Annotated in this window: 97 protein-coding genes, 7 tRNA genes, 4 pseudogenes and 1 riboswitch (1 of these 109 running past the window's edge); of the genes and pseudogenes, 19 read left to right on the top strand and 89 right to left on the bottom strand. The window is 45.9% G+C overall.

What is annotated here, in order from left to right:
- From IEY34_RS12660 to IEY34_RS12630, 7 genes are all read right to left on the bottom strand, one after another.
- Positions 1 to 478, bottom strand: partial view of a carbohydrate ABC transporter permease gene (locus tag IEY34_RS12660; protein WP_308423011.1) — the 5' portion only. It extends 419 nt beyond the left edge of the window; the window shows 478 of its 897 coding nt (coding positions 1-478); it begins with the start codon at positions 476 to 478; its stop codon lies off the left edge, out of view.
- Positions 479 to 598: 120 nt separating this feature from the next.
- Positions 599 to 1,312, bottom strand: coding sequence for a KDGP aldolase (locus tag IEY34_RS12655; RefSeq protein WP_189011984.1), 714 nt, complete (start codon positions 1,310 to 1,312; stop codon positions 599 to 601).
- 14 nt (positions 1,313 to 1,326) lie between these two features.
- Positions 1,327 to 2,298 (bottom strand): phosphotriesterase family protein, encoded by a 972-nt coding sequence (locus IEY34_RS12650; RefSeq protein WP_189011982.1) that lies wholly within the window; start codon positions 2,296 to 2,298, stop codon positions 1,327 to 1,329.
- 40 nt (positions 2,299 to 2,338) lie between these two features.
- The gene (locus IEY34_RS12645) at positions 2,339 to 3,289 is read right to left on the bottom strand and encodes an ABC transporter permease (protein WP_189011980.1); all 951 of its coding nucleotides are present in this window, start codon (positions 3,287 to 3,289) and stop codon (positions 2,339 to 2,341) included.
- Positions 3,286 to 4,233 carry an ABC transporter permease gene (locus tag IEY34_RS12640; RefSeq protein ID WP_189011978.1) on the bottom strand — a complete coding sequence of 316 codons (948 nt, stop codon included), beginning with the start codon at positions 4,231 to 4,233 and terminating at the stop codon, positions 3,286 to 3,288. Before IEY34_RS12640 ends, IEY34_RS12645 begins: the two co-directional genes overlap by 4 nt.
- Entirely contained in the window at positions 4,211 to 5,770 is a 1,560-nt protein-coding gene (locus IEY34_RS12635; RefSeq protein WP_189011976.1) for a sugar ABC transporter ATP-binding protein, read from the bottom strand. Before IEY34_RS12635 ends, IEY34_RS12640 begins: the two co-directional genes overlap by 23 nt.
- 23 nt (positions 5,771 to 5,793) lie before the next feature.
- Positions 5,794 to 6,852, bottom strand: coding sequence for an ABC transporter substrate-binding protein (locus tag IEY34_RS12630; RefSeq protein WP_189011974.1), 1,059 nt, complete (start codon positions 6,850 to 6,852; stop codon positions 5,794 to 5,796).
- Between the two features lie 242 nt (positions 6,853 to 7,094).
- Here IEY34_RS12630 and IEY34_RS12625 point away from each other — a divergent pair, with 242 nt between their 5' ends.
- Entirely contained in the window at positions 7,095 to 7,817 is a 723-nt protein-coding gene (locus IEY34_RS12625) for a GntR family transcriptional regulator (protein WP_189011972.1), read from the top strand.
- Positions 7,818 to 7,842: 25 nt separating this feature from the next.
- Here IEY34_RS12625 and IEY34_RS12620 read toward each other — a convergent pair whose 3' ends face one another.
- Positions 7,843 to 8,574 carry a creatininase family protein gene (locus tag IEY34_RS12620; protein ID WP_189011970.1) on the bottom strand — a complete coding sequence of 244 codons (732 nt, stop codon included), beginning with the start codon at positions 8,572 to 8,574 and terminating at the stop codon, positions 7,843 to 7,845.
- Between the two features lie 143 nt (positions 8,575 to 8,717).
- Here IEY34_RS12620 and IEY34_RS12615 point away from each other — a divergent pair, with 143 nt between their 5' ends.
- The 3 genes from IEY34_RS12615 to IEY34_RS12605 are packed head-to-tail and all read left to right on the top strand — an operon-like array spanning position 8,718 to position 12,184.
- The gene (locus tag IEY34_RS12615) at positions 8,718 to 9,509 is read left to right on the top strand and encodes a GntR family transcriptional regulator (protein ID WP_189011968.1); all 792 of its coding nucleotides are present in this window, start codon (positions 8,718 to 8,720) and stop codon (positions 9,507 to 9,509) included.
- On the top strand, positions 9,469 to 10,956 hold the full coding sequence (xylB, locus tag IEY34_RS12610) for a xylulokinase (protein WP_189011966.1): 1,488 nt from the start codon (positions 9,469 to 9,471) through the stop codon (positions 10,954 to 10,956). The genes IEY34_RS12615 and xylB overlap by 41 nt, the downstream gene beginning before the upstream one ends.
- Before the next feature lie 22 nt (positions 10,957 to 10,978).
- Complete coding sequence (locus IEY34_RS12605; protein ID WP_189011964.1) at positions 10,979 to 12,184, top strand: alpha-amylase family protein; 1,206 nt, start codon at positions 10,979 to 10,981, stop codon at positions 12,182 to 12,184.
- A 215-nt stretch (positions 12,185 to 12,399) separates the two neighbouring features.
- Here IEY34_RS12605 and IEY34_RS12600 read toward each other — a convergent pair whose 3' ends face one another.
- The 15 genes and pseudogenes from IEY34_RS12600 to IEY34_RS12530 form a co-directional block, all read right to left on the bottom strand.
- Positions 12,400 to 13,461: a protease inhibitor I9 family protein gene (locus IEY34_RS12600; protein WP_189011962.1), complete on the bottom strand. Its 1,062-nt coding sequence runs from the start codon at positions 13,459 to 13,461 to the stop codon at positions 12,400 to 12,402.
- A gap of 71 nt (positions 13,462 to 13,532) precedes the next feature.
- The gene (locus IEY34_RS12595; RefSeq protein WP_189011960.1) at positions 13,533 to 14,795 is read right to left on the bottom strand and encodes a glycosyl hydrolase family 18 protein; all 1,263 of its coding nucleotides are present in this window, start codon (positions 14,793 to 14,795) and stop codon (positions 13,533 to 13,535) included.
- Between the two features lie 628 nt (positions 14,796 to 15,423).
- Entirely contained in the window at positions 15,424 to 17,268 is a 1,845-nt protein-coding gene (locus IEY34_RS12590) for a cyclic nucleotide-binding domain-containing protein (RefSeq protein WP_189011958.1), read from the bottom strand.
- A gap of 76 nt (positions 17,269 to 17,344) precedes the next feature.
- The gene (locus IEY34_RS12585) at positions 17,345 to 17,953 is read right to left on the bottom strand and encodes a hypothetical protein (RefSeq protein ID WP_189011956.1); all 609 of its coding nucleotides are present in this window, start codon (positions 17,951 to 17,953) and stop codon (positions 17,345 to 17,347) included.
- A 987-nt stretch (positions 17,954 to 18,940) separates the two neighbouring features.
- Complete coding sequence (locus tag IEY34_RS12580; protein WP_189011954.1) at positions 18,941 to 19,414, bottom strand: GNAT family N-acetyltransferase; 474 nt, start codon at positions 19,412 to 19,414, stop codon at positions 18,941 to 18,943.
- 184 nt (positions 19,415 to 19,598) lie between these two features.
- Positions 19,599 to 20,054 (bottom strand): methyltransferase, encoded by a 456-nt coding sequence (locus IEY34_RS12575; protein ID WP_189011952.1) that lies wholly within the window; start codon positions 20,052 to 20,054, stop codon positions 19,599 to 19,601.
- A gap of 652 nt (positions 20,055 to 20,706) precedes the next feature.
- Positions 20,707 to 21,555, bottom strand: a complete 849-nt coding sequence (locus IEY34_RS12570; RefSeq protein WP_189011950.1) for an AraC family transcriptional regulator — start codon at positions 21,553 to 21,555, stop codon at positions 20,707 to 20,709.
- Positions 21,556 to 22,584: 1,029 nt separating this feature from the next.
- Positions 22,585 to 22,818 (bottom strand): annotated as a pseudogene (locus IEY34_RS37835) (nuclease domain-containing protein); the annotation flags it as partial.
- A 14-nt stretch (positions 22,819 to 22,832) separates the two neighbouring features.
- Complete coding sequence (locus IEY34_RS12560; RefSeq protein WP_189011948.1) at positions 22,833 to 23,093, bottom strand: nuclease domain-containing protein; 261 nt, start codon at positions 23,091 to 23,093, stop codon at positions 22,833 to 22,835.
- 116 nt (positions 23,094 to 23,209) lie between these two features.
- Positions 23,210 to 23,524, bottom strand: a complete 315-nt coding sequence (locus IEY34_RS12555; RefSeq protein ID WP_147949088.1) for a hypothetical protein — start codon at positions 23,522 to 23,524, stop codon at positions 23,210 to 23,212.
- 243 nt (positions 23,525 to 23,767) lie between these two features.
- The gene (locus tag IEY34_RS37830) at positions 23,768 to 23,938 is read right to left on the bottom strand and encodes a hypothetical protein (protein WP_373291240.1); all 171 of its coding nucleotides are present in this window, start codon (positions 23,936 to 23,938) and stop codon (positions 23,768 to 23,770) included.
- Between the two features lie 59 nt (positions 23,939 to 23,997).
- Positions 23,998 to 24,249 (bottom strand): annotated as a pseudogene (locus IEY34_RS12545) (YdeI/OmpD-associated family protein); the annotation flags it as partial.
- Positions 24,250 to 24,604: 355 nt separating this feature from the next.
- Complete coding sequence (locus tag IEY34_RS12540; RefSeq protein ID WP_189011946.1) at positions 24,605 to 31,723, bottom strand: leucine-rich repeat protein; 7,119 nt, start codon at positions 31,721 to 31,723, stop codon at positions 24,605 to 24,607.
- 165 nt (positions 31,724 to 31,888) lie between these two features.
- A complete protein-coding gene (locus IEY34_RS12535; protein WP_189011944.1) occupies positions 31,889 to 36,298 on the bottom strand; it encodes an AAA family ATPase in 4,410 nt (1,469 codons plus the stop codon).
- Between the two features lie 213 nt (positions 36,299 to 36,511).
- Positions 36,512 to 36,817: a TnsA endonuclease N-terminal domain-containing protein gene (locus IEY34_RS12530; RefSeq protein ID WP_189011942.1), complete on the bottom strand. Its 306-nt coding sequence runs from the start codon at positions 36,815 to 36,817 to the stop codon at positions 36,512 to 36,514.
- Positions 36,818 to 37,270: 453 nt separating this feature from the next.
- Here IEY34_RS12530 and IEY34_RS12525 point away from each other — a divergent pair, with 453 nt between their 5' ends.
- From IEY34_RS12525 to clpP, 3 genes are read left to right on the top strand one after another with little or no spacing between them, the layout of a single operon-like run.
- Positions 37,271 to 37,852, top strand: coding sequence for an ArsR/SmtB family transcription factor (locus tag IEY34_RS12525; protein WP_189011940.1), 582 nt, complete (start codon positions 37,271 to 37,273; stop codon positions 37,850 to 37,852).
- Positions 37,853 to 37,865: 13 nt separating this feature from the next.
- Entirely contained in the window at positions 37,866 to 38,156 is a 291-nt protein-coding gene (locus IEY34_RS12520) for a hypothetical protein (RefSeq protein ID WP_189011938.1), read from the top strand.
- Positions 38,157 to 38,188: 32 nt separating this feature from the next.
- On the top strand, positions 38,189 to 38,770 hold the full coding sequence (clpP, locus tag IEY34_RS12515; protein WP_189011936.1) for an ATP-dependent Clp endopeptidase proteolytic subunit ClpP: 582 nt from the start codon (positions 38,189 to 38,191) through the stop codon (positions 38,768 to 38,770).
- Positions 38,771 to 38,824: 54 nt separating this feature from the next.
- Here clpP and IEY34_RS12510 read toward each other — a convergent pair whose 3' ends face one another.
- The 34 genes and pseudogenes from IEY34_RS12510 to IEY34_RS12345 form a co-directional block, all read right to left on the bottom strand.
- Entirely contained in the window at positions 38,825 to 39,649 is an 825-nt protein-coding gene (locus tag IEY34_RS12510) for a carbohydrate ABC transporter permease (protein WP_189011934.1), read from the bottom strand.
- A 23-nt stretch (positions 39,650 to 39,672) separates the two neighbouring features.
- Positions 39,673 to 40,548, bottom strand: coding sequence for a carbohydrate ABC transporter permease (locus tag IEY34_RS12505; protein ID WP_308423010.1), 876 nt, complete (start codon positions 40,546 to 40,548; stop codon positions 39,673 to 39,675).
- A gap of 73 nt (positions 40,549 to 40,621) precedes the next feature.
- Complete coding sequence (locus IEY34_RS12500) at positions 40,622 to 41,950, bottom strand: ABC transporter substrate-binding protein (RefSeq protein WP_229757616.1); 1,329 nt, start codon at positions 41,948 to 41,950, stop codon at positions 40,622 to 40,624.
- A 111-nt stretch (positions 41,951 to 42,061) separates the two neighbouring features.
- The gene (locus IEY34_RS12495; RefSeq protein WP_189011932.1) at positions 42,062 to 43,519 is read right to left on the bottom strand and encodes a response regulator; all 1,458 of its coding nucleotides are present in this window, start codon (positions 43,517 to 43,519) and stop codon (positions 42,062 to 42,064) included.
- A complete protein-coding gene (locus tag IEY34_RS12490) occupies positions 43,491 to 45,272 on the bottom strand; it encodes a cache domain-containing sensor histidine kinase (RefSeq protein ID WP_189011930.1) in 1,782 nt (593 codons plus the stop codon). Before IEY34_RS12490 ends, IEY34_RS12495 begins: the two co-directional genes overlap by 29 nt.
- A 112-nt stretch (positions 45,273 to 45,384) precedes the next feature.
- Positions 45,385 to 46,575 (bottom strand): M24 family metallopeptidase, encoded by a 1,191-nt coding sequence (locus IEY34_RS12485; RefSeq protein WP_189011928.1) that lies wholly within the window; start codon positions 46,573 to 46,575, stop codon positions 45,385 to 45,387.
- Between the two features lie 52 nt (positions 46,576 to 46,627).
- On the bottom strand, positions 46,628 to 47,110 hold the full coding sequence (locus IEY34_RS12480) for a hypothetical protein (RefSeq protein ID WP_189011926.1): 483 nt from the start codon (positions 47,108 to 47,110) through the stop codon (positions 46,628 to 46,630).
- Between the two features lie 16 nt (positions 47,111 to 47,126).
- Positions 47,127 to 47,552, bottom strand: coding sequence for a hypothetical protein (locus IEY34_RS12475; RefSeq protein WP_189011924.1), 426 nt, complete (start codon positions 47,550 to 47,552; stop codon positions 47,127 to 47,129).
- Positions 47,553 to 47,711: 159 nt separating this feature from the next.
- Positions 47,712 to 47,861, bottom strand: coding sequence for a hypothetical protein (locus IEY34_RS12470; protein ID WP_189011922.1), 150 nt, complete (start codon positions 47,859 to 47,861; stop codon positions 47,712 to 47,714).
- Between the two features lie 14 nt (positions 47,862 to 47,875).
- On the bottom strand, positions 47,876 to 48,748 hold the full coding sequence (locus IEY34_RS12465; RefSeq protein WP_189011920.1) for a hypothetical protein: 873 nt from the start codon (positions 48,746 to 48,748) through the stop codon (positions 47,876 to 47,878).
- A gap of 3 nt (positions 48,749 to 48,751) precedes the next feature.
- The gene (locus IEY34_RS12460; protein WP_189011918.1) at positions 48,752 to 49,684 is read right to left on the bottom strand and encodes a type II secretion system F family protein; all 933 of its coding nucleotides are present in this window, start codon (positions 49,682 to 49,684) and stop codon (positions 48,752 to 48,754) included.
- A 4-nt stretch (positions 49,685 to 49,688) separates the two neighbouring features.
- Positions 49,689 to 51,122, bottom strand: a complete 1,434-nt coding sequence (locus tag IEY34_RS12455; protein WP_229757615.1) for an ATPase, T2SS/T4P/T4SS family — start codon at positions 51,120 to 51,122, stop codon at positions 49,689 to 49,691.
- A gap of 25 nt (positions 51,123 to 51,147) precedes the next feature.
- On the bottom strand, positions 51,148 to 52,383 hold the full coding sequence (locus tag IEY34_RS12450) for a CpaE/TadZ family protein (RefSeq protein ID WP_189011916.1): 1,236 nt from the start codon (positions 52,381 to 52,383) through the stop codon (positions 51,148 to 51,150).
- Positions 52,384 to 52,398: 15 nt separating this feature from the next.
- Positions 52,399 to 53,109 (bottom strand): CpaB family protein, encoded by a 711-nt coding sequence (locus tag IEY34_RS12445; protein ID WP_229757614.1) that lies wholly within the window; start codon positions 53,107 to 53,109, stop codon positions 52,399 to 52,401.
- 401 nt (positions 53,110 to 53,510) lie between these two features.
- On the bottom strand, positions 53,511 to 54,470 hold the full coding sequence (locus tag IEY34_RS12440; protein WP_189011914.1) for a PfkB family carbohydrate kinase: 960 nt from the start codon (positions 54,468 to 54,470) through the stop codon (positions 53,511 to 53,513).
- A gap of 16 nt (positions 54,471 to 54,486) precedes the next feature.
- The gene (locus IEY34_RS12435) at positions 54,487 to 55,074 is read right to left on the bottom strand and encodes a TetR/AcrR family transcriptional regulator (RefSeq protein ID WP_189011912.1); all 588 of its coding nucleotides are present in this window, start codon (positions 55,072 to 55,074) and stop codon (positions 54,487 to 54,489) included.
- A 24-nt stretch (positions 55,075 to 55,098) separates the two neighbouring features.
- Complete coding sequence (locus tag IEY34_RS12430) at positions 55,099 to 56,262, bottom strand: YhgE/Pip domain-containing protein (RefSeq protein ID WP_189011910.1); 1,164 nt, start codon at positions 56,260 to 56,262, stop codon at positions 55,099 to 55,101.
- 94 nt (positions 56,263 to 56,356) lie between these two features.
- A pseudogene (locus IEY34_RS37825) lies at positions 56,357 to 56,473 on the bottom strand (S-layer homology domain-containing protein); the annotation flags it as partial.
- A gap of 83 nt (positions 56,474 to 56,556) precedes the next feature.
- Positions 56,557 to 58,095, bottom strand: coding sequence for a response regulator transcription factor (locus IEY34_RS12420; protein ID WP_189011908.1), 1,539 nt, complete (start codon positions 58,093 to 58,095; stop codon positions 56,557 to 56,559).
- Between the two features lie 6 nt (positions 58,096 to 58,101).
- Complete coding sequence (locus IEY34_RS12415) at positions 58,102 to 59,640, bottom strand: sensor histidine kinase (RefSeq protein ID WP_229757625.1); 1,539 nt, start codon at positions 59,638 to 59,640, stop codon at positions 58,102 to 58,104.
- A 208-nt stretch (positions 59,641 to 59,848) separates the two neighbouring features.
- Positions 59,849 to 61,213: an ABC transporter substrate-binding protein gene (locus IEY34_RS12410; RefSeq protein WP_189011904.1), complete on the bottom strand. Its 1,365-nt coding sequence runs from the start codon at positions 61,211 to 61,213 to the stop codon at positions 59,849 to 59,851.
- 114 nt (positions 61,214 to 61,327) lie between these two features.
- Positions 61,328 to 62,158 carry a carbohydrate ABC transporter permease gene (locus tag IEY34_RS12405; protein WP_189011895.1) on the bottom strand — a complete coding sequence of 277 codons (831 nt, stop codon included), beginning with the start codon at positions 62,156 to 62,158 and terminating at the stop codon, positions 61,328 to 61,330.
- Positions 62,159 to 62,183: 25 nt separating this feature from the next.
- A complete protein-coding gene (locus tag IEY34_RS12400) occupies positions 62,184 to 63,110 on the bottom strand; it encodes a carbohydrate ABC transporter permease (RefSeq protein ID WP_229757624.1) in 927 nt (308 codons plus the stop codon).
- A gap of 688 nt (positions 63,111 to 63,798) precedes the next feature.
- Positions 63,799 to 64,800 carry a FecCD family ABC transporter permease gene (locus IEY34_RS12395; protein ID WP_229757613.1) on the bottom strand — a complete coding sequence of 334 codons (1,002 nt, stop codon included), beginning with the start codon at positions 64,798 to 64,800 and terminating at the stop codon, positions 63,799 to 63,801.
- Positions 64,793 to 65,812 carry a FecCD family ABC transporter permease gene (locus IEY34_RS12390; protein ID WP_189011889.1) on the bottom strand — a complete coding sequence of 340 codons (1,020 nt, stop codon included), beginning with the start codon at positions 65,810 to 65,812 and terminating at the stop codon, positions 64,793 to 64,795. The genes IEY34_RS12395 and IEY34_RS12390 overlap by 8 nt, the downstream gene beginning before the upstream one ends.
- Positions 65,802 to 67,775, bottom strand: a complete 1,974-nt coding sequence (locus IEY34_RS12385; protein ID WP_189011887.1) for an AraC family transcriptional regulator — start codon at positions 67,773 to 67,775, stop codon at positions 65,802 to 65,804. The genes IEY34_RS12390 and IEY34_RS12385 overlap by 11 nt, the downstream gene beginning before the upstream one ends.
- 208 nt (positions 67,776 to 67,983) lie before the next feature.
- Positions 67,984 to 68,673, bottom strand: coding sequence for a YczE/YyaS/YitT family protein (locus IEY34_RS12380; RefSeq protein ID WP_229757612.1), 690 nt, complete (start codon positions 68,671 to 68,673; stop codon positions 67,984 to 67,986).
- A 169-nt stretch (positions 68,674 to 68,842) separates the two neighbouring features.
- Positions 68,843 to 70,570, bottom strand: coding sequence for an amidohydrolase family protein (locus tag IEY34_RS12375; protein WP_189011885.1), 1,728 nt, complete (start codon positions 70,568 to 70,570; stop codon positions 68,843 to 68,845).
- A gap of 224 nt (positions 70,571 to 70,794) precedes the next feature.
- A complete protein-coding gene (locus IEY34_RS12370; RefSeq protein ID WP_189011883.1) occupies positions 70,795 to 71,772 on the bottom strand; it encodes a LacI family DNA-binding transcriptional regulator in 978 nt (325 codons plus the stop codon).
- Between the two features lie 263 nt (positions 71,773 to 72,035).
- Complete coding sequence (locus IEY34_RS12365) at positions 72,036 to 72,338, bottom strand: hypothetical protein (protein WP_189011881.1); 303 nt, start codon at positions 72,336 to 72,338, stop codon at positions 72,036 to 72,038.
- 676 nt (positions 72,339 to 73,014) lie between these two features.
- Positions 73,015 to 73,638 (bottom strand): MBL fold metallo-hydrolase, encoded by a 624-nt coding sequence (locus IEY34_RS12360; protein WP_189011879.1) that lies wholly within the window; start codon positions 73,636 to 73,638, stop codon positions 73,015 to 73,017.
- Positions 73,639 to 73,647: 9 nt separating this feature from the next.
- Positions 73,648 to 74,214: a thioredoxin family protein gene (locus IEY34_RS12355; RefSeq protein ID WP_189011877.1), complete on the bottom strand. Its 567-nt coding sequence runs from the start codon at positions 74,212 to 74,214 to the stop codon at positions 73,648 to 73,650.
- Between the two features lie 81 nt (positions 74,215 to 74,295).
- Positions 74,296 to 74,898 (bottom strand): undecaprenyl phosphate transporter UptA, encoded by a 603-nt coding sequence (uptA, locus tag IEY34_RS12350; protein WP_189011875.1) that lies wholly within the window; start codon positions 74,896 to 74,898, stop codon positions 74,296 to 74,298.
- Positions 74,899 to 74,969: 71 nt separating this feature from the next.
- A pseudogene (locus IEY34_RS12345) lies at positions 74,970 to 75,314 on the bottom strand (substrate-binding domain-containing protein); the annotation flags it as partial.
- Between the two features lie 14 nt (positions 75,315 to 75,328).
- Here IEY34_RS12345 and IEY34_RS12340 point away from each other — a divergent pair.
- From IEY34_RS12340 to IEY34_RS12315, 6 genes are all read left to right on the top strand, one after another.
- A complete protein-coding gene (locus IEY34_RS12340; RefSeq protein WP_444544027.1) occupies positions 75,329 to 75,457 on the top strand; it encodes an HPP family protein in 129 nt (42 codons plus the stop codon).
- Positions 75,458 to 75,538: 81 nt separating this feature from the next.
- A complete protein-coding gene (locus tag IEY34_RS12335) occupies positions 75,539 to 75,985 on the top strand; it encodes a cupredoxin domain-containing protein (protein ID WP_189011871.1) in 447 nt (148 codons plus the stop codon).
- Between the two features lie 160 nt (positions 75,986 to 76,145).
- Positions 76,146 to 76,826, top strand: a complete 681-nt coding sequence (locus IEY34_RS12330; RefSeq protein ID WP_189011869.1) for a response regulator transcription factor — start codon at positions 76,146 to 76,148, stop codon at positions 76,824 to 76,826.
- Complete coding sequence (locus tag IEY34_RS12325) at positions 76,823 to 78,202, top strand: sensor histidine kinase (protein WP_189011867.1); 1,380 nt, start codon at positions 76,823 to 76,825, stop codon at positions 78,200 to 78,202. Before IEY34_RS12330 ends, IEY34_RS12325 begins: the two co-directional genes overlap by 4 nt.
- 72 nt (positions 78,203 to 78,274) lie before the next feature.
- Positions 78,275 to 80,494 carry an MMPL family transporter gene (locus IEY34_RS12320; protein WP_189011865.1) on the top strand — a complete coding sequence of 740 codons (2,220 nt, stop codon included), beginning with the start codon at positions 78,275 to 78,277 and terminating at the stop codon, positions 80,492 to 80,494.
- Between the two features lie 81 nt (positions 80,495 to 80,575).
- Positions 80,576 to 80,905 (top strand): dehydrogenase, encoded by a 330-nt coding sequence (locus IEY34_RS12315; RefSeq protein WP_373291236.1) that lies wholly within the window; start codon positions 80,576 to 80,578, stop codon positions 80,903 to 80,905.
- A gap of 1,874 nt (positions 80,906 to 82,779) precedes the next feature.
- Here the strand turns inward: IEY34_RS12315 and IEY34_RS12310 are convergent.
- Positions 82,780 to 84,078, bottom strand: coding sequence for an alpha-glucosidase/alpha-galactosidase (locus IEY34_RS12310; RefSeq protein WP_189011863.1), 1,299 nt, complete (start codon positions 84,076 to 84,078; stop codon positions 82,780 to 82,782).
- 145 nt (positions 84,079 to 84,223) lie between these two features.
- Between IEY34_RS12310 and IEY34_RS12305 the strand changes: the two genes are divergently transcribed.
- Positions 84,224 to 85,078, top strand: coding sequence for an AraC family transcriptional regulator (locus IEY34_RS12305; RefSeq protein WP_189011861.1), 855 nt, complete (start codon positions 84,224 to 84,226; stop codon positions 85,076 to 85,078).
- Between the two features lie 66 nt (positions 85,079 to 85,144).
- On the opposite strand, the gene IEY34_RS12300 is transcribed toward IEY34_RS12305, so the two are convergent.
- The 5 genes from IEY34_RS12300 to IEY34_RS12280 form a co-directional block, all read right to left on the bottom strand.
- Positions 85,145 to 85,561: an exosporium protein C gene (locus IEY34_RS12300; RefSeq protein WP_189011859.1), complete on the bottom strand. Its 417-nt coding sequence runs from the start codon at positions 85,559 to 85,561 to the stop codon at positions 85,145 to 85,147.
- A 460-nt stretch (positions 85,562 to 86,021) separates the two neighbouring features.
- A complete protein-coding gene (locus IEY34_RS12295) occupies positions 86,022 to 86,315 on the bottom strand; it encodes a Dabb family protein (RefSeq protein ID WP_189011857.1) in 294 nt (97 codons plus the stop codon).
- Positions 86,316 to 86,435: 120 nt separating this feature from the next.
- Entirely contained in the window at positions 86,436 to 87,290 is an 855-nt protein-coding gene (locus IEY34_RS12290) for a DUF2167 domain-containing protein (RefSeq protein WP_189011855.1), read from the bottom strand.
- Between the two features lie 200 nt (positions 87,291 to 87,490).
- Complete coding sequence (locus tag IEY34_RS12285; RefSeq protein ID WP_189011853.1) at positions 87,491 to 88,174, bottom strand: NAD(P)H-binding protein; 684 nt, start codon at positions 88,172 to 88,174, stop codon at positions 87,491 to 87,493.
- 22 nt (positions 88,175 to 88,196) lie between these two features.
- Complete coding sequence (locus IEY34_RS12280) at positions 88,197 to 88,994, bottom strand: RDD family protein (protein WP_189011851.1); 798 nt, start codon at positions 88,992 to 88,994, stop codon at positions 88,197 to 88,199.
- Positions 88,995 to 89,078: 84 nt separating this feature from the next.
- On the opposite strand from IEY34_RS12280, the gene IEY34_RS12275 reads away from it, so the two are divergent.
- Complete coding sequence (locus IEY34_RS12275; RefSeq protein ID WP_189011849.1) at positions 89,079 to 90,050, top strand: stage II sporulation protein M; 972 nt, start codon at positions 89,079 to 89,081, stop codon at positions 90,048 to 90,050.
- Here the strand turns inward: IEY34_RS12275 and IEY34_RS12270 are convergent.
- The 7 genes from IEY34_RS12270 to IEY34_RS12240 form a co-directional block, all read right to left on the bottom strand.
- Positions 90,045 to 91,424, bottom strand: a complete 1,380-nt coding sequence (locus IEY34_RS12270; RefSeq protein WP_189011847.1) for a DUF58 domain-containing protein — start codon at positions 91,422 to 91,424, stop codon at positions 90,045 to 90,047. The genes IEY34_RS12275 and IEY34_RS12270 overlap by 6 nt on opposite strands.
- A complete protein-coding gene (locus IEY34_RS12265) occupies positions 91,375 to 92,295 on the bottom strand; it encodes an AAA family ATPase (protein ID WP_189011845.1) in 921 nt (306 codons plus the stop codon). The genes IEY34_RS12270 and IEY34_RS12265 overlap by 50 nt, the downstream gene beginning before the upstream one ends.
- Before the next feature lie 5 nt (positions 92,296 to 92,300).
- The gene (locus tag IEY34_RS12260; protein WP_189011843.1) at positions 92,301 to 93,437 is read right to left on the bottom strand and encodes a DUF4350 domain-containing protein; all 1,137 of its coding nucleotides are present in this window, start codon (positions 93,435 to 93,437) and stop codon (positions 92,301 to 92,303) included.
- Positions 93,421 to 94,074, bottom strand: coding sequence for a DUF4129 domain-containing protein (locus IEY34_RS12255; protein ID WP_189011841.1), 654 nt, complete (start codon positions 94,072 to 94,074; stop codon positions 93,421 to 93,423). Before IEY34_RS12255 ends, IEY34_RS12260 begins: the two co-directional genes overlap by 17 nt.
- Positions 94,067 to 95,131 carry a DUF7847 domain-containing protein gene (locus IEY34_RS12250; protein ID WP_189011839.1) on the bottom strand — a complete coding sequence of 355 codons (1,065 nt, stop codon included), beginning with the start codon at positions 95,129 to 95,131 and terminating at the stop codon, positions 94,067 to 94,069. The genes IEY34_RS12255 and IEY34_RS12250 overlap by 8 nt, the downstream gene beginning before the upstream one ends.
- A gap of 107 nt (positions 95,132 to 95,238) precedes the next feature.
- A complete protein-coding gene (locus IEY34_RS12245; RefSeq protein WP_189011837.1) occupies positions 95,239 to 96,846 on the bottom strand; it encodes a sensor domain-containing diguanylate cyclase in 1,608 nt (535 codons plus the stop codon).
- A 120-nt stretch (positions 96,847 to 96,966) separates the two neighbouring features.
- Positions 96,967 to 98,010, bottom strand: a complete 1,044-nt coding sequence (locus IEY34_RS12240; RefSeq protein WP_229757623.1) for a LacI family DNA-binding transcriptional regulator — start codon at positions 98,008 to 98,010, stop codon at positions 96,967 to 96,969.
- A 195-nt stretch (positions 98,011 to 98,205) separates the two neighbouring features.
- Between IEY34_RS12240 and IEY34_RS12235 the strand changes: the two genes are divergently transcribed.
- On the top strand, positions 98,206 to 100,356 hold the full coding sequence (locus IEY34_RS12235; RefSeq protein WP_189012083.1) for a DNA topoisomerase III: 2,151 nt from the start codon (positions 98,206 to 98,208) through the stop codon (positions 100,354 to 100,356).
- Between the two features lie 376 nt (positions 100,357 to 100,732).
- Here IEY34_RS12235 and IEY34_RS12230 read toward each other — a convergent pair whose 3' ends face one another.
- The 4 genes from IEY34_RS12230 to IEY34_RS12215 form a co-directional block, all read right to left on the bottom strand.
- Positions 100,733 to 101,077 carry a hypothetical protein gene (locus tag IEY34_RS12230; protein WP_189011827.1) on the bottom strand — a complete coding sequence of 115 codons (345 nt, stop codon included), beginning with the start codon at positions 101,075 to 101,077 and terminating at the stop codon, positions 100,733 to 100,735.
- 104 nt (positions 101,078 to 101,181) lie between these two features.
- Positions 101,182 to 101,652: a signal peptidase II gene (gene lspA, locus IEY34_RS12225; RefSeq protein WP_189011825.1), complete on the bottom strand. Its 471-nt coding sequence runs from the start codon at positions 101,650 to 101,652 to the stop codon at positions 101,182 to 101,184.
- A gap of 115 nt (positions 101,653 to 101,767) precedes the next feature.
- Positions 101,768 to 102,403, bottom strand: a complete 636-nt coding sequence (locus IEY34_RS12220; protein WP_189011823.1) for an HAD-IA family hydrolase — start codon at positions 102,401 to 102,403, stop codon at positions 101,768 to 101,770.
- Positions 102,397 to 102,693 carry a hypothetical protein gene (locus IEY34_RS12215; protein ID WP_189011821.1) on the bottom strand — a complete coding sequence of 99 codons (297 nt, stop codon included), beginning with the start codon at positions 102,691 to 102,693 and terminating at the stop codon, positions 102,397 to 102,399. Before IEY34_RS12215 ends, IEY34_RS12220 begins: the two co-directional genes overlap by 7 nt.
- Positions 102,694 to 102,854: 161 nt before the next feature.
- On the opposite strand from IEY34_RS12215, the gene IEY34_RS12210 reads away from it, so the two are divergent.
- Complete coding sequence (locus IEY34_RS12210; protein ID WP_189011819.1) at positions 102,855 to 103,457, top strand: CcdC protein domain-containing protein; 603 nt, start codon at positions 102,855 to 102,857, stop codon at positions 103,455 to 103,457.
- Positions 103,458 to 104,243: 786 nt separating this feature from the next.
- Here IEY34_RS12210 and IEY34_RS12205 read toward each other — a convergent pair.
- Positions 104,244 to 105,980, bottom strand: a complete 1,737-nt coding sequence (locus IEY34_RS12205; protein WP_229757610.1) for an ABC transporter ATP-binding protein — start codon at positions 105,978 to 105,980, stop codon at positions 104,244 to 104,246.
- A gap of 98 nt (positions 105,981 to 106,078) precedes the next feature.
- On the bottom strand, positions 106,079 to 106,615 hold the full coding sequence (yyaC, locus tag IEY34_RS12200; protein ID WP_189011816.1) for a spore protease YyaC: 537 nt from the start codon (positions 106,613 to 106,615) through the stop codon (positions 106,079 to 106,081).
- Between the two features lie 96 nt (positions 106,616 to 106,711).
- On the opposite strand from yyaC, the gene IEY34_RS12195 reads away from it, so the two are divergent.
- Complete coding sequence (locus tag IEY34_RS12195; protein ID WP_189011815.1) at positions 106,712 to 107,881, top strand: glycosyltransferase family 2 protein; 1,170 nt, start codon at positions 106,712 to 106,714, stop codon at positions 107,879 to 107,881.
- A 23-nt stretch (positions 107,882 to 107,904) separates the two neighbouring features.
- A complete protein-coding gene (locus IEY34_RS12190) occupies positions 107,905 to 109,359 on the top strand; it encodes a phosphodiester glycosidase family protein (protein ID WP_189011814.1) in 1,455 nt (484 codons plus the stop codon).
- Positions 109,360 to 109,363: 4 nt separating this feature from the next.
- On the opposite strand, the gene IEY34_RS12185 is transcribed toward IEY34_RS12190, so the two are convergent.
- From IEY34_RS12185 to IEY34_RS12125, 13 genes are all read right to left on the bottom strand, one after another.
- Positions 109,364 to 110,065 carry a hypothetical protein gene (locus IEY34_RS12185; protein WP_189011813.1) on the bottom strand — a complete coding sequence of 234 codons (702 nt, stop codon included), beginning with the start codon at positions 110,063 to 110,065 and terminating at the stop codon, positions 109,364 to 109,366.
- A 123-nt stretch (positions 110,066 to 110,188) separates the two neighbouring features.
- Positions 110,189 to 111,079 (bottom strand): C40 family peptidase, encoded by an 891-nt coding sequence (locus IEY34_RS12180; protein ID WP_229757609.1) that lies wholly within the window; start codon positions 111,077 to 111,079, stop codon positions 110,189 to 110,191.
- Position 111,080: 1 nt separating this feature from the next.
- Positions 111,081 to 111,230: riboswitch (cyclic di-AMP (ydaO/yuaA leader) on the bottom strand.
- Positions 111,231 to 111,888: 658 nt separating this feature from the next.
- Positions 111,889 to 111,959: transfer RNA gene (locus tag IEY34_RS12175), tRNA-Gly, on the bottom strand.
- Between the two features lie 14 nt (positions 111,960 to 111,973).
- Positions 111,974 to 112,047, bottom strand: a tRNA-Pro gene (locus IEY34_RS12170).
- 20 nt (positions 112,048 to 112,067) lie between these two features.
- A tRNA-Arg gene (locus IEY34_RS12165) sits at positions 112,068 to 112,144 on the bottom strand.
- Positions 112,145 to 112,152: 8 nt separating this feature from the next.
- Positions 112,153 to 112,227: transfer RNA gene (locus IEY34_RS12160), tRNA-Gly, on the bottom strand.
- Positions 112,228 to 112,330: 103 nt separating this feature from the next.
- Entirely contained in the window at positions 112,331 to 113,029 is a 699-nt protein-coding gene (locus IEY34_RS12155) for an AIM24 family protein (protein WP_189011812.1), read from the bottom strand.
- Positions 113,030 to 113,059: 30 nt separating this feature from the next.
- Positions 113,060 to 113,521, bottom strand: a complete 462-nt coding sequence (locus IEY34_RS12150; protein ID WP_189011811.1) for a hypothetical protein — start codon at positions 113,519 to 113,521, stop codon at positions 113,060 to 113,062.
- 464 nt (positions 113,522 to 113,985) lie between these two features.
- Positions 113,986 to 114,495, bottom strand: coding sequence for a ferritin (locus IEY34_RS12145; RefSeq protein WP_189011810.1), 510 nt, complete (start codon positions 114,493 to 114,495; stop codon positions 113,986 to 113,988).
- Between the two features lie 114 nt (positions 114,496 to 114,609).
- A complete protein-coding gene (locus IEY34_RS12140; RefSeq protein ID WP_189011809.1) occupies positions 114,610 to 114,861 on the bottom strand; it encodes a DUF1450 domain-containing protein in 252 nt (83 codons plus the stop codon).
- Positions 114,862 to 115,009: 148 nt separating this feature from the next.
- Positions 115,010 to 115,094, bottom strand: a tRNA-Leu gene (locus tag IEY34_RS12135).
- Positions 115,095 to 115,128: 34 nt separating this feature from the next.
- A tRNA-Lys gene (locus IEY34_RS12130) sits at positions 115,129 to 115,204 on the bottom strand.
- Positions 115,205 to 115,222: 18 nt separating this feature from the next.
- A tRNA-Asp gene (locus IEY34_RS12125) sits at positions 115,223 to 115,299 on the bottom strand.
- Between the last annotated feature and the right edge of the window lie 44 nt (positions 115,300 to 115,343).

The following is a 115,343-nucleotide window of genomic DNA, read 5'->3' as shown; positions in this document are numbered from 1 at the left end:
CTGTAAGTGCCCATTTCTCATCCTGAAGCCAGCTCGGACCTACCACTCCGATTAAGGCTAAAATATAATTAAAAATACCGCTCTTAGAATTGAACACCCAAAGCCAAACAAGTGATAAAGCGACACCTGAAATCATACTCGGAAAATAGAGCACAGTGCGAAAAAAACCGCGAAACGGAATCTTCTGGTTTACAAGTAATGCTAGGATTAAAGCGAGTATGATTTGTAGCGGTACACTGCATATTGTAAAAATAACTGTCGCTTTTACCCCCCTCCAGAATAATTCGTCATGTAACATTCTCGTATAGTTTTGAAAACCTACCCACTTTGGTGAATGGATAATATCATACTCCGTAAAGCTAAAATATAATGATGAAATAATTGGGTAGCATGTGAACACTAACATACCTAATAACCATGGCATAATAAATAAATAAAAATTCCTCGATTCTCGTTGTTTTTCATTGAGTTTCATCATCTGTTCCTCCGTTGAATTGCTATTGCACTGTATAACTCATTAAAATGATAACGCATTCATTTTAAGACGAATTGTTAGCGAGTACACAGGGTACCCGCTTAAGACTAGCATTCTTAAAAATCACTTCGTTGCAATTTCGACGATCTCCCTGACTTTTGCAGGGATTGTTCTTCTTGTTAGAGGATCAATCGTATTACCAAAAATATGTGGCATGATAAATGAAATGTTTGTCTTCATCAAGGCTGCAATTAACTCCCGGATATTTCCAGAATGAATACCACCTGCAGGTTCAATACCGTAAATTCCACGACATGCCGCCTCTTTAGCGATTTCGACTATTTCGTCCAGATGTTGTAAACCTTGAAGCGGCATGACTTTAATGGATTGAATATTCAGCAGTACAGCCATATCCAGCAGGTGGCCAAGCTGAATTTCCTTACCATCCGCCAGTTTGACAATCCCCAATTTTCCCGAAGGAGCGATCAGTGCGTTTACAAATTGGGGAATGCCTTCCTGGTCAAATACACCCTGTGCGTAGGAAGAAGTATGAAATGGTTGATTGATGTGACCAGGGTTAGCTATGAGGCCTATATCGATAACTTTTCTCCATAAGGAAGTATCCCCTCCTCCGCCAAGCCCGATACTAACTATCGGTGCAACTTGACGCAATTCATCGACTTTCTCAGCTGCCGCCGAGACTGTTTCGAAATCAGTAGATACGATTCCTGGGACACTGAAACCCTCGGAAGCTTCTAAGATGTCTTCAGCGTTTTTTTTATCAAAAGCAAGAAAGTTAAACAACAGCCTATCGTGTAGTTTCTTAGTCGATCGCATATTCAGACATCCTATCATTTTTTAAATGTAAAATTATTGCGTGGATTATGGATAAAAAACTCGTCAATGAGACTCTTTCCGTCAAATCCGGCTTCATCCGCTTCCTCTATGAACCTTGGAACCCATTGTTCAATAATGTAACCAAGCCCCAGTCCACCCCCATATGACTTATAATAAGACTTTCTGGCCGTATCTCCGCTAATTAAAATCTGTTTCTGGTAACCTCTTTTGACTAATTCAAGAATGCAATTGATTCGCACATTTTCGGAATAGTATTTGACTTTGCCAATGCCGTCAAAGCAAAGGTAAGCTCCCTCGTCGGCAATTTTCAGATGGTAATACGTATCCGGGTTTCGATCCATATGCCCTATCGATAAATGGGTGATATCAATGCCTTCTTCTTTCAACATTACAATTTGTTCTAAAGCCATGGTCCCCACTTCGGTATGCGAATGTATCGGTGCTTTTGTAATATGTTGTGCCATGGCCACTGCACGCAATGTTTTTTCCTCAAGAGGAGAAATCGTATTATAACCTGTCCCAAACTTGACTTGACCGGCACGTACAGCTGTATTCTCCATACCCAATTCCACTTCATCCACAACAAAGTTTGCCAACTGTTTGATGGAGGAACGCTCAATCCACTCATAGTAAGTTTCAGTGCTTCCCGGCCTTAAGGAGTCCCAAAGAAAACTCTTGTTGAAGCCAGCTGTACCAATGATATGCACACCTGTATTTTTCGAAATTGATTGAACCGCATAAACATCTCTTCCATAATCAATAGCGGTAGCGTCCACGATGGCCTTTCCGCCTGCTCGTTTGAATATTTCCACATCCGATTGCGATTTAATCGGTTCGTCAAGAAGCAGGTCATCCACATTGCGATCTTTCCAATGTCCTGGCCTGCAAACAATATGTTCATGGGAATAAGTAAAACCAAGTTGATCGGGGGCGATGTCCCCTAACATTGTCCGTATATAACTCACAATATGTACTCTCCTCTATTCTCACAGTATCCTCAATGAGTTATGAGCGTGATAACGTTCGGCGTTGATTGATCCCGACCATCACAGCAATAATAACGCCTTGACTCATATATTTTCCGGCTTCCGGAATATTCATAACTGTCATCAGGCTCTGTAAAAGAACCATTATAAGCACGCCTGCAAATGTCCCTGCCAGGCCACCTTTACCACCAGAAAAAGCGGTTCCACCTATGACGGTTGCGGCAATAGAATTAAGTGTGTAAATATTTCCTACCCCATTAGAGGCAACGCCGATATAAGCTGAAATCATTAATCCGGTGATACCCGCCAACAGGGCACTTAGTACAAACATAGTCACAACTACACGGTTGACGCCAATGCCCGACAAACGGCTTGTTTGAATATTCCCGCCTGTAGCGTAAATTCTTCGGCCCCAGATTGTTCTATATAACAAGAACGCGAACAATAGCCAGATACCGATCCAGATGATGCTTGCCACTGGAATCGGGCCCCACCATCCGTCAGAAATAACACGAAAAGCAGGTGCAATATTCCCTTTAGGTGATCCTTTCGTATAGACCAAATAAATTCCTTGTATGACCAAGGACATAGACAGTGTCACCAAAAATGATGGAATCCGAATGAATGTAATCGCTAGACCATTAATTAATCCAATCGTGGCCGAAATAAGTAATGTAAACAAAACAGCAGTCAGTATATTCCCGTTGTCTCCCAACATTATGGAAGCTGCCAGTACATTAACCAATGAAATCGTCGCGCCGACGGATAAATCAATCCCTGCAACTAGAAGCACAAGTGTTTGTCCAATCGCTATAATACCAAGCGGAGATGCTTGTCGAATCACATCCAATAAATGAGCGATTGAGAAACTGCCGGGTGAAATGACAGCGAAAAGAAGAATAACAATCAGCAACAACCCGTAAACACCGAGCACCTCTTTGCTTGTTTGTCGAGATAAGATCAATTTCATGATTTGCGTCTCCTTTTAAGCTGAAAGAGAAGTAAGGCCATGATCAAGATAAGCCCCTTGACGATGTATTGGTAATAAGCAAAAATATTAAGCATATTCAAAACGTTGTTCGTCATGGAAATAATGAATACTCCAGCCAACGTACCCACAATGCTGCCAATTCCTCCAAGAAGGGAGATTCCACCAACTACCGTGGCAGCAACCGAATCAAGTGAATAAGCGTCTCCTACTATTGGATCGCCGGAGAAAATCCGCGCCGAGAGCACGATTCCGGCTACAGCAGCCAATATGCCTGAAAGCATATAACCAGTCAACTGAACCTTGACAAAAGGAATTCCGGACTTCTTTGCATGTGTCTCATCTCCACCTGATGCATATATATATCTTCCCAATTTAGTGCTGGATAAAATAAAGAAAAATAATACATACAAGAAGAGAATTAATAGTCCCATTATGGAAACTGGGCCCCATTCGCTGGTCATGAATGTCATAAACGCCATATTGATTCTCCCTCCAGGCGAAGGCAATAAATATAAGGAGATACCTTTAACAAAGGTCATTGTAGATAAAGTCATGATTAGAGGAGGAATTTTAAATTTCACGATTCCGACCCCATTGATTATACCGATCAGCGCACCAATTGAAACACAGAAAAAAAGGCTCCCCAGCAAACCAAATTCACCTTGATCACTATATAGAGCCATAATAATAGTGGATAAACTAATAACCGAGCCTACCGATAAATCAATCCCACCCAACAATAAAATGATGGTCTGTCCTATCGCCACAATGGCAAGTGGTGCGACCTGAGACACGATATTAATAAAATTACCCGTTGTTCGAAAGGAAGGGGATAAGATGGAAGTCACGATTAACAGTAAAGTCAACACCAGATACACAGGAATGGACAGTTTAATTTGTCTACGAGTTGATCCTTGCAGCAAGCACATCCCCCCCTTTTTGAATGTCTGTTAACAACTTTCCAGAACTGAGCGTCATTATTTTCTCTTCTGTTGCTTCTTCACCGTCAAGTTGCCCCATAATACGGCCTTCATACATGACATAAATCCGATCACTTATTCCAATTAACTCCAGCATATCGCTCGTGAAAACGAGAATGCCCACTCCCCCATCTGCTAGTTCTCGTAGCAACCGATATATTTCCAATTTCGATTGGACGTCTACCCCTCTGGTTGGTTCGTGTAAAATCAGAAGCCTAGGGTGCATTGCAAGCCATTTCGCAAAAATCACTTTTTGTTGATTGCCCCCACTTAAAAATTGAACCGGCAGCTGTGGAGATGCTGTTTTTACTGCGAGCCTCGTTATACCTTGGTTTATCTCCCTTCGTTCAGTCTTCCTACTAATGATTCCGTAGCGGGAAATGGCATCGAAATTAAGCAGTGACATGTTTTCCAAAACGGAGAGCGGCAGGATAAGTCCTTCGGATTTGCGATCATCGGAAATGAAAGCAATCCCTTTTTTCATTGCATCCACGGGGCATTTTAAGGAAATGCGTTTACCCTCCAAGATCAATTCACCATGAGTAAAAAAATGCAGACCGAATAACCCTCTCGCCAATTGTCTTTGTCCCTGTCCTTCCAATCCACCTACTCCTATGATCCTGCCTCTTGGAACCTCTAGATCAATCTCATTCAGTCGACCTTCATCACCTATGCTTTTCAGCTTAAGCAATGAATCAAGTTGGATACTCATACCTTTCCTAGGAGGAAAGGTATGAATAATTTCTCTACCAACCATCGCTTGTATTAAATCATCCCGGGTCAAATTTTCAATTTTCTCTGTTTTCGTCATGCGTCCATCCTTCAAAACCACAACCTCGTCACAAATTCGGAAAATTTCATCCATACGATGTGTGATTAAAATAATGGAAGTTCCTTCTGATTTTAGTGTTCGGATCATTTTAAAAAGATGATCCGTTTCAATCTTGGACAAACTTGAAGTCGGCTCATCTAAAATTAGTAATGACGGACGATCAATCCAGGCTTTAGCGATTTCTACCATCTGTTTCTCCGCTGGAGTCAATTCTTTTACCATCCGATAAACATCCACATCGTACTGTATTTCCTTCAAAACTGATTCTGCTTGCTCATGTAGTTTCCTGTGGTGTATGAAACCATATCGAACAGGTTCTTGTCCAAGCATCATGTTTTCACCGACAGAAAGATCTGGCAGTAGGCTTAATTCTTGATGTACGAAGGCAATACCCATTTTTTTGGCGGATTGTGAATTTTTAAAGGTGACCGAATTCCCCATAAACGTAATAGAACCACTATCTGGTTGAATCCCACCGCTTATAATGTTCATAAGCGTGCTTTTGCCTGCCCCATTCTCACCAACTAAAGCGAGAACAGTTCCTCTTTTACAAGAGATCGACAGATCTTCCAACACGATATTCCCATAGAATTGCTTAGTTAAATGGCTACCCAGCAAGACGACTTGAGGTTCCACTGTTTTCTCCATGGATTGCACTCCTCATCCAACATTTATTTACTAAAGGTTTCTTTTACTTCTTGATCACTCATCCGGCTGTTTGCCCAGAAGCTGTCTGGTAAATCCGTACGTACGAATTTCTCTAGATTATCTTCAGTAATTTGCGAAACTGGTAATATTTGATTTTTCTCTACATTTTTCCCTTCTAACAAATTAAGTGCTGTTTTCAAGGCTTCAGAACCAAGCCACGTCGGTTTTGCAACAGCTATACTTTTAAATCCTTTGCTTCGCAGTTCCTGCCATTTTTTTAGAAAACCGTTGTTATCCTCGGAGGTCATAGGTACCAATGTGCGATTTGCCGCTTGGAACGATTCAATAGCTCCTAATGTCATACCTCCACCCTGAGACCATACACCGTCGATCTGTGGATTTGCTGAAAGCATATTACTTACCTCGAGCTTAGCTTTAGCGTAATCCCAATCCGCATTTGCAGAAGCTACCACCTTAATGTCTGGGTATTTGTCAAACACCTCTTTTGCCCCTTTCCATCTTTCATCGCTAACTGAAATACCGGCGATACCGTTCAGGGTGATAATTTTACCTTTACCATCGAGCTGTTTGACCAACCACTGAGCACCGGCTTTACCAAAATCATAGTCGTTTACTGTAACCAGAGAATCAAATGTCTCATACTCACTCTTGGCTGCTAACAGCACTACTTTAATTCCTTTACCTTGCGCTTTTTTCAGCACCGGCGCTAAGGCGGTCGGCGAGTTAGGTGTCGTGATAATAACATCGACGCCTTTAGTAATTAAATCTTCAATGTTTGCAATTTGTTTATCCACTTTCCCTTCAGATTCCACATAAATAACATCTTCAATTTTATCCTGATTTCGTTTTACTTCCGATTGAAATTCCTTATACATTTGTACGGACCAAGTATTTCCTGCAAAGTAAATATCATATCCTATTTTATACTTGCCTTTGTTTTTTGTTGTTTGAGTACCGTTATTCTTAACTTCATTGGCTCTCATACCGGAACTCGAACAACCTGAAAGCACCATACAAATAACAAGAAGCAAAACCAATCCCCATGATGAACACTTTTTCATCCGTAACCCCTCCAAATAAATAGTTTCTTCCACCTGTTATCCTTGCTTAATGAAGTACTGCATAGTAAATTAGTTATAAGTCAATTAGCTTTGAAATATCATTGCATCACCTCAATGATGTATTGAAAATATGGGATGTATTGAAAATATGGCAACACCAACACCTTGTATACTTGACTAGTTAAGTATACACAATTCAATCCCCATCCACCCTGTTCGTAAGAAGAAAGGAATAGAATTGTATGCTAGATCGGGATACCCACTTACCCTTGTACTACCAGTTAAAAACAGTGCTTATAACGATGATTTCAGATATGAAAGCCGATGACCAGCTTCCGGGAGAAATAGAATTATCAAAAAAGTATGATGTTAGCCGCGGTACTGTGAAGCAAGCCATCATGGATCTTGTACATGAAGGTATTCTGTATCGTGTGCAAGGCAAAGGCACATTTGTGGCGCCTCCAAAAATAAAACGTTCCTTTGGCAAATTGCCTTCTTTCACGGATGATATCCGTCGCTTTGGGTATGAGCCCAGAAGCAAGGTACTGTCATTCGAACTAATAGTTGCTCCCGATTATATCAGAAAGCATCTTCAATTGAATTCAGACTTTAACGTGATCCGTTTCAAGCGGTTGGTTCTTTCTCAAGATAAACCTTTCGCTATCGTTCTCTCCTATTTGCGTCATGATGTGTATTCTCATCTAAAGAAGGAAGATATAGGAGATTCTCTTTACGATGCTTTAGCTAAGTTGAGCGATAAAATACCTGTGAAAGCTCACGACACTTATACGCCAGTAAATGCCGATGAAAAACTAGCTGGCATACTCGGAATTAAGGAAGGCGCAGCCATTTTCTATTCGGAACGCATCTCTTACTTGGATACCGGCATGCCCGTAGAGTTTGCAGAAAGTTATATCTGTGGAGATCGTTTTACCCTCGATATTCAATTCTCTTCCGAGAATTAACTATTCTAATAACCTTTATAAGGAATTAAACTTTATTATTTTGTGCACTCTCAATAAACCGCACCATGTTGTCAACTGCAAACTTAATGATAGTTTCGCCTTTTTCCCGCGTAGCATAAGTTGGATCTCCCAGCACAGGAGTGTCGGTTATCATATGCCAAGGAGTGGGGGTAAGATCGAAGTCCTCAGGAATTACTGGGTAGTTGGGCTTCGCTTTATCCATCCTTACTTCATGAGGCGCCAGATAAAGCATATAGGAAGTTTCCAATTCACAAGCATGGAAAAACGATTTATGTACCCGAGGGGCCTCAAGCACCTCAGCGGAAATTTCTTCAATGCCTGGATATGTAAAACAGAATACCTTCATTTCCAACTCATCGTACAGCTTTCTTGATGCAATTTTCATGGCATCAAGATTTCCCATATGTCCGTTAATCATTACAAAAATGCGGACCCCTTGCTTAAATAAACTCTCCCCGATTTCTACCAATAAATTTGTAAACGTTTGCAGACTAAGGTTGATTGTTCCTGCATAAGCACTTGTAGACCAAACCTGTCCGTAAGCGATCGGAGGAAGCAAAATGCTATTATCTATCCTTTCCTCCACAAGCTTCGATACTCCGTAAGACAAATCGTTATCAGTTCCTAAAGGCAAATGATTCCCGTGATTTTCTACAGCTCCTAGTGAAAGCAGGGCTACAGGTTGCCCCCGCAGTACATCGCGAGCTTCTTCCGAATTCAAGCGGTCAAATTGCATCGTCTCTTCCTCCAATTGAAGTTTATCCAACTCATGCTCTTCTGATCAGATCATAACACTTGTTCACTTGACTAGTCAACAATACATATGTTCTACTTATAGTAATCCACTTCTGTTCGTTACGAAGAAAGGAATTGAAAGCTATGTTAAACCGGGATACCCACTTACCCCTGTACTACCAACTGAAAACCGTGCTTTTAACTATGATTTCAAATATGGAAGCCGATGACCAGCTTCCGGGAGAACTCGAATTATCAAAAAAGTATGATGTCAGCCGAGGCACTGTGAAGCAAGCCATCATGGATCTTGTACATGAAGGTATTCTTTATCGTATGCAAGGTAAAGGTACATTCGTCGCACCTCCAAAGATCAAACGATCCTTTGGGAGATTACCGTCTTTCACGGACGATATTCGTCGCTTCGGTTATGAGCCGAAAAGTAAAATACTATCGTTCAAATTAATGGAGGCCCCGGAATATATCCGAAAGCGGCTCCATTTAGATCAAGACCCTCTTGTAATCCGATTTAAGCGATTGGTTCTTTCTCAGGATAAGCCGTTCGCCATTGTTACCTCTTATTTACGGCACGATGTCTATCCGCATTTAAAAGCAGAGAGTATCGGAGACTCTCTTTATGATGCGCTTGCTGAGTTAAGTGATAAAGTTCCGGTGAAAGTCCATGACACCTATACACCGGTCAATGCGGATGATAAACTCGCTGCAGCACTATGTATCAAAGAGGGCATGGCCATCTTCTATACGGAGCGCATAGCTTATTTAGATAACGAAATGCCTGTAGAGTTTGTAGAAGGTCATATACGTGGTGATAGCTTTACACTTGATATTCAAATCTCCCCTGAAAAAATCGATCATTTGAAAAGAGGAGGCAGTGAAGTTGCACATTTTAGCTTTCGACTTGGGAACATCAGCAGTTAAATGTTTACTCATGAATGAAAAGGGTTCTGTTCTGCATGTGCATGCAGAGCGTTACCCCTCCTATTCTCCTTCACTGGGCTGGATGGAGCAGCAACCAGAGAACTGGCTGAATGCTGCTGTCTTGGCAGCAAATACTTGTATGAATCAGGCAAATTGCCGAGACATCAGTGTCATCTCTTTATCAGGTCACATGAGTGCACTTGTGTTGGTAGATCATGAAGGCGTCCCTCTTCTTCCATGTATTACACTTTCCGACACACGCAGCCGTCACCAAAGCGAAAGACTCCGGCAGCAAATGCAACAACAAATTTTCGAATTAACTGGAAATCCGGTTATTGATGCTTTCTTGGCTCCGAAATTACTATGGGTTAAAGAAACCTTCCCCGATCTTTATGACCGTGCCCATCTTTTCTTATTTCCGAAAGACTATTTACGGTACCGTTTAACCGGGCAATTTGGTACGGATATCACAGATGCAGGGAACAGCTTGTTTTTTGATCCCGTTCATAATAATTGGGATTTTCATATGGCTGACTCTTTAGGTATTCGGCGTTCTCTTCTTCCGCGAATATTTAGGTCATTTGAAATCGCTGGCAAGCTAACAAAATCCATGGCGGATCAACTTCAACTTCAGGAAGGCATCCCAGTCGCTGCTGGTGGCGCCGATATGGCTACCAGCGCTCTAGGAACAGGAACGCTCAACTGTGGTGATGTTGCACTGACCATTGGCACAAGCGCAACCTTGATATCTGCCATTCCCGCTATTCACCCTACAGGTTTTAATAAGGTCACATTCCATCCTCATGTGTTGCCCAATACGATGTATGCACTTGGATCTCATTTCTCCGGAGGCCTAAGCCTCAATTGGTTTTCCGAGGTTTTTGGACAAAGTATCAGCTATTCTTTCCTAAAATCATTAGGGCAAGCTGCTGAAAAAGTTCCCCCCGGAAGCCATGGCGTTCTTTACTTGCCTTTTTTAGTCGGAAGCGGCTCACCCCGTTTCCAACCGCATATGCGTGGCACTTTTCTTGGGATAAGCAGTTCCACTGATCGCGCTACCCTGTTCAGAGCAGTATTGGAGGGAATTTCCTTCAATCTAAAAGAAACCTTGTCACTTCTTGAACGAATGAATCAGCCTCCAAGTACAATTCGTATTGGCGGGGGTGGCATTAACATTGGAATATGGCCCTCGATACTAGCAAGTATATTCGGCTATCCTGTTCAAGTTCTAAAGCATTCCGACGCTTCGGCACTTGGTGCCGCATTATTAGGCGGATATGCAATCGGTATCTTCAACGATCTATATTTAAGCTCCATGCAGTTGGCCGAGACAAGTACAATAATTAAACCGGATCCGCAAGCGAACCAAGAATATGAGCATATTTATGCTAAGTATTTAGATTTTTACTCCAGTTTGGAACCGCTTTATCAAAAATATAGTCACTAACGATTACTAGGGAGGAAACAACATGCACTATTCATTATGGAGTTACCCATGGGATCTATTAGATATTGGAATTGATGAAGCTATGGCCGAAATCTCTCAAGCTCATCTTACCGGAATCAGTTTGACGACAAGTTACCACGCTGGGCGGTTTCTGCAGCCTCGCAGCCCGAAACGAAAAGTATATTTCCCTGAAGATGGCACATTGTATTTTCCATTTCGAAAGGAAAAATACCGCTCTTTACTGATTCAACCAACCGCAGCTTCTCTCATAAAGGAACATCCTAACTTCTGGGACCATGTATTTGAATCGGCGAATAAACGGAATCTCAAAGTATCCGGCTGGACGGTTTGTTTACATAATACGAAGCTCGGCATGGAATTTCCAGATGTTACTGTGAAAAATGCATTCGGTGATGCTTATTACTACAACTTATGCCCCAGCCATGAGGAAGTTCGCAGATACATGAAAGCTATGATCGAAGACTTGACGGATCAGTATCCTTTCCATGCTCTTGAGCTGGAGTCGTTGAACTATATGGGTTTTCCTCACGAATTCCATCATGAAAAGGACGGGGTAGGGTTATCCGAACGAGATCAATTTCTATTATCGCTCTGCTTCTGTGACGCCTGTAAAAGTCGTTCTACACGAGACGGTGTGGACATTACGCACGCTGAACGAACTGTAAGAAAATGGATTATGGAGTTTTGTGAGAATGAAGTTCCAATACAAGACGATAACCGATTTATGCAACTTGGGCTCAACTACTTTGATGATTACCCCGAAGTTACGGAGTTTTTGTGCTGGCGCTCTACGGTCGTAACTTCCTTGGCCCAAGAATTGCAAGAAATCATGCCTGCTAAGACCCAACTCTACTTCCTTAGCCTATTAACACCGAGCAAGTCATGGTTGTTCGGGGTAGATTTACATGAAATCAGTCAGGTCAACGATGGTATCGTGGTGTGTTGTTATGATACGGAACCTCTTCAAGTCGGAATCGATATTGCCCAATCGAAGGAAACTGTGATGACTAACTGTTTGTTTGCTGGGTTAAGAGTATTTTATCCAGAAGTCCAAAGTAAAGAAGAACTCATAGATAAAATCCTGCGAGCGAAACTGGCTGGAACTGACGGTTATCTGTTCTACAATTATGGTCTTATTCCAAAAAAGCGAATGGACTGGATACGCGAAGCCATAGAAACCGTATCATCCATGAAGTTTGAAACATAGCAAGGAGCTACATTGTTTCCCATTCTTAATGATTTGGAATCACCGGTTAGCTTGCTACCTTGGTCGCCATCAGTGTCTGACTTGTCCCATGTTTAAATCTTGCGTACAACACAAAGCAGAGCCCCCAACTTGATGACAAGGTGGGGGCTGCTTTGACGTTTGAATATATGAATAGGCGCTTTTATTTAGTGTATTTTATATCAATCTCGTCTTACTCACTCGGCTGCCGCAGTCCATTCCCCAACTTCCTTAAGGGTAACGTTGACTCGTGGAATATAGATGCTCGTACCACTTTCAAAAGCAGAATCTGTGCCGATTAACAACCACAACTCTGCTTTGTCATCTGTCTTGACGGTAAACGGACGCTGTTTATTATCAAATGGTTTTAACTCATACTTCCCGTGGTCAGTTGTCGTTTTGGCCAAGTTTCCAATCATGAACGCATTTTTACCTTCAGCACTTTGATTTCCTTTGTCGATATTCATCCAAAAGAAACCTGTTTTATCCTTTACCGCAAGGGGCTCTTTTGAAGTTGCGCCCACTTTTACATAAACGCTTTCGCCTGGAGATCCTCCTGCCCCCATTCCATCCTTTCCTGCATTAGTAGCTATATCAAAGTCAAACGTTACACTGTACGTTGTATTTGGTTGCAATTTTTCTTTCTTGTCCAATTTCTTCTTAACGAACATGAATAAATCATCACTTCGATTAACTCCGCTTATGTAAAGCCCTTTTTGCTTATTGTTTATTTCTTTGGGTAGAAGTCTATGAGAAAAATTCAACTTATAAATTGACTTATCTTTATCCGGATAATCAGAGAATCCCCCATTCCATCCGTCTGTATTCTTGCTAAAATCTGAAGTAACAACAATGTCTTTCCCTAATGAAACCTCAGTGTCTAATTCGATGTGTGATACAAATGATGTATTGTTTAATAGAAGAATCTGTTCTTTTGATAAATCTCCAGCAAATCCTTCAAGTACAGTTTCATAGACTTGTTTCTTAGAAAACTTGCCAATTTGCTTCTCTAGGTTTGCATAACTTTGTTCATCGAGATGTTTATCAAAGGTAACTAGGCATGGGAATTTGTCCGAGCCCGAAGCTGTATCTATTTTTTTAGCTAGCTGCTCTGATATTTTGAACGGAAGAATATTTACACCCTGTGCATTACTTTGCGCTTCAATTGGTTTGGTAAACCCCAGTGTAGAATAAGATCCCCCGATTACAAATGTTGCTGCTACCATCAATGCGATTTTTTTCGTACGACTTATTTTCATATGTGCCTCCTAGAATGTATGTTTCAATACCCTAGACGGAAGAATTTAACAAAATGTTTCACATCCTTATTTTAATTCCTAAAGCCTGCTTGAATCGCCTGCCAGAAGCTCTCATCTTCCATTCCCAGAGCCCAAACGGAAACACCATTTAAACTATATTTGGCAGCCAAATGGGCTTTCTCCTGAATACTTAACGTATCTTCAAACCACACCGCATGGTTTGACCCATCGGCTGCTTGATAAGTGATGAATGAAGAAGAGGAAGATGCATCCTTTTGAGCTGTTGTACCTGTACTAGCAAGAAGATCCGGAATGTCTTTCCATGCAACTTGTTTATTATCTTCTTTCTTATGGGTTGTCGTATTCCAATCATAGCCATATGCGGCAAGTCCAACATTAACCTTAGAAGGAGAGATGACGGATACAGCATATTGAATGGATTGTTCCGTCCAATCTATTCCTGCTACAGGCCCCTGTGTTGTCCACGGTCCGTACTGATCATAGGTCATCACCTGAATGACATCTGCATTTTGCCCAAGAGAATGGTAGTCATAAGCATACCCCCAGCCATCGTTCGGATCATCTTTCAACTTGGCTGGAACGGAGACAATTGTTTTGAACCCTTCCGCCTGCATCGTGTTAGCCACTTCTTGAATAAATGTACTAAAGTTGTCACGATCCGTTGCAAGTACACTTTCAAAGTCAATATTAATGCCTGAATAGCCGTTATTCTTGACCGTGGCGAGAATGTTTTTAATTGTCTTCCTTTTAACCATTGCATCACTTACAACCGCGTGAGATAAATCAGGATCAAAGTCATCTTGTCCATAATTGGACAAACAAGCATAGATGCTTATTTGTTTTGAATTTGCAAACGCGACTGCAGCTGTTGGCACGTTGCCTACAACATTACCCTGGCTATCCACGTTAAACGTATCTGTTGCAACCTGATTCAAGTAGTTAGAATACTTGGTAAGAGAACTTTGAGATACTTGGTCTTTGTCGTAATATCCCAATATCGACTTGGTATCTCCCTGCTGGGCGGCATTCGTCTTGCTTCCGATGTTGCCGTGACTACATGCCAGCAAAGTGGATAACATAGCAGTAATCACAACTAATTTCAAGAAATTGCAATTTTTCATTTTCATACTCACCGATTTCTTTTTTATAGGCATATTGATATCCAGCAAAACAAGGTCCGGTTGATTTTCAATTTGTCGTAACGCCTCATTGCCGTTTTTCCCCGTCATAACGAAATACCCATTAATTTTAAAGTAGTCCGTCAACAGTTTTCGTAGATCGGCTTCATCAACTATGATCAATATCTTTTTCATAGGGCATTCCCTGCTCCCCATTTCAAATCATCTATTTCCAGCATAACAAAAATCGTTTGCCATCCCAAGCGGTTTATAACGGAGCCTACTCCGATGTTCGAGCTACTCTCCCCCCTACGGTCTGACCTCCTTAGAGAGAGGCTCTTCCAAAATCACTAAAGAAAAAAGCCACCCTGCAAGTACCTGAGTTAAGCCTCATCTATTCCACTATACTGCCCGTTACTTCAGCAAAATAGAGATCGTCAAACTGCGCGGCAGCTGACGATCCTATTTGAGTAACGATTGCAATAATGGCGGATTCGTTTGTCTATTTTGGGCCCAGACTCATGAAAGGATTTGTGGTGTAACATATGAAATACAACACCTTTCTTTGTTTGCATGGTTGCTCGACACTTCCATGATACCAAACAAAGAGGGTGTTTTTCTGTCAAGAGGTGCAATATATCCCCATTATCCCTTGTAACCATAATTTTCATTCTAACACCTTATATTCTCAAGACACTTTAGAAGGCCGGGTCATAATAGATCAAACGAAATCATGGCCAACGTTAAAGTGAATATAATTAGTCATTTGATTGAAAGTATTCCATATAACGAACATGATTGGGAAACGACGCTCCAAGACGCGTCAATTCCGTGCAGCCTTCACCAGGAGTGACTGCCCGCAGCGCGGACAATAACGTGTTTTTGGCGGGCACTGCGTGTCGCACGCTAGGCAGTTTAGCGGACTCTGGACGTCAGCATCCTCTTCCATCGCATCGTCTATCAACCGGTCCGCGCTCAGCGCCGGATTCAGCAGCGTCAGCGCTTGTATTTCTTCCACTGTACCGGAACGGATAAGCAGGAATAGCAACAAGAGTCCAGTTGCACCTACGGCAGCCATGCCAGCCACCCTAAGCGCTCCGCTTGCGAACTGGAAGTCCCATAGCGTGTGCAGCAAAATACTCGCGCTAACCAGTCCCGCCACCTTTAGCCATACACTTAACTTGCCAGACGGTGGCGAGGCCTTCGACAATCCTATCCCAATGCCTACTGCCGCAATAGCCGTCCAAGTCCCGTGCCCAAATGGTGATAGCAGAGCTCTCAACCATAAGACAGCTAGCATACTGCTGGTCTCTCCCGTTCTGAGAAAAGTCCAGCCATAGATCATGTTTTCAACGGCAGCGAAGCCCATACCCGCTGCGGCGCCAAAGACGACCGCATCCATTCGGAAACGCTGCCTCTTGCTGCGCAGGAAGAAATAGCAAATCAGCAGTTTCGATGCCTCTTCGATTAAAGCGACGGCAATCGGTAGATGAAGCTGAGTAAATGTATACGCGTCCAGCCCTTTTGCGAACAACCAGCTTTTCTCCAGCAGCATGGCCAGCGGTAAGGCGATGGCTGCTGAAGTTACAAAAGCACTAAGCAGCCAGCTTATGCGATAGCCCAACAGTTGCGAGCTTCTGGCATAGGCGACGAAGGTAACCGGTCCTGCCAGACAGCCCGTCACCAAAGCGGCATATGTCCATATCGCGCCCTTCAGCCATACGGCCAGCAGCGTTACGACCAGAAACAAGCCGCCCATCGCCATTAGCACATCGACCCAGCGCTGCTGTGCCGGCGGCCGAAGCCATTTCTGCCCGGTAGAGGCAACTTGTCCGGGTTGTTCCGAATCCGGTATCCATTGCCGGATGGCGATTTCTGCAATATCTGGCTTGCGTATACGCAGGGCCGCCAGAAACTGCCGCTTCACCGGTTCGTGTCGCATCAACGTAAATCGGAATTCCTCTTCTCCAAGTGCTAACAGCTTGCCGTCCTCAAGCGCTGTAATCGTTGCCGTTGTTGATACACCCGTCAGAAGTGCAATCTCACCGAAATAGTCGCCCTGGTGAAGCACGGCTACACGCTTCCCTGACGAACGGACTTCGAAGCTGCCGGAGCCGATTGTACAAAACATTTTCGAGGCATCACCCTCGTTAACGATGACTTGGCCTTGCTTCACGTTCCGCAGCACCGTGACCTCCGCCAACCCCCGCAGTTCCGAGTCGGGGATGCTCGACCAGATCGATGCCTTGCTGAGCAGGCCGTGAATGTCTCTAATACGAGCCGAATAGGTTAGGCTCTCGTAAAAAAGCGGACTTAGCGCTGCAAGCGTCCGAAACGCTTCACGATCAAGGCGCAGTGCTCGGACCTCGCCTACGGCGCGTATCGTCGCCGTACGCCGCTCAGATGATAGTAACGCCATCTCTCCGATGAGCGCGCCAGGGCCTAGTGTAGCCAAACGGACGCTGCTTCCTATCAGACCGCGGGCCGTTACGCTGACCTCGCCCGATAGAATGAAAAAGCAGTCATCCCCAACAGCGCCTTCTTTAAGGATCGTTGTCCTATCCGCGTAGGACACCATCTGCATCGTTGAGGTGGCTGCTGCTAATTCATGCTCCGGGACTCCGTGCAGCAGTGTATGATTTCTTAATTCATCAGGGATATTCTCCATCAGTTACGATCTCTCCTTGTAGAAAACAGGAACCCGCCCCGGCGGATTCCTGTTATTTACGTTACCTAATATTCTATTATCTCATATTTCCGATGTTTGAGCTTCTGGATTCTTGCATTTTCTTGATTGAATTGGTTATAGTCTCAAAACCTTCGTTGCGCTTGTTGGTTAAACTTTGCATTCTGAGCATATCCATCTGCTGAGAGTTATTTAACGAGTCGATTATACCTTTTATCTCATCTATCGTTGCTTTCAATTCGTCAGCAGTTAAGGTCGCTTTGGAAGCGTACTTAGCCCCTGCTTGCTGCAATTTCGTTTTTAATTCTGCTGCCAACGTATAGGGAGCATTTCCTGATTGCAGTGCGATCACCTTCGCCAGTGTATCGTTCAATCCGGCGATGTCCTCATTCCGCTTTTTTATTGAATCCATTTGGTCTTTCAGCTGTGTTTCCAGCATAGCAGCGCGATGAGATTGCACAGCCTGAATCGCTGCGTCCAGATCCATGCTAGACACATTGACTGCCGTAGTACCACCTACGCCAGCTGCAGCCGCATTGCTCGTAGCACCTTGCCCGATTGCCTGCTTAACGGAATCGTGCGCCGTATCATTGAGCATGATGCCCGCCCCCGCTACGACTCCCACCAATAATCCTAAAGTTGTTGTTCCAATGATTGTTCTTTTCATGGCTGATTCCCCTCGTACATTCAATTTTCCGTTCATTAAAGGGCTACGAAAACCTCGAATCCCGTAAAGCGGTTCTGAGAGCCCTTATTCATTCCATTGCCATGTCCTACCTAGACGAAATCAACTTGATCATAACGGTTCTATCCCTCAAAATATGAACAGCGGACGGAATAATAACGTTCTAATGTAAGTGTAATACAGTCAAATAAAAGAATAATGAAAGAATCGGCCTTACCTTGAAAAAAACCGCATAGCATCAGGCCTTCGCGTCTTTTTCAAATGACTTATTTTTTTTCGGTAGGCGAACCTCTCACCAACGAATCATGACTAGCTTCCATACGACTTTGGACTTCTTCCTCCATACACTTGTAAGGCTCATCTAAATCTAGCGCCCGAACGATCTCACCGAGTAAATTAGGATTAAATCCAGCCTGAACTTCAATTCCGACGTGTTGGGCACGAACCGTGAGGGGAGATGAAGGTGAGGAAAACTCGGCTGAACGGCTATTGATGGCAAGAGGCAGCAAATTAGAAGATGAGGATGAAGGCTCCATTCGCCTAAAAACATAAGATGTTCATTCTGTAAAGTTCTGGATTAGACCTACTGGTACCCAAGAATTTGAGGCTTTTGGTCTCTCCGGCTATACTTCAGAATTATTAAATGTTACAAGAGGAACAGATCCCGGTACTCCCTAATTAATGTAAATAAAAAGAAGCCCCATGCTGGGCTTCTTTGATACATTAGTAATTAAAAAACCAAGATAATTCCCATTTTCAGTTACAGGTGAACTATTATAGTAAAGACTCCTCATATAATATTTATCTTTATTTTGATCTGCCAAATATTTCGTGCCTAATTGTTGCATTTCTCCACTGTGAGTATCCCACGTGGCCACAGGCGATGTAAGTTATCTCTAGCTCTGCTAGAATTGGAAGGGTTTAATCTTAACGCTTAAGTTGTCTGTTGTGCTAACGCAGTTTAAGCCTCTATTTAATAAGCAGTTTGAATTTTTGACGACTCCTACCTTCAGGACCATTTGGAATTGACTCCTCTTGAGGCACAAATCCGAACTTCTGATATAACTTCCTTGCAGGTCGTCCGTCTGGAATTTCATCGCCAAATGTAATAACTGATACTTCTGCTGGGACATCAACAAGTTTCAATATATTTCTTAGTAGTTCCGTTGCTATACCTTTGTTTCTCGCTCGAGATGAAACAGCTAGCCACCCAATCTTGTAGCTTGGGGCACCTGCTGAAGAAAATAAAACTCCACCGAGTAAGCGTGATCCTGGCAATCCATCGTTTTCCCTCACACAAAATGCACTGCATTGATTAATATTTTTCTCTATTGCCTGAATAAATTTTGGATCACTTACCATAGGACCAAATAAGTACTCAACTTCACAGGCCAGTTCCAACCATACGTTCAGATCATCCTTTATAGCGTTCACAACTTTCATAAAAACTCCTTTAAATTAAGAGAGATAATTTTTTTTAAATGCAATTGTTGTACCTTTAATAATACCATATAGTGGAAGTATTCTGCCCGTTACTTTAATAAACAAAAGAGGAGCTGCCGCGAAGCAAGCTATCGTTCATCGTTAGCTGCGTATTGAATACACCCTGATAGAAAAATTTGTAGGATTATTTCTTAACTTCAAATCTAACTTTTATCTGTTCAACATCTTTTTCCAACAAGGTGTATTGTTCTTTATCTATCTGATTGTTGGGATCGTATTGCACATCCGTTGGGGTGTCAAATGCATAAACAAAATCACTTAGCTCACCAATTTTTGAAATGCGAATAAGCTTGGCCAGTTCGATCCCTTTGGTTTCCCATTGTTCTTTAGGCCAAACTTCAACTCTAAATAATTCGCCCTTTCCAACCTTTGTGATAAATCTGAAGGCCACAATATCTTCATGCTTGAGTTCAACAACATCATAATTGCCACGCCAATTGGATGGTAACGTAAGGCCGAATTTATACTTCTCATTTTCATAAATAATACTTTTTGTTGTCGTAGTGGTATCTTTTGAACAAGCCGTTAAAATCTGTACGGTGATTAACAGTAAGAATACGGCACGAACTAACTTAATCATGGATTATTCCTCCTTTACATTAGTCCCTTTTCTAACTCTAATAAATTAGACGCAGCAAATAAGTAAGAAGTTTCCATTTTATAACTTTCTTTCATGCAGACTATTCACTAAACTCCCGTTTACTTCAACGAGGCTGCCGATTCATGTCCCAAATCTGGATAGGAAAAACCATATGAAGAACTCCTTATTTTCATTTAATTAAGATTAGATTGGTAAAGAACAACTATTGTTAAACTCTCCTCCCTTTAGTTCAATGAACAAAAAAGTGACCCACAGCAACGGGCTGTGGGCCATAATTATTTATATTTTAAAGGGGGTCAGTTTTATTATAGGCTTGATTCATTAAAGACAGATGAAAATAAGATTTCATTCATGTTACATTTATTCAACTAGCGTTTCCGTTAGCGCATTACCTAGATTTGCGTTTGAGCAAATGCCTGCCTATGAAAAAAGAAAAAGAACGCCCACAACCTTGCGGGCGCTCTCCTTTGATTCCGGCGTTCTGACAAAGTATGTTCACCATAAACACCTCGTTCGGCACATCGAATTACTATAGTTCAAAGCCGTGTGGTCTCGCTAGTTCGAAACCGAATTTTAGGTAGTACGACGGGTGCCCAATGAGAAACAGAAGCGTGCCGCATGAAGTAACAAGTTATTTTTTCTTCACCGGAATCCAAATCTCCCCAGTAACATATCCTGCCGTTCCATAATACATTTCGAAGCTAGGGCCTTCAACCTGTTCGTATTCCGATGTCGGAAACCATTCGGAATAAATCCGTCCCCATAACTTTATTAAATCACATTGCGGTTCCGGGAAAATCGCCCACGTTAATGCCGGGACAGAAAGTTTTGTAAATCTCTCCGGAATTTCAAGCCCTTTTGGCAAAAAATAACTCACCATGTATTTAAAAGATGTTCCAGTATGATCATATAAGGCAGCGTGCAAGATGGTGTTACTAAAGCGTCCCAGTAATCCATTCATCCCTTCAACACTGCCATCTACATCACATTGTTGACGGAATTGAGCAACTTCAGCATATACTTTTTGGGGATCGGAATTGACCAGACCATAAGCTCCAAACATCCCAAAAGGCCCTTTTGATTCGATACGGTAATTCATTTCGACATCTCCTTTAATTGAAATATGAAAGGACATTCGAGGATAGGCTTTTAGAGAAACGCCTGTAACGCGTGCAGATATCGGTACGATCCCATGAAGATTCTTAAACGCCCGTGCAAACGCTTCTGGCGAATCATATCCATATTTCATAGCTACATCAATAACCTTTACATCTGTTGTTTGCAGTTCAAATGCTGCTAATGTCAACCGTCGACGCCGAATGTACTCAGATAACGATACTCCAGTAATAAACGGAAACATTCTTTGAAAATGATAAGTAGAGCAACAGGCTCTCCGCGCTATTTCATCATATGAGATATTGTCCGCCAAATTGGTTTCGATATAATCCATGGCGCTATTCATCCTCTCCAACCAATCCATCGTGTTCCCTCCTTTCTAAATAAATTTTATAGCAGATATAAAATGAACACCTTGCATTTTCTGCACGAAAAAGTAAGCATGTCGATGATAATATAATTCTCCCAGCTTTTCCCCTGTTCCACACGGATTTCGTTCGTTCTGTACGAATCATTTGTGGGTCTTAAATAGGGGCGGATTCGTTTGTCTATTTCGGGCCCAAGCTCATGGACCTATCTCATGATTGTCGTAGGGAAATATCTAATCCCCGCTCGCTCATTATTTCTACGATGTCTCGATAAGCTAAGTTGCTCCAATCCCATGACTTCATTATTATCAGTTACATTATCATGAATTAGAGTTTTGCACCACAACCTCTTTATTAGAAAGCGTGTGGTGTATTCTACCAGTCTTTCACCCTAATTCCCTAATAAGATATCCTTCCGAAGGTGCTTTGTTGTCACTTGCTTGAATGAAAGGCTTGTAATCCTTTCCATATCCTTGACCTCTACCGTCCTTAAGTCTATTCATCATCTGCGTTTTGTGAATAGCACTACCTCTACTCATCCTTCATTCCCACTAAAATAAAATAGGCGTTCACCCAATGGAGTGAACGCAACTGCTGACTAAGGACAACAACAGTCCTATACATCTTGGTACTATACAATTTAGCCAAAAAGATCATTTCCTATATAAAATCGATTTACAAATTAAGTTTTGAAGTGGTGTTTTAGAGTAGAAATCCCGATTTACAAATAAGATTTGAAGTACTTCTAACAAACTATTTATAAAGAGATCCCTATCAACAAACGTATCCGTTAGCGTAATGACATTTCTTAATCAGCGAGAGCACGTTTTATGTTCGCTTTTGCTTCATCAACCAACTTTTCATCTCTATCATCAATTGCCTGCAACATTATCAAAATAGGAATAAATATGGCAATCAATCGAGCTAATAGCTTCGTTTCTTCATCTACATCCCCATATTCTTTAAAAAAATTACCTCGATTATCCTTGAATTGAAAATTCTTTGTATCTACTAAATTCCATATTTCAACGATTAATCTCCATTTTCAATACTTCAATTAAAGTCATCCCTAATTTCTCGTCTTCATTTGGATATGCCCTAACTGCAGTTAATCCAGCCGTGTAATTGACAGTTTTTCCTGGATAAAGGATTGCCACGTATTGAATGACTGGATTATTCATTCCATCGCGCATTGAATCTCGATAAGCGTGCATTTTATCGATATCTACCTTTTTCGGTTTTCCCGTTTCATTCTTATTCTCATCTTCTTCGACTAGACTATATTAGGGCTCATTTCACTTTGCAGCTTATATTTAGGGTCAAATAGCAGTACTTTTGTGCCGATATCAGGCACAGTTATTTCAATTGCGATATCTGGACGTTGGAGTTTCACATGCTGAACCGAAGCCAGTTTATGGTTAGCTAACCCCTCTTGCAGAGCCAAGAGCTCTACCTCATCAATAACTCGATAATCTCCGGATTTCTTCTTCTCCAACATATCTGCGATTAGATTTAACAGCACACGCTTGTCCATTGCGCGGGAAGAAATCTTTAGCTCTTCCACGACTTTATTAATTATTACGGAGCTCTCCAACTCGTGCAGATAGTAAATTCGAGGGACTCCCTCTGATCCATCGGGTTCAATCTCGGTCAGCTTCCCAAAGAATTGGTTTCCTGTAATTTGAACAAGTCATCTGTTATGACAATACCCTTTTGCTTTGCCTTCCTGTCATTTTCGAAAAATTTAACAGGGATATCCCCCTGGTTCACTACATGAAATGCATCCAGCACATTTACAAATCCATATTTTACAGTTTGCTGGATCAGTTGCTCATGGGTAATATCTTCAGCTATGAATTGCCGACAAGCATTAAGCATAATACTCGATTGGGAAGTGGTTTGTTTATCATTGAGCTTCAAGTGTTCAATTATATTATTAGAAAAGGGAACAGCTAATTCTTCCAAAGTGATGAAGGACTTACCACTTGGGATTAATTAGATTAAAGATTTTTCCATGGAAAATTTATACGATGCGCTGTTTCTGCCGAACAAAATTACTGCTCTACAGAACGATTCCAGCGAGGGATATTCTTCTTCAAATTTCAAAATAGATCATCCTCTATTAATTTATCAATGACTTATAGACTTGTTCAGCTATCCAAACAGAAAAATATTAAGGAGATTGGTTTATGCGGCTGATTCAATAAATTAAATTTTACAGGCATTTATCATGTTACATAACTCTTCAATACTAAGCTCCGGCTTATGCTTGTGAATGATAGCATGACAATTAGCACATACGGGTCTCAAGTCTTTAATAGGGTGTAATTTATATGTTTTTCTAATAGAATGCAAAGGCACCAAATGGTGTACTTGAATAAAACCATGTCCAACTTGTCCATAGAAAACCTCGAAATCAAAACCGCAAGCGATGCATTCTTTTCCTCCTTTAGCCTTAGTTCAATATCTTCATCTATCCTAAGAGAATTGTGATCCATAATAGGAAGAACCCTTCTTCCTTCGTCTCTCATTAACCCCAACTTTTCGAGGTGGCGGACACGTTCTTTATTTAATTCAGTCCATGAGCTTTTTTTACTTCTAGGTGACAACCTCTGAGCCAGCTCCGTTTCAGAAATTTTCTTTTTGACTCCATCGATCAATCCAAAGCACAAAGCTTCCTCGACATTCAGGAGATTGCTTTGGAAAGAAAGTACGATATTGCAATATGCCATGCCTTTTTACTTCATGTACCGAACCCAATGGTTATACTGAAGAAGATGATTGATTGTGTTGTTGATACAGGAAAAGTGATTACATTTGAACCTCATTGGATTTTCCTGACCAACAGTGAGCAACACTCCACATGTGTTGAGTGCTGTGTCTTGGATACTTCCTAGAAATAAAAACGTCTGACAACTCAATCACTTCCTTGATCTTCACCCATGCCGAACGTTAGAGCTTGCAGAGCGGTTAACCATCACGGTATCATCTAAAAAGCCAAAATAAAGAAGACCCCTATGCCTAGAGGTCTCCATATCTCGAATCCTATTCGATTTTCTTCACATGAAGCAGGTTCATGATCACCGTTACAGCTTCGGCACGTGTTACCGTTTCTTTAGGTGCGAACTGGTTACCGTCGCGTCCTTTGACGATGCCTATCTGTTTAATCATGAACACCGCTCCCTTGGCCCACTCTGGAATCTCGCTTTCATCGGAGAAGCCAGTCGCGACATCCGTTGGGATCTTCGCGCCATACGCCTTAGCAATCATCATCGCCATTTCCATCCGCGCAATGTTCCCGTCCGGGCGAAAGCTACCATCTGTGTAGCCTGACAAGATGCCGGATTCTACAGCTTGAGTGATCGCTTTCTTCGCCCAAGTAGGAATCTCATTCGTATCGGTGAAGCTTAACGTTGTGTTTCCATTTGAAGGCTTCCATGCATTCATTAGCATCGTAACGAATTCTGCACGCGTAATCGTTGCGTCCGGTTTAAAGCTGCCATCCGTGTAGCCATTAACGATTCCCTGCCGCACCGCTTGTTTGATTGTCTCTTCCGCCCAATGACCGACGATGTCGCTAAAGTTAACTTCCGTGGACTCAGTCGCTACGATGGGCAAGCCCGACTTTTTATCCACTACAAGCACCGCGAACTTCGTAAAATGGTTAACCTCTACGCGGATCTGGTTCCCGTCGATCTTGCCTCCAGGAACTTCTACCCAAGCCTTCTTTCCTTCATCATAATAGAACAAGGCTATTGTTTGATTATCCTTTACCTTGGTCGGGTCAAAGGTAAAAGTCAATGTCACCGGTTTACTAAAATTGCCCGAGTAATTCTTTAGAATCTCGAATATAGAGCTTGCCAGCACCTCATGATTCGCCAGCATGCCAGGAATCTCACTTAATTCTTCTATCGTTATCTTCAATTCTTTGTCTGAAGCATTAGCTGGAACAGTAATGAGGATCTTCCCATCCAAGCTCATCTCGCCAAGTTTTCCTAACGGAAGCGTAAGATTCCCGTTTGTTGAGCGAATCGGGTCAATGTTGGAGCTTCCGCCATTTCCACCGCTTCCACCAGAACCGCCCGAACCGCCGCTACCTCCACTGCCTCTTGGCATAACAGCCTTGGACGGAGCGGACGCTGCGCTTGATCCGACCCCATTCTTCGCAACTACCGTGAACGTATATTCCGTGCCGTTCGTCAGTCCCGTGACTGTGATCGAACTCGCGGTTGCTGAGGTTCCTGTGAATCCTCCCGGATTGGACGTGACCGTATACCCCGTGATTGCACTACCGCCATCGTTCAACGGTGCGTCGAAGCTAACCGTTGCCTTGCCATTACCTGCGCTCGCCGTTACATTCCTCGGAGCGCTCGGCACACCGACACCGATCGGCGCAACGGGTGTCACACTCGCCGATGCCACCGATGCCGCGGAGTCGCCTACTACATTTGTCGCAATTACCGTGAACGTATATGCCGTGCCATACGTCAGTCCCGTGACTGTAATCGGACTCGCAGTTGCAGAGGTTCCTGTAAATCCTCCCGGACTTGACTTGGCTGTATACAGCATGATCGCACTACCGCCATCACTGACCGGTGCGTCAAAGCTGACGGTCGCTGCTCCATTCCCTGCGGTCGCTGTTACATTCGTTGGCGCTCCTGGCACAACTGGCACACTAATCGGCGTCACACTCACTGATGCCAATGATGCCGCGGAGTCGCCTACACCATTCGTCGCAACTACTGTGAACGTATACGCCGTTCCATTCGTCAGTCCCCTGACTGTGATCGGACTCGCGGTTGCAGAAGTTCCCGTGAATCCTCCCGGACTGGACGTAACCGTATAGCCCGTAATTGCACTTCCGCCATCACTCGCTGGGGTGTCGAAGCTAACCGTTGCCGTTCCGTTACCTGCGGTCGCCGTTACATTCGTTGGCATGCCTGGTGCACTCGGCACAACAATCGCCGCAGTCGGTGTAACACTCGCTGACGCCACCGATGCCGCCGAATCGCCTGCACCGTTCTTCGCGACTACCTTGAACGTATACGCCGTTCCATTCGTCAGTCCCGTAAACGTAACGGGACTTGCGGTTATAGAAGTTTTCGTGAATCCCCCTGGACTGGACGTAACCGTGTAAAGCGTAATCGCACTCCCGCCATCATTCGCCGGGGCGTTGAAGCTAACCGTTGCCGTTCCATTACCTGCGGTCGCCGTTACATTCGTTGGCGTGCCTGGTGCAATCGGCACAACAATCGGCGCAGTCGGTGTAACACTCGCTGACGCCACCGATGCCGCCGAATCGCCTGCACCGTTCTTCGCGACTACCTTGAACGTATACGCCGTTCCATTCGTCAGTCCCGTAAACGTAACGGGACTTGCGGTTACAGAAGTTTTCGTGAATCCCCCTGGACTGGACGTAACCGTGTAAAGCGTAATCGCACTCCCGCCATCACTCGCTGGGGCGTCGAAGCTAACCGTTGCCGTTCCGTTACCTGCGGTCGCCGTTACATTCGTTGGCATGCCTGGTGCACTCGGCACAACAATCGGTGCAGTCGGTGTAACACTCGCTGACGCCTCCGATATTGCCGAATAGCCTGCATAATTCTCTACGTATACTACGAATGTATATGAAGTTCCATTCGTCAGTCCTGTCACTGTGATCGGACTCGCGGTCATAGAAGTTCCTATGAATCTTCCCGGATCGGATGCGACTTTATAGTAGAAGATCTCACTACCGCCATCACTGACTGGGGCGTCAAAGCTGACTGTCGCTTCTCCATTCCCTGCACTCACCCTTACATTCCTTGGGGCGCTCGGCGCACCGCTCGGCACAACGGGCGTCTCACTCGCCGATGCAGCGGAGTCGCCTATAATATTCCTCGCGACTACCGTGAACGTATACGCCGTTCCATTCGTCAGTCCCGTGATTGTGATCAAACCCGCGGTTTCAGAAGTTCCTGTAAATCCTCCCGGACTGGACGTGACCGTATATTGCGTGATCGCACTTCCTCCATCACTCGCTGGGGCGTCAAAGCTAACCGTCGCTTCTCCATCACCTGAAATCGCTGTTACATTCGTTGGAGCATCTGGCACGACAACAATCGGCGCAGTTGGTGTAACGCTCGATGACGCCTCCGATGACGCGGAATCGCCTGCACCATTCTTCGCGACTACCGTGAACGTATACGCTGTTCCATTCGTCAGTCCCGTCACTGTGATCGGACTCACGGATGCAGAAGTTCCTGTGAATCCTCCCGGACTGGACGTGACCGTATAGCCTGTGATCGCATTTCCTCCATTACTCGCTGGGGCGTCGAAGCTAACTGTTGCTGCTCCATTCCCTGCCTTCGCCGTTACATTCGTCGGAGCGCTCGGCACAACAACAACTTTAAACGCTTTTGAATAAGAATATCCTGCTACATGACTTGCATTCTGGTCGTCAACACGAACGTGCAAATACCACGTACCTACAGTATGAGGTGTAGTAATGGAATCTTCGCTCGTGAACGCTACCCATCCCGCGTTCGGCCACTCTAGTACCGTTTCCGTTGATGACCATTGGTAATAAGTTCGGGCTGATTGTGTGGAATCAGGAATGGCTGCCGTTACCTTTGTTGACACAGATTGTTTTCCCACGGATTCACCGTTTGGAGAAAAGCTGACTCCCGCAGACAAAATATTAACGAAAGGATACCAAGTATTATTAGCATAATCCTTCGCGGTAGAAGGATTAAACCCTATCATCGTACCTTTTCTGCCTGAATTAAATCCGAATGCTAGAGCCCCTATTGCAGTTGAATCCCCTTCAATAATAACACTTGTTAATAGGCTATTATTTTCAAAAGCATAAATACCTACGCTCTCTACACTTTTTGGAATTCTCACGCTTGTAAAACGGTTGTACTCAAATGCACTAAGACCTATACTCTTCATACTGCTTGGGAACGTGACACTCGTTAATTGGTTATTAGAAAATGCTTCCCTGCCTATACTAGTAACACCCTCCGAAAGCGTCACACTTGTTAATCGATTATATTTAAAAGCAGATTGTCCTATACTCGTTACACTGTTCGGGATTGTGACGCTTGTTAATTTATTAGTAATGAATGCACTATTGCCTATACTCGTTACACTGTTCGGGATCGTGACGCTTGTTAATTGGTTATCAGAAAATGCACTCTCTCCTATACTAGTAACACCCTCCGAAAGCGTCACACTCGTTAATTGGGAGTTAGCAAATGCAAGTTTTCCTATACTCGTTACACTTCCCGGAATCGTTACATTCGTTAATTGGGTGCCATAAAATGAAAATTGCTCTATACTCGTTACACCCACCGGAATTGTCACACTCGTTAATTGGGAGTTATAAAATGCAAATTCTCCTATACTCGTTATACCCACCGGAATCGTGACCTTCGATACATCTTTACCCATAAATACTTGCCGGCCTAATGCGACTACAGCATGCCCATCTAATTCAGCAGGGATATTAACCACTTTATCTACTCCGCGATAACCTGTAATCGTCGCCATTAGCATCGCATTTAATTCATACGTATAATCCTCATTTGCGCTAGGGATCACACGTTCTGATGGGACCGATGCCGCCGAGGTTCCTATCGCATTCTTCGCGACTACCGTGAACGTATACGCCGTTCCATTCGTCAGTCCCGTGACTGTGATCGGACCCGCAGTTACAGAGGTCCCTGTGAATCCCCCCGGATTAGACGTAACCGTATAGCCCGTGATCGCACTCCCGCCATCATCCGTTGGGACTTCGAAGCTAACCGTCGCCGTTCCTTTACCTGCGGTCGCTCTTACATCCCACGGCGCGCTTGGCCATGTCTTCGAATTGGCTGTCACGCTAGCCGATGCTACTGATGCCGCCGAATCGCCTACAGCATTCGTCGCAACTACCGTGAACGTATATGCCGTTCCAAACTCCAGTCCTCTGACTATGATCGGACTCGCCGTTGTAGAGGTTCCTGTGAATCCTCCCGGTTTGGACGTAACCGTATAGCCCGTGATCGCGCTACCGCCATCACTCACCGGGGCATTGAAGCTAACCGTTGCTGCTTCTTTGCCTGCGATCGCTTTTACATTCGTTGGCGCGCCTGGCACTACCTTCGTATTGGGTGTGACGCTAGCCGATGCTGCTGATGCCGCCGAATCGCCTGCACCATTCTTCGCAACTACCGTGAACGTATACGCCGTTCCATTCGTCAGTCCCGTGACTGTGATCGGACTCGCAGTTGCAGAAGTTCCTGTGAATCCCCCCGGATTGGACGTAACCGTATAGCCCGTGATCGCGCTACCGCCGTCACTCACTGGGGCATTGAAGCTAATCGTCGCCGTTCCATTACCTGCGGTCGCAATTACATTCGTCGGTGCGCTCAGCAGCAAGGCATTAGTAACTTTAAACGCTTTGGAATGGGAATAACCGACTGTATGATTCTCATTCTGATCGTCTACTCGAACGTACAGATACCACGTACCTGCAGCAGGAGGCGTAGGAATGGAATCCTTGCTCGTGAACGTTACCCATCCCCCGTTCGGCCCCTCTGGTACCGTTTCCGTTGATGACCATTGGTAATACGTATGGGCTGATAGTATGGAATCAGGAATAGCTACCGATACCTTTGTTGACATCGATTGCTTACCCACGGATTCACCATTAGGAGAATAACTAACTCCCGCAGACAAAATATTGAGGTATGGATACCCAAAATTATTCGCATTGTTCTTCGCGGGGGAAGGATCAAACGCTATTATCGTACTGTTTGGATTACCACTGAACGCTGTATCTCCTATTGTGGTTGAATCCCCTTCAACAATAATACTTGTTAATAGGTTCGTACTAAATGCATATTCTCCTATGCTCGTTACACTGCTTGGGATCGTGACACTCGTTAATTGGTTATGATAAAATGAAAATTTGCCTATATTCGTCACACTATTCGCAATCGTCACACTCGTTAATTGGTTAAAAGAAAATGCATGATTGCCTATGCTCGTTACACCAACCGGAATCGTCGCACTCGTCAATTGGTTATACTGAAATGCATATTCTCCTATACTTGTTACACCAACCGGAATTGTCACACTCTTTAATTGGTTATATTGAAATGCATATTCTCCTATACTCGTTACACTCCCTGGAATCGACACACTTGTTAATTTGTTGTACTGAAATGCATTTCCTCCTATACTCGTCACACCGTTCGGAATTGTCACACTCGTTAATTCATTATTAGAAAATGCACTACCCTCTATGCTCTTTACATTCTCCGAAATCGACACACTCGTTAATTGGTTATGACTAAATGCATTTTCGCCTATACTCGTCACACCGTTCGGAATTGTCACACTCGTTAACTGATTATACGAAAATACATTACCCTCTATGCTCTTTACACGCTCCGGAATCGTCACACTCGTTAATTGGTTATGACTAAATGCATTTCCCCCTATACTCGTTACACTGTTCGGGATCGTCACACTCGTTAATTTGCAATTCGAAAATGCTTCATTGCCTATACTCGTTACATTGTTCGGAATCGTCACGCTTGCTAATTGGTTATACTCAAATGCACGATCGCCTATACTCGTTACACCGTTCGGAATCGTCACACTCGCTAATTTGTTGTACTGAAATACGCTTTCCTCTATGCTCGTTACACCCTCTGGAATCGTCACACTAGTTAACTGGTTGTACTGAAATGCGCTTTCCTCTATGCTCGTTACGCCCTCTGGAATCGTCACACTCGTAAGTTTGTTTTGAAGAAATGCAGATGCTCCTATAGTCGTTACACTGTTCGGGATCGTCACACTCTTTAATAGGTTGCCAGCAAATGCAGACCTACCTATACTTAATACACCTTCTGGAATCGTCACACTCGTTAATTTTTTTAAATAAAAGGCTTCATAACCTATTCCAATTACAGAATGCCCATCTACTTTGTCAGGGATAGTAACCACTTCATCTACTCCAACATAATTTGAAATATAGGCAAATGATCCAACTAAAGAATACTCAAAATCTCCGAATGATTGAGCTTGCGCTTCCCGAACATTACCTACTGACAATGTACCAAGCGAAATCAACGACAATGTGAGTAGACAAATCATTAACTTCTTAATACCCTGTACTCGCCTTCGTAACATATCCCCTTCAACCTCCTCATTAATTTCTACCGAACAATTACACAATATTACATCCGAAGACCAAGTATATATCCTACACGTAACTCAACAGTACTAACGAAAGTTAGTTGCGCAAAAAAAAATAAGCCAATAATAGAGCAGTTGTCCGCTCCAATTATTGGCTTATCATTTATTCACGCCATATATCTGGTCCAATAATCCGATTCCCCTTGCACGCGCAATCGCCTGAGCTCGTCGTTTCGCCCCAAGCTTACCGTATAAGTTGAACACGTAACTCTTGACCGTACCTTCCGTTAACCCAAACCGATAAGCGATTTCCTTGTTAGACAAGCCATCCGCCAATGCGTACAACATTTCCATTTCGCGGGTCGTCAGCGTTTCGACGAACAGCAGCGAATCTTGAACAGACAATGTGGAAGGACTAACGATATCGTTTGAATCTCTAGTCTGTTGACGCCAATGATTCAATGATCTCACATACACCATTCGGGCGATCATGAGATCTAGCACCTCTAGTGTCTTCGTAGAGAACACGCCAGCGAGGAGGTTATTCTCCAAATACAGAACGGACGACCGCGACTGTCCCGGAAAAAGAATCGGCGTACAGAGGATGGATAGCGGGAGACTGCGATGAGCATAGACATCCGTCGTAAATAGGCTTCGTGGAGCATCGCCCTGCACAACCGGTTCCCCAGTGCGGGAGACATAACGTACGATGGTCTCTACGAATGAAGCCTCATTCCGAACATCCTTATGATCGCCCGCTTGCTCCTCTATCGTAAAGCCCTCTTCGTGACTGGTTAACACGTATCCCTTCTCCGCACCCGAATAACGAATTGCCGATTCCAGGAAATGATGCATCACATCCTCACTATTTTCCGTACTCGACCATTCCGAAATTTGTCTAATGAACACATGATCGTCGCCGATTGTCGGTACCCTCTCGCGCTCCTTTTCAAATCCATCTAATCCTTTAGCCACCATTCCGTCTTCTTGCGATTGCGATTGGGCGCCTGAGAACCGTAGATCCGGGTAATCCTCTCGTAACCTTTGTGCTTTGCGAGCAGCCCCCCACGCCGAATAAGCAATGCAGGCATCCGCCATCAACACGTCCGCTCCGTTCCTGCTTCCCGCTTCCCTATAGAATACGGAAGCTCGTTCGCAAGCTACCGCTTCCATTAATTTGTCTTTTTGGCTTCGCGCTTCGCGGATCGCATCATCGTATCCTTTGGCGGCAGCGACCGAATTCCCATCAATCCTGTACAACTCGGCCGAGACGAGCAGACAAACCGGAGTGTTCTGTCCATAGTATCCAGACCATTGCTTCATGACCGACAATAACTTCTTCAGCTTAGCCCGAATACCTGTCCGTTCCACCGTCGGCGCTTCAGCATATCTAGCGGCAAGCGTAAGCGCATGATAAACATGTTGCTTGCGAGCTTGTAACCAATTCTGTCTGGCGGTATTGAACTCCCCTTGTTCTATCCATTCCAGGGCTTCCTTGTACCGTCCGAACAAATAAGCAATCTCTATTTTACAGCTACATATATAAGAAACTTCGTTATTCATAGTCCCCTTTAATCCATCATTCTGCACCGGCAATACAACGCCCTCGCCCTCCCCGTCACCTCCCTGCAATTGGGCGATATACCACCGCGAGATACGAAAAGCGTTCTTCGCGACCTCATCTAGAAGCTGCCTTGACAGATCTTCATATTTCGTTATCCGTGCAGACAATGTATGTAAATCTCCAGTATGGGTGACCGCACATGTAAACGCCACTAGGCTAACAAAGACCAAATTCGCGGATTCCATTCCATAACGCATCGATTGCTCGAAATGCGCGATACTTTCTTCCGGTTGGTGTAGTAGTCTAGCGATTCCCCTGAAGTAGCTCAGCTTGCATAACAAATCCGTACTTTCGAAAGATGACGCTATTCGGAACGCAGCATCCATGCACTGACGACTTATTGGGGCTGCAACGCTCTTATTTCCAAGAATGATGACACCGTAAAACGCGAGGATAAATGCAAAAGCCTCGCTACTTCCTTTTCCAACCTTCAAGCTAAATCGAATAAATCTGGATAATAACACGACGGACCGTTCATTACTTAATAAAAATACCGATGTCGATATCGCCATGACCAGATTGGACATTGCGAGGTGATGGGGATCATCGCTTGGCACAAGCTCCGGTTCGTTAAGCATATTAGCCATAGCGATCTGTAACAGGTGCAATTCTTCCTTGATTAAGGCATTTGAGGGTTTCTTCGGCACCAGAAATCCGATTTCCTCAAGCGCCTTGAATCCAATAGCAACAGCCGTTCTATCTCTTTTGAGATAGGCATACATGGAGATTTGAATCAGGTAAATACGGGAGCGCTCTACCACACCCACGGTGCGGAGCAGTAGCTGATCGAGCAACTCTTCCGCGCGGTCGACGCTTCCGCACATATATTCGCACACGGGCAGCGCCAGCATTAAACGATACGCCAGCGAATTCTGCCCCTGCTCATCATTCTCGACAAGACGCAAGCCTTTTTCCAGGAAGTTCTTGGCGGTGGCAAAAGCCGTGGAAGCCTTCGACTTCAAAGCGGCTTGGAGATTATAAGCAGCTAGCTCCCTCTTCTCCGCTTGGCTTGTCATTCGTTCGCTGCCCAGATTCAAGTGATAGACCCGATCAAACAACCAATCGTCCGAGCTATCCGATGCCAGATTGCCCAATGAACGTCCGATCTTGAGGTGCAGATCTGCTTGTTGCGTTTCGTGAACCGTCTGATAAGCGGCTTGCTGCACTCGGTCATGCAGAAAAGTATAGTAAACTTCGTCTGTATCCGCTTCGTTGGAATCATTCTCCTGCGAGATTAACCCTTCTTCCTCGACTACGCGTAAAAGCCGGTTCGCATAAATCATAGAGTGCCCGCTTGCCACAGCGACCGCCGACAATCGGAATCGATGCCCGATAGCCGCCGCTACGGCTAGCAGTTCAATGGTATCGGATGGCAGCATGCGGATACGAGTACCGACTAAAAGCAGAATGTCAGGATCTTCGGATATTTGCTTAACTACTGCTGTATCCCAGGCCCAATTGGATTTCTCCTCGTCATAATATAGTTTTTTTTCACGGTACAAACTGTCCAGAAGACGGTGTAGATAGAGCGGGTTACCACCTGTTCGGTGGTATAAAGACTCCGCTAACATTCGGATGCGAGCGGAATTTTCCTTAACGATATGCGATACGAATTGTCTAACGTCGATATAGGTCAGAGGATCGAGCGCAATATGCTGCACACTAAGCGAAGTTGAAGTCTTATGCCGCGGGAATGAATTTTCTATCCATGCGGTTGCCGTTGCTCGGGGATCTTCGGTCGCTATCTGGTGCGGTGCTGCCTCTTCCCGGAATGCACCTAACAATAATAAACTATGTAAGGTGGGGTCTTGTGCAACCGTACGAAGGGCATCCATCGTAGCAGGATCCGCCCATTGTAGATCGTCCAGAAAGAGTACAAGGGGATGTCCGCTGTCCGCAAATACTTGTATGAAAATAGGAAGCAGCAGACGGAAACGAATGGCCGCTTCTGCAGGACCCAGCCGTTCTACCGAAGGAAGATTACCAAGGAGCTTCTCCGCTTCCGGTAATAGTTGTGCAATAACACCCGCTCCGCGGCCTAATGCCTCCATTAACCGTACTTTAAGTCTTGCGATGGATTCTGGAGATTCGCTCCACACTTGCCAAATCAATCTACGAAGCGCTTCTAGGATCGGCGAGAACGGAATATCCCGATTCATCAGATCGCATTTGCCCGCAATGAAGCGGCCACCTGTCCGTATAACAGAACCTTGAAGCTGATGAACGAGCGCGGTCTTACCGCTACCTGCCCCTCCAGACACCATTACAAATGCGCATCCGCCGGCACGAGCCTGTTCCAGAGCTTTGGAGAGCTGAACCTCCTCCGCCTCGCGTCCGAAGAGGCTGTTCGGGAGCTGAAAGCGGCTGTCATCGTCTGCACGGGCAATCTCGAAGGGAACAATTCCACCTGTCTCTTCTATAGAAAAGACACACCGTTGTAAATCGACTATCACACCGTGAGCGCTCTGATAGCGTTCCTCGGGCATCTTCGACAAAAGTTTCATAATCATACCTTCGAGAGGGCCCGTAATTTCCGGACGTAGCCTGCTCAGAGGAATTGGCATCATTGCAAGATGGGCATGCACCCATTGTTCCTTATTCTGTGCTCGAAATGGCAGGCTCCCTGCAAGCATTTCGTATAAAATCATCCCTAACGCATATAAGTCGCTACGCCTCTCCGGGCTACGATTGATCCTGCCCGTTTGTTCCGGAGAAAGGTAAGCGTAATCAGTTATTCGAATATCGGTAAGCTCGGCAAGCTTTCTCTCTAACTGAATTAGAACGCCTGCCGGGTTCAAATTCCCGATAATCGTATCCCGTTTGTGGTAGGTATAGACCACATTCGTCAGTGTTAGGGCGATTTGCAGAAAAGAAGAAATATCGATTGTAGTCCCATTCATCAACTTCCGTAATTCGATTCCTTCCATTGCTGGAATGTTGTCCAATCCTCCTTCGTGACCCATTCATATTTATATAAATACTATTATTGACTCTTTATCATTCTACCATTAATTATTAATAATGTAGATCGTGATGGGGTCGTGTACGGACCTGACGCGGAACATGACTTTGAGCAGTGCTTATCCGATAGGGTTGACGTAATCCCTGCTCTTCTTGTCCAATCTGATGAGAAGAGCTTTCCCTCGTTCGGGCGGTACTTAATCGATAAAATGAAAAATTCCCCAATTGATTCCTTGCTCTTCGAAAAAAGTTTTTTCGATTTGAAAGAGTTCTAGGGTTCTTGGGGTTAAATCACTAGGAACCTTGACCGTTCTAACAATATCTTCTAAGCCTTTCCCAGTTTCAATTGTGATCATAAAGTCAGTCGTTGTAATTATAGGCTCATTATCTTTATTTGCATGCTTGATATTTAGTTTTTCTGCAATTTCAATACTTCTTTCAATAGGAGTTAGAGGATACTGCTCTCTTATGTCAATAACACTATCTGACCAGCTTAATACCATTAGATAGCGACACTCTTCTTTGGACAGTGTGTGATGTATTCTACTTGTCTTCCATCCTAATTCCCTAATAAGGTATCCTTCTGAAGGAGCTTTATTATCACTAGCTTAAATGAAAGGCTTATAATCCTTCCCATATCCTTGACCTCGACCGTCCTTTAGTCTATTCATCTGCGTTTTGTGAATGGCACTACCTCTAGTCATCTTTCTTCCCCCTAAAAAAAAATATGCGTTCACCCCATGGAGTGAACGCAGCTGTTAACTAAGGACATATGTCCTGTATATCTTGGTACTATCAAATCTCGCCAAAAATATTATTTTCTATACTTCATAACTATATTTGTCACCCAACACTTCAATGTCTTCAACCATCACCCCCGCCCATTGACATTCTCCCCTCCACGTAATAAAATATTTTTACGTAACATATTCTTTGTACTGGAGGCCTTACTCTCCATGCCACAAGAGATTCAAGACAGCTTCTACATCGAGTCCCCCGAGCAGGCTACCATCCTGTTGAATCCGCTTCGCGGGGAAATCATCGCTCAGCTTTTGGAACCTGGCTCTGCCGCTGAGGTAGCGCGCACGCTCGGCGAGACCGCCCAGCGTATTAATTACCATCTCAAGGCGCTTGAGAAAGCTGGCCTCGTGCAGCGTGTCGGCACACGCCAAGTGCGCAATTTGGTCGAAGTGCTTTATCGCGCTATCGCCAAAACCTTCGTACTGGCCGAATCGCTCAGCATGAAGCCGGAAACCTTGCAAAAGCTCAAGGATCAAAGCTCGCTTGCACATCTCGTGACGACATCCGAGCGAATTCGCAGAGATGCGATGCTGCTTATGGAGCAATCCGATGTCGGTGAAGTCATTCCAAGCGCAACGCTGCAGCTTCAGGTTCATTTGAACGACGAACAACAGCGGCAATCGTTCATTGAGGAGTATGCGGCTATGGTCCAGCAGTTGGTCGAACGCTATTCGAGCTGCAACGATCAGGAAGCCTACCAAGTCTTGTTGGCCGTCTACCCCAAACCCAAAGAATGAGGAGGCATTTGTCATGAGTCATGAACAAAAATCAAGGAAACCTGCACTTGAAGCCACTCCAGCAGCACCAATTATTGCCTGGGAGCAACCACTGGAGCGTAAACCTGAGCCCGCGGGAAACAATGTCATTTCGATTGACACCTATCGTCGTCAGGGAACCCTCGTGGATTCTGAGGCAACCTTCACGGTACGCGAGTTTTATTCCGCTCAAGGAGAAGAACCCGTACGATTGATTATGGTCTCCTCTGGATTCGGTCAGAAGTCCGCCGGAAATCCTTACTCGGTACAAAGCAAAGCAGCTTAACGCTTTACCCCAAAAAAGAAAGGATGATTCCAATGAGTTTCATACCTATGGTCGTTGAACAAACTGCGCGCGGCGAGCGCTCTTACGATATTTATTCCAGACTCTTGAAAGACAGAATTGTCTTCTTAGGTACAGAGGTTAACGACCAAGTCGCCAATGCGATTGTTGCACAGCTCTTGTTCCTTTCTGCTGAAGATCCCGAGAAAGATATCTCGCTCTACATCAACTCTCCGGGTGGATCAACATCGGCAGGATTGGCAATTTATGATACGATGAATTTCATAAAAGCAGATGTATCCACCATTTGTGTGGGGATGGCGGCTTCCATGGGTGCTGTGCTTCTAACCGCTGGCGCACCAGGCAAAAGATTCGCGCTTCCGAACGCGGAAGTCATGATTCACCAGCCATGGGGAGGCACGCAAGGGCAAGCGAGCGATATTCACATTCGCAGTCAGCACATTCTCAAAACACGCAGTATTCTGAATCGCATTCTCTCAGAGACGACCAAACAACCCATCGAGAAAATCGAGCTGGACACCGACCGTGATTACTTTTTGGAAGCTGAAGATGCGCGAGTGTATGGTTTGATTGATAAAGTGATCGAGAAAATATAACGTCAATAATACTCAAAAACTCACCCCCATGACACTTGGAGGTGAGTTTTTGCATTAGCCTTTTACCGCGGAGCCCGTAATGCCTTGAATAATATATTTTTGTCCGATCAGGAATACCAGCAGCATCGGAACAATGCCAGCAGAAGTCGCGGCCATCATCCCGTTATAGTCAATGTTGAACTCCAGTATGAAATTCTGCATACCTAGCGGAACCGTATACAAATCGCGATCCAGCAGGAACACAAGCGCATTCTCATAGTCGTTCCAGTGCCAGGAGAAATCGATGATCGCCAGGGTAGCCAACGCTGGTTTAGCGAGCGGCAGCATAAGCCGGAAGAAAATACGGAAGTGCCCAGCCCCGTCCACAAATGCCGATTCTGTAATTTCGTGAGGGATCGCCATAAAAAACTGCCGCATGAGGAACACCCCGAATATCGTAAACAAGCCCGGTAAAATCAACGCCCAGTGCGTATTATAAATCCCGACTTTATCAAACAAAATAAATTTAGGAACAAATAAGACCTGCGGAGGAACCATCATCATCGATAAATAGAACATGAAGAGCGCATTTCTTCCCTTAAATTCAACCCGCGAGAAGCCATAGGCGGCCAAAGCCGAAAGAAACGTAGCCCCAATCGTACATATAACAGCGATTTTCAATGAATTCATATAATAAATCAGAAAGCTATCCTTGCCTGTCCATACTTTGAGATGATGCTCCCATGTCACTTTCGACGGTATCCATTGAATCGGATACTGAAACACTTCACTCGGAGATTTAAACGAGGTGCTAATCATCCAGAGGAACGGCATAATCATGAAAAGCCCAAGGATGAGCATCACAACAGTGCTTCCTATTTTTGTCGGTTTTATTTCCATATTGTATCACTCCGGTTTTTTACTTAATAATGAACCCAGCGCTTCTGACCAACCCATTGGATCATCGTAATCAAGAAAATGATTGCAAATAACACCCATGAGATTGCTGATGCATACCCCATTTCGTAGTAACGAAACGCATTGTGGTAAATGAAGAGGGACAGAATCGTAGTGCTGCCGCCAGGTCCACCCTGCGTAACAGCTTCAATCATACCGAACGTTTTCATCGATGTAATCAAGCCCGTAATCATTAATAAGAAGGTAGATGGACTCACTAACGGGAAAATAATTTTCCATACCGTCGTCCATGTGCTGGCGCCATCAATCTTGGCTGCTTCGAGTTGCTCCTGCGGTATTTCTTGAATCGCCGCCAAATAAATAATCATATTATAACCAAGCAGAAACCAAATCCAAATGATGTCGATCGCATACATCGAGGACGTTGTCGTCGACATCCAGCCTGGTGGGTGTTCGATGCCAATAGAACGAAGAAAGCCATTAATAGGTCCCTGCGACGGTTGAAACAGCAGCATCCATACGAAGGAAACCGCAACACCGCTTGTGATATAAGGCATGAAAAACATCGCGCGCAGCAAGCTTTTGACATACACGCTTCGATTCAGAACAAGCGCGACAAGAAAGGCCAAGCCGATCGACACTGGCACGGAAGCCAGGAACAGAGCCGTTTTCTTCAAAGAAACATAGAAGACTGGGTCATGAAAGAGTCGATTAAAATTCTCAAGCCCGATCCATGCGATATCCGGCGACGTATATTTGTAGTTAGTAAACATGATTCCCAGTGAAAATAAAGCAGGAATGACGAAGAATAAAATGACGCCCACCATATTAGGTAAAATGAACAAGTATCCTAATCTTTGTTGTTTTTTTGCCCAGTTCATGCAAATATCCACTCCTTTTTGAACAAAAAAGGGAGGTACCTCTTTCCTGATGCATCCCCCCATTTTTTCTTGCTTATTTCTTATTTTTAGCCAAGTAGTCGTTGTGGCGTTTGACCGTATTCTTCATGGTATCATCCAAGGATTGCGCCTTGAGGAAGTACTTCTCATATTCTTCTCTGCGCGCATCGACAATCTGTTGGGGAATCGTTGCTGTAAACGTAGGGAATTTACCGAATACAACTTTCTTGAGTGAATCCACGTCGTAGGTCTTTTCATTGTCGCCAAGAAGTAATTTGATCGCTTCTTCCACATTCGCATCCTTGGAAGAAGGAATACGTCCACCGGCAGCCAGCGGCATCATCCCGCCATCTGCGTACCATTTCAAGAATTTCCAAGCTTGCTCTTTATTCTTTGAATTCGGATTAATGGAGATTACATCCCCAAGGCCGCCTGGATATTTAAAATTCGTTTGATCCTTCGTTACTTTGGGGACTGTGGCAAACGCAATTTTGAAGTCACGAGGGAAATCCTTCATATTGTTGGAATTGCGGAAAATGAACTCGCCCGCTCCCAACATCGCGGTTTCACCTTTTAAGAACATCGTATCTGTCGGCATCTTGCTCGTAATTTGCTCACCCAATAATGGCATCGATTTGTCGGTATACATCATATTAAACACCGATTCATAGGCTTTGCGAACCGTCGGTTCATCGAGATTGGACGTGCCGTCAGCTTTCGTGAAGCCTGCTCCCGCATTAGCGCCATCGAAGAAACTCGGGTATGCTGAGATATGCTGGGTGAAGCCCCACCGTGTGCCTTTTTTGAGCTTGATAGCATATTGCTGCAGATCATCCATCGTCCAATCCAGAGCAGGAACCGCTAATCCCGCTTCATCGAGTGCATTCTTGTTCAACCAAACGAACGATACATTCTTTTTGGTCGGAAGGCCATAGTACTTATCCTTGACTTTCCAGTCTTTGGCGTCTGTGCCCATTTTATCGTCAATGTTATAATCCTTGAACTCGCTAAGATCGAGCGCAGTCCCCGCTTCAACACGTTTGGACAAAACGGATAACGTGTAGTTCACATATAAATCGATGCCTTGATTTGTCGTCAGAGCGGTGTCAAGCTTCAAGTTCCCTGCATCATCATTGACAAAACGCTCATATTTCACCTGAATATCAGGATTCTTTGCGTTCCAGTTATCAACAACCGCTTGCGGACCAGATTCTCCAGGCACGCCTCCCCACATAGTAAGCGTCACTGCTTTCTTCGCTTCTGTCGTAGCGTTGGGACTATTCGTCACAGCCGTTTTATCACCGGATGAACCACAACCTGCGGTAATGCTTAACACGACAGCCGCTGATAGAAGACTTAACGTTGTTTTCTTTATATTCATCATTTGACCCTCCCGTATTCCTTATGCTTGCTGGTTACAAACCAACTATATCACCAGCCCTCAGACGTTCGAAGGAACAAAATCTTGTTCTTCTAGCACAAAAGTTTGATTTCATCACTTCATAGGTTGTTGCCTGAAAACACTTGGCGGCATGCCGACCTCTCTCCGGAACATACGGGCAAAATAGTTCTCATTTGGAAAACCTACCTTAGCCCCAATCAACGCTACAGGCTGATCCGTCTGCAACAGCAGGTCACAGGCCTTCTTAATACGAATGTCCATCAAATATTCCGTCACGGTCTTACCGGTTTTTTTCTTAAACAAAACACTTAAATATTTATCATCCATCGTGGCAATTCCGGCAAGCAGGGATAAAGACAGCTCATCTTCGAAATGGCCATTCATATAGGCAATCACCTTATTGATCTCAATATGATCCGTAACCTCATACTTCGCGGCTTTCCAATGAGCCATATACCTATCTATTCTTTGTTTAAAATGACGACCTGCCTCGAGGTGGGAAACAGCCTCTGTGTAGATGGCAGGTGATTCGGCCTGCACACAGGCAAGCTCGGCAAACAAGCGATCCAAACGCAGCGCAATCTCTTTTACACGAAGTAATGACAACTGCACCTCATTCGTCCAAGCCCAGATTTCTTGCCAAGATAGCTCCAGTAATCCTAGATTCATTTGCTCAAAAGCTTGAATTAAGTTCTTTTCCAATTGCCATGGCAAACTGCTAAAGACCTGATCTTTGAGTCCCTTAGGCTGATAGAAGAAAATACCCGATCTATTGGCATACCAAAGCTCTGTGACGCGGGATACCATACTTTCCCAAAGGGCTGCCACATCCTCGTTCTCCGCCAATTCAGAGATAACCACAATATAGTTGCTGCGCAGCTCATTGTTCTGAATGTGAATCTTCGTTTCCTCTGGCATCTTGCTAAAAATGGTCGAGAAACCCAGCTTCGTAAAGATATGCACCTTGGGATTGATCTCCCATTCAAATAGAGAAAGCTGCCGCAGATCCTGCTTAGCAAAAGCATGCTGGCCATGAGCAATCAGAATAAGCCAATTTGGCTGAAACATTTCCTGCATAAAGGCAGGGTTAGCCAACAGCTCTTCCCCCTTGCTTATTCCGCTATATAGCGCCTCACAATAATCGTTGATTTCTTTGGAAATCAGACGTGAGTTGCGTTCCAGCTCACCTTTGACTTTCGTCAACGCTTCCGTCATTTTCTCCGGACTCAAATAAAGTTTGAGCACATAACCTGATGCCCCAAGCTCCATCGCTTGCTGAATGAACGCAAAATCATTCATAACCGTCAGCATGATGAAACAGGTATCCAACAGCTCCTGACGTACCTGCGCAAGCAGTTCGACGCCATTCATCACTGGCATCATAATATCGCAAATGACCAGATCCGGCTGCATTTTCCGTATGATGGATAGCGCTTCTTCGCCATTCCCGCATTCCTCGATGACCTGAAAGCCATTTTCCTCCCATGGCATGCCTTTCCGAATACTCCGCCGTACAAAGGCTTCATCCTCGACCAAGAGAACCGTCCACATGTAAGCCATCTCCCTTCACATAAGGTGTAGATAACAGGAACAACGTGCGAATCCGCACCAAGGTCCCGCTTTGCACAGACTCAACACTAATTTTCCCTTGCTTCCGGAATAGCAGTGTTAGACGTTCCTCCAGATTTTTTAAAGCAATCCCATGACCTGCCGCTGTAGAGGTATAGGCCTGTTCCAAACCTACGCCGTTATCCTCAACCTCAATCACCAGCTCATTTTCCTCTTTATGGACTCGAATCTCGATTCGACCTAATCGATCCATTTTGCTAAATCCGTGATAAATGCTATTTTCAATCAGCGGCTGCAAGCTCAGCTTGGGAACAAGCGCAAAACGCAGTTCAGGATCAAACGTAATATCCACGTGGAACTCGCGATCATAGCGAAGCTGTTGAATGCTAATATATCGCTGCGCAAGCTCAATCTCATGTTCCAAATGGATTAAATCCACGTCCAGACGCATCCCGGCTTCCAGCAATTTCCCCAAGGACTCGCAAACTTCTGGTATTTGCTTATTTCCAATTTCAATGGCAAGCCATTTCACTGTATTTAATGTGTTTAAAAGAAAGTGAGGATTCATCTGCGAAAGCAGCATTTGGAAACGCATAGCTTCCTTGTTTCGCTCCTCCTCTTTCAAACGATTCAATAAACTCTCTACATCATGCACCATGTTATTAAAAGCTTGCACAAACGTTAAAATTTCGCCTTTGTAGCTTTCTTCGGGAAGTTGGATTTTGAGGTTCCGCTTCACCACATCCGACATCTTCTTCTGCAAATGCTGCAAAGGTCTAGTAATCGTCGTTGAGATTAAAAAGGTCATCACGATAAACAAAATAGCTATAAGGAGCGTTGTTAAAAAATAGGATTGCTGCAGTTGGTTTACTTTATGAAACAAATATTTCGTCGGAATGCTCTTGATCAAATACCAATTCAAACCGGGAATTTTGGAGTAACTAACGATATGATCATTCTCAACCTGTGAACCTATCGGCTCCCAGCCAACCGTATTCAATGGATTCGGCAGCGCCGTTGCCGTTGACGTGCTGCTGCGAGCGTAGATTTCCCCCTCTGAAGAAGCTAATACGTATAACTCCTCATTGACCGGACTTGGGATGGCGCTTCTGAGCCAACTCTGATAGTCCACACCCATCCGTACAACCGCATAAATACGATTATTCTCATCCCGCAGAGCTTTGTAAATCGTCAAAAGGGAAGGTTGAATGCCGAAATCGGAATTCAGTCCGCCTTCCTCCAACTGCCACTTCGATTGCGGCTTGCCTTGAAAAGCTTCTTGCATCCTCGGCATTGCCGCTATGCCGGAGTAACTCAAAATCCGATTCGGTCCATAGGACGTATACACATGCTCTTCCAAATCAAGAACGGTATAATACACATAGGAATTAGCGATAAACACGCTATTATTAAGAGCGTTAAACTTCTCTTCAATCTTCATTTTTTGTTGGACAGAGGGGTAAGTGATACCGATTTCCGGATGCTTCAAAATCGCCGTCACGAAGGAGTCCTGCTCAATGAGCGTGAACGTTTTCTCGGCAACGCCAAGCAAATTTCCTAATGACGAAGTAATCGTTGTCATCTGTTCAAGGTTTTGACTGCTGACTTGTTCTTTCATCAAGGTTTCGAACTTTTGGACATGCGTCATGTTTAAGATGAGAATCGGCAGCAGAATGACAAGCAAAAATGTCAGAAATAGCTTGTACTTTAACGTTTGCGGTATAAAATGTTTCAACACCCATGTCCCCTTATCCGTTTTATATGGGTTTAGTATACTTGCTTGTTGTTTAAAAACAAAGAGACTGCCCTAAACGGTTGAAAACCATAGGACAGCCTCTTTTTTGTTCCTACTTGGATGTTTGGATAATACCTTCCCTGGTCAGCGTAAGCTTCTCAAAGCCGCTTTCCGTGATCAAATAAGTGTCTTCAATCCCGACTACGCCGCGTCCGGGGAAGGTGAACTTGGGCTCGATCGCGATAACCATGCCTGGCGTCAGCGGGTATTTGAAGCCCTTGGCGAGAACGGGCAGCTCGTCGATTTCGAGCCCGATGCCGTGACCAAGGAATTTCACTTGGTCGGCGCCGTACCCCATGAAGTGGGCGCTTAGCCCCGCTTCATTCACTTGATCGAGCGCGAGCAGATACAGATGCTCGGCAATCGTACCCGGCTGCAGCCTCGCCTCCGTGGCGCGGAGCACCTGCTCCGCCACGTCGTAGGCTCGCTGCAGCTCAGGGTCTAGATCGCCGATCACGAGCGTCCGCGTCTGATCGATGAGATAGCCGTCGATCGAGCAGCCGAGATCGACGAGGATCGGTTCGCCGCGCCGAATCGGCGCGCGGCCCGAGCTCTGCGGGCTGGACGGGTGAAGCCCCGTGCCCCCGGCCGGCCCGTCAAAATAAGTCGGCACCGCTGCCGACGCGCCTGCCGCGACCATTCCGGTGATCAACTCGGAATTGTACGCGCGCATGCGCATCAGCCCTTGGTGCCCGCGCAGCCGGAGCTGATGCTCAATGAGCGCCATCAGCTCGAACTCCGCCATCCCTTCACGAATGTGAGGGATGACTGCCTCCAGCGCCGCGTCGACGACGCGCGCGGCCGCCCGAATCGCCGTGACTTCGTCCGGCGATTTGATCATTCGCTGCTCACGCACGAGCAGCGATCCGTCCTCCCAGACCGCGCCGGGCAGCGCGGTCTGGAGCCGTACATACAGCTGGACGGGCAACACGTCCAGCTCCGTTGCGATCCGCAGCGCTGCCCCCGCTGCGTCCGCATCCGCGCAGCGCGCGCGAAGACGCTCGCCCAGCGTCTTCCAAGACCCCAGCGCTTCCACGTCCGCTGACGCTTCCTCCTCTGCGCGGACCAGACTGCGGCGCACGAGGTATAGCACCTCGCCCTCCGCCGGAATAAACAAATACCCCGTCTGCATCGAACCGCAGTAGTAATACATATCAACATTCTGGGTGACCAAGAAACCGGACCAGCCCCGCTTCACCATCTCCCCCTGCAACCAACGCTGTCTTTGTTCAAAAATATTCATCGTTTCGCTCCTTGCATCGTCTTAAATGTATACTTATCTGTCTATTATACATTTAATAAACCATCTCCGCAGAGGACTTAATCGTCCATGTGATTGGCTGTAAAACCGTATAGGTTCGGGGAAACTCCAAACGAATAAACATAATCACACCGGGACGGTCGAGCGTAACCGAGTAGCCATTCCCAGCGTCAACAAACGTATACGGGAATGCTTCATTATCGTTTACAACCTTAAATAACTCCACCACCACCTTGCTTTGTAAAAAGGTAGTTGGCAGCGGATCATTCGTCTCATCTAATCTAAGATTAACCTGCAAATATTGCAGCGCCACCGCTCTGGCTTTGATTTCATCAATGGAATGAATACCGCTGGCCAGCTTCATTTGGTTGCTTTGCTGCGCAGCTGCATGCACCGCATCATTTAAAGCATGTTTGCCCTGAAAAAGGGTGTGCATCGCCAATTCCTCATCGGTTTGCAGCGCAAATAAAGACATATAAACCACACTCATCAATACAATTAAAAGCAGCTTATACAAAACATTCCCCCAACCATCAAGGCACGTATTCGCTCATTTTCATTCCCATAGCCCCCATCCGAGCAGATGCAGCAGGAATCGTAATGCCAACAAGCTGATCAATGACAAAAAGGCGATGATAGGGATATGTCATATGCAGTCTCAAGCCTGTCCCTCTCCTTACAGGTTGACTAGCATCCATACCATTAACCCCTGTGGTTGTTTCTACCGAGTAAGCAAGATCTCCCGGTATGAAGCCTCTTCCTTCTAGGCGATCTCTGGATTCCTGAATCATCAAGTTGCTAATATAACCGTGCCTGCCGCTTGCTCCGATCTCCAATAAATAATCAACCTCTTTTTGCAAAACAGCTTGTCTAACAATAATGATATGTTTATAAACGGGCGCAAACATAAACCAACACAGTAAAGTTGCGAACAAAATAAATACTAAAATTTGCTTCATGGATCTATCTGTTCAATCGTCCTATTTATCCTTGCACCGCCATTATGAACCTGCTGCCGTGTCCCCATACTGCCTCCCACCACATTGTTATATAGGATGATTATCACCATAATAAGCATGGCCGTTACTAGAATTGATCTCACCTCAAAAGATCCATATTTATGGCCTTAATGCTGTAATTTCTGTATTTGCCTGCGTACCGTGCGTTGAAATATTACGTCTCATCCCTGTCGAACCGTCATTGATTATGGTTGTAAAGAGAAAGGCAACAACAATAAGCATCATGACCGTAATCAGAATATTCCGCATAAATGATCTCCCTTTTAATTAATCGTATTAAACAGCCGCTGCCCCTCAGCAATCCAAGGGTACATAAAAACCCGAAACGTATTGAGAATAGGTAACCCGGCCAGGACGAACAACAAGTAAGATACCGTCTCCTTTTTACTGTCACGAATCAGTTCGATTTTATCCTTATAATCCTGAATTCTTTGCTTGAGGAGTTCATAATAGCTGTCATGCTCATTCAACCTCAATGCATTCAAGGTCTCCCCGAAACTCACAGCCTCATCCGTCCCTAATCTTGCTTTGAAATTTATTATTGCCGTTTCTGAACCTTGATACCATTCATTCAGCAGCAATTGATAAGGTGTCCGTATCGAACGGGTTTGCGCTGCACACAAGGAAAGCTTAGCATGCAAGTGTAAATTCGAGCCTTTGTAATAAAGAAGATGATGACTGATAACATAAATTTCACGAATAATGCGCTGCGCACGCTTCTGCTTCAAGGACGCCAGCACTTTTTTATCAGCAAATAAAAAGATACTTGCGCAAATAGCGCCTATAAGCAAGTAAACAGGCTGAAGGTGGAAAATAAAAATAGGATACTGAAGCGCCGCATACCCCAAGGCTGCAAGAATAAGCGCTCCACCCATCAGAATTCTTCTTCCTCCTTCATAGAGGCTGGCATTCATCCCAATTCCGCACCCGCGCAATAATTGCCGTTTTTCTTCAATCTTGTTCTGTCGCAGCCCCAAGCAAACAAATAACCATGATGGCAGTTTTGTCTCTTGCAGCACTTTTTTCACAGCAAGAGATCGCCATCTTTTCGTGCGAACGGGCATTAACTTCAAACCATGATATGCCATCGTCATGCACAGCAGGAAAAGCAACCCATTCGAAAGGATACGGATCATCGCTCACATTCTCCGCATCGATAAATAGATGCCCATTAAGAACGAAACAAAAATCAGCAGCAGCGCATCCAAAATCATATTTCTCCCCACAGGGTCAATTACATAGTATAGGTAGGCATTGTCTGGATTGATTTTGAAATTAATACATAGAAATAAGACAAGAAACAAAATGGGTGTAAAATTGGCAATCCGGATTTCTAACAGCCGGTTTCTTTCCATTTGATCAAATCTCTGTGCCTTCCGCATATCCATCACCAGTTCTTTCAAGCTGTCGCCCACAAAACTTCCTTCGATCAGAGCAACCCGCATGATGCCTGTAAAATAATCAGCCCATGCATGGCCTAATGTAAGTGAAAATAGACGCAAGCTTTCCTCCGTTCCCCGCTGTGTCATTAAATTGCGATACAACTGCTCAAAAATAGGTTTAATCGGATACATAATTCGATTTTCTTCCAAGCAATATTTAAGTGAGATCTTAATGTTCTTGTTGTGATCCACCAAATAATATTGGTAGAACACTTCTATGGCCGGAAGAAATTCCAGTCGCGTCTGTAGTCTGATACTAACCAGTTTAAGCCTGAGCATCATATACGGAAACGACATGCAAATTGAAGTCAGGATCATAACACCCTTCACCGTTTGGAAATATAAGATTCCCACCAACAACCCAGCTAAAAATAATATCAGCGTAACCGTCAACATCGTTTTTAGGCTCCATTTTGTTTCGACGGATTCCATCATTTCCTTTATATGCTTAACTAAAACATTCTTATTTCCCAAATATTCGCTGATTCTTGTGCCGAACGTTGCGGTTTTGACATAATGCAGCCTATATCTGGCTTTACGTTTTCGGATAATTATGGGCAATATGGATTGAATACAGACAAATACGAGGACAAACAGCAAAACTAAAAAGACATATTTGGCGAAAATCATCTAGTTACTCGCCTTCTTTCTCAATAAAACCGAGCTTTGATAACAAAACATACCCATCTGGGTCAGACTTAGCGATTTTCCGCGATGCATGAAGCGACAATTTCCCGGGAAATGTCCAATCCTCTGTCGACTTGTCATAAGCTGCTAGATCCGTGACGCAAACCTCGTCATGTTGATACCGATATTCGACGATTCGCACGATTTTTCGTTTTCCCTGCACAACCGCCATCTCCAAGCCGATTTGAGTCACATATTCCGTAATTCTTTTTGTTAAACGGCTTGGATTCATTCCTCTGCCATCCAGCATACACATATCTGTAATTGCGTCAGGAACATCTTCCAACTGACTCACATGTACGGATGTGATGCTTCCCTCATGCCCGCGAGTACATGCCCTTACATATAAATTGGCGTCCTCATCACGAATTTCGGCATGAACAATGCGTTTGGGCGATTGTCTTAGAGCCAATTTAAATGCTTGCAGACCAGAATGCCTCGGATCATCCTCATCAATTTCGTATTCGACGATATTTTTCCGGGGAAAATCCCGCTTCAAATTAAGCTCGAATCTGGATTCAATCGTAATAATACGTTCGTTATCATCCATTTCAGCTATGATTGCTTTAATTAAATTCGTCTTTCCAGCGTTTGTCGAGCCTATTACAACTATATTAAAATACGAACGGATGAAACATAGAATTAGTTTCTCCATCCTGCTGTTCATCGTCGCCAATTCAGCAGTCGAAAGTGTGGCCAAATCAAAGCTTTTGACCGTATAGAATCGGATCGTCAAGGTTGGTTCGGCGGTAAACCCAAAGCCTGTCATGGTAACCCTCGATCCATCGCGCAGCATGACTTCCGCCCATCGTTTTCTAGGGTTCAACGTATCATTATTAAAAAGCACCAAATTTTGCTGAATTCGTTCTAATTCGCGCACAGATGGCAGCATATAAGCAGACGGTACGGACATTCCTCCGCGCACTTCAAAAATCTGCCTTCCTACGACCTGAATCTCTTCAAGTCCCTCCTTCTGTTTAAGTACTAATTCAAGTACATTTAACCCAATGATCTCAGCAAATATAGCTTCAGGCAGCGATGAATAACCAATTGTTCTAGGTGCTGCTCCGGAAAGTCTTCTTTTGGAAACCAAGTCATGGATGATAGCTAGCAGCTTTCCTCGATCCTCTTCATAACCCAGAACCGCTCGATTCAAAGTCTCATTGTACAGCTGCTTTTCAGCCTCTGTCCTTCCTTTCATCGTTACGAGTTCACTGCGGATGTCTTCAATCCATTGATTGAAAACCGTATCATCCTGATTAGCATGTGGCCGATTAATTGGCACATCTGAGGCATAGGCGGCTTTCATTAGACCATTCTGGCTATGTTCCATTTTGCGATCATGCATATAAGTTATAATCGAAAACCGTTCTTCGCTCACTCCCCTCACCTCTTCCATGCATAATTTAGGTTGCTGCTCGTCTGCCTGTTATCATCTTCTGCAACCAGGTTGCTTGCCGTAAACTCACCTTCCTTGGCCATTTATAGTAATCTATGAATTTGCACGAGACTGCTCCTACCTCCTCTAGCATGGGATGACCTGATGCAAGCAGATCAAGCAGCTTTCCTTGATTGCAGCGCGAGAGCGCATCTGCGTGCTTAGAAACTTGACCGATTAAATGTAGCTGGGTTTCCTTGCGAATATCTTTGATCGTGAACTCACTATGCTTGGCATGCCAATCTGTCTGAACGGCCAGAAGCTCGAAGCTATCCGCCTGCAGCCCAAAAACGGAGCCGACCTGCTTGATCCATCTTGAGAAATCTTCTTGAAAATGAGCGATATCTGCTGTCGTTGCGACGATTCTGCTATCGGCTTCCAAAAGCCCGCAAACCGTGGCCGCATTATCCCAGTATGCATTCACCTCAATAATGCAGATGTCAAAAGATCTCCTTGCTACTCGCAGCAGATGCACAATTTCGGATGGAGAAAAAAACTCCGCCTGCTCACGAAGCATATTCCCATAAAGGACGTGCAGCCCATGACCTCCTTTGGGCTTATCACATACTTGCAGCAGTCTGTCGGGAGTAAGACTTTGTGCTTTCAGCTCTGCCCTCAGACCATCCAGTGTAAAAACATGCTCTTCTCGACCCAGATAGCGATGAAGCTTAGAACTTTTTAGATTTAAACAGAGGTATCCTACCTTCTTAGAAGTTTCTAGAGCCAAAGAGTAAGCTACACCAAATGAAGCCAAAGTTGTACCGATGTTAGGAGTGGAACCTACAAAGGTGAGCAGTTTCCCTCTTGGCTGCGTATTCGCTTGATCCCCTCCAGCCCCATCGACCCATGCCCGAATGTCATCGGCGATCACCGCTGTACTCCGCCCTGGTTGAATGTAATCCAATCGCATCAACTTGCACATTTTCACGTACTTGTCATTAATTAAAGCGTCATGGTAGTTCGAAAGCATAACCATAATCCGCAACTCCGTATTCTGCTGCTGCAAGTCTTCCAGATACACTTCCAAATGACTGTAGTCTAACTCCCGATCCGAAATGATCACATGAGACAATGAGATTCCCTTTGCTTTATTAGCAAAATCTTCTGCCTCAGATGCGACAATCCAATCTAATGGTTTCATATAAACCACATTAATAATTTCATCGATTAATCGTTGGTCATTCGAAATGAGCCCCATATTCAATGCAAACGCCTCCTTTCAATCTTCTGCCAGAATCGAAGTCGAGCTAAAGGCAATGACCAGCTTCGCTTTCTTCGAGCTGCACAATTGATCGATCTCAAGCCACTCGCTCTCGGCTAAATTCAGATTAATCTGATCAATTGCTCCATTCGCTTCCAAGCGGGAGGCATACATCTTCTCCTTGTCTCCCTCTACTTTGGAAAGCAGATTTGAATTCTTCGGATTATCCACCTCGACATTAGCAGAGGACTTCACTGAGGCAACTGTAATCTCTTGCTCCTCAAAAAGTCTCCGCGAACTGCCATCCGCAGCAGACAAATAGACCCGAACTCTGTCCCCAGCACGAATGCCATTGGAAACCGATAACAAGTACTCCTTAGGCACTTGAAAAGTAGCCTGCCGCTCATTCGGAAGCAAGTGATAGCGATTCACTTTCCACCTCAAAATAGGTTCTTGCTTCCCTAGTGGAATCAGTGTCTCCTGCCCAACAACCTCATCCATCTTCGTCAGCATACTTAACGTATAACTACCTTTCTGAACCATTCTAAACTCCAACATATCCTCTCGAACGAGGACACCTGCACGAATAAAATCCTTAGGCACCACCACCCGAATCGTCATCTGCAGTTCCACTTGATTCACTTGCAGCACATATACCCCATACACCAAAGCCGCAGCTAACACCGCTGAAACCACACTAATAAGCAGGCTTCTCCTGCGATTCAACATCTCACCCCCTCCCCATAGCTGGAGTAAATCATGCTTGCCTCTGGGCACGCCTGGAAACAAAAAAGAACGCAAACCTCGGACATACATCCGAAATTTGCGTTCTTCGCAAAAAGCTATAACCTAAAAATAACATATAAATTTCCATGATTCAATATATATCTTACGAACTCAGCAACCGCTATTTCAGCAAAAAACAGCATTATGAAATTTTCACGAATCCCAGACACGCTATTTCAGCAAAAAGCTCACTATCCCGCCTACAAACTACCCAATAACGCCGACTGAGTTCATTAAAATAATAAAGATGCCAATTATTCGACTATAAAAACGATACAGTTCGTTAGAACAACACACATTACTCAGCCTGGATCAAATAAGCGGCATTCCTATGCCAAGCACTTTTACTGCACTTCAGCAAGCGTAGGGAGCGCAGGAATCGCCCCCCGGCGGGTGGTCGTGATCGCGCCGACACGATTGGCGAAGGCGAAAACACGCTCCGCCGCGCCGGGCTCCGCCAGCGCGTCAACGATCGTTCTCTGCGTCACGCCCAGCGACGCCAACTGAAAGAGCATGCCGCCGACGAAGCTGTCGCCGGCGCCGGTTGTATCCACGGCTGCCACAGGCGTGCCGGGGATTACCACATCCTGCCGTGCGGTCACGACACGGCAGCCCTCAGCACCTAAAGTGATGATCACCACTTTAGGTCCCTGCTGCAGCAGCTGCTGCGCACCTGTGGTCGCGTCCACGCCGAGGAGGAATTCAATCTCCTCCTCGCTGACCTTGACCACATCCGCAAGCGGAAGCTGCGCAAGGATCTCGGCTCGCGCTGCGTCAGCGCTTGGCCACAGCGCAAGGCGCACATTGGGGTCATACGACACCAATGCGCCAAGATCTTTGGCCCGGCGCGCCGCGTCGAGCGTAGCCGTACGGCATGGCTCGGCGATCAGCGATACCGAGCCGAAGTGATAGACCGCGGCGTCTTCCAGCCACTGCGACTGGACTTCGTCTGCGCGCAGCAGCATGTCCGCCGCCGGGTCGCGGAAAAACAAGAAATCGCGCTCACCGTCCGCGCGCAGCGATACAAACGCCAGACCGGTCTTCGCCTCGTCGGTCTGCACAACAGCCGTGTGCACGCCGACTTCGTCAAGCGTGCGCACGAGGAAATCGCCGAACGGGTCGCGGCCGATTTTGCCAATAAACCTGGCGTCGCCGCCGAGCTTGGCGACCGCCGCAGCCACATTGGCCGGCGCTCCGCCCGCCGCCCGCTGGAAGCTGGTCACATCCGCCAATGCTTGCCCATTCACTTCCGGTACAAAATCAATCAATAATTCCCCTAAACAGACGATATAACGTTTATCCATTCTCACTTCCAGCTCCTTAGTTTTGATAACCCAAGCCATTCAGCACATAGGCTGAGGTTTGTCGAATAAGCGTGTCCATATCAGGCCGCTCTTCCGTAAACATCAGTTCAAAAAACTCCCGCTGCTTGTAGAAAAAGATCGATCCCAACACAAACATCAGCGTGCTATCGAGAGAATCGAACTTGAAAATCCCGTCATTCCGACCTTTATCGAGAAAATCTCTGAGTTTTTTCCAAATGGGATACACAATTTCCCTCATATGATCCACCCGCGAGGTAATCGTAATAATCTCCATCTGCATCATCGCAATTAACTGAGGGTCCTGATTTCTGATCACAATAACTTCTGAAATGATCGAGTTAATCCCAATTAAAGGATCTTCAATATCAAATAAAGCATTCAATTTGTCATTGGGGAAAAATTGTTTGAAAATCTCATGGAAAACGCTCTCTTTTCCTCCAAAATAATAGGAAACCAGAGCCACATTGGCCCCGGCCTCCTCACATATTTGTCGCACACTGGTTGCATCATAGCCATTAATGGCGAACAGCTTTTTCGCTGCTAATAATATTTTCATTTTCATATCTAATTCTTGACCAACCACTGCAGCAGCGCCCTCCTCATTAGGTTACGCAGTTTTTTGAAGCTGTTGCCCGACAAGCGCAGCTTTCGTCTTTTTCACAAAGACAACGGCGATATCCACGACAAGTGCAATTCCTGCGATGAGGAAAAGGAACCCAACTTCTTTGGTTGCACCGGGACCGCCAAACAAAATGTTCATAGCGCCATTAACGGCATAAGTTGCAGGGAATGCGTTGCTGATTGAATGATAGAAATTTGATAAAAGCTCACGCGGAACAATCGCCCCTGATGAGACCAACTGCAAGGATAACATCGCGATGTTAAATAGCATACCTGCGTTCCCAAACAAAGTCAAAAACATTTGTGCAACGAATGCAAAGGTTAAAAGAAACAGAGATTCGAATCCCCATAGAGCCATAAAGCCTTTCTCTACATGCCCGCCTAAGGAAACAACCATAATTGCACTAATGAGACCTACAACAATAGCCGCAGCGACAGTCACGATGATACGAGCGCCTAACAGACCGCCTTTAGAAACAGACGCACCAAGCATTTTAGTTGACACGCTAAAGTTCATTCCCATGATCATCGTCCCAACGATGGAAGCCAGCACGAGCATCATCGGCAGCATTTGATTCGGCATATCCTTGACTTTATTCGTACTTTGAATATCGGAGGTTACTTTGGTCGCCAATCCTTGACCGATTTGTCCCGCTTGCTCAGCCGGCAGTTTCGGATTCATCTGGGTAAGCACGGCTGTTGCACCTGCTGCCACAGCTTCTTTATTGACGGTTGATGTGATATTACCTGCTACGGCTTGCATGACGGACTTTGTCATCGACGGGTTTGATTCATTAATCGTATACGTAATGGGCGCCGTTTGCCCTGCCGTTTGCAATTGTTTCGTAAAATCACCCGCGATTTTCATCACCATTTGGACTTCTCGATCGTCGAGCATCTGTTGCGCTTGTTCATTGGAAGCGATAACTTCCGATTTGAAAGGCAGATTGGCTTGAAGATTCTGAACGATTTTACCGCCCATCGCCTGATCCTCATTCACGATCGCAATCTTTAAATTGCCTGTGTTATCCGATACGCCTGCGTACCCTGTCATCCAAATTATGCTGAATAACAGTTGAAATGTAATGGCTGTGATGATACCAACCTTCGTCGTTCCTTGTTTGAGAAATTCGCTTATTGCCTGTTTCATGAAAAGCACCCCTTTTATTAAACAATCGTTTTAAACGTTTGTTTAAATTATAGGATGGCATCTTAATTCTGTCAATACATTGCAGGTGTGCTTTCTACGACACTCTGGTTACGCTGCCGCCAGACATGAATCTGTTCGCACCGGGGCCCTCCATGATGCCTAGCTCCTGCATTGCGGACACCGCGCTCTTCGCCCATGAAGGAATGGCCGAATCATCCGCGTAGTCGGTTGAATAATTCGCTTCGAGCTTTTTGGAAAAAGGAAATCTTCCTTCCTCCTTCCAATAACTGTCCTCTACAACATACTCCGGTCTTTACTTGGATTGACCTTGTAATATTTCTTATATAGTTTGCTGAAATAAAAGATATCTTGTACACCTATTCTATCAGCAATTTCACTGATAGTTAGCGGTGTTGTCCGCAAGAGCACTCTAGCTTGCTTCATGCGCACGCCTTCCACATATTCAATAACGGATACGCCCTGATGCTCTTTAAATAGTTTAGAGAAATGAGATCGACTTATGTTAATGTGATTGCAAATATCATCCACAGTGAACTTATTTGAATAATGTTCATGGATATAATTTAATGCTTCTACAATCTCTTTCCGATGTGTGCCCATATAATGATAGTCATTCAACCATTGCTCAAATATGATTTTATAATCATTTAACCGATACGCTTGTTTGCGGCTAATTTCTGTTTTCAAATCTTCTGTAACCGAATATCCCTTTTTCTCAATAAAAGTAATCAGGAACTTTAAATCTTCTTTTACTGTACTTGGTTGACGCTTTAAATAGCGGACTAAATCAAAAAAGGACTCGATCCACATCGGTAAATTTGAATTCATCGTGTAGTTGTTTTCGTTTTCCACCTCTATATTTTGAAAAAAGGAATACAAATCTATATCTTTGCTAGTAGACTCCTGCTCATTTGGAGAGATGAGACATGCCGGCATACAATAAAATAATTGTGTCATATCGTTGACCGAATGACGAACCTTCTCGATGAATGAATCCATCGTTGTGAATTCATATCCAGTAATTAAAGAAGCTTCAAGTTTTAAAAACTGTTGTAAAGCCAGCTGTACTCCTTTCATTTTCTCGTCATGTTTCTCCCTATTACACTCACCGAAATCCAAAAGTATGAATCTAGCGTTTTCCAAATGAAACAATTCATTTTTAGGATGAAATTGTTTGATGACCTCTACCGCTACATTCATAAAAGCATAGATGGCGAGATCCGCCTGGCAGTTAAATTTTGACGCACACCAGTCCGTAAATCGATCCACTTCCAGAAAGGTAAACATCGACTGGGTCTCCTCGAATTGAAAGACTTGAACGTTCAATTTCATTGATCTTTTGATCAATTCTGCCGTGTTGATACGCTGATGAAGCCATTCATAAAACAATGAATTCTGAACCATTAAAAGTTCATTAGAATCTAGCCGTCCTTTTTCCAAACTTTCATTTCGTGAATTTTCATAAGCGCGATTTAGTTCAGATACCAGACTCTCCTTACTGACGGTTGCTTTGAGCAAATAATTTTTGGCCCCATATCGCAATGCCAATTGCGCAAGGTCAAACTCTGCATAGTTGCTCAATACAATAGACCATAACCGAGGATAGAGAAGCTTGCATTGTTGGATCAACTCAATACCATCAATGATAGGCATACGAATATCCGTCAGCATAATGTCTATTGCCTTATGCTCTAATACATCTAGTGCTTCTCTTCCATTTTCCGCTTCCCATAGCTCAATGCCACTGTCCTCTAACATCCACTTCATGTGTTTACGGACAGGTGCCTCATCTTCAACAATCAACAGCTTCATTAAAGATCAGCTCGTTTCATCTGGAATAAATATCGTTATACATGACCCTAAAGATGGGGAACTACTGATATCGAAAGTGGAGGATCCCCTATAGTGTAGTTTCAAACGATCCTTTACATTCGATAACCCAATATTCTTTCTTGATTTTTTGACCCCGCGATCTACGAATCCGAGTCCATTGTCTTGAACCGTTAACTCCATTCCACCCTTTTTAACCATAGCACATATTTGAATGCATCCCTCCGTTTTACCTGCAAAAGCATGTTCAAAACAATTTTCTAAGAGTGGTTGTATGAGCATTCGTAAAATTAACTTATCCAGAGTCCCCTTTTGAAAATGAATGCCGACTTTATACTCATCACCAAATCTAGCATTTTGTATCTCGATATACTTAAGCAAATATTCATTCTCTTCCCCCATTGTCCAATGAGAGTCATCTTTATATAACTGCTGTCTTAGAAGAAAGGAAAGAGATAGAACTAAAGAACTTATCCTTTGTTGTGAGGTGGAGTCAGCAATAAATCGTATCGTACTTAATGTATTTAATAAAAAATGCGGATTCATTTGCTGTTGAAGCATTTGCATTTCTAATTTTCTTTTTTCAATAGAGGCGAGTTCAAAGTTTTTTCGAGAAGTTGTTAAATTGTGGACCAATTGGCGAAGAATTTCTGATAATTCAACGATTTGGTAGTCGGATTTAATCGAAATGGTTAAATTAGATGAATTCGTGGTTAATTGCTTGGATAAGAAACGAATTTGATTAAATACATTTCTAGTTGTTTGAAGTACTACAATCATAATTACAATATAGATAACAATAATCAAAGCAATCGTCATAAACACAACCAAAGTAAACAATTTCAATGGATTGTCTAAAAAATCCGTGCTCTCTAATTGGTATAAGTGCCAATTCGTTGGATTTAGCTGCTTCACGCTGCGAGTATTCGTGCTTTTCGATATTTTCTCAACGGAGTGCTCACCATCTATTTGAGTTGAAAACACACTTTCGTGCTTCTCATTTTCAATGATGTAATGTCCCCCATCGTTTTCAAGAATATTTTCTATATATGAATTAGGAATAACTATGGAGATCATACCCTTATTAGTAGCAGTTCCGGGGTTAAACAGCCATCGTGTAAACACAATAAAGCTTGCGGATTCCCCATTTATTTGTTGACTCTCCACAGTAGACCACTTGAAACTATCAAAAATATCTGCATCCTCCCAGTCCATGATCGATAGCACCCGTCCCTGCAGTTCTTCCTTTCTTAAGCCTAATCGAGAAGTGTCTGACTGATACATATTCCCGTTATTGTCACGTAGAATGACCACATATTTTTCATTGAGAAAGAAAGCATACTGCAGCCGTTCTATCGCTTCTAAATAAATTTTATTTTTCTCAATGTCGAAAGGATCCTTGACTTCAAGTGCACCCAAAAATTGCCTATCATTAATAAATAAATTAGTAGCCATAAATATTCTTTGAAATAAATCTTGAACACGAGAAGATGTTTGTTCCATCCTAAATTGATTAACCTCGTTCACCTTGTTCAACAATGTTAACTCCGTGAAACGATAAACAAAAAAAAGTACCAGGGATAAGGGAATAAAAACGGCCACTAGTAAAAAAATCAATCTGCGCTGAACCGATTTAGGACCTGAATACCGTCTACTACTCCATATCATACTACTTCTTCTCCTTGTAAAAGTTCTATGCCCGACTCTAATAAGACGGGCATAGAAGGTTACTTATTTATTTTTTTTGATCTTGGATCACTTTGTCGACTTTTTGCTTAACCGTTTTCAAAACATCATCAACTGATATTTTTCCAGTGTAGTATTGTGTCATTTGATCCAAGAAGGTTGCTTCGTATTCAGATGGCGCGCCCAATACTGGCTTTTCTTCGACATTAACGACAGCTGCGTCACCGCCAAACAAATATTTGACTTGTTCCAACGTAATTCCGTCGTCTTTTAATTTGTCTGCTAGCTCCTGGAAATACTTGTTTGCGTCGATTTTATTATACATGGGAAGAGTTCCCGTACTCAAGGTGTAATCTGCAACGTACTCTTTAGCGAATATCAACGCTTCTTTGGCATGTTTTGAATTTTTAGGAACAGCCAGGGAATCGATGCTTGACCAGTTCATATGTTTGCCAGCCATTTCTTTCGGCACAGGCATTGGGGCAATTCCAGCTTTCCAATCACGAGGGAATTTATCTTTTTTCGTAGCAGCCAACTGTGCATACCATTGGGCACCAACAACCATTCCGTAATTCCCGTTCCAATATGAGAGGAAATCCGTATTGTTGGAGATATATTCCGCTACTGGCATTGCTGCTTTCTTTACATTAATAACATCATTCATCCATTCCAAGCTGCGCTTGAATTCCGGTGCGTTAATATTACTCAAACCATCTGAAGTATAAAACTTGCCATCGGTTAATTGACTGCCGTAACCATAATAATACATGCCCCAATTGTTATAAAACATACCGTACACTTTGTCTTTCCCGCTGGCATTGTTCGTTAGTTTCTGAGCTGTGACGGCGTATTCCTCCCAAGTCATTGGAACCTTAGCATCGGGGTAAGGTACTTTAGCATCGTCGAATACTTTTTTATTATAAAACATCATCCAGTTATTTTGTTGAATAGGGAATCGATAATATTTTCCATCCTTGTCTGGTTTAAAATCACCGAAATCTTTACTCATATCTACGCCAGCTTCTTTGGCTGCTGCATCAATTGGCATCAGAAACCCCTTATTAATCGCATCAAACTGATCGACACCATTGCCCCAGATTAAATCAACGATAGAGCCACTTGCCAGCATGACATTTCTTTTATTAATGTATTGTTCATGAGGGACTGCGATTGAATCAATCTTAATAGTCGGGTATTTCTTTTGAAAGCGCTCAATAAAGGCTTTATATTCAGGCGTATCTGTATACTCAGAAATGTTTAATACCTCAAGTGTCATGCTTTCTGTTGGGCTTGAAGTTGCGCCTTTGGCATCAATTGCATTTGTACTACTTGGTGAACTGCTTTTGGAACCACAACCAGCAGCCATGAAAACTAACATACAAGAAGCAGCGATAATTGATAACTTTTTAATCATGATTATTCATCCCCTTATTTGTTTTTTGTACAATTTGATTATAGGTTGAATTGCGTTTGAAATTGAATGGAATAAACGCTTGGCTCATTTGTAGAATTATCTGTTTTTGTTCTATTATCCTTTTATTCCTGAAGAAGTCACACTCTCGATAAATTGTTTTTGTAGAATCAAAAATACACTTAATACAGGCACAATAGCAAGACATGCAAGTGCCATTTGTTGGGCATAGTCTTTACCAAATTGAGTTTGAAAACTTTGCAAGCCCATAGGTATCGTATATAAATCTTTTGATTTCAAAAAAATAAGGGGCTGATAAAACTGATCCCAGATCATAAAAAAGCTTAGTATGCCAAGCGTAATCAATGGAACTTTCGCTAAGGGCAGTGCTACTTTCATAAAAGACCGCGTAATTCCGCTACCCTCCATGTACGCAGCACTAATTAATTCGCGTGGAAAACTTAAAAAGAACTGCCGCATGAGGAAAATAGAGAGAATATCTAAGATATTCGGGATAATTAATGCCCACCTTGTATCTAATAAATGAACATATCGAAACGCGATAAACTGTGGTAACAAGGTAAGCTGATACGGTACAAACAGGGTCATTAAGAACAAGAAAAATATAGCGCCGGAATATTTGAATTTTAAAAACCCAAACGAATATCCACCAAATGCAGCAATAATCAAACGAAAAATGACAGAAAATAGAACAACAAAAACTGAATTATATAACCATGTTAGAAAAGGTGTTTTAAGCCAAATGGTTCTGTAATTCTCTAAATTCAATTGCCCCCAATGCAAGAAGACAAATGGTTTTTCAAAAACTTGGCTTTCAAATTTAAAAGATGTCGATACCATCCAGAGAAGCGGAGTGATAAAGATTAATCCAATTATGATAAATAGAAGCGATCTTACAAATTTTTGAACGTTAACCCCATTATTCACAGTTATCCTCCTCCCTTTTATTATTTTATTGATAAAATACCCATTTCTTTTGTGCAAGCCAATTGATCCATATTAACAATAACGTTATCAGGAAAAGGAACACACCGATTGCAGAAGCATAAGAGAAATCAGAAAATTCAAAAGCAGAACGATAAATATAATAGGTAAGTGTGGTTGTACTGAATGCAGGTCCACCTTTCGTCATTAAGGCCATTTGATAGAAAGCCTGAAGTCCGCCAATAATTGTGATCAGTAGAAGGAAAAAGGTAGTAGGGGAGATTAATGGCAGCGTGATATGTCGGAATCTTTGCATGCGATTCGCCCCATCAATCGACGAGGATTCATAATAGTCAACTGATACTGTTTGTAATGCGGCTAAGAATAATATGCAATGATAACCAACATCTTTCCATGCTCCGATGGCGGCAAGAACAGGCAGTGCCCAATGCGTATCAACCATGTATTGAGGAGGAGATGTAACTCCCAAACTTATAAGCAAACTATTTAAAGGTCCTTGCGTCGGGTGCAAAAAAACATTCCAAACAACTAATGTTGCTACATAAGTGGTGATGTAAGGGATAATGAAGAAAGTTCTTACCAAACCTCTCAAATAGAGTTTGGCATTTAAGATTAATGCCATAGCTAGTCCAAGTACAAGAGTCAATGGGACATAAATCACCAAATAAATGCCTGTATTTTGAACGGATTTCCAAAAATCTTCCTCATGAAACATTTTGTTATAATATTTCAACCCTTCAAAAGAAAAACTCCCTGACATGAGGTCTACTTTATTGAAGCTCAAGAAAAAAATTCCCAGTATCGGTAATAAAACAAACAAGAAAAATCCGACAATACTTGGGATTGCAAATAAGAAACCTACTTGCTTTTCGCGCCTTTCCAACGAATAACCACGGCGAAATTTCTTCATTGCAGGTTTAGTCAGTGTATTCATCTTCTCCACGGGTTACCTCCTACTAATTTATTGATTAGTAATATTATCTTCTATTTCAGAAGGACCCGGAATGGAGCAAATGCTTGACTCATTTGTATTATTGTCTTATTTCCTAAATGTTCAAGGGTAGTGATCAGCCACCATCGCTCCGTTCGCTTCGCATGCCCACATTTCAGGCGCAAGCCCGTACCCGTGAGGCCAAAAAGTGGTTGTCAGAAACCGAGTTATCCATCGAGCAAATTGCCGATAAACTCCAGTTTTCGTCAGCGAACTACACAACTACTTACTTGTGACAATCGTTAGTTATTAATTATGTTTCCGTGCCTCTTGTTTACCTATAAAAAAACGGCTTCGCCGCCCTGAGACATCAGACTCTTATTAGCGAAAAAACCGAGGGAGGGAACTCTAGTTCGCTATTTGGGCAAATATCAGGGATGCGCGGGTCTTAGCGGAACTACAGGGTCTTATTTCCAAGAAAAGCGCTGAATTTCCCATGAAATAGCAGAATAGCGTCCTATAGTTCCCTTAACCTCGCGATAATGCCACTTTTTGCTAGAATAGCTTACTGTAGTTCCCTTTCCCCCGTGCGAGGCAGGCGCAGAGGCAGCTAGAGTAACTCCGCGTTCACCCCAAATTTGAAAAAAGGCCACCGGGCAGCTTACGCCCAGTGACCATTGTTTGCCTATTGTCAACGAATTGGCTTGCGTTTGAATAATAAGTACAGGAAGAACGGGGCCCCGATCCCTGCGGTGAATACCCCTGCCGGTATATCGAGCGGCATAAACAGCATACGCCCGGCCAAATCAGCCAACAGCAGCAGAATCGCGCCGGTCAAAGCCGCAACGGGAATGATGAGCGTATACGAATTGCCTACGAGCTTGCGAGCGATATGGGGAGCCATGAGGCCGAGGAACGAGATCATCCCTGCCACCCCGACGGCCGCCCCGGCAAGTGCTACGCTGTAGAGCAGCACGATGACTCGGGTAACCTGAATCCTGCTGCCAAGCCCCATAGCCGTCGCTTCGCCTAGTGTCTGAATCGTCAGCTCCTTCGCATATAGGAAGGAGAGCGGGATAAAGACGGCAATCCAGGGGAAGATGATCTGCACGTACTTCCAGCTTGTCCCGTAGATGCTGCCTGTCATCCAGTTCAGCACCTGAGCGGCCAAGTAAGCCGGCCCGCTGATGAGCAGGAACATGGTGAGCGCCCCCATCGCAGTCGAGAGTCCGATGCCGATGAGCACCAGTCTGTAGGTCGATACCCCCCGCTTCCAGGCGAGGGTATAATTGATAAGGACCGCGAGAAGCGCTCCCACCATCGCAACAACTGGAACCCAATGAATGCTGAAGCCGGTGAACAGCGTCATGAAAGCAACAGCCGCTGCGGATGCGCCGCCGGTGACACCCAGAATGTCCGGAGAAGCGAGCGGGTTCCGAATCACCCCTTGCAGCAAGGCGCCCGATACAGCCAGCGCCGCACCGATTAAGATCGCGGCAAGGATTCGCGGAAGCCGGAATTTCATGAGAATCAGCTCTGAGCTGCCCAAGTTCTGACCGGTCAACGAGCGGACAACATCCTTTAGCGGGATGTTTACACTGCCGACAGAGAGGCTAAACATGGCAAGCACGATCATCACGAGCAGTAAACTGATGATGATCACAGCCGATCTTCTCGAGCGTGATTTAGTCATGCTGCTTCCTCCTTGCCGCATGGATCAGAAAGGGAACGCCCAGCATCGCCGTTGCGATACCGACGGGTACCTCCTTAGGCATCAGGACGAAACGCGCCGCCAGATCCGCCGCTACGAGCAGCACGGCTCCGCTTAATGCGCAGCACGGCAGCAGCCACCGGTGATCATGACCAATCAGCGACCGGCACAGATGCGGAACGATCAGTCCGACGAATGCGATCGGACCGGCAGCCGAGACCGAACTTCCGGCGAGCAGGACGACGACAAGCGACGACAGCAGCCGGATGAGCGTCACACGCTGCCCCAGACTCCGGGCACTCTCCTCGCCCAGCACCATAATATTGAGGGAGCCCGATAAAAACATCGCCAGACCTAACCCAATAGCCATATAGGGGGCTACCGACAGCAAATGGTCCAAACTCCTCTCGGAGACGGACCCGATCATCCAGAACAAGGCTGTATCCAGCGACTGTTTGTTTATCAGAATCAAGCCCGACGTGATCGACGAAGCAAAAGCGCCCATCGCCGCGCCAGCCAGCGTCAGCTTGATCGGCTCGAACCAGCTGCCCCGCATCGCGATCGCGTAGACACAGATCGAGACGAACAGCGCGCCGGCGAAAGCGATCCAAATCATCGTATTCATCGTAAGGGCCGATCCATATAGGACCAGCCCGATGACGATGAATAACGAAGCACCTGCATTAATGCCAAATATAGAAGGGGAGGCCAGCGGGTTTCTCGTCAACACCTGCATGACGGTGCCCGCTACTGCGAGACTGGCGCCTACGGCAGCTGCGACCAGAACCCGCGGCACCCGGGTCGTTCTTAGAATCAAATGCTCATTGGAGCCATCGAAATGCTTGTAGCTCATCCACAAATCGCCAAGCCCGTAGGTGTGCGCCCCTAGTAAAACGCTTGCTGCGGCGAGCAAGATCAGAAACACAGCTCCCGCTGTCAATCCGATCATCTTGCTTTTGCGTGTGTGCAGCAAAGCAGCCGTATTATTTGACATCGAAATATTTGATCAATTCATCCAGGAGCAAGTTAGCCGCTTTGTATCCGCCTGCGGAGTTCCAAATCCCTTCATCTACCTGAACTACTTTATTGGCTTTCACTACGTTTAAGTTTTTGAATAACGGGTCATTCATCCATTCTTTCACCACATTCGCAGCATCCGTCTTCCCTTTGGCTTCCGAGACGAAGTAGAACAGGACATCTCCGTCCATTTTAGCGATATTTTCTTTTTTCATAACTTCAATGAAAGAGTCCTTGTCCTGCGACTCAGGACGTGCGAAGCCCAGTTGGCCCAGCAGTACGCCAGCAAATGTTTGTTTCTGGTAAATGCGCACCTGTGTCGCCGAGAAACGCGCCAGTGAAACTTTCGTTGCTGCTTTGCTGCCGAGCTTCGCTTTCACTTCCGCTACACGTTTGTCGAAAGCAGCCATTGCTTTCTCGCCTTCATCCTTCTTGTTTACCACCTCTGAGTACAGCTTGAAATTGACTTTCCAATCCCCGACCAAATCAGCCGCGAACACCGTAGGTGCAATTTGCTTCAATTGATCGTAAATTTTCTCCTGTCTCACTTTGTTCCCAATAATCAAGTCCGGTTTCAAGCTGGCAATCAATTCAAGATTCGGCTGCAATTCATCCCCGACGACAGTTACATTCTGCATATCGTTCTTGATATGGTCGTACCATGGCTCTCCGATCCAGGACATAACGGCTCCCACTGGCTTAACACCGACCGCGAGCAGCGCTTCCGTCCCCTCATTGGTCAGGATCACGATTCGAGATGGCGTACCCTTGATCGTCGTTTCGCCCATCGCGTGTTTAATGACCCGCGGAGCATCAGCTTCCTTATTCGCCGCGGCGGATGGAGAGCTGCTAGCGGCCGGGAGCGGCGTCACTCCATTGGTTGCAGTAGGCGTTGCCGTTGACCCCCCGGTCGAACAGGCACTTAGCAGTAATGTGAAACAGATGACGACCATCGTAGTCATCCATGCTCTTGTCTTCTTATACATTTGTGAATCTCCTTCTTTCTTATAGTGATAATGATTCTCATAACCATTACTACTATAGCGTCTTAGCCCCCCCGCCACAATGGAATATTTCGACACCGGGAATGGATTATTTCGACGCCATTCCCGATCATACGACTCTTTGAAACTTTTGGGAGAAACACCTTCCTGCTTTTTAAATATCCGGCTGAAATAGTAACTGTCCGCGTAGCCGACACTCTCCGAGATCTCTTTCAGCGTTCTGTCTGTATAGATGAGAAGCTCCTTAGCCTTGTTGACCCGCAACTGGATCAGGTACTCAATTGGACTTGTATCCATTTGATTCTTAAACAATCGGAGCAGTTGTCTGGACGTACATTCCAGCATGTCGGCCAACGCTTCCAGCGTAACTGGCTCCTGATAATGTTCCTCCATATAATAGACGGCTTGGCTGACGAGATCGGGAGGGATAACGTCGACCCCTTTTTCGTGCAGCTGTTCAAGCAATTCGTAAAGCAATTGATAGAATAACGTCTTCACTTTAAATTTATCGAGCGGACTGGGCGCCTGCCATGTTTGATACATATGCTCCAGCTTCTCCAGCCAAGATATCGGAAACTTAGGCGACAAACTATAGCGCAACTGGAACGGATTCTCGCGCTCCATCAGACTGACGAGTTCAAATCGGCTCGGGAGCGGCAAAGTTGCCTTGTACAGCACCATGAAATATTCCAACTGTTCCGCAGCCACAATGTCGAGACTGAGCCCCTTACCTACATGCAGAACATGGAATCGCTCCATACGGCTTTCGACTCCGTCCATGTACATCTGGGCACTGCCGCTGGTGACATACAGGAAAGCGCTTGTCGGCACGCGATATCCGCGCATCACTTCGCCAGGCTCCAGCATCATGCGGCGAACATCCATCACTCTGATGAGAACATGATTCCACAATACGATATGGTCGCTAATTCTCATAAATTGGCCATTCCTTTCTTTACGTTCTATTACAGCTATATTAAAGCTATCATATCACAATTGAAATTAATTCTCATTATCAATTGGAGTTCCTACTATCGGCCCCCTCCATCAAGATGAGTTCCCCTAGCCCATTAATTTCAAATAAAAAAACAGCAAACCGACCCCATAAGGCCAGCTTGCTGTTGTTTAGTTAATCCTTACATTATCAAATGGTTGGCGCAATCCCTTTTTTAGCCTTGGACCTATTAAATAGATAAGAGAACAATTTAATATATTGTCCAACCAATATAGCATTTAGTATCGTGCCTTCACGAATGAACATGATCTTGGACAAGAAAATCAGGCCGATCAATGCTGCTAAAATAAGCAATGAACAATCAAATATCGTTTTAATATTGCCCCATTTTTTTTGAGTTCTTTTGAATACCGTATTAACAAACATATCGATAGGCATAAGAACAAGGTTGGCTCGAATCATCAAAAATAAACCAAAAGCCAAGGCTGCGTCTCCAAATACAAGAAGCATTAATTTCGCAAAATACATATCCAAGTGTATGAAACTAGTCATTTTCAAATTAAAGTCCAAAAACAAAGCTAGCGCAAAAGCTGGAATTAAGGAAGCAAAGTTTTTCAATTTAAAATCTTTTGGCAGCACTAAATAAGTTAAAAAAAGCATGATAAGTTCCAGAATAAAATTATAAGTTCCTTGAGTTAACTGCGGATAAATCACCGTCATAATTCGGGTAAGACTGCTTTGCGGTGAAATGCCAATACCTGCTCTTATCGCCAAACTGACGCCAAAAGTCAACACATAAATACCAATTAAATACATGATCCAACGTTTAGTTAAGCTGCTCTTGCTTTGCATTTCGGTAATAACCGTATTATTTTGCATATGCCATCCCTCTTTCAAGAAAATTATGGTAGTATTTCACGTTTTACCGGAAGCGCTTTCAAATCAATTTCTACATGGTGGGTGATGTTCTCATCGAACACCATCCCACCCAAGATTTGGAGCGCTTTTCATATTTTCAAAGAGCTTTCACTTCGAACACATATCACTATTATTCCATGAAGCGGAAACGATGCAAAGAAATAAAAAGGCTTAACAGCTTATTAACAACCGGTTCACCTTCGTTGTGGTTCCCCATTTCCTCTAGGGCAGCGTCAATTGCAGCTACACTGGATGTTAATTCATCCACAGTCATATTCGCCATCACGCCGTAAATTTCAAGCGGCATAACGCTTTTATTCGTTTTATTTTCCGTTACAATACATGCTCCTGAATACTTATCAACTTCTTTTACACAGTAGCACATTTCTTCACTTTCCTGACCGACGATGACAAAATACGGGGTTGGAGCTGGCCAGAACGTTGCCACAGCACCGCGATCAATCGATACACCTTTAAATAAACCGTTAATAACATGCCGCTTCCCATTTGCATAACGCTGAACAACAGACAGGCGGCTTAATTGCTCACCTTCATATTCTGGCATAATCTTGCCGTCTTTCAGAGGCACCCAAATTTCCTGATAAAACTTAGCATGGCCACGGCCATACACATCAAATACATACACTTTGGCTTGCGCGCCATCTGCCGAAATTTCCAAAGGTACAATATCCAACTGCTCTGGTGTTAAATCATCTAAACCTGTTATCCCCTTCGTACACATACCTGAGTAGTCGATGTCAGCATTCTTTAACAATTTTTTGTCTTTGGCAATCAATTCACCATCTTTGAAAACGTAAAGCGGATTGATTTTCGATAAGCTGTCTGTTAACACGATATCTGCGAAGCGTCCCGGTGTCAAAGAGCCAATCTGATCTTCCATATGAAAGGATTTCGCTGTATTGTAAGAAGCCATTTTAATGGCTTTAATTGGATTAATCCCCATCTCCGCACATAGCGAGATAATCCAATCCATATGCCCCATCTTAAGCAAACGTTCAATCGATATGTTATCCGTACAAAGCATAAAGTTATCTGTTGGGAACTTCCGGTCTACAATGGCGCGAAGCAATGTTTTGATAACTTCACTACTGCCTACTCCAAACTTAATTTGTGTGGCAAAACCATAGCGAATACTCTTCTCGATATCGTCAACATTCCAAACATCGTGATTGTTGGATACGCCAATTGCTGGCAAATAGTTTAATAACATATCGGAAAGAGCCGTCACTCCCCAATGTCCGTTGATAAATCCACCTTTATCTCGTACCCAAGCTGCTTTGTGGAAATCGTCTTCATCCCCTGAGCTGTATGTAAAATGTTCAAATTCACCTAGTCCTATTACCGGTTCCATATCTAGAACGGCTTTTGTTACCGATGCGGCTGTTTTTTTGCCAGGTGCAAACGCATACAATCGATACGGCAATTGATCATAATCTTTGAATAAGTCTTTAGCAGCCTGTACACCATCCTCACCTGCCGCACTTAGAAGGTCTAAGCACTCAGCATAAATGGTCGTTGTTCCGCAAGGAACCATCGCTTCGGCCAGCGCTGTCGGATGAGCCAATTGAGACTCAAAATGCAAATGTGCATCAATTAACCCTGGAATAGCATAAAGCCCTTTCCCATCAAATACTTCCTTCACTCTAATGATTGATTCATCTGGATTGAGCGCTACAATACGCTTGTCGTAGATTAATAAAGAGCCATGATACACAGTTTCCCCATGTACATCCAAGATGTTCAAGTTTTTCATTAGCAGATCTGCTTCTTTTTTTCCATTTAAAATATCAAAAATAGCGTGAACTTTATCAAGATGATTTGTTTCTGTCTGTTTCATTCTTATATCTCCCTTTTTTGTATTTTTTATAAGAAGAGCTTTAGCTCTTAACTTAACGAAAATTCGTGTATTTCCTTGTATAGAGACAAGTTGAGAATTCTTGTTAATCGATTAACCTATAATCCTGCCTTAGTTTAGCCTATTAGTCGCCCCGGTTAATCGATTAACTAAATGACCGAACTTCAGTTAATCGATTAACTAACGTACAAAGATCTTTCCAAACATCAGGCAGATCTACGTTCAACAATGAATGGTTCCAGGACAGTTATCGGTTCAAACGCTTCTTTTCGAATTTGGCTTAAAATAATTTCTGCACTTCTTATGCCTAATTCTCGGTTCTGCAAATCAATCGAAGTAAGCTCTGGTGTAGAAATTTCTGAAATCAGTGAGTTCCCCAAACTCAGAACGGCTATATCCTCCAATATACGAATATCTGCTTGAACCAGAGCCTTGGTCAAATTGACGGCAAGCATTTCATTCAGTACAAATACACCATCAATATTGTTCTGAAGAAGCTTCGGAATACAATCTTTGGATAGGTCCATCCCCTCTTCGATTTCCATAATCATAGGCTTATTCTCATCCTTGCTCGCTTGACTATAACCTTCCAGGAAATAGGAGAGAAGATGATCCGGCAAATTTTTGTGGACGAACGCAATTCTACGCTTATCTTTCAAAAATAAATGCTCTACGCCTAGTTTGCTCGCTTTAACTAAATCTGGATACAACAATGGGAAGCCATTGTAATCCATATATCTATTCGCATAAACAACTGGAATATTCCATTCTACAACGTTGCGGATCGTTTCTTTGAAAGATACATCCGAAAATAATCCAATAAATATAATGCCAGCAATCATATTTTCACGCATAAGTTGAAGAACTTCGTCTTCACTTAAATTTAGATTGTCTACTTCATATATATAAAGATTATAGTGGTGCTTGCCCAAGATCTGACTGATACCAGAAGTCATCTCCGAATAGTAAAGATTATTAATTTTCGGTACGATTACAGCTACGTTAAAAGTTTCCATATGCTTGAGTGATTTGGCAACCACATTCGTTACATAGCCAAGCTCTTTAATGGCAAGCTGAATTTTCGCTTCTGTTTCTTTTTTTACCACAATATTGGAATTTAAATATCTAGAAATCGTACAAGCGCTTACATTCGCATGTTTGGCTATATCTTTTAAAGTAGTCATGGGGGTCCTCCCTTCCTAAATAGGTCCGTAGAAAGTTCTTGTTAATCGATTAACCTAAGTTAAAAAAATCTTATCACGCAAAAAAAGAAATTGCAAGAAAATTCTATGCAATCCCCTGAAGCATCCCCTCCCCCTGCAATACGGCCTAATCAATCTGCCATTCTAATGAACCCTATGGTGCTTATAAAGGTTATTAAGTTCGTAAAGGGGCTTTCCTCAAGGTTCATTGACCTTATGGGAGAGCCCCTTAGTTTTTCAACGAATTAGCATTTAATAATGCCGCGAGTAATGATGACAAGTAGAATGAAGAGTACGAGAATACTGCCTACGGAGTTATTATGCGAACAAACTTTAGCTACAGCTACAGGCTGCACATGAACAGGTTTTGGGAAAACATACGAGGTTTGTTGGTACGATGCGTGCAGATGAATGTCATTGTGAACTGGATTATGCATAATTGGAGCCGGCGGTTGAACGACCGGTAAAGGCATTGGCATTGGCATTGGAGCCGGCATTGGCATTGGCATTGGTTGCACCGGATAGTTTGGAGCTTTAACATATTCCATGAAAGTGCACCTCCTTAGAATTTGGCAAGACGTTTAAAGCAGATTCCAGTCAACATTTCAGATCATTTATCGTTACTGTTGGGTGAATAGCTTACAACATCAGTCTATGGGGGAGCACCTATCACGAACACGGTAAACACCCAGATGTCCTGAAAAATGGTTGGATGTCATGGGCGAACGAGCATACCTCCCACATCATTGCGGGAAAATGGTCGCTGCCGCAGCAGAGAGAACGTAGTTCCACTATTGTAGCGAAAATGAGGCAAATGGGAACCTCCGCGGATCCTAGTTCACTTTGGCTTTGCAATGACAGAGAGCGTCGTGCGAAAAGGAACAATGATCCGCTAAATGAGGGGAACTGAGGTAAACATAGCATGTAAGGGAACTGAGATCCGCTATTTATGCGGAACCTGCTAATTCTGAACGAGAAATGGCGAAATAGCGGACCGTAGTTCCCTCTGGCGTGGAATATGGCAGTTTTTCAGAATTATAGCGCACTGTAGTTCCCTCCCCGCGAGGCAGCTGGAGTAACTCCGCGTTCAATCCAGTTCATTAGATGCCACTCAAGACCGCAAACCTCCTAAGCAAAGAGGCCTGCGGTGGACGTCAACTAAAAAGGGAGTACCCCTTAAAGCCACGCAAAAAAAGACCGCCCTCATAGGGGCAGCCCACTTCGTTACACATATGGATTGTTCTCTCGTTCGAAACCAATCGTCGTTCTGGCGCCATGGCCTGGATACACAACGACGTCATCGCCCAGCAAAAACAGCTTATCCTGGATCGAATCAAGCAGCGTATTGTTATCGCCGCCTGGAAGATCCGTCCGGCCAACCGATAGCTTAAACAGCACATCCCCGCCGAATAAATGCTTGTCGTACAAGAAGCTGACACTGCCAGGTGAATGGCCGGGGGTATGGAATACCTTGAGCTTAATACCGAGGAATTCAAGCGTTTGTCCTTCGTCCAGCGCGAATTCCGCGGGATCCGTTTCGATCAGAACCCCGAGCTCGGGCCAGCGTGCGGAGCCGTTTTTCTTCGGATTCATCAGCCAGTCGGCTTCCAAATCATGAATATAAACGGGGCACTTCTTCAGCTTGCGAATCTCATCCACACCGCCAATGTGGTCGAAATGCGCATGCGTCAGGAGAATAGCCACGATATCCAAATCAGCAATGCGTTTGATCAGTGATTTGGGATTCATCCCTGGATCGATAATGATGCCCTTTTTCGCTTCTGAATCCGATAGCAGATATGCATTCGTGCCAACCGGACCTAATACAAATGATTCAATATTAATCATAGCTTCCCCTTAGAACGACTCGATTAAATCACGAAGTTCCTTCACAATAACAGCATGGTATCCGTTACCTTCGCCATATTGACGGCCCATTTCGGCTCTGGCTACTTGAATTTTTTCGTTATAATCTGCAGCTTCGCGATCTGGATTTTCTTTTTTGAATTGGTTCATTACCGCTTGTACTTTGGCTGGACGCGGTCCCCAGTGCCCAAGAACGAAACCGCCTGTATCCACAAACACGACGATTGGAATCGCCCGGCCGCCACCTGTCAGGAACTGGTCAATCACATCATAGTTTTGCTCAATGATCAGAACTTCAACCGGAACACCACTGTTTTCCAGCGCTTTGAAGACGACAGGCACGTTGCGAACAACGTCGCCGCACCATTCTGCAGCAACAATGAGACAGCGCAAATCATCGCGATTGTTCAAGGAATCGAAATATTCCTTATCATCTTCGCTTTCCCATTCAAATCCATTGTAATAAGCCAAAAATTGCTCTTGATTTTTTTCCATGCCATCAATGAATTGCTGCGGCTTCAAGCCCGTGCGCAATTTACTTGCGAGATTCGTACTCATTCGCTACTCATCCTCCTATGATCGTGATTCTTCCTTTTTTATTGTAACAAATAGAACCGAAAGCGCCAAATTAACTTGCACCTAGGCAGACTTGCCTTTGCGCTTTAAATAAAACTGATAACCGACATATAAAACAGTTAACACAATTGCAGCTATAATTAATGGTTTAATATAAGGCCCGGCAATCTCGTCGATCGTTTCCCAATTATCTTTGAGTTTCATCCCCAAAAATACGTAGAGGAAAGAATAAGGAATCAGTGCTAAAGCCGTGTACAGCGTAAATTTACCCAGAGGCATCTTCGCCATTCCGCCTGGAAGCGATATCGCATGACGTACGATCGGAATAAATCTGGCTGTGAAAATCATGCCGGTTCCATACCGGTTGAACCAATTCTCTGCCACATCAATATGGTGCTTGCTGATCAGCAAATATTTGCCGTACTTTTCCAAGAACGGTCGGCCTCCATAGCGTCCAATCCAATAGAGCACGACTTGGGCTAAAGTACCCCCGACGACGGCACAGATAATAGCGCCGATGAAGTTAATATCTCCTTTGGACACCAGATAACCGGCATAAGCCAGAAGCAGCTCGTTCGGAATGACTTCCAACATTAGGCCAAGGAAAATTCCCCAGTACCCGAGTCCTTCCAAGTACACCAAAACACTATGAATCAATTCACCCATCCACAACCCTCTTCCCCATTAAATGTACCGTTTCTAAATCTACCCAACATTCTATCACAGACAGGCTCCCGTCAACCACTTACACGCAATTCGCGTCCTGAAAAGTACGAAATAAGATGCTCCTTGCAGGCATTCACAGCCGGACTTAATTCCTTGCCTGCGCGGTAAATAAGCCCGTGCTCCAGAGGAATTGTTTTCTCCTGTGGCACCCTTTTAAGCTTACCCGTTTGCAGTTCCTCCGTAACAATCGATAAAGGCATCAACGCTAGCCCCATACCCACCATCAGGGTCTGTTTAATCATGGCGGAGCTTTCAAATTCCATCGCAGCGAAGGCCGACTGCCCTTGGTCAGCCAGAAACTGAGCCGCCATCGTTTGATACACGCACCGGCCTCCAAATCCGATGACTTGGGTATTCGCTACCGCTGCTCGTGATGCTCACGGGCGCGGGCTGGGGCTTCCTGCTGACGCCGGTGCTGCTCGGCGCTGTGCTGCTCGTGCTTGTAGCCCTCGGGTATCACTGGGCCACCCGAACCCGTTACCCCACCGCTTGGTGGTAACGGGTTCACGAATCCGAATCATGCGCTGACAAGCCTCCGCATAAGATGTACAAGTAGGTATATACAGGAGGCGGAATCCCTATGTCCCGTGTTTGGATTGTTAAACGCAAGCATCTCTATCTGGCGGCAGCCGCGCTGCTCCTGCTTCTGGTCGGCTGGCTGTACGCAAGCCGCGACACCCTTTTGCCCACCATGGCCGACACCACTTCCGAACGAACCATTCAAATGGTCGTAGGGGAATTCAAATCGACGACCAAAGAGGGCAAGACCATCGAATCCTATCGCTGGGACCCTGGCACAGTCGTCATCCAAAAAGGCGAGAAGATCAAACTCAGCCTTTATGGTGTGAATGGCGAAAGCCATCCTTTTCTCATCGAAGGGCTCAACATCAGCGGTGAAGTGCAGAAAGGCAAAGAGACGGTTGTCCATTTTACGGCCAATAAGGAAGGAACGTATCGTCTCATTTGTATGACACATGCTGATATCGCACATGGCGGTCCGATGATTGGCTACATTGTGGTGGACTAACCTTGCTGGATGAAGCCTTATTGATCACCTGATTCCCATCGCCCAGAGATCTTCTCTCTCGGCTCAGTGAAACAGAAGTGGCAATAAGGTTTTTTTTCGTTTACACTGGTGCCAAGTTCACTGATTGCAATAGATTTTAAAAGAAGAAGGTGCTTGCCTCTTGAAAACTCATATTCTGGTCGTCGATGACGATGCGCACATTCGCGAGCTGCTCCGTTTTTTATTTTCGAAGGAAGGCTATACCGTGTTTGAAGCAAGTGACGGGGTACAAGCGTCCGCGATCCTGGAAGTCGAACAAGTTCATCTAGCCGTTGTCGATGTGATGATGCCGCTGAAAGATGGCTTGGATCTCTGCTCTGACATTCGCTCGACTTATGATATCCCTGTGATGCTATTAACCGCCAAAGGCGAACTCGAAGATAAGGAGAAAGGCTTTCAGTCCGGGACAGACGACTATATGGTCAAGCCTTTCGAACCCAAAGAATTGTTGTTCCGGGCGCGCGCCCTTTTGCGGCGTTATCAGCTCGTATCTTCTGAGATCATTTCACTGAATCGAACCATTATTAATCGTAAAAGCTATGAAGTGACCGTGGGCGATGAAACCCTCCTGCTGCCGCTCAAAGAGTTTCAACTGCTTGCCCAGTTGGCAAGTCATCCCGGACGAATCTTCACGCGGGAGCAGTTGATTCAGATGCTTTGGGGCACGGATTACGAAGGTGACAACCGGACGATTGATGTCCATATCAAGCGCTTGCGCGAGCGCTTTTATGATATTTCGCATGATTTCGTTATTACAACGGTGAGAGGACTGGGGTATAAGCTTGAGGTGACCGAAGGGTGAAATCACTTTATATTCGCATCGTTGCTACTTTCATTATCATCGCTATGTTCAGCAGTCTTCTTGCTCTTCTGCTCTCCAATTATTATTACGTGGCCAAATTAAGGGAACAGAACGAAGAACAAATTTGGACGATCACGAACGAGATACGCACGCTCTATGAACAAGTGCCTGATCTTGAACCCGCTGCTTACTTCACGCATATCGCGAATATGGGTTTCCAGTTGTACACAGTGAATGGCGATATGGACGGCGTCTTCTACGGAACTCCGTTTAAACATACCGCGATGGACCCCGAGCAAATTCGACAGGTGCTGAATGGACAAACGTATCGCGGCATGCTGCAGGAGCGCCATTTCCTTATGGTGACCGGCTTTTTTGAAAATAGCATTCGAAACAGTATCGGTGTGCCAATTCAAGTAAAAGGCAAGCCTTATGCGCTCTTCGTGCGCCCGAATCTGGAACAGCAAATCGGCGGTGTCCGCATCCTCATGGCCTTCCTGCTAGGTCTGACTTTCCTGTTCAGCATTCTGCTCATTATCATTTTCTCCCAGTATATTGTTAAGCCCGTTAAGAAACTAACTACTGCGACCCAACGAATCGTTGGCGGACATTATGAGATTAAGATGGACGTCACGCGGCAGGATGAGATCGGAGAACTAGCCCGAAACTTCACATTCATGGCCCAATCTCTCCAACAGCTCGACAATATGCGGCAGGAATTCGTTGGCAATGTTTCGCATGAAATTCAGTCTCCTTTAACGTCCATCCAAGGCTTTACACAATCGATTCTCGACAAGGAAACGTCAGAGGAAGAAAAAGAGCGCTATCTGGCGATCATTTTAGAAGAAAGCAAGCGCATGTCCTCTCTCAGCAAACAGTTGTTGACTCTCGCCTCATTGGACAAAGAAAACCATGTCGTCAAACGCAGCGTCTATCGCCTGGATGAACAAATCCGCCAAATTCTCATCCTCACCGAATGGCAGTGGGTGGAGAAGTCGATCGCGATTGAGCTCGAGATGCCCGAAGTGACGATTACCGCCGACACTCAGCTGCTGCACCAAGTGTGGCTGAACTTCATCACGAATGCGATTAAATTCTCTCAGACCGGTGATGCGCTGCGCATCGAGATTCAGCAGTTGACAGGCGAGATTGTCGTTGTGATTCATGATTCTGGCATCGGTATTCCGGAGGCTGAAATCGCTCATATCTTCGACCGTTTCTATAAAGCGGATAAAGCCAGAAATCGCGCGAACGCCGGCAGCGGCCTAGGCTTATCGATCGCGCAGAAAATCATTCAGCTTCACCAAGGAAGCGTCGAGGTGATGAGCGAGCTCGGCCAAGGCACGACGTTCACGATCCATCTGCCGCGTTTGTAATCAAACATTCATCATCTGTTCATATTCCTTTCCTACAATCCTAGTGAGGTTAAGGAAAGGGGTTTGAATCTAATGAATCGTTTCTTACAGCACTGGGCTCGCCTTGTCAGCAGCTCCAAGGGCGTCAAAATTGTTTTGATTAGTTGGCTCGCCATCATTATTCTATTAAGCGCTCTGGCGCCGTCATCCAAAGAAGTCGCCCTCAGCGGAGGGGAAGGCAGCATCCATGAAGATACGTTATCCGCGGTAGCCAAACAGATTATGCAAGAGCAATACCCTGCCCAGGATGGTTTAACGGCTCTGCTCGTTTTCCATGGGCAGCAAGCAATTACTGACTCCGAGCGCGCGTCGATCGGGAAACTGAGCGAATGGCTGAACTCGGATCAGAAGCCCGCCTTCCTAACAGGCGCAGTGCCTTTCCAACGTTTGCCCCAAGCGCAGCAGGATTCTTTATTCTCCGCTGATCATACAACGCTTCTACTGAGCGCTTCCCTGCAAAAAAATTTAGAATCCGCACAAATCTACGACACGCTTGATCAAATCCGCACCACCGCAAGTACGATGGGACTAGGTTCACTCCTACTAGACATCACAGGACCTGCAGGCATCTCATCGGACACCATCATGCTTTTCAAAAAAGCCGACTTCGTCTTAATGCTCGCAACTGTCGTTCTGATTCTCGTCATTCTAATCATTATTTATCGGTCGCCATTATTAGCTTTATTGCCCTTAGTGATCGCTGGCATGGTCTATCAGGTTGTAGATCGGTTGCTGGGATTAGCCGGCAAAATGGGCTGGTTCTTCGTTGAGAAACAGTCCCTCTCCATCATGATGATTCTGCTTTTCGCCGTACTCACCGATTATTGCTTATTTCTTGTAGCCCGCTTCCGATCCGAATTGAAGCAAACAGACGCTAAACATACGGCTATGTCCAACGCTTTATCCAAAGTAGCGGAGCCTATCCTCTTCAGCGGCGGCACCGTGCTTATCGCGATGCTCACTTTATTCACAGCCGTCTTCAAGCCCTATCACCATTTCGCACCCGTATTTTCCGTTGCCATGGTCGTCATTTTGTTAGGCGGGTTAACCTTAATTCCGGCCGTATTTGCACTCGTGGGGCGCAAAGCCTTCTGGCCGTTGATTCCCAAAAAGCAATTAACGACGCAAACGGATGAACACCCCAAAGGTTTTTGGGGCGCCATCAGTGCTTTTGTCACGAAAAAACCTGCCTTTACAGCGCTTGTACTGGTCATCGTCTTACTGGTATCATCGCTTTCCAGTCTATCCATGCGCTATTCGTTCAACTTGATGAAGTCCTTCCCCAGCGATATTTCATCGCGGCAAGGCTTCGAAATTTTGCAGGAGCGCTTCCCTCCTGGCGAGCTGGCCCCGGTCACGATCCTTTTGAAATCGGATAAAGTGATCACGCTGGATGCTCCTTTCATCGATAAAGCCAACTCTCTGGTTCGTGCTCTGCAGGAACATAGCGGGGGCAGCAAAATCACGCCGAGCATGGATTCGGCACTGCTGACAGCGAATAACCCTACTGCCATTGCCATGCTCGCTGCGGATAAACATACGATCAAACTCCAAATGACGCTTACCGTGAACCCATATGATCAAGAGGCGTTGAATCTAGTGCGCGATTTGCGTGAGAACAGCGGGAACCTGCTGCGCGACAGCGGATTCGATTCTTCGCAGTTTACGCTGCATTTCGCAGGACAAACAGCCGATCAATTGGATGTTCGTACCATGAATAAGCGAGATACGGTTGTGCTTTTTGCCCTGATCACCCTATTCATTACGCTTATGCTGGTTTGGCAGGCTCGTTCCATCCGCTTGGCTCTGACCATGATGGCTACCATGCTGCTCTCCTATGCGGCAACGATGGGACTTCTCTGGAGTGTCTTCCACTTTGGGTTTGGTTATGAAGCGATCAGCTATCGACTGCCCGTTTATACCTTCGTCTTCCTTATCGCCCTTGGCGTCGATTACAACATCATTCTGGTGTCGCGGATCAAAGAAGAAGCTCAGAACTTCCCGTGGCGAGAAGCGGTGCGGCGCGGTGTTGCCTTGACAGGCGGGGTCATTTCATCCGCAGGTATTGTACTTGCCGCTACATTCTGCGTGCTGATTACTCAACCGCTGCAAGAATTGATCTTATTCGGCTTCGCCATGGCAGCCGGGGTCTTGATCGATACCTTCCTGGTTCGGGGTATGCTGCTCCCTGCTCTTATGACGTATCTAGGGCCGCGAACCTCTCTGGAGCAAACGAAATCCGTCCATCGCTAGTTTACCTCCAACTTGGGCGCTATAGGTTCTTATCTCGTGTGGCTCTCCGCTCTCTCCATGCATACAAATAGCATAGAGGGAGTGGATACAGTCATGATTAACAACAAGCCGAGTGAGAAACACAAACAACAATTCCCTAGTGCACGCGGCATCCGCAGAGCTTGCAGCAAGGAATTGTATCGCACAATCAAGCGTTTGAAGGTCTGGCTATCTCCGGAACAAATCAAGGAGGCCGAAGAACTCTATGTGAAGAAGGTCATGCTGAACCTTCCTTTCATCGTCGACAACGGCAGCAACCGCAAGGCGCTCGCGGACTGGTTCGATACGCAAGTCGGACCCGAAATTGCCCCGATCTGGCAAGTAGAGCTCGCAACCCTCAACCATGCGTTTCGAGACGCATTCGGCGGGTAATGAAAAAAGGCCATGCGTATGTTACACATACGTCATGACCTTTTTTTGTTGGCTACGCCGGCGTTACAGCTTCTCCTTGGCCCTGTCCACATTTTAGCCTCAGAAGCCGCTGTAACGCGGAGAGCTAGAAAAGCTAACGCGTTACAGAAACGTTATCTTATGTAAATAACCACCATTCCGCCTATTCGAGTCTTCATAACGCCTGTTGAGTTCGTTAGTTCTTCAAAGTAGCCAGTTTCTTGCTTATAAGCATCATGCAGTTCGTTAGCGTGTCAGTTTGATTGTGAGGGGGCTTGGCGGTGCTTGGCCGAGCCCAGCCCAGCTCGGCTCGGCCCGACTCGGCTCGGCCCGAACTGTAACGTTGTTTTTCAGCGTTACGAGCCACACTTTAACTCCAGGCTCGGCTTTAACGCTGAATTTCAACCTTAACACAACTGAATTGCCGCTCACTCTGCCCTTTCTCTGCCCTTAACGCTGTTTTTCAGCGCTAAGAGCCACACTTTGGCCCCAAGCACCGCCGTAACGCTGAATTTCAACCTTAACACAACTGAAATTTTGATGACCGGTGATATTCTGACGCCCAGCGCTCAACTCCACTAATGGCTGCCCCAAAGAGCTACCGTACCTGAAAGTCGACTACTTTACGAACCCAATACTCTTATTTGGCCAAAATCGGTCAATTTGAAAAACTAACGCGTTCCAGAAGCGTTATCTCATGTAAATGACCACCATTCCGCCTATTCGCGCCTTCATAACGCCTGTTGAGTTCGTTAGTTCTTCAAAGTAGCCAGTTTCTTGCTTATAAGCATCATGCAGTTCGTTAGCGTAGCAGTTTGATTGTGAGAAGGCTTGGCTGTGCTCGGCCGACTCGGCTCGGCTCGATTCAGCCCGATTTACCCTCGGCGTGACCTGTAACGCTGTTTTTCAGCGTTACGAGCCACACTTTGGCTCCAGACTCCGCTTTAACGCTGAATTTTAACCTTAACTCAACTGAATTACCGCTCACCCTGCCCTTTCTCTGCCCTTAACGCTGTTTATCAGCGTTAAAGGCCACACTTTAACCCCAGACGCCGCTTTAACGCTGAATTTCAACCTTAACTCAAACTGAAATTTTGATGCCAGTGATATTCTGATGTCCGGTGTTCAGCTTCACTAATGGCTGCCACAAAGGGCTACCGCACCTGAAAGTCGGCTACTTTACGAACTCAATAACCCTTATTTGATCAAAATAGGGCAATTCAAAAACCTAACGCGTTCCAGAAGCGTTATCTCATGTAAATGACCACCATTTCGCCTATTCAAGCCTTCATAACGCCTGTTGAGTTCGTTAGTTCTTCAAAGTAGCAAGTTTCTCGCCTATAGGCATCATGCAGTTCATTAGAGTAGCAGTTTGATTGTGAGGCGGCTTGGCGGTGCTCAACTCCACTAATGGCTGCCACATAAGGCTACCGTACCTGAAAGTCGACTACTTTACGAACCCAATAACTCTTATTTGGCCAAAATCGGTCAATTTGAAAACCTAATGCGTTCCAGAAGCGTTATCTCATGTAAATGACCACCATTCCGCCTATTCGCGCCTTCATAACATCTGTTGAGTTCCTTAGTTCTTCAAAGTAGCCAGTTTCTTGCCAATAAGCATCATGCAATTCGTTAGCGTGGCAGTTAAATTATGAGGAGGCTCGGTACGGCACTGCTCAGCTCTGCCTGCCCGGCTCGGCCCGCTCAGCTCAGCTCGGCTCGGCTCCTCTCTGCTCAGCTCCCACTCTCGCCCCCAGCACTACTGCATCACCACCGCCAACTAAGCCAAAAAGGCCGCCCCCCCAGGTTTTTCAACCTTCAGAGCCAGCCTCTTAGCCTTGGTAGTTCCTCAAAACCTAATGATACTCCGGCAGCCATTTGCCATGTGCTTCGATTAAATCATCACACATCGCGACGATGTCGTCCATGGACAGCTCAGCCGCTGTATGAGGATCCAGCATAGCCGCGTGGTAGATATGCTCGCGTTTGCGCGTAATGGCAGCTTCAATCGTCAACAACTGCGTATTGATGTTCGTACGGTTAAGCGCTGCAAGCTGCGGCGGCAAATCCCCTACATAGGTAGGCGTAACTCCGTTGCGATCTACCAAGCAAGGCACTTCGACGCAAGCTTCGCGCGGCAAGTTGGTGATTAAGCCGGTGTTCATCACGTTACCGCCAATTTTGTAAGGAACGTCCGTCTCAATCGCTTCGAAAATATACGAAGCATATTCATGGGAGCGCTCATGTGTCAAGTTGGCATCGTTAACGAGATCCTCACGCATCTGCTTCCATCTGCTAATTTGGTCGATACAGCGGCGCGGATACTCATCCAGCGGAATGTTGAAGCGATCAACCAGCTCTGGATAACTGCGTTTGATGAAATACGGATGGTATTCCGCATTATGCTCGGAAGATTCCGTAATGTAGTGTCCGAATTTCAGCATCATTTCGAAGCGAACCATATCCTTGTGTTTCTCTTGCTGCTTCTCAGCAGCCCGCTTCTTGATTTCTGGGTACAGATCAATGCCATCCTTCGTAACTTCGAGCAGCCATGCCATGTGGTTAATGCCGGCGATTTTGGCTTTCACGCCTTCTTTTTCCAGGCCTAGGCTTTTGAACAGTTCTGGAATACAAGTTTGCACACTGTGACACAAACCAACTGTACGCACACCCCCGTAAGTATTCATCACATTCGTCAAAACAGCCATTGGATTCGTATAGTTGAGGAACAGCGCATCCGGACAAACTTCACGGACATCAGCTGCAAAATCCAGCATCACAGGTATCGTACGCAAGTTGCGGAAAATACCACCAATTCCTACCGTATCTGCAATGGTTTGACGCAAACCATACTTATTCGGGATTTCGAAATCCGTAATTGTACATGGATCATAGCCACCTACTTGAATTGCATTAACCACATATTTTGCTCCGCTAAGAGCTTCTTTGCGGTCCGTATAAACTTTAATTGTAGAAGTGCTTCCACTTGTTTTCTTAATGTTATTCAGCATGTTGGCTGAGTCTTGTAAACGTACATGATCAATATCAAAGAGAGCGATTTCAAAGCCTTGCAGAGCGGGTGTAAGCAAGCAATCTCCCAACACGTTTTTCGCAAAAACCGTACTTCCTGCACCCAAAAAAGTAATCTTGGACATGTCTCATTCTCCTCTATTATGTGGTCGCTATTCCTATCTTCACTATAGCGCAGGATGCCGTGCAAACATATGGATCGAATGAACTCCTATATGGACATTTGTAGTTTATTAGGTTACTCTGAGATTAAAAACAGAAGAGGCTTCCATGAATGCGGACCATACTTATTTCGCCATAACAATTAATCCTCATCACAGCAGCAATGAATTATCCGTCCTTTTCAGCGGCGATGGCAAACCCGTGCCCCTTCACAAAATGGGGCCAGCGGTTCATGATTATTACCTCATTCATACGGTACAAGCTGGCGAGGGTATTTTTGAGATGAATAATCGTTCCTATCCCTGCAAAACCGGAGATACCTTCTTCATTTTCCCAGGGGAACTGTTCAATTATGTGGCGGATGCCCATCAACCATGGCACTATACGTGGGTCGCCTTTACTGGACGAGCAGCCGGAATGATGCTTTCCCAAATCGGCGTAACACCAGAGAATGCTGTTATTTCGGGGTGCAGCCCACGTGTCCTCAGGCATCATTACCGCCATATTCGCTCCAGCTTTCAGCAATCTACCTTCCCGGTTATGGAAGATATGGAAGCCGCAGGATGGCTTAGGCTCCTGATCCGCGAGCTTGGGCGGTCGAATACGCACCAAATCACAGCTAAGCCTGTTACCGAAACGGACATCGAACGCCAAATTGGTCAAGCAATCCGTTACTTGGAGCTGCAGTACACCCAAACGGTGTCCATTGAAGAGCTGGCTCACAAACTGGGTTACCATCGAACCTATTTATGTAAAATGTTCAAGCAATACACTGGCTTCGCGCCTATGCAGTATTTATTCAAAATCCGTATGGAACGCGCCAAGCAGCTGCTAGAAACGTCCATGACCATCGATCAGGTGGCCTCCTCGGTTGGCTTCAATGATGCTCTGTATTTCTCCAAACAATTCCGCAAATGGACCGGCACAGCGCCTTCTGTCTATCGCAAAGAACAGAAAAGTTAGCAAATCTTGCACCACAAACAAGCCTCCAACCCCACTTGAACAACGTGGAATCGGAGGCTTATTGTATTAGATTGCGTTAATAACCAAAGCGCTCATTGTAATCGGTCCGATAACCGTTACAGCTAAACCAGGTGTTAAAGACTCAATGGACAATGTGTAACCGTGCGATCCTTGCGGCGGGTTAACGTCGATTGCTTGCAGCGTAGGAATATAATATTTCTCGAAGCTAGCTTCGATTCCCAAACGCGCATAGTAGATTTCATGCCCGTCACGGAAAATACGGAACAATACACTTCCAGTTCCTGCATCTCCTCTTAACCCCACAGTCGCTTTCACTTCAACAACATTGGGATAAGTGCCTGGAACGGAAACTCGAACCTCCGCAATGCCGACACCAGCCGGCGTCAAGGGGACCGGAATTTGCACCCCGTCCGTCACTGGTGTAACCGTAATTCCTTGGTAACTTTCAATTTGATTAGCCATTATATAATCCTCTCCTCTCTTGTTAAGATACGATATGATATGTATCTGCTAGTTTAATAGATTGGACGAACTCCCCCATTCGTATAAAATCCGCAAAATGCCCTCTGGTTCCTAAGAAAAACGGCTTCGCCGCCCTGATAGATCCGTCTCTTCTTAGCAGCAAAACCTAGTAAGGGAACTAGGGGACGCTAATTAGGCAAAAAGTAGGCATGCGAGGGTCATAGCGGAACTACAGGGTCTTATTTCCACCAAAAGAGCTGAATTTCCCAAAGAACAGCAAAATAGCGGACTCTAGTTCCCTCAACCTCCCGATAATGACACTTTTGGCTAAAATAGCGCACCGTAGTTCCCTCCCCGCGAGGCAGCTGGAGCAACTCCGTTTTCACTCCAAAACATATAAACTCTTATGTTTTTTAAAAAAAGACGGGCAAGGACCATGTCCCTACCCGTCGCTCATCTTTTAAATTTCGATATCGACAATTAAACTGTCTTCTCGACCAACTTCTCTGATATAGGCGGCAACCGCTTGATGCTCCGGGTTAGGACCGTAAGCTTCAAGCGCTGCTCGATCTTCAAAACGCACGGATAAAACAACCTGATACCCTTTGTTCTTCTCAGAAAAGTTAATGCCGGCTTGAATATCGACGATACCTGTCAAATGAGCTTTCAGAGCTTTGAAGCGGTCTACAACCTCTTGCATCTGCGCGTTTGTCGTCGTCTCTCCGAATTTAACGAGTACGATGTGATCAATCATGATAGGAACCTACTTTCTTCTAAACGTTATACAACGTTGATAATTAACGTGTTTAATCATAGCAGGAACAAGCACTTTCGTCGATATGCTAGCGCAATAGCTGCTCCACTGTCCCTCTTATTAACCGTTCATATCTCGCCGCTGAAATCTTTTTTTGATAAACGTCCAAACAGCTCCAAGTGCAATTACGATGATAACTGCGAACTTCTTTAGAAAGACAAGAATGAGAGCGATGAAACCGACCTTCTTAGCCACCGCTAGTCCTGCTCCTCCAAGAATTAGCGCGCTAAGTCCGTATTCAGACATCTTATCTTTGGCAGGATTGAAATCTTCGTACTTCTCACCTGGCTTCATCGTTAACTTAGGCAATAACTTCTCAGCAAGCACCTTCTTATCTGCTTCACGATGCGCAGGATCTGAGACTAGAATAACGGAAATATTCCCTTCTTTCGTTAAAATTCGCGTATTATAGTTAAGAAACGTTGTTTTACTATCATCTTCTGCCAGCAAGGACCACGTAAGTCCATGTGTTTTTTCATCATAAAAAGGTTCAATATCCCAACCCTTCACATGAATTCGCTGCCCCTCTTGACGTTCTTTATTGGCAGCTTCAGTCCCTTTTTTATAACTGTTCAACAGATCTTTGGCATCGATCTTCGTCTTTTCATCATCTTTGATATGACCTGATTTCTCATATTCCAGAATGACCGTCCATGTCTGCTCCGAATTTTTAGGAAAAATACTGCCCATCTCATTGCCTGTGACAGATTCATGGTTTTCTTTACTCATTTTCTTCGTATTCTCGGCATCCAGAAACACAAATTCAGGTCCAAGATCAATCGCAGCTATCGGACCCAAATCTACTATTTTACCGCCTTCAATCCATGTGTACTTACTTGTACTTTCTTCTGCACTTGCGCTGCTGCTTGCCACCATACACAAAATAAGTGCCATCCAGCCTAATCGTTTAAGCATTCCGTTATCCCCCATACCCTCTACAATGTTGTTTATATATTACAAACTTGAAACATTGTATGAGTATATCACGAATCGCTGTATTTATTAACCATTTTTTCATTAATTCAGGACATCCGATTGAAGATAGCAGATATGCCGCTTAGGCACCGCTCCCTAAACAAAAAAACAGCGGGAACATGAATCATCCCAACTGTTTTTTACTTTACATCCGCGAGCTCGGCAATCTGTGATGACAGCATAATGTGCGCCCCCGCACGACCTGATTTGGCCGATGCGATTAATCCTGCGGCAATAACCTTCGCCTGGATAGGTCGATACGTCCGAAGCCCGCCGATCATGAGCGGCGCTATCGCCCGTGATACCAAGCTGCCAATCATCTCGCCCGCGCGGACTTCCTTGCGATCGCCCAGTATCAGAGAAGGACGTAGCATGTATAGCGCTGGGAGATTTAGCTCTCTTAGTTTCTCCTCGACCTCGCCCTTCACCCGATTGTAAAAGATCGTGGACTTGCTGTTCGCGCCCATGGCTGTCACGATCGCAAACACTTCCGCGTGGTGAACACTCGCCAACTCCGCCAGTTTCAACGGATAGGTCAGATCCACTTTGCGAAACTGCTCCTGCGAACCCGCTTTCTTGATCGTCGTGCCCAATGTGCAGAACACATGCGCGTGCTCAATGTCAGAAGCAAGAATATCCGCGTCCAAGTGATTGAAATCTGTTACAATTTGAAAGAGTTTCTCACTGCCCTGCAGGTGCTGTGTCTGTATGTTTGTGCGGACCAATGCAATCACTCTTTCATAGGCGCGATCTTGCAGCAATAACTGAATTAATTCACTGCCAACGAGCCCCGTGCCTCCCGCAACAATAGCTGTATATCCCATCCTGCTTCTCCTCTCGTCTTCCTCATACTTCCCAATCAGACCTAAGAGCTTCATAGATATTAATTAAAAATAGAACAGGATCCTGCGTACTCCAGTGATTCAGCGCTAGTTTCCGGGCAAAATGCTGCGCAATCGGTCTCGCTAACTCAGCTAATCGATCGTTAGCCATCGTAGGTATTCGCTCTACCCAGGCCTGCAAAAGCTGCCAATCCTGATCCGTAATCTCTGCCCTTTGGGCTTCTTCCATATCCAGTGCAAGGAGCGGATAATTCTTTTTGGAGATCGCCTTCTCCAACTGTTTGCGGCGTTTCATCCGTTCGAATCGCGCTTCGACAACCACGATAGTCCCCGCGACCATATCCCCGATGCGCTTATCTTTGGCGCTAAACAGGATGCTGACGGCACCTAGAAAGTAAAATGTCGGCATCATATCGAGCAGTCGAAATAGATTGCGAATGAGGATGGATAACAAGGTAGCGGATTGGCCGTTGTTTTGAAGCACGCGCAGCCCAAGCCATCTTTTGCCCCATGTTTGTCCGCCCATATAAGCTTCTGTACAAACAAAATACCCTAAATTGAGCAAGATTAACAAAATAATCGAAAATGCCAACAAGTAATCGGCTACAGCAGGCAGCCAGCTGCCTGAATATAATCGGCTTACGAGCAGCGCAAAGACAAATAAAAGACAGTTGACGACTAGCAAAATCAGCGCATCAAGGATGTGCGCCAGCGATCGGCTGCCGATGCCTGCTGTATGGAATTGCAGCTGCACCTGCTCCGGGGTGATGATCGTTACTTTTTTATCCAGAGACTCGTTCATAGCATCTCCTTGCGATTTCAAAATTATGGGAACGACGAGAATGAATATGCTAAAATGAAACAAACGATCAGGAGGGGCCGCACCATGGATATCACACGCTTTATTCGCGAACATAAATCGCAGTGGACAGAGCTTGAAGAGCTTTTGAAACAACTAACCAAACGGAAGAACAGACTGCAAGCCAGTCATATCAATCGCTTCACGGAGCTGTACAAAGCCGTCTCTGCTCATCTGGCAACCCTGCAGACACATCTCCCTGCGGATGAAACGACCGTGTACCTCAATCATCTCATTTCGCAGGCGCATAATACGATGTACCAAGAAAGCAATAAAAGCACGACGCAATTAAGGACCTTTTTCCTTCATTACTTCCCATCACTGATCCAGGCACGAGGCCTGTTCGTCGGCTTTGCCCTGCTGCTATTCTTGCTTGGAGGACTTCTCGGCTTCCTCTCCGTGTGGAAGGATCCGCTCAATCTATCCCTGATCATGCCTGGCGGAATGGCCGAAAACATTGATCCTTCCAAAACAGCAGATCCACGCGGCGACATCCATTCCCCGCTGGTCTCCACAGCCATCATGACGAACAATATTCGAGTCGCCATTCTCGCATTCATTAGCGGGGTGACGCTGGGCATCGGCACGATCTACCTAATGGTCAGCAACGGCCTGCTGATTGGCGCATTGGCTGCCGTGTTCATGCAATCAGGCAAGAGCTATGTCTTCTGGGCCTATATCTTGCCCCATGGGATCATTGAGCTGACGGCGATCTTCATTGCAGGCGGAGCCGGACTTTACATGGGTTATCGGTTTTTCGTGCCTGGACCTTACCCACGAAAGCTGCTGTTCCTGGAGTCTGCCAAGGAATCCGCCCAGCTTCTGATTGGCACCATTCCGCTATTCGTCATCGCTGGCATCATTGAAGGCTACATTACGCCGTCCACTTTATCACTCGAAATGAAGTATGTGATTGCCGGTGCGACACTGCTTATCCTGGTTTTGTACTACCTATATGGAAATAGTAAACGATCTAAACAAAAACAATTAACCCTATAAACGATCTCGTGATTTCAAATCCAGATAAGCATTAACGACGCTAAGCGTCAATTGGTCGGCAGGAACATCCATAACCGGGATGCCTCTGCTGGCCATTTTGGTTACATAGGCATACCGATCTGACCAAAATTTATGAGCAATACTTTGCCGGTAGGCCTCCTGGCTGTTCTCGGCGCGAATGCGCACCCATCCATGAAGGAGTGGATCTTGCAGCGACAACAGCAGGACATGGTGATTTCTGCGCAAACGCTGCATATAAGGCAGCATGTCTTGGTCATATAAGTAGCTCTCCATATCGGAGAACAGGACAATCAGCGAGCGTTTCTTTAACAATCGCAGGACGTGCGCAAAAGCAACCTGGGTGCTGGATTCAACAAAGTCGGTCCGCAAATCATACACAGCCTGCGTTAAGGCGTGGAGGTGAGGGAGTCCTCGGCCTGGCGGCACAAATACCTTGATTTGATTCGAGTAGGCGATGAGCGCCACTTGATCCCCCTGCTTAAGCGCAACAGCTGCCAATGTTAGCGCCGCTTCCAGCGTGCGGTCCAGCTTCACTTGACCGTCAAGTTCTATCGCCATTTGTCGGCCGCAATCAAGCACCAACGTGACGATCTTACCTTTCTCCGGCTGATACAGGTTCGTCATCAGCTTCGTTGCCCGGGCCGAGGATTTCCAGTTGATATGCCGGATATCGTCGCCCTGCACATAGTCGCGGATATAATGAAATTCCGAGCCGCTGCGCTGTTTTTTGAACAATCGGTGGCCTTCCAGAATCAAAGCATCCTGAACAGCGCCAAGCACACCGCGCACTTGCGATAAATCAGGATAAACCTCCACAACAGCCTCATGCGCAATGCGCACCTGCTTCTTCCACAGTCCTAAGCCGCCCCAGTAGCGCAGATACACATAGTCAAACACATACCTGCCTCTTTCCAGCGCTTTCAATGTATAGGAGAAAGAAGCTGCATTACCGTGGAATGCCCCGCTTAGTTGACTGCTTTCCAGGGCAAAAGTCTGCGGCACATGGTCCGCTATTTCCACCTGAACCAACGGACGATCCTTCGAGGCAAGCGCTATGGTCACCCTCGCGCTGCTTCGGACATCCATTTGCTCCGGCAGCTTGCGAAGAACAACCCAACTGCTGCGTTTGGGCAGCAGGTACAGATCTACCAAGCTTAACACAAGAAGCAGAGCATTGAAGCTCCAGAACAAAGGTTGGACGGCCTCCTTATTGATCCCCATTAATAGGATAGGAATAATAGCACCAACAGCTGCAAGTCCGATGAATCGATAGGTAGGAAGTACAAAATCTTGGAATAATAGCTTATCTAGGAACCGGAATAGCGCCGAGCGTTTCTTGGATGATGTGGTCACTGGTTCCGCCCTCCAATTCCGCTTGCGGTGTTAGCAGCAGCCGATGCCGCAGCGCAGGACGCGCTACAAGCTTAATATCGTCAGGTGTGACATAGGTTCTGCCGTCCAGCAGCGCCCATGCCTTGCTCGCCATCAATACGGCGACGCCGGCCCGCGGGCTGGCTCCCAACTGCACGCGCTTGGATTCACGGGTTTGGCGAATGATGGTTGCGATGTAAGCATACAAAGAATCTTCCACAACGACATCCGCCAGCTTCCGCTGCCATTCCGTTATTTTCTCCGGCGTCAATAGGGCAGTCAGCGGCTCCGCTTGCTCCTGATGAAACGGGACGTGTCCACGCAGAATGGCGATTTCGGCTTCTTCCCCTGGATAGTCGAGCACCAGCTTGAACAAGAAGCGGTCAAGCTGCGCTTCCGGCAGGGGATAAGTGCCCTCATATTCAACTGGATTTTGGGTCGCTACGACAAAGAACGGACTTGCAAGGGGATAGGTATTGCCTTGAATCGTTACCTGCCGCTCTTCCATAGCTTCCAGCAGCGCGGCTTGTGTTTTGGGCCCAGAGCGATTAATTTCATCTGCCAGCAGTACATTAGTGAAAATAGGACCTTGAATCGTCGTAAACGATTGATCCTGCATTTGATAAATAACACTGCCCGTTATATCACTGGGCATTAAATCAGGCGTGAATTGAATGCGGCGGTAATCGCCTCCAACCAGCCCCGCCAGCGTGCGCGCCATCTTGGTTTTGCCAAGGCCTGGGACACCTTCCAGCAGCACGTGCCCTCCGGCTAATAGTGCTGTAACCAGCAGCCGAATATTCAGCTTCTGGCCGAATAAGCGCTGTTCCATCGCTTGTATGATTTCGTTCATTCCGCTCACTCCTTCTCCAAGTAGGCGATGATCTCGCCCATCTCTCGCGTTCGCTGCACGAACGCTTTGGTGCTTACGCCCCGCTGCTGCGCAGCGGCGGGCTCCTCCAGCAGGCGCGCGAGCTGCGCCGCCTGCGCCTCAGGCATCCGGCCGCGCGCAGCTTCCGCGGCCTGCGAAACACTTGCGCTGGGGCTGAGCCCCCAGCGTCGATGCAGCAGCTGCCGCAGGTGCAGCTGCTGGTGCGCCAGCGCCTCGTGCTGGTAGCCGAGGCGCTCGTACCAAGCGGCGACGGCGTGAATGCCTTCGTCGCCGCGGCGAACCGTCCATGCCCGCGGCATATGGACAGGCCCAAAGCGCTTGCCGCGCAGCCAGAGCCACAGCAGCAGCGCGAGGCCAAGCTGTACGCTTGCGAGCACCAGCCACGCGGGATAGACGGCCAGCAGTCCGGGCTTCGTCCCTAAGCCGTGATGGGTCTCATCGACCCACACAGCTTGCCAAGACTTCGCGAACAGCGGCCAGATTAATTCGAAATGGGACGCTTCATCAATCTTCCCATTCTGCATCCATTCCGGGGTCAGCACCATCGTGATGCTGCCCGCCCCTTCCTCTACGCGGCTGGCGAGCACGCCGCGCTCATCCTCGAACAACGTGCGGCTATCCGAGCTAGGCAGAATCCGGTACTTTGTCGCCACCGAACCTTGCCATTCGCCCTCAGCTTGCAGGTAATCGGGCGAAGCCTTGATCGCTGTCAGTTGACCCGTGCCAACCGCTCCCTCTACCTGCTGGATATCCACAAGATCCCAAGCTTCCGGGTTCTGGTCAAACAGGACAGCATCATTCCCTTGTCGAACCCATCTCAGCAGCTGCTCGCGATCCGCCTTCGATACATTCAGCGGCTGCACCGCAACTAGCAGCATCGCTTGCGCTTGAGGGAGATGCTTCCAGTCCAATCGCCATTCCTTTACAGCCGCTTGCTTGGTCGTCAGCAGCTCTTTCCAAGCTTTGGTTCCGTCTAGATCTGCTGAAAATGAAAGATTAGGAGGTTGATCCGGAAGCTTAGGCTTCACCAACCAATAACCCAGCGCGAGGAAAGCCAGGATACTGAGCGCCAGTCCCACATGCAGCTTATTCAGCCCTTTCATGGAGCAAGCCCTCCTTCCTGCCAATCGCTCTTGCTACTTGCTCGTAGATGCCATTGAACTGCTCTTCTGTAACGGCTTCCTGTCCGTACCATATCCGATCAAAAAGCAGAGAACTATCCTCGAATAAAGGGATCAGCAAGGATTGGGACGCCTTCAACTCTTCCGCATATTCCCAGTTGGTCTTCCATTTCTCCACACGAATCATGTGTTCCGTTTCCATGAAAAACAACAAAGTCAGAAAAACTGATCGGACGCCCTCACGCCAATGGCCGCTCCCTCGCAGTTCCTCAGCTTGCTTCCAATAATACGAGTAGGATCGGCTTATTTCTCCCTCTGGCAAATAAGTTACGGATTTGACCCGTTTTTGCCAGATCAACTGCTTCAGGAACCAATAAATAGCAAAGGCTGCAATACCCAGCAGCACAATCATAACAGCGATGGTCAACCCATTCGTAACCGAATCGGACACCTTAAAATCAGGCAACAGACTTCGTAATTTCCGAAATAGCGGCTTCAGCCAGGACCAGAACGAAGCATGTTCCTTGATTTCATATGCGGTGTATTCCTTCTGCTCCAAAATTTGTTTTAATTGTTCTTTGTCCTCTTGCAGCGATGCCGCTAAAGATGAATTACTCATTCTTTTTATCCAAATCAATCGGTTTTGGATCGTCAAAAGGGTCAAACGGCTCCAATTCCTCCGAATTATCCAAGGCTGGATTGGCCATGGTTTGTTCCATTAAACCTTCAAGTCCCAATCCTTCATTCCGTACTTTTAGATCAAAGAAACTTACGGCATAAGGCAAATACCATAATGACATGACCACGATTGACACTAAGCTCTGCAAGAGCTGCGACCATAATCCCATCCCGAAGACAGCCGCAATAATAAGCTGAATAACGGCCAGAAACAGATACAAGATGAGTGAAAGAACCAGGTACATGCCGAACAAGCGCCAGAAGCTCTTTCTCGTCAATTTCCAGCTGCGGCCTATGCCGATCGACTCTTCACCGAGTGCAACGAAAGGGAGGTAATAAGACCAACGGAGGAAAAAATAACAGAATCCAAACAGGACGCCAAGCGTGAGCAAAATGAAGAAGACTACGGTCAAAGCGACCGCCCCGCCTCCAAAATTACCAAATGCGTTTGAGAACTTTCCACCTACAACGAATATGAGCGCGAAAATAACAATAATAATAGCGAGACCTATGTATAAACCAACCATGATGAGCCCATCAAGAAACGTACTGCCGGCTAACGGCCAGAAACGACGGAACGACTTACGCAAAAGCTGGCCCACGGAAGGTATCTCTTCACCGAAAAGGCTTGCTTTGACCAGATGTACGACCGATGCAACAGAAGTTGGAAAAAGACCAAGCAGCATAATAGGCAATAAAACCAGCACCAGAAGCAGCATTCTCCCTATGTAATTCTCATCTTGCACAGATGGATTATTTTGAAAATAGCTGCCTGTCTCAAACATGTCCTGCAGGGATTTCCCACTGCGAATTTGATCCAGAATAGAAGTTGACGTAATTGCTGTTTCTTGATACGTAAGTAATTGCTCCAAGAGATAAAAAGGCCCGTATAAGATCAGCATGATGAGTGTTAATGTGACGAAATGCTTACGGTACAATTGGAAACTGCGATCTAGAATCCGACCAATTCCCATTGGTCTTAATGACGTGTTTTGCATGAATAACCCCCCAAATGTTGGTAAATCAATGACTCTTTGACTATTATACACTAAACATCCGAATTTCTGACCAGCAAATTGGTTGCCAAAAAACTAGACCCCTGTACTCAGCGATCTAGTTCCACGCGATTTCGGCCTCCGGACTTGGCGCGGTACAGCGCATGATCTGCTCTTGAAACCATATCCTCCAGAATCATAGTTCCGTATTCCAACGTTGGCGAATATTCGGCTACCCCGATGCTTGCTGTGAGCTGCACCGTCAACTGCCCGCTGACATAAGGCTCATTCTGCAGGCACTCCCTGATATCCTCAGCCAAGGCCACACTGTCCTGGGCATTTCTGCGAAGTGCCAACAGAATGAACTCCTCCCCTCCATAACGAGCAACCAGCGTATCTCCGCGAGCGTATTTCTTGAGCAGCGCAGCCACATGATGCAGGACGCGATCACCGATCAAATGGCCATAGGTATCATTAATTTTCTTGAAATGGTCGATATCGAGCATCATGGTGGAACAGGTATGGCCCGCTGCAATATGCGCAAGCAATTGATCATTGCCTTCCAGCATCATATATCTGCGATTATGAATCTCCGTCAGTTGGTCCACCAGAGCAGAGTGTTCAAGAAGCGTAATATTCGTCTTGAGTCTCTCTGACATCAGGTTAAACGTGCTGCACAGCTCCCGCAATTCGATCGGTGCCGTTTTAATTTTATCCGGATTAATCTGATAGTCGTAGTTGCCATTCTGAATAATTTTGGTTGCCCGGAGCAAATAACGAATCGGCTTTTCAATCCGCGATGCGATGGTAATAGCGGCCAGCACACTTAGAATAAGCGCAACCAGAGAAATGATAATAATCGTTATACTTAATTGATTCAGCCGTTGAAACACTTCTTTTTGCGAAACTTCGCCAACAACAATCCAAGTTTTGTCTGCCGACCACTTGTACTGACCATAGACGCGGTCGCCATGAAATCCGGTATACGCATAATTTGCCGTACTTCCGGCCTTCGCTCGCTGGATAATTTCAGAAGTCATCTGGCTTTGCACATTGTTGGCGGATTTGCTGGAATCTGTTGAGGCTGTCACCACATGCCCGTCCGAGTCCAATACAAACACTTCTCCGGTTTCACCGAAGCTGAGCTGTTTCATCAAAGAATTCAGCATCTCCAATCGGATAATGCCGACAACAGCTCCTCGGAACTCGTTTTGGTCCCCTAGAACGGGAACAGAGAACGTGATGATTGGCTTACCGGACTCTTTGGAGAAGATAATGCCGGAGATAAAGTTCTTTTTGGCTTCCGCATATTTAAAATAATCCCGATCCCCCACATACATCTGGTTTGTCGGATTCGTATCGGAGCGTATATAGCCATCTTTCTCTACATAACTAATCATGGCAAATTCCGAATTAACGCGTTCATAATTTTGAATTTCCCGCTTCAAATCGCCTATCCGATGAAACTTGGCATTATCCGAGAGCGCGAACCGTTTGATCACATCTATTTTTTCCTGATTCCACCGTTCGATATATAAGCTTTGCAGCGAAATGACTTGCTTTAATTGGTTCTCCGCTTCATCAATCCGGTCTTTTTTCTCTATAAAGTAATAGGGGACAATAATCGAAAAGGCAAAGGCAATAATCACAATGCCGAACCATAATTGAAACCTCATTTTAAGCGTTTGATTTGCAAAAAAGGCATTCCTTTGTCCCATTAAGAATTTGACTCCCTCTTGTCCTATATATCGATATTATACCTTTATATGGGAACAAAAACAGACAAAATTCATACTTTTTTGACAAATCACACAAATAATTTGATAAAAAGTGACAAATCAGAGTTTTTTACAAGACTCTCTGACAACTAATTCAGATTGAATCAGCACTTTGCTAAATTCCTTGGAACCGTTTTCGATATGAGTGATCAAGAGCTGCGTCAAGTTTCTCATCATCGCATCGAAATCCATTTTGAACGTGGTCAAACTGGGTTGAAATCTGGCACTGAACATATGATCATCGAACCCGATGACTGAGATATCGCCGGGAACCTGGATGCCTGCCTCCTGCAGAGCGCGAATGGCTCCGAACGCCACACTGTCATTAGCTGCAACAATAGCTGTCGGCCACTCCGATTGGGAGGGACCCAAGTCAGCAGCAAGTCTAAGTCCTGCTTGATAACCGCTTTCCTCGTTAAAATCCCCTTTAAGAACCCACTTATCTTCAACTCGTAATCCGTGATGCTCCATCGCATGCACAAAAGCCTGATATCTGGCAGGGCCTGCATATCGGCTCATGTCCCCGTTGATCATGGCAATTCGCTGATGATGCAAACCAACTAAATAGTTCACGGCTGCGCTAACACTGTATTCGTAATCCAAATTAACGATGATCCGGTTAGGTTCTTCATGACCCTCCAACACTTGATCAAATACAGCAACCATATAGCCTTCCGCGACTAACTCTTCTATAAAAGGTTCATGATTGGCCGCTCCGATGAAAATTCCGCCATCAATTCGTCTTTGATAGAAAGGCTCCTTCATGCTAAGTTCTTGCTTGGGATCTTGCGGGTTCCGAATGATACTGGTCAGCACATAGTAGCCGAATGAAGAAGCATACTCGATGATGCTTGTAATCATCATATTGCTGAGACTGTCACCCGCTACATGACCCGCATCGATAAAAAACAGCCCGATCGTCCGCGTCTTCTTTCCTGCCAGCACCTGCGCTGACAAATTCGGATAGTAGTTGTAATCCTGAATCACTTTCATCACTTTCTCCCGCGTTTTCTCAGGCACATTCGTATAATTATTTATTACACGACTGACTGTGCTCCTTGAAACACCGGCCAATTTGGCAATAGCTTCACTGCTGATCTCCATCTTCTTCAATGCAGGCGGCCCCCCGTTCATAAACGCGCGTTAAACTGCGATAATTATACGACTGGCTATCTTGGGTGTCAACGCAATTGAGCTGTAAACCAACTGCTGGGCTGCTTCATGATAACGTTTTATATTTGAAAATAGGACCTATTTCCTTTATGCTACTTGGTAGGTAGAAATGAGGTCGTGATCCTAATGAAAATACTCGTACTCACTGAAAAACCAAGCGTGGCCAAAGAAATTGCCCGCGTTCTTGGCTGTAATCAGAAGCAAAAGCATCATTACGAAGGGGCCAAGTATGTCGTTACTTGGGCACTCGGCCATCTGGTCACACTGGCTGAACCGGAAGATTACGATACCAAGTACAAAACTTGGAATCTCGAGGATCTCCCTATCCTGCCTGAGCGCATGAAGCTCAAAGTAATGAAGGAAACGTCGCAGCAGTATCGGGCGATTGAACACCTAAGCAAGCGCGGCGATCTGGCGGAGCTGATCATCGCCACGGACGCGGGGCGCGAAGGCGAACTCGTCGCGCGCTGGATTATGGAACTGATCCGCTGGAAGAAGCCGTTCAAACGGCTTTGGATCTCGTCGCAGACGGATCAGGCCATTCGCGAAGGCTTCGCGCAGCTGAAGCCTGGCACGGACTACAACCGGCTGTATCAAGCAGCCGTCTGTCGTTCCGAGGCCGATTGGCTGATCGGCCTCAATGTGACGCGCGCGCTGACGAGCAAATTCGGCGCGTCCTTGTCCGCTGGGCGTGTGCAGACGCCTACGCTTTCTATGATGATCAACCGCGAGGCGGAAATCCGGGATTTCCGGTCCGTCGACTACTGGTTGATCGAAGCAGAGCTCGGGGCCTTCCGCGCGATATGGCGGGACCCCAAGACCGGCGATACGCGCATCTTCGATCGCGAGCGCGCCGATGCCCTGAAAGCCAAGCTGCAGGGCCAAAGCGGCAAGATCCTGCAAGTTAGCCAAACCGAGAAGCAAATCCCCCATCCGCTGGCTTATGATCTCACCGAGCTGCAGCGTGATGCGAACCGCAAGTTCGGCTTTTCGGCCAAACAGACTTCCAATGTGCTGCAGCGTCTGTACGAGCAATACAAGCTGGTGACTTACCCGCGTACGGATTCCCGCCACTTGACGTCTGACATGGTGCCTACCCTGCTCGGTCGGCTCAAAGGTGCAGCGATTGGCCCTTACGCGGCGCTCGCAGCTCCTTTCATACGCAAGCCTTTAACTATCACCAAGCGTATCGTGGATGATAGCAAAGTCAGCGATCACCATGCGATTATTCCGACTGGCGAAGCTATTTCCCTAGCCACCTTGAGCGCGGATGAGCGCCGGCTTTATGATTTGATCTTACGTCGATTCCTTGCCTTGTTTAGTGGTCCTTGCCGATACGACGAGACCAAACTAACCATTGAAGTAGCAGGCGAGAAACTATATGCCTCCGGTAAAGTTGTGAAGCAAGCAGGTTGGAAAGATGTGTATGGAGCCACTGATTTCACCGATCCGGATCGGGAAGAAACAGCGGATGCCGATGAAGATCCATCGCAATTGCTGCCGCAAGCCAAAGAGAGAGATGCCGTCACGGTGAAAAACGCGCGGCAACTGAGCCGCCAGACGAAGCCGCCTGCCCGCTACAACGAAGCCTCCCTGCTTTCGCAAATGGAGAAATACGGCTTAGGCACTCCGGCCACTCGTGCCGACATCATTGAGAAGCTGGTGTCATCTGACACCATCGAGCGCCAAGGTTCCCTCCTAGTTCCTACGGGAAAAGGCACTCAGCTCATCGAGCTAGCCTCGGAGGAACTGCGTTCGCCGGAGTTGACTGCACGCTGGGAGTCAGAACTCGAACGCATCTCCAAAGGCAAAGGCAGCATGGAGCAGTTTCTTAGCGGTATCCGCAAGAAAACCGTGGAGTTGGTCGAAGAGGTCAAGAAAAGCTCTGCCGCCTACAAGCCGCATAACTTGACGGGCAGCAAATGCCCGGATTGCGGGGAGTTCCTGCAAGAAGTCAAAGGGAAGCGCGGCAAGTACTTCGTCTGCTCCAGTCGCGAGTGCTCCTATAAGCGCGAAGCTGACGGGCAGCTAACGAACCATCGTTGTCCGCAGTGTCACAAAAAGATGGAGATTCACACGGGGAAAGCCGGCAAATACTTTCAATGCCGTCCCTGCAATTTCGTGGAGAAAGTGGACAGCGAGTCCACTGGCGGCGGTCGGCGCGCCTCGGCCAAGGCCAACCGCCAGTTGATCGAGCAATTTTCCGATCAATCACAGCTCGGTAATTCGCTCGCGGACAAACTCATGGCTGCCTTGCAGCAGAAGAAGGACGAGTAAAAAAAACGGCTTCGCCGCCCTGAGAGATCAGCCTCTTAGTAGCGACAAAACCTGTTAAGGGAACTAGAGGACGCTATATAGGCAAATAGCAGGGATGCTGGGGTATTAGCGGAACTACAGGGTCTTATTTCCACGAAAAACGCTGAATTTGCCTTGAAACAGCAAAATAGCGGACTGTAGTTCCCTCACCCCTGCGATATGGATACTTTTGGCTAGAATAGCGGAATGTAGTTCCCTCCCTCTGTTCGCACAGGGCGGCTGGAGTAACTCCGCGCTCACTCCAAAACATATAAACCCTTATATTTTGAGAAAAACCCTCCAATTCCATTTCACATGGCTTTGGAGGGTTTCTATTTTTATACGGCAATAACTCCCGCTATCCTTCTTGCGCGACAGCAATAATTCTTCCTTTTACCGCTAGCTGCAGCTCTTCCAAACTCGTAATTCCCAAACTAATCAGTGCTTCTCCAGCTTCCATATGGCAACTCGCTAGTATATGCATACTTGTATTAGGCACAAGTGATTTGCGGAATTCATGAAACACAACTGCATTATAGGTTCTGAGGACAGTCATGAATTCTACCGTTGGCGGGATAAAAGCACGAATTTCTGATGAACGCCAGAAAAACTCCCTCACATGCATAATATCAGAACCCGTCCGATTTAATTTGCGCACCATTGCAAAAAAATCATCAATCAATGCTTGTCTATCCGGCCTCATCTCATTATCCCCCAGTTCAACGTCAACTCGGTCAAAAACCGTCTACTAGAAGGATATCACAAATAGTACTTTTGATCTAGAGTCATAGTGTATTAGACTCATGATTATTCAATAGCTTTATGATTTCGCACAAGTTTATGCCGATAACTCACAAACATATCCAGGACAAACAGCACTACACCCAGATTAATCGCTAAATCCGCTAAATTCATAACGCCATTTCCTGAACGAAAGACGATGAAATCCGTCACTTTCCCGAATAGCAATCGTTCAATCCCATTGCCAATCGCGCCGCCAACCAACAAAGCAGCCCCTGCTTGTTTAAGCACGCCTTGAATGCGCCCCTTTTTCCAATAGTAGAAAATAACAGCCACGATAATAATCGCAAGTATGCCCAAATATCGGGCCCATCCTTGCAGGGTACTGCCTGCTGCCCCCGTATTTTGATAATACGTAAACGAAATGAAGTCTTTATAAAATGGCATCGATTCGCCAACGCTCAGAATAGAGCGAATTTTATACTTCGAAATCTGATCTATCGCCGCCACTGCAACGATAATAAGATAAAATAACATGGAACGCCTCCTCTTCCCTACTAGTACCTACTTGTTCTATTTTACTAAAAGGGAACGCAAAAAACCACCTCAGACCTTGTCTGCGGCAGCCTGTTGCGACCTTCTGAACTCGGGATCAGACTAAAGTCAGCAGCGTTTTCAACAATTCACCTGGTGAATTTACGACATAATCTGGTTTGCCGCTTAGCAGTAAGCGTGGAGAATCGTATCCCCATGTCACAGCGACAATAGGTACGCCTAGTTTTTGGCAAGCTTCGATATCCCTGAGCTCGTCACCGACATAAATCATCCGTGAAGGGGAAGTCCCCCACTGTTTCATAACTTTGCGAATGGAATGGTGTTTCCCGAACAGATGCTTCGCCGAAATGATTTCTTTGAACGAGCTTTCCATTCGATTGCTTTTGAGCAGAGTACGAATATTGCTTTCCGAATTGGAGGAGAGAATGGAACTGCGGATGCCTTGGGCGGACAGTTTCGCCACCACGTCTTTCATGCCTGGCACCACATGAAGAGTGCGAATATGATCCTGATAAAGCTGCTTGCCGGCGATAACTAATTTGGGAATTTGGAGAACTGGAACACCAAGTCGAGTTACCCGCTCAGAGATCGAAAGCGATCGCAGAAGCGCCAGATCCTGATCACGAATCATTCGAAATTGATGTTGTGCAGCCATCTCATTGTATAGTTTAACGAGAAGCGCCCGCGAATCCACCAATGTCCCGTCAAAATCAAACAGGATGTGTTTTACCATTCCGTTGTATATAGAAATAAGGCCTGACCCTCGGGCGGCACTTCACGAATCTGATTATGCATGAATTCCTCGACGGGGTCTACCGCCACATGGGGGTTACTGACCACGCGCAGATCTTCCCAGACACAGGTTACGCTGCGTTCATAACCCGCTGCCTCCCCGGCATACATTTTACAACCACGACAAAATTGCTCCTTCTGCTGAGCATCAAGCTTCACAATTTTATTTCGAAGACAGCAGTAAATTTCATTGTCGGCATTACATACATTAACGTGAGTGATGAGAGCCATTAGTCAGTCAACTCCTTGCGGCACATTTTGAGTGTAATAGTAAGTTTATCGCTCTACTATTAAGTGTATGACAGTTTTTTGTAAACGGAATAACATTTTTCATGACAAGCTGCCTAATTTTGATACAATAAGGAAAGAAAATTCCGTTTGGAGGTCGTCCCATGCAACAAGATTGGTTGCACTATGCTATACCCTTCGTCATCATTGCCTTCTTTATTTATCGCCGAACGAAACGGAGCATTGGTTTTCAGAAGCTTTCCCCTGGCAGACTCAAATTTCGCGTAATCCTCTTCGGTATTCTGGGACTTCTTATTTTCCTGCTTGGCTTCGTGCATCCAATCCACTTCATTGCTTATATCATTGGGCTAGCCGCAGGTACAGCGCTTGGTCTCACGGCCATTCGCCACACCCGCTTCGAGCATCGGGCAGACGGTTGGTACTACCGCACGCACCTATGGGTTGAGATTGCTGTCTTGGTGCTATTCCTCGGCCGCGTGGTATACCGAATTGCTTTTATCAGCTTGTCGGCAAACCCGGCCAGCATGAATCCGGCTGATCCCACGCAATTTACCAAAGATCCGCTGACAGCGGGCGTTTTCTTCATCATTGTCTCGTACTACATCCTATTTTTCGGCTACCTGCTCCGCGAAAAAGCCAATCTGGATCCCGCAGCGCTAGCTGGTGGGAGCAGTAACGGTAACGGTAATGGTAATGGTAACGAAGGAACTGTCTCTCCTGCTGCAAATGTGGATATTGCGAAGTAAATGCAGAGGAGCTAGAGGCTGCCCAACAAGGTTGAAACCTGTAGGGCAGCCTTTTTGTGTGTTGTTCATGCTTAGTTGGTGTGACGCTGCGTGAATTCATTGGATATTTCCACTGAATATAGAAAACACTAGCTAGTTTGTTGGTGCTTGGTGCTACAGAGTGGAGGTTGCGAGTTGAGCAGTAGTGGTGGGCTGGGATATGTGTTGGAGAAGCAGCCAAGCGGAACCGTGGTGTTCCGATAGCTGGGACGGACGGCTTCCTAGATAGAGGAAAGACAGCATCCCCCTGTCTGGGGGATGCTGTCTTCGTCATGATCTGTGATCTCATTGGATATCTCCAATGAATTCCACTAATTCTTGCTGTAGAATACACTTTCATTGGATATCTCCAATGAAAATCTCAAAATCAGCCCTTGTAGGGCGATTCTGAGCTAAACCATTGGATTAATCCAATCAAAGGTTGGTTTTAGCCTCTTTAGTGCCTATTTCATTGGATATCTCCAATGAATGTATAAAACTAGCTAGTTTGTTGGTGCCATGGTGCCGCAGAGTAGGTGGTGGCGAGTTGAGCAGCAGTGGTGGGCTTGGATGTGAGCCGGAGGTTTCCATGTCAGCTAGGCAGCTTAGGCTGGAGACTGCCTTCAGTTCCTTCAGAAGATCCCTCAGATCCTTCATGAATCCTTCATGGCTAGCTCCAGACGCGCCTCGGTCTCGGTCTCGGTCTGTCTCAACCTAGGTCTCGATCTCAGGCTCAGCCTAAGCCTGAGTCTGAGTCTAAGCCTAAATCTAAGCCTCAGCCTCATCGGCTTTGGCGAACTGCGTGCTGTACAGTCGAGCGTACAGCCCATCCAGAGCGAGCAGCTCGCGATGCGTGCCTCGCTCCACGACGCTGCCCGCTTCGATCACCAGAATGTGATCGGCGGCCAGCACCGTGGAGAGCCGGTGCGCGATCACGAGCGTCGTGCGCCCTTGCATCAACTCCTCGAGCGCCGCCTGCACATAGGACTCGGATTCCGAGTCCAAGTGCGACGTCGCCTCATCGAGGATGAGGATGCGCGGGCGCTTGAGGATCGCGCGGGCTATCGCGATCCGCTGACGCTCGCCGCCGGAGAGCCGGTGGCCGCGCTCGCCCACCATCGTGTCGTACCCTTCGGGGAGCGACACGATGAAGTCATGGATGTAGGCTTGGCGGCACGCAGCCTCCATCTCCTCACGCGTAGCGTCTTCCCGCGCGAAGCGCAGGTTGTCGCCAATCGTCGCGTGGAAGAGGAAAGACTCCTGCGTCACGTAGGCGATCTGCGAACGCAGCGACGCTAACCGCACGTCGCGGACGTCGACGCCGTCCACCTCGACGATGCCCTCCGTCGGGTCATACAGCCGCGCGATCATGCCGATCAGCGTCGACTTCCCGGCGCCGCTCGGTCCGACAAGCGCAACCATCTCGCCGGCCTGAGCATCGAAGGTGATGTCCTTGAGCGCATATTGTCCGGGCTGATAAGCAAATGAAACCTGCTTATAGGTCACGCGTCCCTCAGCCTGCACAAGCTGCCCAGCATTCTCACGATCCTGGACTTCCGGTACCATGTCCTGGTATTCAAAAATCCGCTGAAATACGCCCAGCGCAGTCGCCACTTCCACCTGGAGGTTCAGCAGCGTCCCTACCGGCATATACAACCGGCCCAGATAAGCCGCGAATGCGATAATGGCGCCTAGTGTCATATGACCGGATATGACGGAGTAACCGCCATATAGATAAATAATGGCCGTGCCTAACGGCCCCAAAGTGCTCGTAGCCATCCCGAACCAGCGGCCCACGAGATTGAGCCGCAGCTCCAAATCCATCACTTTCTGGTTCATCGTAGTGAATTCTTTTTCCTGCTGCTGCTCTCTGCCAAAAATCCGCGTCAACAAAGCCCCCGAGATACCGAAGCTCTCGCTCAACTGCGCAGTGATATCGGAGCGCACCTTCTGCGTTTCGATCCGCAGCGTTTTGCGCAGCTTGGATACTTTTTTCACAGGCAGCATGAACAGCGGAAGAATCAGCACCGAAATAATCGCTAATTTCCAATCCAATGCAAACAAAATACCAATCGTCGTAGCGACAATTACGATCTGTGTAATGGAAGATACGACAAGTGAAGTCACCACATTTTGCACGGCCTGCACGTCTCCGGTAATTCGCTGAACGATTTCGCCCGAGCGGGCATCCGTGAAGAATGCCATCGATTGCCGCTGCAAATTATGGAACAACGTTTGCCCCAAATCCCGAATAACCCCTTGTGTAACTTTGGTATTCAAATGATTTTGCCACACGCCAAGAACGCCGCTCACAACGGGCAATAGTACCATCAACAGCGCCATTTCGGCCAAAATCCTCATATTCCCTTGCGGAATTGCTTGATCGATAATCTCTTTCATAACCAAAGGCGGAATTAAGCCCACGATTGCGGCCAGCAGCGCCAAACCGATAATAACAGCCAATTGCCCCCGGTACCCGCGGAACAATCCCAAAACCCTTTTCATCGATACATCCTTCAACTTCGCCTTAGGCCGATTCCTATCGGATAGTCGCCCCATACCGCCTGGTCCCATCCTTCATCTCTCCGTTCTGTCTTAGCTGCTTATCTTAGCGGAAACGCATGTTGAATTGCTTTCGTTACTTCAGCTGCCATTTGTAACACATGGTACAAAGAAGTTGTTTGCAAAACACTATACTGCCTAGGACCGTCCGCGTTAACGATGGCCGCAATCGTATAATCGCCCACTTGCGGCAGTACTTTCCCTACAGACTTTCCGGGTGCCAGTGGCCGATTGGACACTTGATACATCCCGACTGACAGTTTAAGCCCCAAACAAGCATCAATGGCTATAACGGCACAGTCCTGCGGAATTTCCTGCAAACGAGCCACGATATTGCTGGCATCACAAGGTGCTTCCAGCGTCCCAATCACATGCGGATAGCCAAGCTCCGCTAATTTGCTGCCTACCAAAGGCCCGAGAGCGTCTCCCGTAGATCGATCTGTTCCTATGCATACAAAAGCCAGCATTTCCGGCTTCATTCCTGACGTAATCCTGAGCGTTTCCAAGTATATGGCCAGCTGTTGGCCATTCATCTTTTTCCAATAGTGCTCCTGCGGCTCCATCCGTTTCTCCGCCATTCCGGCCTCCCTCATACGCATCCTGCAAAATTTCCCCTTACCTCGGATGAATGTTATAATGCGGTCAACTTCTATTCTTTCATAAGGAGGTAGGCCATGTCCACCCTCGGCATTATTGCGATACTCACCCTCCTCTACTGGCTATTCATCTCGCTTGATGCTCACAAAGGGATGCATCTGCTGCACAACCTAGCTCGGTCCACCAAGCTCCCGGACAAGCCTCCGCTCGTCTCCGTCATTATTGCTGCCAAAGAAGAGGAAAGCACGATCCTCGAAACGGTTCGCTATTTGCTTTCTCAGAATTATCCACGACTGGAGATCATCGCTGTCAATGACCGCTCCCAGGACGCGACCGGCGTCCGACTTGAGGAATTGCGGAGGTGGTCGCAGCGTAAGAAAGATGTTCAAACTCCCTTGCAAATTATCCACATTACGCATCTGCCAGAGGGCTGGCTGGGCAAGAACCATGCTCTCTATCAAGGCTATCAGCAAGCACGGGGCCAATATTTGCTCTTTACGGACGCCGATATCCTATTCGCTCCCCATACGATTACAGATGCCGTTTCCTATATGAAGGAACAGGATGTGCACCACCTCACATTAACACCTAATATGCTTGCACGAGGCGCTCTGCTCAATGGCTTCGTACATTTCTTCTTGTTCTCCTTCTCGCTCTTCGTGCGTCCTTGGCGGGCTAATCTGGACAATTCCCGTGAACCAGGCATCGGAATCGGGGCTTTCAACATGGTCAGCCGTACGGCTTATGAGGCAATCGGCACGCATAAAGCTATCGCGCTGAGGCCTGATGATGATCTGCAATTAGGCATTTCGCTAAAAAAAGCAGGCTTCCGTCAGAAGGTTTTGTCTGGTAAACATGTCCTGCAAGTAGAATGGTATCGCTCACTGAAAGAAGCTATCGTCGGCCTTGAGAAAAATCTATTCTCAGGATTTCGGTACAGCTACACGATTGCGTTGCTTGCCTGTATTGGGCAGCTCCTCTTTTTCATCTTCCCCTGGATCGGACTTCTCTTCCTGTGGGATTGGCGCGGTGCCCTATATGCCGTTGTAGTTGTTCTGCAAATTTTACTGTATCGCAAGCTGATGTCACACCTAATGAGCAAACGTGGAGACGAAGCTTATCTGCTGCCAGTCAGCGCTTCGCTGCTTCTGTATACCATTGTCCGATCCGTCTGGCTCACTTGGAAACAAGGTGGCATCTATTGGAGAGGAACGTTTTACTCGCTGCGCGAATTAAAGAAGAAGTAATTTCAGAGAGGATGATCCCTGCTATGCGTCACAAGCGTTACCGTACCTTCACTCACATCGCCATGCTGGGTTGTATGCTCTCGGCTGTCGCGATTTCCCCTTCGTCCGCTTCCGCTCTTGGAACGGTACAAACCAAGAGTCAGACCGTATCCTATAATGGCAAGTCTTTTACTGCGCAATGGGTGACCGTTGATCTGACTGACCCCTATTTGCGCGTTAAACCTGTTACGGCAGCCGATGGCATCGGGCACGATGAGTCCTTCGCTTCGATGTTAGACAGAAGCCATGCGATTGCTGGCATCAACGGCACTTTTTTCGATGCGTATGAACAAAATGAAGCTAACCGATACCCGAACGGGCTGCTTGTCAGCTCTGGTGAAATCGTGCATTCCGGCACGAACCCTGCCTTTCTAGTCAACGCCGACAAAACCGCAAGCTTGCAGCGCATGCAAACGGAGCAGCAAATCAGCGTTACCCATCAGGGCAAAGCCTATAAATTCGCAACCTGGGGCGTGAATAAATACTGGGGCGATGATGTGGAAGATCAAGTCGTATGGTATACCCGTGACTTCGGGGCTTCTATCGGCTTCCCCAATTCAACGAAGATTGTCTTGCGCGAAGGCAAGGTTACCAATATTACAACAGATAGCGTCAACATGCCCGAAGACGGGTATGTATGTTTATTAGGCAATAGCGCCAATAATCGCACCCATGTGCTGCCGAATATTCATCTCGGTGATTCCGTCCAACTCATCTCCGCTCTCCATAAGGAAGACAATGGTTCTGCCGTCCAATTGCCGACTGTTGATGCCGCTATTGGCGCAGGCCCGCATTTGCTGACCAATGGTGCGGTTGATTTGGATGCGCAGCGGGATGGATTTACCGATCCTAAGATAACGACGAGCGCTAACGTGCGCAGCTTCATTGGGATAGATGCTTCCCGCCAATTGGTCATGGGGACGCTGTCTACGGCCACTATGGCCGATATGGCGGAGGTCCTGCTGCAAATCGGGCTAACGGATGCAATGAATTTGGATGGAGGCGCAAGCTCATCTCTGTATGCGAACGGCACTATGCTGCGAAGTGCAGGACGTGAGCTTAGCAATGCTTTCGTGGTGGAACGTTTGGATCATCCACAGATCCAGCTAGAGGTGAATGGACAGTTCGTCCATGAATTCCGAGGTTATTTGCTGCAGGAAACCAGCATGGTTCCTTTTCGCGGGATATTAGAGAGAATTGGAGCCAAGTTTCAGTGGCAGGAAGCTACGCGTACATTAAGTGTTCAGTATGGGTCCAAACAGCTTGAACTGCAGCCGGATCATGCTGTCATGAAAGTCAACGGCAAATCCGTTACGCTCCCCGAGGCGCCAACGATTAAGGATGGTCATATTTATATGCCGCTTAGGGCCATCATGGAGTCCTTGGGCGGAAAAGTTCAGTGGGATCCTTCCCTGTACCGGGCGTCCCTTCAGTTCTAAGTTCCTAGTGAACGCGGTTCATTCGCACAACATGGTAATACAGGTAGCTGCTCACTTCTTGCTCAACTTCCAGGTAACCCTCAACATGCACGTAATCACCCAACATGAAGGTGGATGCATCCAGGGAACTCGTGTGCGTCAGGAAGAGGAGAGCAGCCTTTTCATTCCCAATCACAAATCCGGTTTGTTCTTTCACTTGGAACTTATCCAACACCTTGCCATGATGGGATCTTGCAATATGATGGAATCGCCATGATTCATTTTCTTTCATAATAAAATACAGCACACGATTTCGCTGATTGTTGCTGAACTCTCTAGTCACACCGATCATGCGCACATTGTCGCTCAAGCTCAAGTACTCATCTACGACATAGGATTTCAACCGCAATCTATGTTTATTTTTGTATTGAATATAGGCTTCCATCTCTTCAATAGATCTTTGATCTGTCGGGTCCTGCTTGGTGGCATAGAAGACTTCTTTAATAAACGTGTCCGTTTGGAGGCTGCGCGCCCCTTTGAAATGGTTGTACGTCCGAAAAAATTGTTCGATGACTTCCCGGATATCCTCCGGTATGGCAGGTCTTTGCTCCACGGTATCCATGCTATTGGTTCGTTCCGAATGTTTTCTTTTGTGAAACCAGCTTTTCCAGACGCTTAATTGCATGGCATTCGTGTCCCCCGCTCTTTCTTCCAAACATTTCTTCATTATAGGCTAAAATCCATAAAAATTCGATAAAAATCGCATCTTTTCGCACAAAAAAAGAACATCTGCCTGCTATGCTTTCCGTAGAAAGCAAACTAGCAAACAAATGTTCGATAAAGTCAATGATTACAGGACTCTTTTGGCTCCTACATACCTTGCGCTCCAATACGAGCTCGAAAGGCTCTCGACTGTAACACCTCGAGATGTTGTCGATGAAATGAACTGATCATTTCCCAGATAAATGCCTACATGATTCACCGTTTTGGCTGCAAAGAAGACTAGGTCGCCGACTTGCAAATCGGTTACTGAATTACTGAGCGCACTGTGCATTTCCGCGGATGTTCGAGGCAGATCAATGCCTTTGGCTTCAAATACATAGCGTACAAAACCGGAACAATCGAATCCTCTCGGCGTTGTACCTCCCCACATATAGGGCACACCCATGTACGCATTGGCCGTCTGGACAATCTGATCCGGCATAGAAGGAACAACGGCTGCTGCTTTCATCACAGGCGGCGCAGGTGGTGGTGCAATCCAAGCAGGTTTGTGCGACTTCCCGTCGACATCCACAATAGCAATCTGATTAGCTTCATTCCATTCTATCGGAGATCCGAAGGTTTCAGTAATGAAACGCAGCGGAACGTATGTGTTGCCTTGATAGACAGTTGGACTGCTCTCTAAACTGATTTTCTTGCTGTTCACAATCGCTTGCTGCTGATCTGTGATCAATAGAATCGACTGCTGCTTGTTCAGCAACGTAACGACAATCGCATCTGCTTGCTTCGTCCAGCTCACTTGATAGCCCAGTTTCTCAGATAAAACTCGGAGCGGAACCTGCATGACGCCTTGCTCATCAATGTAAGGCTGCACTTCCGGAAACTTGAGCAATTCGTCATTGACCTGAACCTTTACAGGATGGTCAGCTGGCGATGCCGCTGCTGCTTGCGCGGTAAATAAGGGTACTGCGGCGCAAAGAACTGCGCAGGAACCAATAAAACGTTTAGCCAAAACCTTCAAACCCTTGCCTCCTTGAAGCCTCCGAGGTTAGTTGACGGGTTCGGGAAGAGGTTCCCTAGTCCAATTGGCAAGCCAACTGATCATTCACCCCAAGTAAAGAAGTCCCCCGTACCAGAGCTTTTGCTGCTCATAGATTCGGCATTTTTTGTCTATGTTAGACTAGCACAGTTCGACGCAAGGTTACAACTTTTGCGAAATAGAAAATATTACCAGCTAGTTTAAATGATGCGGCCAGATCGCCCATTCATTGGATAAATCCAATGGATTGGTGATTCTAGCGGTCTTTCGATGACTTCCATTGGACAATTCCAATGAAATCTCCAATGGAAGGCCAAAAAAGCCGATTTCTTTTTAATCCATTGGATAAATCCAATGTAAGCTCCTGATTTGCTTCCTAAAGGTGAGTTTCATTGGATTTTTCCAATGAAACTCACTTCTAGAAAGCCCCCCTCGATAAGCACCATCCCACCCAATAGCCTGATACAGCTAAAGCTCCATATCCAACGCACAGATAAGAGCCCCCAGAGGCTCCTATTCCGCGCAAAATCCCACTTTCCCTACAAATAGGAGTCTCCAGAGGCTCTTATTCCTTCAACTAGCCCGCGCTACTACGCCAAAAACTACAAATAAGAGCCCCCAAAAGCTCCTATTCCGCTCAAACTCCCACTTTCCCCGCAGATAGCAGTCTCCAAAGGCTCTTATTCCGCTTGCAATCGTACCTTGCTTATGCCTCCACATCTGGAGCCAAGCCCAAGTACATAACAAAAAGACCACCCGAAGGTGGTCTTTTCTCATTCCTGCATGCTGTAAGCGGGCGGCGGGAATCGAACCCGCGCGATCAGCTTGGAAGGCTGAAGTTCTACCATTAAACTACGCCCGCGTAGTTTGTAAAGATCGGGACGACACGATTTGAACATGCGACCCCCTGCTCCCAAAGCAGGTGCTCTACCAAGCTGAGCTACGTCCCGAAGTGTATAAAGAGTAAAAATGGCGCGCCCTGAGAGATTCGAACTCCCGACCTTTTGATTCGTAGTCAAATACTCTATCCAGCTGAGCTAAGGGCGCTTAAAAATTGGAGCGGAAGACGGGGATCGAACCCGCGACCCTCGCCTTGGCAAGGCGATGCTCTACCGCTGAGCCACTTCCGCATGGGTCATTTTGCTTGTCGTTCTGGCTGATGTTTCTCCGAGGCGACAAGGAATAATATATCAGGATTCCAAGACAAATGCAAATGTTTTTTATCACCTTTTTTTATTTAATGAAAATTCCGCCGAAAGGTATCACTTCTTTGGCAATTCTCCGCAGTAAACTGTCGCTCTGCATATGCTCATCCAGCTTGCGATCCGGCTTACAGGGCTGCATCAGAACATGCCCCTTCCCCGTTATCTCCCAATGATAATTCATATGCTGGCTCGCCAGCGTATTCCCATACACACATAAACGCAGCTGAGCGTTTCTCGGGTAAGCTACGAGGCAGCTAATATCGACGTACAAAGGCTCTTTCGCATCCAGCGCCATCTGATACATCGGTCCTGTAGTTAGCAGTCCTAAGCTGCCAGGCCCTTTAAACTGCATCTTCACGAGATCCTGGGTGATCAGTGTGTTTTTCACATTTTGCAAATGGGAAGTGAAACTTACCCCTTCTGTATAGAACAACACGTGACGAAATTCATACAAAAGATCATCGTCAGGCCCAATCGATATCACAGACATACTGTAGCCTTCAGGCAGCCCCAGCATGACATGCGCAGGACCGCGAACACGCGATTGGATTAAGCGTTTTTTCCTATACATGCTTGGCAGCTTCATGAAAGAATCTTCTCTCAGCTCCGACTTCCCTTGAAAAGCAACAATTTGGTTCGGATGCAGCACATGCACGGACTCGTCCTTTTCCAAGCGTAATGTGGTGATCCTTGCCTGTGAACTTGATTTCTCGAAGGATACCTCCATACACGCTGACCTCCCCTTAGCTGCAATTATCTACTTCCTAAGACGCTTTTGCCTGCGCCAGACAATAAGTCGAAACACACGGCCAAGCACAAAATAAAACACAACAAGCAAAACAGCCGTCACAATCATATACATAATCTTCCGATTTCGCTTGTCTTTATCAAGCGCTATTTGCTCCATTGCTTTTATTCGCTCTTGCAGCTGCTCATTTTCCTTTTTAAGCGTATCATTCTGTCCTAGAAGCCGTTCTTCCGTTTCCTGCGAGCGCTTGATCGATTCAGCCAACTTATCTTTCTGATCCGTTAATTGCTGCTTAGTAGCGTCATAGTCCTTTTGAATTTGCTGCACATTCTCCGGGAGTTGATAGATTTCCTTCATCCGGTCCAACCAGGAGGCCTGAGCGGCAGGTGCAGGATTCATAAACCCAATCAAGATCAGTAGCATGCCTATCCCTTTGGCGATCCCTGCGAAATGACGCGTTCCTTTCTGCATCTGCCAGCCCCCCATGCGTGTATCGACATTTTCTTCTATTTTACCGCAAAAATCAGAACTGCACCACTTCTATCGCTGTTAGGGGATACCGCAAAATCGTCTTCATTCTCGAACATCCATAGCTTTACTAACGTCTCAGTCTACCCACCATAGGCCCTCTAGCTTGGCCACAGTGAAATCTTTCCCTGCTTTCTTATCAATTCCCTTTGATGCTGTAAGAAAGCGTGTAAAGTGCCTCTACCGCATTTGAAAAGGTTGTCCCCTCGTGATCCCCCTGACCTTGAATGCTTACGTATCGAATAGGCTCGAATTCCACGATTTGAGGTTTTGTGACACATCCTTCTCCTATTTTCCCCAATATATAAAAGGACTCCTGACACCTGTACGTCAGCAGACAAAAAAAACTTACCCTTCGCGAAAATTCGCGAACCAGGTAAGTTTTATCCTCATAAAATCATATGTAATTATTCCGCTGTTGGTGGCGTGAATGAACGCAGTGCAAATTCAGCATCCAACATATAGAAAGCGTTGCTGTCTTTGTCGATGCGCTTGAGCTTATTGATAATGCTGTCGAACATGGCTTCTTCTTCCACCTGCTCATCGATGAACCATTTGAGGAACTGCATCGTTGCATGCTCTCTATCATTAAGTGCCAAATCTGACAGATGATAAATGCGTTTGGTTACCTCTTGCTCATGCAGGTAGGCGTGCTCGAAAGCATCCAGAATGGATTTATATTCATTGACTGGCGTTTCCATGCCAGCAAAGCTGACCTTTTTACCGCGGTCGTTGATATATTTGAAAATCTTCATCGCATGGAACTTCTCTTCTTCAGCTTGCACCTTGAAAAAGTTGGAGAAACCATCCAAGCTCTCCCCTGCGCAGTAACCTGCAATCGCTAAATAGACGTGCGCCGAGTAAAATTCATAGTTCATTTGCTCGTTAAGAGCGCTAGTTAGTGTATCATTTAACATTGATGCACACATCCCTTCTGTATGGTTAGCTTTTATTAATTCCCCATACATACAAGATTACCAGAACTCCGCATACAAATACAAACGGAAGTAACAATTTTAACAGATCTATATTCACGCCATCACGCTTTCAGCTCTGGATTCAGCAATAATTTGCTTAATCTGAGCATAAAGTAAATCAGGCGAAGCCGCGCACAGCAAATCTTTTTTACCAATCATCGCGATACATTCTTTTTTGCAATGCTTACAGTTGCCTAAGCAATCCTTCTTTTTCTGCTTGAGGTCAGGATATTCGTTTTTCAAGGATTTGAAAATTTGCTTGGACCCGAACTTCTCGTTTCTACAGCAGTATTTAATCGTTTTCATCTCGATCACTCCCCGCCACTCACTTCAATCGCTACATTTGATATTAGTGATAATAATAATCAATGTCAACAGTAATTTGAATGATTTGCAAAAAAAAAAGAGTTTCCCCTCGTCCCTGTAAAAGGATAAAGGAAAACTCTTTGCGTGATGCGGTCAAGAGGACTCGAACCTCCACGGGGGGTTAGCCCACACGGACCTGAACCGTGCGCGTCTGCCAATTCCGCCATGACCGCATAAACAGAAAAACTTTGATCGGTGATCAAAGAATGGTGAGTCATGTAGGATTCGAACCTACGACACCCTGATTAAAAGTCAGGTGCTCTACCAACTGAGCTAATGACTCATGCCATAAATAAAAAAATGGCGGAGCTGACGGGATTCGAACCCGCGGTCTCCTGCGTGACAGGCAGGCATGTTAGGCCACTACACCACAGCTCCACACTATGTACAAAATCTTCTGTAAGAAGATTGGTTGCGGGGGC

Origin of the sequence: Paenibacillus marchantiophytorum, from assembly GCF_014640555.1 — a bacterium.
Taxonomy (GTDB): Bacteria; Bacillota; Bacilli; order Paenibacillales; family NBRC-103111; genus Paenibacillus_E; species Paenibacillus_E marchantiophytorum.
The sequence above is the reverse complement of the archived record's forward strand: the minus strand, read 5'-3'. Positions and strand labels throughout refer to the sequence as shown.

Bases quoted from the DNA above. Each gene is read 5' to 3' on its own strand.
- IEY34_RS12305 (WP_189011861.1), top strand. From the start codon at position 84,224: ATGAATGCGGACCATACTTATTTCGCCATAACAATTAATCCTCATCAC.
- IEY34_RS12220 (WP_189011823.1), bottom strand. From the start codon at position 102,403: ATGGTAAAACACATCCTGTTTGATTTTGACGGGACATTGGTGGATTCG.
- IEY34_RS12195 (WP_189011815.1), top strand. From the start codon at position 106,712: ATGTCCACCCTCGGCATTATTGCGATACTCACCCTCCTCTACTGGCTA.
- IEY34_RS12485 (WP_189011928.1), bottom strand. From the start codon at position 46,575: ATGAATATTTTTGAACAAAGACAGCGTTGGTTGCAGGGGGAGATGGTG.
- IEY34_RS12355 (WP_189011877.1), bottom strand. From the start codon at position 74,214: ATGAGTACGAATCTCGCAAGTAAATTGCGCACGGGCTTGAAGCCGCAG.
- IEY34_RS12360 (WP_189011879.1), bottom strand. From the start codon at position 73,638: ATGATTAATATTGAATCATTTGTATTAGGTCCGGTTGGCACGAATGCA.
- IEY34_RS12310 (WP_189011863.1), bottom strand. From the start codon at position 84,078: ATGTCCAAGATTACTTTTTTGGGTGCAGGAAGTACGGTTTTTGCGAAA.
- IEY34_RS12590 (WP_189011958.1), bottom strand. From the start codon at position 17,268: ATGGAGAATATCCCTGATGAATTAAGAAATCATACACTGCTGCACGGA.
- clpP (WP_189011936.1), top strand. From the start codon at position 38,189: ATGAGTTTCATACCTATGGTCGTTGAACAAACTGCGCGCGGCGAGCGC.
- IEY34_RS12235 (WP_189012083.1), top strand. From the start codon at position 98,206: ATGAAAATACTCGTACTCACTGAAAAACCAAGCGTGGCCAAAGAAATT.
- IEY34_RS12190 (WP_189011814.1), top strand. From the start codon at position 107,905: ATGCGTCACAAGCGTTACCGTACCTTCACTCACATCGCCATGCTGGGT.
- IEY34_RS12595 (WP_189011960.1), bottom strand. From the start codon at position 14,795: ATGAAAAAGATATTGATCATAGTTGATGAAGCCGATCTACGAAAACTG.
- IEY34_RS12335 (WP_189011871.1), top strand. From the start codon at position 75,539: ATGTCCCGTGTTTGGATTGTTAAACGCAAGCATCTCTATCTGGCGGCA.
- IEY34_RS12245 (WP_189011837.1), bottom strand. From the start codon at position 96,846: ATGGGACAAAGGAATGCCTTTTTTGCAAATCAAACGCTTAAAATGAGG.
- IEY34_RS12240 (WP_229757623.1), bottom strand. From the start codon at position 98,010: ATGGAGATCAGCAGTGAAGCTATTGCCAAATTGGCCGGTGTTTCAAGG.
- IEY34_RS12410 (WP_189011904.1), bottom strand. From the start codon at position 61,213: ATGATTAAAAAGTTATCAATTATCGCTGCTTCTTGTATGTTAGTTTTC.
- IEY34_RS12210 (WP_189011819.1), top strand. From the start codon at position 102,855: ATGCAACAAGATTGGTTGCACTATGCTATACCCTTCGTCATCATTGCC.
- IEY34_RS12570 (WP_189011950.1), bottom strand. From the start codon at position 21,555: ATGGATTGGTTGGAGAGGATGAATAGCGCCATGGATTATATCGAAACC.
- IEY34_RS12605 (WP_189011964.1), top strand. From the start codon at position 10,979: ATGCACTATTCATTATGGAGTTACCCATGGGATCTATTAGATATTGGA.
- IEY34_RS12530 (WP_189011942.1), bottom strand. From the start codon at position 36,817: ATGGTATTAAGCTGGTCAGATAGTGTTATTGACATAAGAGAGCAGTAT.
- IEY34_RS12390 (WP_189011889.1), bottom strand. From the start codon at position 65,812: ATGTCAAATAATACGGCTGCTTTGCTGCACACACGCAAAAGCAAGATG.
- IEY34_RS12625 (WP_189011972.1), top strand. From the start codon at position 7,095: ATGCTAGATCGGGATACCCACTTACCCTTGTACTACCAGTTAAAAACA.
- IEY34_RS12525 (WP_189011940.1), top strand. From the start codon at position 37,271: ATGCCACAAGAGATTCAAGACAGCTTCTACATCGAGTCCCCCGAGCAG.
- IEY34_RS12630 (WP_189011974.1), bottom strand. From the start codon at position 6,852: ATGAAAAAGTGTTCATCATGGGGATTGGTTTTGCTTCTTGTTATTTGT.
- IEY34_RS12500 (WP_229757616.1), bottom strand. From the start codon at position 41,950: ATGATGAATATAAAGAAAACAACGTTAAGTCTTCTATCAGCGGCTGTC.
- IEY34_RS12145 (WP_189011810.1), bottom strand. From the start codon at position 114,495: ATGTTAAATGATACACTAACTAGCGCTCTTAACGAGCAAATGAACTAT.
- IEY34_RS12380 (WP_229757612.1), bottom strand. From the start codon at position 68,673: ATGCAAAATAATACGGTTATTACCGAAATGCAAAGCAAGAGCAGCTTA.
- IEY34_RS12385 (WP_189011887.1), bottom strand. From the start codon at position 67,775: ATGAGAATTAGCGACCATATCGTATTGTGGAATCATGTTCTCATCAGA.
- IEY34_RS12645 (WP_189011980.1), bottom strand. From the start codon at position 3,289: ATGAAATTGATCTTATCTCGACAAACAAGCAAAGAGGTGCTCGGTGTT.
- IEY34_RS12140 (WP_189011809.1), bottom strand. From the start codon at position 114,861: ATGAAAACGATTAAATACTGCTGTAGAAACGAGAAGTTCGGGTCCAAG.
- IEY34_RS12260 (WP_189011843.1), bottom strand. From the start codon at position 93,437: ATGAAAGGGCTGAATAAGCTGCATGTGGGACTGGCGCTCAGTATCCTG.
- IEY34_RS12585 (WP_189011956.1), bottom strand. From the start codon at position 17,953: ATGAAAAGAACAATCATTGGAACAACAACTTTAGGATTATTGGTGGGA.
- IEY34_RS12285 (WP_189011853.1), bottom strand. From the start codon at position 88,174: ATGGGATATACAGCTATTGTTGCGGGAGGCACGGGGCTCGTTGGCAGT.
- IEY34_RS12300 (WP_189011859.1), bottom strand. From the start codon at position 85,561: ATGGCTAATCAAATTGAAAGTTACCAAGGAATTACGGTTACACCAGTG.
- IEY34_RS12510 (WP_189011934.1), bottom strand. From the start codon at position 39,649: ATGGAAATAAAACCGACAAAAATAGGAAGCACTGTTGTGATGCTCATC.
- IEY34_RS12470 (WP_189011922.1), bottom strand. From the start codon at position 47,861: ATGCGGAATATTCTGATTACGGTCATGATGCTTATTGTTGTTGCCTTT.
- IEY34_RS12475 (WP_189011924.1), bottom strand. From the start codon at position 47,552: ATGAAGCAAATTTTAGTATTTATTTTGTTCGCAACTTTACTGTGTTGG.
- IEY34_RS12600 (WP_189011962.1), bottom strand. From the start codon at position 13,461: ATGAAAATAAGTCGTACGAAAAAAATCGCATTGATGGTAGCAGCAACA.
- IEY34_RS12150 (WP_189011811.1), bottom strand. From the start codon at position 113,521: ATGCAGAAAGGAACGCGTCATTTCGCAGGGATCGCCAAAGGGATAGGC.
- uptA (WP_189011875.1), bottom strand. From the start codon at position 74,898: ATGGGTGAATTGATTCATAGTGTTTTGGTGTACTTGGAAGGACTCGGG.
- IEY34_RS12365 (WP_189011881.1), bottom strand. From the start codon at position 72,338: ATGGAATATGTTAAAGCTCCAAACTATCCGGTGCAACCAATGCCAATG.
- IEY34_RS12560 (WP_189011948.1), bottom strand. From the start codon at position 23,093: ATGGACAAGCGTGTGCTGTTAAATCTAATCGCAGATATGTTGGAGAAG.
- IEY34_RS12185 (WP_189011813.1), bottom strand. From the start codon at position 110,065: ATGAAGAAATGTTTGGAAGAAAGAGCGGGGGACACGAATGCCATGCAA.
- IEY34_RS12400 (WP_229757624.1), bottom strand. From the start codon at position 63,110: ATGAATACACTGACTAAACCTGCAATGAAGAAATTTCGCCGTGGTTAT.
- IEY34_RS12295 (WP_189011857.1), bottom strand. From the start codon at position 86,315: ATGATTGATCACATCGTACTCGTTAAATTCGGAGAGACGACGACAAAC.
- IEY34_RS12320 (WP_189011865.1), top strand. From the start codon at position 78,275: ATGAATCGTTTCTTACAGCACTGGGCTCGCCTTGTCAGCAGCTCCAAG.
- IEY34_RS12440 (WP_189011914.1), bottom strand. From the start codon at position 54,470: ATGGATAAACGTTATATCGTCTGTTTAGGGGAATTATTGATTGATTTT.
- lspA (WP_189011825.1), bottom strand. From the start codon at position 101,652: ATGTTATTTTATCTTATTATCGTTGCAGTGGCGGCGATAGATCAGATT.
- IEY34_RS12460 (WP_189011918.1), bottom strand. From the start codon at position 49,684: ATGATTTTCGCCAAATATGTCTTTTTAGTTTTGCTGTTTGTCCTCGTA.
- yyaC (WP_189011816.1), bottom strand. From the start codon at position 106,615: ATGGCGGAGAAACGGATGGAGCCGCAGGAGCACTATTGGAAAAAGATG.
- IEY34_RS12205 (WP_229757610.1), bottom strand. From the start codon at position 105,980: ATGAAAAGGGTTTTGGGATTGTTCCGCGGGTACCGGGGGCAATTGGCT.
- IEY34_RS12580 (WP_189011954.1), bottom strand. From the start codon at position 19,414: ATGAAAGTTGTGAACGCTATAAAGGATGATCTGAACGTATGGTTGGAA.
- IEY34_RS12275 (WP_189011849.1), top strand. From the start codon at position 89,079: ATGGATATCACACGCTTTATTCGCGAACATAAATCGCAGTGGACAGAG.
- IEY34_RS12215 (WP_189011821.1), bottom strand. From the start codon at position 102,693: ATGGCTCTCATCACTCACGTTAATGTATGTAATGCCGACAATGAAATT.
- IEY34_RS12635 (WP_189011976.1), bottom strand. From the start codon at position 5,770: ATGGAGAAAACAGTGGAACCTCAAGTCGTCTTGCTGGGTAGCCATTTA.
- IEY34_RS12520 (WP_189011938.1), top strand. From the start codon at position 37,866: ATGAGTCATGAACAAAAATCAAGGAAACCTGCACTTGAAGCCACTCCA.
- IEY34_RS12445 (WP_229757614.1), bottom strand. From the start codon at position 53,109: ATGTTGAATCGCAGGAGAAGCCTGCTTATTAGTGTGGTTTCAGCGGTG.
- IEY34_RS12155 (WP_189011812.1), bottom strand. From the start codon at position 113,029: ATGGAGGTATCCTTCGAGAAATCAAGTTCACAGGCAAGGATCACCACA.
- IEY34_RS12540 (WP_189011946.1), bottom strand. From the start codon at position 31,723: ATGTTACGAAGGCGAGTACAGGGTATTAAGAAGTTAATGATTTGTCTA.
- IEY34_RS12655 (WP_189011984.1), bottom strand. From the start codon at position 1,312: ATGCGATCGACTAAGAAACTACACGATAGGCTGTTGTTTAACTTTCTT.
- IEY34_RS12375 (WP_189011885.1), bottom strand. From the start codon at position 70,570: ATGAAACAGACAGAAACAAATCATCTTGATAAAGTTCACGCTATTTTT.
- IEY34_RS12615 (WP_189011968.1), top strand. From the start codon at position 8,718: ATGTTAAACCGGGATACCCACTTACCCCTGTACTACCAACTGAAAACC.
- IEY34_RS12370 (WP_189011883.1), bottom strand. From the start codon at position 71,772: ATGACTACTTTAAAAGATATAGCCAAACATGCGAATGTAAGCGCTTGT.
- IEY34_RS12280 (WP_189011851.1), bottom strand. From the start codon at position 88,994: ATGAACGAGTCTCTGGATAAAAAAGTAACGATCATCACCCCGGAGCAG.
- IEY34_RS12420 (WP_189011908.1), bottom strand. From the start codon at position 58,095: ATGAAGCTGTTGATTGTTGAAGATGAGGCACCTGTCCGTAAACACATG.
- IEY34_RS12265 (WP_189011845.1), bottom strand. From the start codon at position 92,295: ATGAACGAAATCATACAAGCGATGGAACAGCGCTTATTCGGCCAGAAG.
- IEY34_RS12290 (WP_189011855.1), bottom strand. From the start codon at position 87,290: ATGCTTAAACGATTAGGCTGGATGGCACTTATTTTGTGTATGGTGGCA.
- IEY34_RS12255 (WP_189011841.1), bottom strand. From the start codon at position 94,074: ATGAGTAATTCATCTTTAGCGGCATCGCTGCAAGAGGACAAAGAACAA.
- IEY34_RS12250 (WP_189011839.1), bottom strand. From the start codon at position 95,131: ATGCAAAACACGTCATTAAGACCAATGGGAATTGGTCGGATTCTAGAT.
- IEY34_RS12230 (WP_189011827.1), bottom strand. From the start codon at position 101,077: ATGAGGCCGGATAGACAAGCATTGATTGATGATTTTTTTGCAATGGTG.
- IEY34_RS12430 (WP_189011910.1), bottom strand. From the start codon at position 56,262: ATGAAACAGGCAATAAGCGAATTTCTCAAACAAGGAACGACGAAGGTT.
- IEY34_RS12395 (WP_229757613.1), bottom strand. From the start codon at position 64,800: ATGACTAAATCACGCTCGAGAAGATCGGCTGTGATCATCATCAGTTTA.
- IEY34_RS12575 (WP_189011952.1), bottom strand. From the start codon at position 20,054: ATGATTAAGTTAGTTCGTGCCGTATTCTTACTGTTAATCACCGTACAG.
- IEY34_RS12465 (WP_189011920.1), bottom strand. From the start codon at position 48,748: ATGATCCGTATCCTTTCGAATGGGTTGCTTTTCCTGCTGTGCATGACG.
- IEY34_RS12505 (WP_308423010.1), bottom strand. From the start codon at position 40,548: ATGAACTGGGCAAAAAAACAACAAAGATTAGGATACTTGTTCATTTTA.
- IEY34_RS12495 (WP_189011932.1), bottom strand. From the start codon at position 43,519: ATGTGGACGGTTCTCTTGGTCGAGGATGAAGCCTTTGTACGGCGGAGT.
- IEY34_RS12620 (WP_189011970.1), bottom strand. From the start codon at position 8,574: ATGCAATTTGACCGCTTGAATTCGGAAGAAGCTCGCGATGTACTGCGG.